This is a genomic window from Myceligenerans crystallogenes (assembly GCF_039529775.1).
GTDB classification, from domain to species: domain Bacteria; phylum Actinomycetota; class Actinomycetes; order Actinomycetales; family Cellulomonadaceae; genus Myceligenerans; species Myceligenerans crystallogenes.
In genome coordinates this window covers 114802-227649 of the sequence record NZ_BAAANL010000005.1, presented here as the reverse complement: position 1 = coordinate 227649, position 112848 = coordinate 114802, and the positions used below count along the sequence as shown (strand labels likewise).

The 112848-nt window shown below is 72.3% G+C and carries 105 protein-coding genes, 1 other RNA gene and 1 pseudogene (2 of these 107 cut by a window edge); 62 read left to right on the top strand and 45 right to left on the bottom strand.

The window, feature by feature from the left end; translation table 11 throughout:
• The 5 genes from ABD208_RS13515 to ABD208_RS13495 all read right to left on the bottom strand — a co-directional run.
• A protein-coding gene (locus ABD208_RS13515; RefSeq protein WP_344103706.1) for a glycoside hydrolase family 10 protein crosses the window boundary here: on the bottom strand, positions 1–345 show its start. 1074 nt of this gene lie to the left of the window's left edge; only the first 345 of its 1419 coding nucleotides appear in the window; the start codon lies at positions 343–345; its stop codon lies off the left edge, out of view.
• A 232-nt stretch (positions 346–577) separates the two neighbouring features.
• The gene (locus tag ABD208_RS13510; RefSeq protein WP_344103703.1) at positions 578–1318 is read right to left on the bottom strand and encodes a histidine phosphatase family protein; all 741 of its coding nucleotides are present in this window, start codon (positions 1316–1318) and stop codon (positions 578–580) included.
• The gene (locus ABD208_RS13505; protein ID WP_344103701.1) at positions 1318–2049 is read right to left on the bottom strand and encodes a zinc ribbon domain-containing protein; all 732 of its coding nucleotides are present in this window, start codon (positions 2047–2049) and stop codon (positions 1318–1320) included. The genes ABD208_RS13510 and ABD208_RS13505 overlap by 1 nt, the downstream gene beginning before the upstream one ends.
• A gap of 42 nt (positions 2050–2091) precedes the next feature.
• Positions 2092–3096, bottom strand: coding sequence for a Nif3-like dinuclear metal center hexameric protein (locus ABD208_RS13500; protein WP_344103699.1), 1005 nt, complete (start codon positions 3094–3096; stop codon positions 2092–2094).
• Between the two features lie 348 nt (positions 3097–3444).
• Positions 3445–4272, bottom strand: a complete 828-nt coding sequence (locus ABD208_RS13495) for a YaaA family protein (protein WP_344103697.1) — start codon at positions 4270–4272, stop codon at positions 3445–3447.
• Between the two features lie 240 nt (positions 4273–4512).
• Here ABD208_RS13495 and ABD208_RS13490 point away from each other — a divergent pair, with 240 nt between their 5' ends.
• The 3 genes from ABD208_RS13490 to ABD208_RS13480 all read left to right on the top strand — a co-directional run bounded on the left by ABD208_RS13490 (position 4513) and on the right by ABD208_RS13480 (position 6318).
• Positions 4513–4896, top strand: a complete 384-nt coding sequence (locus ABD208_RS13490; protein ID WP_344103695.1) for a tautomerase family protein — start codon at positions 4513–4515, stop codon at positions 4894–4896.
• Positions 4897–5045: 149 nt separating this feature from the next.
• An RNA gene (rnpB, locus tag ABD208_RS13485) (RNase P RNA component class A) lies at positions 5046–5427 on the top strand.
• Between the two features lie 375 nt (positions 5428–5802).
• Positions 5803–6318, top strand: a complete 516-nt coding sequence (locus ABD208_RS13480) for a hypothetical protein (RefSeq protein ID WP_344103693.1) — start codon at positions 5803–5805, stop codon at positions 6316–6318.
• Between the two features lie 45 nt (positions 6319–6363).
• Here the strand turns inward: ABD208_RS13480 and ABD208_RS13475 are convergent, their stop codons facing one another.
• The 3 genes from ABD208_RS13475 to ABD208_RS13465 form a co-directional block, all read right to left on the bottom strand.
• Entirely contained in the window at positions 6364–6585 is a 222-nt protein-coding gene (locus ABD208_RS13475) for a ferredoxin (protein WP_344103690.1), read from the bottom strand.
• Positions 6586–6599: 14 nt separating this feature from the next.
• The gene (locus ABD208_RS13470) at positions 6600–7643 is read right to left on the bottom strand and encodes a fatty acid desaturase family protein (protein WP_344103688.1); all 1044 of its coding nucleotides are present in this window, start codon (positions 7641–7643) and stop codon (positions 6600–6602) included.
• A gap of 295 nt (positions 7644–7938) precedes the next feature.
• Entirely contained in the window at positions 7939–8481 is a 543-nt protein-coding gene (locus ABD208_RS13465; protein ID WP_344103686.1) for a GNAT family N-acetyltransferase, read from the bottom strand.
• Between the two features lie 343 nt (positions 8482–8824).
• Here ABD208_RS13465 and ABD208_RS13460 point away from each other — a divergent pair, with 343 nt between their 5' ends.
• On the top strand, positions 8825–9169 hold the full coding sequence (locus tag ABD208_RS13460; protein ID WP_344103684.1) for a TfoX/Sxy family protein: 345 nt from the start codon (positions 8825–8827) through the stop codon (positions 9167–9169).
• A 13-nt stretch (positions 9170–9182) separates the two neighbouring features.
• Here the strand turns inward: ABD208_RS13460 and ABD208_RS13455 are convergent, their stop codons facing one another.
• The 3 genes from ABD208_RS13455 to ABD208_RS13445 all read right to left on the bottom strand — a co-directional run bounded on the left by ABD208_RS13455 (position 9183) and on the right by ABD208_RS13445 (position 10624).
• Positions 9183–9353 (bottom strand): hypothetical protein, encoded by a 171-nt coding sequence (locus ABD208_RS13455; protein WP_344103682.1) that lies wholly within the window; start codon positions 9351–9353, stop codon positions 9183–9185.
• On the bottom strand, positions 9346–10026 hold the full coding sequence (locus ABD208_RS13450; protein ID WP_344103680.1) for a DsbA family oxidoreductase: 681 nt from the start codon (positions 10024–10026) through the stop codon (positions 9346–9348). Before ABD208_RS13450 ends, ABD208_RS13455 begins: the two co-directional genes overlap by 8 nt.
• Positions 10027–10165: 139 nt before the next feature.
• The gene (locus ABD208_RS13445) at positions 10166–10624 is read right to left on the bottom strand and encodes a hypothetical protein (RefSeq protein ID WP_344103677.1); all 459 of its coding nucleotides are present in this window, start codon (positions 10622–10624) and stop codon (positions 10166–10168) included.
• Between the two features lie 241 nt (positions 10625–10865).
• On the opposite strand from ABD208_RS13445, the gene chrA reads away from it, so the two are divergent.
• From chrA to ABD208_RS13430, 3 genes are all read left to right on the top strand, one after another.
• The gene (gene chrA / locus ABD208_RS13440) at positions 10866–12242 is read left to right on the top strand and encodes a chromate efflux transporter (protein WP_344103675.1); all 1377 of its coding nucleotides are present in this window, start codon (positions 10866–10868) and stop codon (positions 12240–12242) included.
• A gap of 140 nt (positions 12243–12382) precedes the next feature.
• Positions 12383–13213 (top strand): cellulose binding domain-containing protein, encoded by an 831-nt coding sequence (locus tag ABD208_RS13435; protein ID WP_344103672.1) that lies wholly within the window; start codon positions 12383–12385, stop codon positions 13211–13213.
• Between the two features lie 170 nt (positions 13214–13383).
• Positions 13384–14214: a TrmH family RNA methyltransferase gene (locus ABD208_RS13430; protein ID WP_344103670.1), complete on the top strand. Its 831-nt coding sequence runs from the start codon at positions 13384–13386 to the stop codon at positions 14212–14214.
• Between the two features lie 61 nt (positions 14215–14275).
• Here the strand turns inward: ABD208_RS13430 and ABD208_RS13425 are convergent, their stop codons facing one another.
• Entirely contained in the window at positions 14276–15778 is a 1503-nt protein-coding gene (locus tag ABD208_RS13425) for a DUF2079 domain-containing protein (RefSeq protein ID WP_344103667.1), read from the bottom strand.
• A gap of 268 nt (positions 15779–16046) precedes the next feature.
• Between ABD208_RS13425 and ABD208_RS13420 the strand changes: the two genes are divergently transcribed.
• Both ABD208_RS13420 and ABD208_RS13415 read left to right on the top strand, forming a co-directional pair.
• Positions 16047–16361, top strand: a complete 315-nt coding sequence (locus ABD208_RS13420; protein WP_344103665.1) for a DUF3467 domain-containing protein — start codon at positions 16047–16049, stop codon at positions 16359–16361.
• A gap of 220 nt (positions 16362–16581) precedes the next feature.
• Positions 16582–16938, top strand: a complete 357-nt coding sequence (locus ABD208_RS13415; protein WP_344103662.1) for an STAS domain-containing protein — start codon at positions 16582–16584, stop codon at positions 16936–16938.
• On the opposite strand, the gene ppgK is transcribed toward ABD208_RS13415, so the two are convergent.
• Complete coding sequence (gene ppgK / locus ABD208_RS13410) at positions 16928–17686, bottom strand: polyphosphate--glucose phosphotransferase (protein ID WP_344103659.1); 759 nt, start codon at positions 17684–17686, stop codon at positions 16928–16930. The genes ABD208_RS13415 and ppgK overlap by 11 nt on opposite strands.
• Before the next feature lie 52 nt (positions 17687–17738).
• Between ppgK and ABD208_RS13405 the strand changes: the two genes are divergently transcribed.
• A complete protein-coding gene (locus ABD208_RS13405) occupies positions 17739–17927 on the top strand; it encodes an SPOR domain-containing protein (protein WP_344103657.1) in 189 nt (62 codons plus the stop codon).
• Between the two features lie 58 nt (positions 17928–17985).
• On the opposite strand, the gene panB is transcribed toward ABD208_RS13405, so the two are convergent.
• A complete protein-coding gene (panB, locus tag ABD208_RS13400) occupies positions 17986–18819 on the bottom strand; it encodes a 3-methyl-2-oxobutanoate hydroxymethyltransferase (RefSeq protein WP_344103654.1) in 834 nt (277 codons plus the stop codon).
• Between the two features lie 49 nt (positions 18820–18868).
• Here panB and glnA (ABD208_RS13395) point away from each other — a divergent pair, with 49 nt between their 5' ends.
• The 3 genes from glnA (ABD208_RS13395) to ABD208_RS13385 all read left to right on the top strand — a co-directional run bounded on the left by glnA (ABD208_RS13395) (position 18869) and on the right by ABD208_RS13385 (position 24195).
• Positions 18869–20206, top strand: coding sequence for a type I glutamate--ammonia ligase (glnA, locus tag ABD208_RS13395; protein WP_344103652.1), 1338 nt, complete (start codon positions 18869–18871; stop codon positions 20204–20206).
• Between the two features lie 19 nt (positions 20207–20225).
• Positions 20226–23519 carry a bifunctional [glutamine synthetase] adenylyltransferase/[glutamine synthetase]-adenylyl-L-tyrosine phosphorylase gene (locus ABD208_RS13390; RefSeq protein WP_344103650.1) on the top strand — a complete coding sequence of 1098 codons (3294 nt, stop codon included), beginning with the start codon at positions 20226–20228 and terminating at the stop codon, positions 23517–23519.
• A 109-nt stretch (positions 23520–23628) separates the two neighbouring features.
• Positions 23629–24195, top strand: coding sequence for a DUF1990 domain-containing protein (locus tag ABD208_RS13385; protein ID WP_344103648.1), 567 nt, complete (start codon positions 23629–23631; stop codon positions 24193–24195).
• Between the two features lie 22 nt (positions 24196–24217).
• On the opposite strand, the gene ABD208_RS13380 is transcribed toward ABD208_RS13385, so the two are convergent.
• On the bottom strand, positions 24218–24928 hold the full coding sequence (locus ABD208_RS13380) for a hypothetical protein (RefSeq protein WP_344103645.1): 711 nt from the start codon (positions 24926–24928) through the stop codon (positions 24218–24220).
• A 91-nt stretch (positions 24929–25019) separates the two neighbouring features.
• Here ABD208_RS13380 and ABD208_RS13375 point away from each other — a divergent pair, with 91 nt between their 5' ends.
• The 4 genes from ABD208_RS13375 (at position 25020) to ABD208_RS13360 (ending at position 28539) form a co-directional block, all read left to right on the top strand.
• Positions 25020–25607: a TetR/AcrR family transcriptional regulator gene (locus ABD208_RS13375; RefSeq protein WP_344103642.1), complete on the top strand. Its 588-nt coding sequence runs from the start codon at positions 25020–25022 to the stop codon at positions 25605–25607.
• Positions 25604–26020, top strand: coding sequence for a DUF6463 family protein (locus tag ABD208_RS13370; protein ID WP_344103640.1), 417 nt, complete (start codon positions 25604–25606; stop codon positions 26018–26020). The genes ABD208_RS13375 and ABD208_RS13370 overlap by 4 nt, the downstream gene beginning before the upstream one ends.
• A gap of 200 nt (positions 26021–26220) precedes the next feature.
• Positions 26221–27198, top strand: coding sequence for a transglutaminase-like domain-containing protein (locus ABD208_RS13365; protein WP_344103638.1), 978 nt, complete (start codon positions 26221–26223; stop codon positions 27196–27198).
• A gap of 174 nt (positions 27199–27372) precedes the next feature.
• Entirely contained in the window at positions 27373–28539 is a 1167-nt protein-coding gene (locus ABD208_RS13360; RefSeq protein WP_344103635.1) for a DUF6331 family protein, read from the top strand.
• A 157-nt stretch (positions 28540–28696) separates the two neighbouring features.
• Here ABD208_RS13360 and ABD208_RS13355 read toward each other — a convergent pair whose 3' ends face one another.
• Together ABD208_RS13355 and ABD208_RS13350 are read right to left on the bottom strand one after the other, a co-directional pair.
• Positions 28697–29353, bottom strand: a complete 657-nt coding sequence (locus ABD208_RS13355) for a response regulator (RefSeq protein WP_344103633.1) — start codon at positions 29351–29353, stop codon at positions 28697–28699.
• Positions 29350–30489, bottom strand: a complete 1140-nt coding sequence (locus ABD208_RS13350) for a sensor histidine kinase (protein ID WP_344103631.1) — start codon at positions 30487–30489, stop codon at positions 29350–29352. Before ABD208_RS13350 ends, ABD208_RS13355 begins: the two co-directional genes overlap by 4 nt.
• A 161-nt stretch (positions 30490–30650) precedes the next feature.
• Between ABD208_RS13350 and ABD208_RS13345 the strand changes: the two genes are divergently transcribed.
• Positions 30651–31076, top strand: coding sequence for a DUF6326 family protein (locus ABD208_RS13345; RefSeq protein WP_344103629.1), 426 nt, complete (start codon positions 30651–30653; stop codon positions 31074–31076).
• Between the two features lie 53 nt (positions 31077–31129).
• On the opposite strand, the gene glnA (ABD208_RS13340) is transcribed toward ABD208_RS13345, so the two are convergent.
• From glnA (ABD208_RS13340) to ABD208_RS13325, 4 genes are all read right to left on the bottom strand, one after another.
• A complete protein-coding gene (gene glnA, locus ABD208_RS13340) occupies positions 31130–32554 on the bottom strand; it encodes a type I glutamate--ammonia ligase (protein WP_344103627.1) in 1425 nt (474 codons plus the stop codon).
• A gap of 566 nt (positions 32555–33120) precedes the next feature.
• Positions 33121–33852, bottom strand: a complete 732-nt coding sequence (locus tag ABD208_RS13335) for a DUF4191 domain-containing protein (RefSeq protein WP_344103625.1) — start codon at positions 33850–33852, stop codon at positions 33121–33123.
• A 262-nt stretch (positions 33853–34114) separates the two neighbouring features.
• Entirely contained in the window at positions 34115–35182 is a 1068-nt protein-coding gene (locus ABD208_RS13330; protein ID WP_344103623.1) for a type IV toxin-antitoxin system AbiEi family antitoxin domain-containing protein, read from the bottom strand.
• Positions 35183–35317: 135 nt separating this feature from the next.
• On the bottom strand, positions 35318–36466 hold the full coding sequence (locus ABD208_RS13325; protein WP_344103621.1) for a GntR family transcriptional regulator: 1149 nt from the start codon (positions 36464–36466) through the stop codon (positions 35318–35320).
• 156 nt (positions 36467–36622) lie between these two features.
• Here ABD208_RS13325 and ABD208_RS13320 point away from each other — a divergent pair, with 156 nt between their 5' ends.
• Both ABD208_RS13320 and ABD208_RS13315 read left to right on the top strand, forming a co-directional pair.
• The gene (locus tag ABD208_RS13320; protein ID WP_344103619.1) at positions 36623–37897 is read left to right on the top strand and encodes an FAD-dependent monooxygenase; all 1275 of its coding nucleotides are present in this window, start codon (positions 36623–36625) and stop codon (positions 37895–37897) included.
• A gap of 192 nt (positions 37898–38089) precedes the next feature.
• A complete protein-coding gene (locus ABD208_RS13315; protein WP_344103616.1) occupies positions 38090–38560 on the top strand; it encodes a DUF2867 domain-containing protein in 471 nt (156 codons plus the stop codon).
• 60 nt (positions 38561–38620) lie between these two features.
• On the opposite strand, the gene ABD208_RS13310 is transcribed toward ABD208_RS13315, so the two are convergent.
• The 3 genes from ABD208_RS13310 to ABD208_RS13300 all read right to left on the bottom strand — a co-directional run bounded on the left by ABD208_RS13310 (position 38621) and on the right by ABD208_RS13300 (position 41385).
• A complete protein-coding gene (locus tag ABD208_RS13310; RefSeq protein WP_344103614.1) occupies positions 38621–38818 on the bottom strand; it encodes a hypothetical protein in 198 nt (65 codons plus the stop codon).
• A gap of 10 nt (positions 38819–38828) precedes the next feature.
• The gene (locus tag ABD208_RS13305; RefSeq protein WP_344103612.1) at positions 38829–39506 is read right to left on the bottom strand and encodes a thymidine kinase; all 678 of its coding nucleotides are present in this window, start codon (positions 39504–39506) and stop codon (positions 38829–38831) included.
• A 136-nt stretch (positions 39507–39642) separates the two neighbouring features.
• Entirely contained in the window at positions 39643–41385 is a 1743-nt protein-coding gene (locus ABD208_RS13300; protein ID WP_344103610.1) for an Asp23/Gls24 family envelope stress response protein, read from the bottom strand.
• 301 nt (positions 41386–41686) lie between these two features.
• On the opposite strand from ABD208_RS13300, the gene ABD208_RS13295 reads away from it, so the two are divergent.
• Complete coding sequence (locus tag ABD208_RS13295) at positions 41687–42988, top strand: S1 family peptidase (RefSeq protein WP_344103608.1); 1302 nt, start codon at positions 41687–41689, stop codon at positions 42986–42988.
• 107 nt (positions 42989–43095) lie between these two features.
• Here the strand turns inward: ABD208_RS13295 and lipA are convergent, their stop codons facing one another.
• Together lipA and lipB are read right to left on the bottom strand one after the other, a co-directional pair.
• The gene (gene lipA, locus ABD208_RS13290) at positions 43096–44103 is read right to left on the bottom strand and encodes a lipoyl synthase (protein WP_344103606.1); all 1008 of its coding nucleotides are present in this window, start codon (positions 44101–44103) and stop codon (positions 43096–43098) included.
• A 126-nt stretch (positions 44104–44229) separates the two neighbouring features.
• Positions 44230–44943: a lipoyl(octanoyl) transferase LipB gene (lipB, locus tag ABD208_RS13285; protein WP_344103603.1), complete on the bottom strand. Its 714-nt coding sequence runs from the start codon at positions 44941–44943 to the stop codon at positions 44230–44232.
• A 100-nt stretch (positions 44944–45043) separates the two neighbouring features.
• On the opposite strand from lipB, the gene ABD208_RS13280 reads away from it, so the two are divergent.
• The 6 genes from ABD208_RS13280 to ABD208_RS13255 all read left to right on the top strand — a co-directional run bounded on the left by ABD208_RS13280 (position 45044) and on the right by ABD208_RS13255 (position 57293).
• Positions 45044–45616, top strand: a complete 573-nt coding sequence (locus ABD208_RS13280; RefSeq protein ID WP_344103601.1) for a GNAT family N-acetyltransferase — start codon at positions 45044–45046, stop codon at positions 45614–45616.
• A 294-nt stretch (positions 45617–45910) separates the two neighbouring features.
• A complete protein-coding gene (locus tag ABD208_RS13275; RefSeq protein ID WP_344103599.1) occupies positions 45911–49681 on the top strand; it encodes a DUF4132 domain-containing protein in 3771 nt (1256 codons plus the stop codon).
• A 121-nt stretch (positions 49682–49802) separates the two neighbouring features.
• Positions 49803–50933 (top strand): ATP-binding protein, encoded by a 1131-nt coding sequence (locus ABD208_RS13270; protein WP_344103597.1) that lies wholly within the window; start codon positions 49803–49805, stop codon positions 50931–50933.
• Positions 50930–53959, top strand: coding sequence for a DUF5682 family protein (locus ABD208_RS13265; RefSeq protein ID WP_344103595.1), 3030 nt, complete (start codon positions 50930–50932; stop codon positions 53957–53959). Before ABD208_RS13270 ends, ABD208_RS13265 begins: the two co-directional genes overlap by 4 nt.
• The gene (locus tag ABD208_RS13260; protein WP_344103593.1) at positions 53956–55242 is read left to right on the top strand and encodes a VWA domain-containing protein; all 1287 of its coding nucleotides are present in this window, start codon (positions 53956–53958) and stop codon (positions 55240–55242) included. Before ABD208_RS13265 ends, ABD208_RS13260 begins: the two co-directional genes overlap by 4 nt.
• Positions 55239–57293 (top strand): hypothetical protein, encoded by a 2055-nt coding sequence (locus ABD208_RS13255; protein WP_344103591.1) that lies wholly within the window; start codon positions 55239–55241, stop codon positions 57291–57293. Before ABD208_RS13260 ends, ABD208_RS13255 begins: the two co-directional genes overlap by 4 nt.
• 26 nt (positions 57294–57319) lie before the next feature.
• Here ABD208_RS13255 and ABD208_RS13250 read toward each other — a convergent pair whose 3' ends face one another.
• Positions 57320–58051: an HNH endonuclease family protein gene (locus ABD208_RS13250; RefSeq protein ID WP_344103588.1), complete on the bottom strand. Its 732-nt coding sequence runs from the start codon at positions 58049–58051 to the stop codon at positions 57320–57322.
• Between the two features lie 172 nt (positions 58052–58223).
• On the opposite strand from ABD208_RS13250, the gene ABD208_RS13245 reads away from it, so the two are divergent.
• Entirely contained in the window at positions 58224–59234 is a 1011-nt protein-coding gene (locus ABD208_RS13245; protein ID WP_344103587.1) for a Gfo/Idh/MocA family protein, read from the top strand.
• 81 nt (positions 59235–59315) lie between these two features.
• On the top strand, positions 59316–60716 hold the full coding sequence (locus tag ABD208_RS13240; protein ID WP_344103586.1) for a hypothetical protein: 1401 nt from the start codon (positions 59316–59318) through the stop codon (positions 60714–60716).
• Positions 60717–60811: 95 nt separating this feature from the next.
• On the opposite strand, the pseudogene sucB reads toward ABD208_RS13240, so the two are convergent.
• Both sucB and ABD208_RS13230 read right to left on the bottom strand, forming a co-directional pair.
• A pseudogene (sucB, locus tag ABD208_RS13235) lies at positions 60812–62230 on the bottom strand (2-oxoglutarate dehydrogenase, E2 component, dihydrolipoamide succinyltransferase); the annotation flags it as partial.
• Between the two features lie 101 nt (positions 62231–62331).
• Positions 62332–63828, bottom strand: a complete 1497-nt coding sequence (locus ABD208_RS13230; RefSeq protein WP_344103583.1) for a dihydrolipoyl dehydrogenase — start codon at positions 63826–63828, stop codon at positions 62332–62334.
• 198 nt (positions 63829–64026) lie between these two features.
• Between ABD208_RS13230 and ABD208_RS13225 the strand changes: the two genes are divergently transcribed.
• Positions 64027–64380 carry an oxidoreductase gene (locus ABD208_RS13225; protein ID WP_344103581.1) on the top strand — a complete coding sequence of 118 codons (354 nt, stop codon included), beginning with the start codon at positions 64027–64029 and terminating at the stop codon, positions 64378–64380.
• Positions 64381–64468: 88 nt separating this feature from the next.
• On the opposite strand, the gene ABD208_RS13220 is transcribed toward ABD208_RS13225, so the two are convergent.
• A complete protein-coding gene (locus tag ABD208_RS13220; protein ID WP_344103578.1) occupies positions 64469–65974 on the bottom strand; it encodes a leucyl aminopeptidase in 1506 nt (501 codons plus the stop codon).
• Positions 65975–66151: 177 nt separating this feature from the next.
• On the opposite strand from ABD208_RS13220, the gene ABD208_RS13215 reads away from it, so the two are divergent.
• From ABD208_RS13215 to ABD208_RS13200, 4 genes are read left to right on the top strand one after another with little or no spacing between them, the layout of a single operon-like run.
• Positions 66152–66511, top strand: coding sequence for a hypothetical protein (locus ABD208_RS13215; protein WP_344103575.1), 360 nt, complete (start codon positions 66152–66154; stop codon positions 66509–66511).
• Positions 66508–66975, top strand: coding sequence for a hypothetical protein (locus tag ABD208_RS13210; protein WP_344103572.1), 468 nt, complete (start codon positions 66508–66510; stop codon positions 66973–66975). The genes ABD208_RS13215 and ABD208_RS13210 overlap by 4 nt, the downstream gene beginning before the upstream one ends.
• Positions 66972–68078, top strand: coding sequence for a quinone-dependent dihydroorotate dehydrogenase (locus ABD208_RS13205; protein WP_344103569.1), 1107 nt, complete (start codon positions 66972–66974; stop codon positions 68076–68078). Before ABD208_RS13210 ends, ABD208_RS13205 begins: the two co-directional genes overlap by 4 nt.
• Positions 68075–68293, top strand: coding sequence for a hypothetical protein (locus ABD208_RS13200; RefSeq protein ID WP_344103566.1), 219 nt, complete (start codon positions 68075–68077; stop codon positions 68291–68293). The genes ABD208_RS13205 and ABD208_RS13200 overlap by 4 nt, the downstream gene beginning before the upstream one ends.
• A gap of 30 nt (positions 68294–68323) precedes the next feature.
• Here the strand turns inward: ABD208_RS13200 and ABD208_RS13195 are convergent, their stop codons facing one another.
• On the bottom strand, positions 68324–69934 hold the full coding sequence (locus ABD208_RS13195; RefSeq protein WP_344103564.1) for an aminotransferase-like domain-containing protein: 1611 nt from the start codon (positions 69932–69934) through the stop codon (positions 68324–68326).
• A gap of 61 nt (positions 69935–69995) precedes the next feature.
• On the opposite strand from ABD208_RS13195, the gene yczE reads away from it, so the two are divergent.
• From yczE to ABD208_RS13160, 7 genes are all read left to right on the top strand, one after another.
• Entirely contained in the window at positions 69996–70661 is a 666-nt protein-coding gene (gene yczE / locus ABD208_RS13190; protein ID WP_344103562.1) for a membrane protein YczE, read from the top strand.
• A 269-nt stretch (positions 70662–70930) separates the two neighbouring features.
• Positions 70931–71572, top strand: a complete 642-nt coding sequence (locus ABD208_RS13185; protein WP_344103559.1) for a LuxR C-terminal-related transcriptional regulator — start codon at positions 70931–70933, stop codon at positions 71570–71572.
• A 202-nt stretch (positions 71573–71774) separates the two neighbouring features.
• Entirely contained in the window at positions 71775–72509 is a 735-nt protein-coding gene (locus tag ABD208_RS13180; RefSeq protein ID WP_344103557.1) for a class I SAM-dependent methyltransferase, read from the top strand.
• Complete coding sequence (locus tag ABD208_RS13175; protein WP_344103555.1) at positions 72506–74227, top strand: thiamine pyrophosphate-binding protein; 1722 nt, start codon at positions 72506–72508, stop codon at positions 74225–74227. The genes ABD208_RS13180 and ABD208_RS13175 overlap by 4 nt, the downstream gene beginning before the upstream one ends.
• A 27-nt stretch (positions 74228–74254) precedes the next feature.
• Positions 74255–75295 carry a Rossmann-fold NAD(P)-binding domain-containing protein gene (locus tag ABD208_RS13170; protein WP_344103554.1) on the top strand — a complete coding sequence of 347 codons (1041 nt, stop codon included), beginning with the start codon at positions 74255–74257 and terminating at the stop codon, positions 75293–75295.
• Between the two features lie 8 nt (positions 75296–75303).
• The gene (locus ABD208_RS13165; RefSeq protein ID WP_344103551.1) at positions 75304–76449 is read left to right on the top strand and encodes a saccharopine dehydrogenase family protein; all 1146 of its coding nucleotides are present in this window, start codon (positions 75304–75306) and stop codon (positions 76447–76449) included.
• Positions 76450–76474: 25 nt separating this feature from the next.
• Positions 76475–78667: an EamA family transporter gene (locus ABD208_RS13160; protein WP_344103548.1), complete on the top strand. Its 2193-nt coding sequence runs from the start codon at positions 76475–76477 to the stop codon at positions 78665–78667.
• A gap of 35 nt (positions 78668–78702) precedes the next feature.
• Here ABD208_RS13160 and ABD208_RS13155 read toward each other — a convergent pair whose 3' ends face one another.
• On the bottom strand, positions 78703–79602 hold the full coding sequence (locus ABD208_RS13155) for an alanyl-tRNA editing protein (RefSeq protein WP_344103545.1): 900 nt from the start codon (positions 79600–79602) through the stop codon (positions 78703–78705).
• Between the two features lie 62 nt (positions 79603–79664).
• Between ABD208_RS13155 and ABD208_RS13150 the strand changes: the two genes are divergently transcribed.
• Complete coding sequence (locus ABD208_RS13150) at positions 79665–79961, top strand: DUF1330 domain-containing protein (protein WP_344103543.1); 297 nt, start codon at positions 79665–79667, stop codon at positions 79959–79961.
• A gap of 44 nt (positions 79962–80005) precedes the next feature.
• Here ABD208_RS13150 and ABD208_RS13145 read toward each other — a convergent pair whose 3' ends face one another.
• On the bottom strand, positions 80006–80956 hold the full coding sequence (locus ABD208_RS13145; RefSeq protein WP_344103541.1) for a DMT family transporter: 951 nt from the start codon (positions 80954–80956) through the stop codon (positions 80006–80008).
• 152 nt (positions 80957–81108) lie between these two features.
• Between ABD208_RS13145 and ABD208_RS13140 the strand changes: the two genes are divergently transcribed.
• Entirely contained in the window at positions 81109–82032 is a 924-nt protein-coding gene (locus tag ABD208_RS13140) for a LysR family transcriptional regulator (RefSeq protein ID WP_344103539.1), read from the top strand.
• A gap of 117 nt (positions 82033–82149) precedes the next feature.
• Here ABD208_RS13140 and ABD208_RS13135 read toward each other — a convergent pair whose 3' ends face one another.
• Entirely contained in the window at positions 82150–83208 is a 1059-nt protein-coding gene (locus ABD208_RS13135; protein WP_344103537.1) for an MsnO8 family LLM class oxidoreductase, read from the bottom strand.
• A gap of 108 nt (positions 83209–83316) precedes the next feature.
• On the opposite strand from ABD208_RS13135, the gene ABD208_RS13130 reads away from it, so the two are divergent.
• On the top strand, positions 83317–84330 hold the full coding sequence (locus ABD208_RS13130; RefSeq protein WP_344103534.1) for an aldo/keto reductase family protein: 1014 nt from the start codon (positions 83317–83319) through the stop codon (positions 84328–84330).
• A 45-nt stretch (positions 84331–84375) separates the two neighbouring features.
• On the opposite strand, the gene ABD208_RS13125 is transcribed toward ABD208_RS13130, so the two are convergent.
• On the bottom strand, positions 84376–84984 hold the full coding sequence (locus tag ABD208_RS13125) for a DUF3043 domain-containing protein (RefSeq protein ID WP_344103532.1): 609 nt from the start codon (positions 84982–84984) through the stop codon (positions 84376–84378).
• A 75-nt stretch (positions 84985–85059) separates the two neighbouring features.
• Here ABD208_RS13125 and ABD208_RS13120 point away from each other — a divergent pair, with 75 nt between their 5' ends.
• On the top strand, positions 85060–86451 hold the full coding sequence (locus tag ABD208_RS13120; RefSeq protein ID WP_344103530.1) for a dipeptidase: 1392 nt from the start codon (positions 85060–85062) through the stop codon (positions 86449–86451).
• On the opposite strand, the gene ABD208_RS13115 is transcribed toward ABD208_RS13120, so the two are convergent.
• The 3 genes from ABD208_RS13115 to nadA all read right to left on the bottom strand — a co-directional run bounded on the left by ABD208_RS13115 (position 86448) and on the right by nadA (position 89028).
• On the bottom strand, positions 86448–87017 hold the full coding sequence (locus ABD208_RS13115; RefSeq protein ID WP_344103528.1) for an acyl-CoA thioesterase: 570 nt from the start codon (positions 87015–87017) through the stop codon (positions 86448–86450). The genes ABD208_RS13120 and ABD208_RS13115 overlap by 4 nt on opposite strands.
• A gap of 100 nt (positions 87018–87117) precedes the next feature.
• Positions 87118–87774, bottom strand: a complete 657-nt coding sequence (locus ABD208_RS13110; RefSeq protein WP_344103526.1) for a DJ-1/PfpI family protein — start codon at positions 87772–87774, stop codon at positions 87118–87120.
• A 48-nt stretch (positions 87775–87822) separates the two neighbouring features.
• On the bottom strand, positions 87823–89028 hold the full coding sequence (gene nadA, locus ABD208_RS13105; protein ID WP_344103524.1) for a quinolinate synthase NadA: 1206 nt from the start codon (positions 89026–89028) through the stop codon (positions 87823–87825).
• 138 nt (positions 89029–89166) lie between these two features.
• Here nadA and ABD208_RS13100 point away from each other — a divergent pair, with 138 nt between their 5' ends.
• The 7 genes from ABD208_RS13100 to ABD208_RS13070 all read left to right on the top strand — a co-directional run bounded on the left by ABD208_RS13100 (position 89167) and on the right by ABD208_RS13070 (position 95194).
• Positions 89167–89763, top strand: coding sequence for a hypothetical protein (locus ABD208_RS13100; protein ID WP_344103522.1), 597 nt, complete (start codon positions 89167–89169; stop codon positions 89761–89763).
• Positions 89764–89946: 183 nt separating this feature from the next.
• Positions 89947–90300 carry an iron-sulfur cluster insertion protein ErpA gene (gene erpA / locus ABD208_RS13095; protein ID WP_344103520.1) on the top strand — a complete coding sequence of 118 codons (354 nt, stop codon included), beginning with the start codon at positions 89947–89949 and terminating at the stop codon, positions 90298–90300.
• Between the two features lie 173 nt (positions 90301–90473).
• Positions 90474–91610 (top strand): cysteine desulfurase family protein, encoded by a 1137-nt coding sequence (locus ABD208_RS13090; protein ID WP_344103518.1) that lies wholly within the window; start codon positions 90474–90476, stop codon positions 91608–91610.
• A complete protein-coding gene (locus ABD208_RS13085) occupies positions 91607–91861 on the top strand; it encodes a sulfurtransferase TusA family protein (RefSeq protein ID WP_344103516.1) in 255 nt (84 codons plus the stop codon). Before ABD208_RS13090 ends, ABD208_RS13085 begins: the two co-directional genes overlap by 4 nt.
• A 203-nt stretch (positions 91862–92064) precedes the next feature.
• On the top strand, positions 92065–92970 hold the full coding sequence (gene ctaC, locus ABD208_RS13080; RefSeq protein WP_344103514.1) for an aa3-type cytochrome oxidase subunit II: 906 nt from the start codon (positions 92065–92067) through the stop codon (positions 92968–92970).
• Complete coding sequence (gene ctaD / locus ABD208_RS13075) at positions 92970–94784, top strand: aa3-type cytochrome oxidase subunit I (protein WP_344103512.1); 1815 nt, start codon at positions 92970–92972, stop codon at positions 94782–94784. The genes ctaC and ctaD overlap by 1 nt, the downstream gene beginning before the upstream one ends.
• A complete protein-coding gene (locus ABD208_RS13070) occupies positions 94781–95194 on the top strand; it encodes a cytochrome c oxidase subunit 4 (RefSeq protein WP_344103510.1) in 414 nt (137 codons plus the stop codon). Before ctaD ends, ABD208_RS13070 begins: the two co-directional genes overlap by 4 nt.
• 102 nt (positions 95195–95296) lie before the next feature.
• Here ABD208_RS13070 and trpD read toward each other — a convergent pair whose 3' ends face one another.
• Together trpD and ABD208_RS13060 are read right to left on the bottom strand one after the other, a co-directional pair.
• Positions 95297–96382 (bottom strand): anthranilate phosphoribosyltransferase, encoded by a 1086-nt coding sequence (gene trpD / locus ABD208_RS13065; RefSeq protein ID WP_344103508.1) that lies wholly within the window; start codon positions 96380–96382, stop codon positions 95297–95299.
• Positions 96379–96780 carry a response regulator gene (locus ABD208_RS13060; RefSeq protein ID WP_344103506.1) on the bottom strand — a complete coding sequence of 134 codons (402 nt, stop codon included), beginning with the start codon at positions 96778–96780 and terminating at the stop codon, positions 96379–96381. Before ABD208_RS13060 ends, trpD begins: the two co-directional genes overlap by 4 nt.
• A 185-nt stretch (positions 96781–96965) precedes the next feature.
• Here ABD208_RS13060 and ctaE point away from each other — a divergent pair, with 185 nt between their 5' ends.
• The 5 genes from ctaE (at position 96966) to ABD208_RS13035 (ending at position 102036) form a co-directional block, all read left to right on the top strand.
• Positions 96966–97619: an aa3-type cytochrome oxidase subunit III gene (gene ctaE / locus ABD208_RS13055; RefSeq protein ID WP_344103503.1), complete on the top strand. Its 654-nt coding sequence runs from the start codon at positions 96966–96968 to the stop codon at positions 97617–97619.
• A 109-nt stretch (positions 97620–97728) separates the two neighbouring features.
• Positions 97729–98508 carry a cytochrome bc1 complex diheme cytochrome c subunit gene (qcrC, locus tag ABD208_RS13050; protein WP_344103501.1) on the top strand — a complete coding sequence of 260 codons (780 nt, stop codon included), beginning with the start codon at positions 97729–97731 and terminating at the stop codon, positions 98506–98508.
• Between the two features lie 35 nt (positions 98509–98543).
• Positions 98544–99572, top strand: a complete 1029-nt coding sequence (gene qcrA, locus ABD208_RS13045) for a cytochrome bc1 complex Rieske iron-sulfur subunit (protein ID WP_344104152.1) — start codon at positions 98544–98546, stop codon at positions 99570–99572.
• Positions 99569–101299 (top strand): cytochrome bc1 complex cytochrome b subunit, encoded by a 1731-nt coding sequence (gene qcrB / locus ABD208_RS13040; RefSeq protein ID WP_425561110.1) that lies wholly within the window; start codon positions 99569–99571, stop codon positions 101297–101299. Before qcrA ends, qcrB begins: the two co-directional genes overlap by 4 nt.
• 101 nt (positions 101300–101400) lie before the next feature.
• Positions 101401–102036, top strand: a complete 636-nt coding sequence (locus ABD208_RS13035) for a superoxide dismutase (RefSeq protein ID WP_344103498.1) — start codon at positions 101401–101403, stop codon at positions 102034–102036.
• A gap of 79 nt (positions 102037–102115) precedes the next feature.
• On the opposite strand, the gene ABD208_RS13030 is transcribed toward ABD208_RS13035, so the two are convergent.
• On the bottom strand, positions 102116–102397 hold the full coding sequence (locus tag ABD208_RS13030) for an Lrp/AsnC family transcriptional regulator (protein ID WP_344103497.1): 282 nt from the start codon (positions 102395–102397) through the stop codon (positions 102116–102118).
• Positions 102398–102505: 108 nt separating this feature from the next.
• Here ABD208_RS13030 and ABD208_RS13025 point away from each other — a divergent pair, with 108 nt between their 5' ends.
• From ABD208_RS13025 to ABD208_RS13005, 5 genes are all read left to right on the top strand, one after another.
• The gene (locus ABD208_RS13025; RefSeq protein ID WP_344103495.1) at positions 102506–103282 is read left to right on the top strand and encodes a DeoR/GlpR family DNA-binding transcription regulator; all 777 of its coding nucleotides are present in this window, start codon (positions 102506–102508) and stop codon (positions 103280–103282) included.
• Between the two features lie 265 nt (positions 103283–103547).
• Positions 103548–104936, top strand: a complete 1389-nt coding sequence (locus ABD208_RS13020; protein ID WP_344103493.1) for an ABC transporter substrate-binding protein — start codon at positions 103548–103550, stop codon at positions 104934–104936.
• Positions 104933–105919, top strand: coding sequence for a carbohydrate ABC transporter permease (locus tag ABD208_RS13015; RefSeq protein ID WP_344103491.1), 987 nt, complete (start codon positions 104933–104935; stop codon positions 105917–105919). Before ABD208_RS13020 ends, ABD208_RS13015 begins: the two co-directional genes overlap by 4 nt.
• A complete protein-coding gene (locus ABD208_RS13010; RefSeq protein WP_344103489.1) occupies positions 105916–106797 on the top strand; it encodes a carbohydrate ABC transporter permease in 882 nt (293 codons plus the stop codon). Before ABD208_RS13015 ends, ABD208_RS13010 begins: the two co-directional genes overlap by 4 nt.
• Positions 106794–108224 carry a mannitol dehydrogenase family protein gene (locus tag ABD208_RS13005; protein ID WP_344103487.1) on the top strand — a complete coding sequence of 477 codons (1431 nt, stop codon included), beginning with the start codon at positions 106794–106796 and terminating at the stop codon, positions 108222–108224. The genes ABD208_RS13010 and ABD208_RS13005 overlap by 4 nt, the downstream gene beginning before the upstream one ends.
• A gap of 20 nt (positions 108225–108244) precedes the next feature.
• On the opposite strand, the gene ABD208_RS13000 is transcribed toward ABD208_RS13005, so the two are convergent.
• The 4 genes in view from ABD208_RS13000 to ABD208_RS12985 are tightly spaced (at most 31 nt apart) and all read right to left on the bottom strand, a layout consistent with a single transcriptional unit that may run on beyond the window.
• A complete protein-coding gene (locus ABD208_RS13000) occupies positions 108245–109489 on the bottom strand; it encodes a hypothetical protein (protein WP_344103485.1) in 1245 nt (414 codons plus the stop codon).
• Between the two features lie 31 nt (positions 109490–109520).
• The gene (locus tag ABD208_RS12995) at positions 109521–110837 is read right to left on the bottom strand and encodes an ABC transporter permease (protein WP_344103483.1); all 1317 of its coding nucleotides are present in this window, start codon (positions 110835–110837) and stop codon (positions 109521–109523) included.
• Entirely contained in the window at positions 110834–111601 is a 768-nt protein-coding gene (locus ABD208_RS12990) for an ABC transporter ATP-binding protein (RefSeq protein ID WP_344103481.1), read from the bottom strand. The genes ABD208_RS12995 and ABD208_RS12990 overlap by 4 nt, the downstream gene beginning before the upstream one ends.
• Positions 111598–112848, bottom strand: the 3' portion of a protein-coding gene (locus ABD208_RS12985) for a peptidoglycan-binding protein (protein WP_344103478.1). It continues 195 nt past the right edge of the window; only the last 1251 of its 1446 coding nucleotides appear in the window; its start codon lies beyond the right edge, outside the window; the stop codon is at positions 111598–111600. The genes ABD208_RS12990 and ABD208_RS12985 overlap by 4 nt, the downstream gene beginning before the upstream one ends.

Genomic DNA, 112848 nt, shown 5'->3' with positions numbered 1-112848 from the left:
GCCGTTCTGCAGGGCCCAGTTGAGGATGCGGTCGCCGTTGGTGAAGTTGAACTGGCCCTGGGAGGGCTCGGTGGCGTCCATCTTCATCTCGTTCTCGGCCGTGATCATGTTGAACTCACGGTTCGCGATGTTGATGTAGGTCGAGTCAGACATCCTGCTCGCGGAGATGGCGGTACCGAAGTACCGGCCGGACTGGGCGGCCGCGGCCCCCAGGGTGCTCTCCGCGGCCTGAGCGGTCGTGGACAACGCGACCCCGCCGGCAAGCGTGGTCGCCAGGGCGACGACGCCGGCGACTCCGGCCGTCAGGGCTGCCCGACGCCGTGACGGCGCGGTGCGATGCTTCATTTCGTCCTCCTCGTCGAGGGTTCGGTTCCTGGCCCGCCCAAGGACGGACCAGGGCATCGCACCGGCGGGAAGGAGGATGGCCGGTGCGATGCCCTGGCCCGTGTTCGGGAGGGCCATGTAGCACGAAGCCTGCCCCGAAAACGTTATCCACGCGACTGCCCTAAACGCTTCGCGCGCAAAGGGCGGCCGTCCGGCGTGATGACGGTCGTTTCCCGAGGTCAGCGACCGTGGGTCAGCTGTCCGTCGGGAAACCGACCGTCGTCACCTCGGAGGCGCCGTCGGCCCACAACCGCAGCACCGACAGGCTGGCCGGGGGGATCCGGATCCGCGACCAGTGCGACGCGGGAGCTCCCATCGCCTGCCCGACGGCGGTGCGGATCTGCGCCGCATGCCCGACGACGACGACGGTGCGCCCCACCCCGCCGGAGACGAGCTCCTGCATCCCGTCCCAGACCCGCGCGCCGACCTGCGCGTACGACTCCCCGCGCGGCGGCACGAACGTGCCGGTGCTGTGCCACAGGTGCAGCTCCCCGGGCCAGCCCGCCTCGATCTGCGCGGCGGTCAGGCCCTCCCAGTCGCCGAACCGGCACTCGGCGAACTGCTCGTCCTGCGTCACGGGCAGCCCGAGCCGGCGTCCGACGGCCGCCGCCGTCTCCTGCGTGCGCACCATCGGCGAGGCGACGACGGCGCTCGGCTGCGGCACGTCCGGCCACAGCCCGCGCACGTCCCGTCCGATCCGGAACACGGCGTCGGCCGCCTCCGCCGCCTGTCCCCGCCCGCGCGCCGACAGCGCGGGGCCGGGCACGTCGGAACCCGAGTAGGCGCCGGCCTCCGTCATCGGCGTGACGCCGTGCCGCACCAGGACGGCGGTCAGCGGCAGCGCGCCGTCGAACCGGCTGACGGAGCCGGGCGGACGCCGCATGTGGGTGTCATAACCCGGGGCGGCCTGCGTGGGGTCGGGTGCGGCCGCCATCAGGCGTTCCGCACGAGGATCCGGCCGCACTCCTCGCACGTGACGACCTGCTCGGGAGCCGCGGCCCGCGCGGCGGCGAGGTCGCCCGGCGGGAGCTCGAGACGGCAGCCCTCGCAGCGGCCCTCGCGCAGGGGAGCGGCGGCCATGCCGCCGGAGTGGGCGCGGATGCGCTCGTACATCGCGACCAGGCCGGCGTCCAGCTCGCCGGCCAGGACGGCGCGCTCCGCGGTGACGTTCTTCGCGTCGGCGTCGAGGCCGGCCCAGGCGGTGTCCCGGTCCGCGATCGCGGCGTCGCGGTCCGCGACGAGCGTGTCGTGCGCGGCCGTGACCTTGGCCAGGGCCTCCTCGTGCGCCTCGAGCCGCTCCATGACGTCGAGCTCGACCTCCTCCAGCACGGCCTGGCGCGTGGCGAGGGAGGCGATCTCGTCGGTGAGCGCCACCGCGTCCTTCGCCCCGACCGACCCGGTGTCGAGCCGCTGCTGATCGCGCGCGGACCGGGACCGCACCTGTTCCACGTCGGTCTCCGCCTTGGTCAGCTCCCGGCGCAGATCCGCGACCGCGGTGCGCGATTCGACGAGCGAGCCGTTCAGGTCCTTGATCTGCCCTTCGAGCTCCTGGATGCGGGCCAGCGCGGGGTGGTTGCGCCGGGAGTGCGCGAGCTGCTGGAGGCGGGTGTCCAGGGCCTGGACCTCCAGGAGTTTGCGCTGGTCGTCGGGGGGAGCTGTGGGCATGTGCGGGTTCCTCTCGCCAGGGTCGTACCGGTCCGAGACACGCTACCGCGCCACGCCGGTCCAGGGGTCCGTGACGACCTCGCTGATACGTGTGCGCACGGGCGGCAGCCCGGCCGAGCCGAGCCCGGCCGCGAGATCCTCGGCGGCGTACCGGAGCCAGGGCCACTCGCTGGCGTAGTGCGCGGTGTCGACGAGGAAGGGGGTGCCGGGGCGGTCCGGGCGGCGCGGGCGTCCGGCTGTGCTCGCTTCGAAGGCCGCGCGTTCGCGCAGCTCGGACGCGGGGTGGTGCCGCAGGTCGGACGTCACGTACACGTCGACGCCGGCCGCGCGGACGTCGTCGAACAACGAGTCGCCGGATCCGCCGACGACGGCGGCCGTGCGGACCAGCGCGTCCGGGTCGCCGGAGAACCGGATGCCCTGGGCGGTCGCGGGCAGGACGTCCCGGACGCGCCCGGCGAACTCGCGCAGCGTGACGGGCTCGGCGAGGGTGCCGACGCGGCCGATGCCGATCGCGGCGTCGTCGGCCCTGGAACCGGGCGCGTTACCGCCGACGGCGGCCCTGGAACGGAGCGCGCCGCCGACGACGGCTCTGGAACCGGGCGCGCCGCCGCTGGCGGCCCCGGAGGAGCCGGACGCGTCGCCGGCGGCGGCCCTGGCGACGAGCGGACGGCGGTCGGTGATCCCGACGAGATCCGCGAGCGCGTCGGCGACGCCGCGCGGGGCGGAGTCGGCGTTGGTGTGCGCGACGTGCAGCGCGCAGCCCGACGTGACGAGCCGGTGCACCACGGACCCCTTGAACGTGGTGGCGGCCACGGAGTGCACGCCGCGCAGGAACAACGGGTGATGCGTGACGAGCAGGTCGGCGCCCCACTCGAGCGCCTCGTCGACGACGTCGGCCACGGGATCGACGGCGAACAGCACCTTGCGCACCTCGGCCCCGGGATCCCCGGCCACGAGCCCGACGGCATCCCACCCCTCCGCCGTCGAGGGCGGGTACAACGACTCGAGGACGCCGACGACGTCGGCCAGCGTAGGCGCACTGCTCACGACGGCGAGCCTACGCCAGGCGCCCCGGCCGCGACGTTCTGGCTCGACGACGAGGCCTCGTGCGGCCGCAAGGCTGCGGCCCGGCTAGGAGATCTCGTCCCGCCAACGAGGTTCCGGCTCGGCAACGAGGTTCTGGCTCGACGACGAGGCCTGGCGCGGCTGCAAGGCTGCAGCCTGGCCAGGAGATCTCGTCCCGGCAACGAGGTTCGGGCTCGGCGGCGGGGTCCTGGTTCGGCAACGAGGTCCGGTGGGCGACCACGAGGTTTCCGTTGCCGCACTCGGCCGATGCGTCGGGAAGCTCGTGGTCGCACGTGAACCTCGTGGTGGGCTCGCCGCGGCGGGGCCGGATCAGGCCAGGACGAGTTCCAGGGTCTGCGGGCCGCGGGATTTCGCCGGGGTGAGGGTGGCCTCGATCAGGGTCTGGGTGTTGCCTGTCGTGATCTCCGTGAGGATGACCTGGTTCAGCAGTTCGCGGGCAGCCTCCAGGACCTCCGCGGCCGACGTCGGTTCCGCGGGGCGGCGCAGCAGGTGGCCCGCCAGGACGCCGCGGGTGTGCTTGGCGTTGTGGGAGACCACCGCACGCTTGCCGGCCGTCTCACGGACCACGCGGACCGTGACCCACTCGGCGGCGTCGTCCCCGGTCGTGGCGGGTTTCCAGGCCGCGACGTACGTCGCGGAACGGCAGTCGACGACGACGTCGCCCATGGCCCGCGGCCCCAGCTCGGCGGCGAGGTGGGGCTGCCAGGACTTCGCCAGCGGGCCGACGTCGGGCAGCGACACCCCCATCGACAGGCGGTACGGGGGGATGTGGTCGCCGGGCGCGACCGCGCCCCACAGGCCGGAGAAGATGCGGACCGTCCGGGCGGCGCGCTCGGCGGCGTCGGCGGGCAGGGTCGCGAGGCCGGCGGCGGCGTACAGGACGCCGGTGTAGACCGTGGCGGCCGGGCCCGCGGGGGCGTCCTTGAGGTGGGCGTTGCGGGCGACGTCGTCGGCGAGATTGGGGCTGACGCCGAGGAGGTCCGCGGCGTCGTCGCGCACGGAGACCGCGGCGAGCGCGTCGAGTACCTGACGGCGGTGGGCGGTCAGGCCAGGATGCGCGAGCGCGGAGAGGTCCACGGGCGCGGCGCCGTCGGCCGCGGGCGTCTTGCCCTTGGACGGCGGGAGGAGGAGAAGCACCGGACGAGTTTACGGGGGCGGTTGCCGTGGGTCTCGTGTGGTCTGTGGTCTGTCCGTGGCCCTGTGGCCCTGTGGCCCCGTAGCTCGTAGCTCGTAGCGCGTGGCGCGTGGCGCGTGGTCCGTGGTGCGTCGTCGGTGGTCCGGCCGTGCATCGTCCGCCGGGCGGTGCCGGGCGGGTCCGGCTCAGGTGCTTGCGTCCACCGGGGCCCGTGAGCGGGCCGCACCAGTAGGGTTTCGGTCATGGTGCAGGTCAAGGTGTACGGGAACCGGTCCGCGTGGCGCTCGCGGAGGGACGAGCTCTCCGACGCCGTGCACGCGGCGCTCGTCGGCGCGTGGCGCATCCCCGAGGACAAGCGGTTCCACCGCTTCTGCTGGCTGGACGACGGCGACCTGGTCGCCCCGCGCTCCGACGCCTACCTGATCGTGGAGATCGACTGCTTCGAGGGCCGCACGCGCGAGGCCAAGCGGGAGCTGATCAGGGCGATGTACGACGACGTCGCGCCGGGACTCGGCCTGGCGGCCGACGACCTGGAGCTGGTGATCCGGGAGAGCCCGCGGGAGAACTGGGGCATCCGAGGGATGTCCGGCGACGAGCTGAAGCTGGGCTACCGCGTAGAGGTCTGACACCCCGACCGTCAGGACGTTCACGCCACCGAACCCCACATTGAACTTGGCCTCAGTAGAACTTCAGACCCCCGAAAGCGGGTTTCGAATGGATTCGAACTGCTACTGACGCCGCCTTGGCTTGGAGGAGGTAGGCTGGCCTGCGCGGACGAGTCGGTCGGACGGTCGCGGCCCCGGGATTCCCGGGGGCGAGGAACGTCCGGGCTCCGTAGAGCAGGGTGGTGGCTAACGGCCACCCGGGGTGACCCGCGGGACAGTGCCACAGAAAACAGACCGCCTGCGCCGGGAGACCGGCGTCGGTAAGGGTGAAACGGCGGTGTAAGAGACCACCAGCGCCCCTGGTGACAGGGGCGGCTAGGTAAACCCCACCCGGAGCAAGGTCAGACAGGGAGTGCTCGAGGGCTGCTCGCCCGAGCTCCCGGGTAGACCGCTCGAGCCCAGCGGCAACGCTGGGCCTAGATGGATGACCGTCACCCGCGCCAGGGCAACCCGGCACGGGAACAGAACCCGGCGTACAGACCGACTCGTCCGTTACACGTGCTCTGACCTGTGGTTTTATGCGGCGCAGGGGCTCGGCCCGCAGGACTCCCGCGATGGCCGGAGGGTTCTGTGGCGCCCTGGGCATTCGGTGGGGCGATTTGTCGGGACGAGGACGAGCGCGCCTGCTGGAGAAGGGGCCTGCATTTCGGCACACCGTTCGCACCCCGTCGCCGCCGGGCGCACTACGGCGCATGGCCCGGCAGCCCCGGTGTCGTGGTGGGTGAAACCGCTGGTGAAACGCTTATTCGTCCTTGTTGGAGGGTTGTGCTCGCCCTGACGGTTGCGGTCCGGCGAACCCGTCCCGGGTTCCTCGGTCCGAGATCTCGCACGACGTCGTCGTGCACCTCACGAAGGAGGACCCCCTTGATGCGTTCGTTCATGAGCAAGTCCCTCACCCTGGCCGCAGGGCTGATGGTGGCCGCCGTCGCCTTCGCGGGACCGGCGGCGGCCGCGCCGGCGCCGCAGCCGTCCGGGCCCGTGCCGACCAAGACCGTGACGACCACGCAGAAGGTCACGCGCGACACGATGGTCGTCGGCGAGGGAACCGGTGAGTGGTGCGGCCGGACCGGCTACCAGTACGTGCAGACGGACCCGTGGACCGACTACACCTGCACCTCCCGGTGGACCGGCTACGACACCGTGTACACCCTGCGTGTCTACTGGTACGAGACGGTCACGACGACCCAGACGGTGCCGATGGTGTGGGGGGTGACCACGCAGTCGTGGGTCAGCCAGGAGACCAGCAGCTCCGCGTGTGAGGTCAAGGGCGCGAACCTCGACGCGCAGAGCAGCACCTACAACGGCTACATCTGCCAGTACGTGTCGGTCGCGCCGAACGTGTGGCGCTGGAACCTCTACCTGACGGTCAGCGCCTGGACCTGATCCCTCTGACGCTCCGGGCCTGCCTGACCCGGGCCCGGAGCCGCCTCAACCCCCGGCCGCTGCCCCGGCGTCCTTCTCGATGTGGATCGTCCCCGACGGGCACTGCTCCTCGGCCGCCCGCACGGCCGGCCACTCCGATTCGGGCGGGTTCTCGTCGATGATGCTGACGAACCCGTCGTTCTCCTCGAGATTCGCGAAGACCCGGGGCGCGGTCCGGCTGCAGTTGGCCGAGGCGATGCAGGTGTCGGGGTTGATGGTGGGCTTCATGCGTCCTCCAGGCCTCAGCCGCGGTACCGGCGAACCAGCGGGCAGGTGTACGGGTCGCGGTTCCTCAGCCCGACCTGGTTGAGGTAGGCGATGATCGTCCGGAACGCCCCGGGGAGCGACGTCTCCGTGTAGGGGATGCCGTTGCCGGCGCAGTGCGAGCGCACCAGCCGTTGCACGGCGGGCAGGTTCGGGCGCGGCGCCATGGGGAACAGGTGGTGCTCCACCTGGTACTCCAGGCCGCCCATCAGGAAGTGCACCACCGGCCCGCCACGGACGTTGCGCGACATGTGCACCTGACGGCGCAGGAAGTCGATGTCGGCGTCGTGCGGCACGGTGGGCATCCCGATGTGGTTCGGGGAGAACGCGCCGCCCAGCAGGAACCCGAAGACCGCGACCTGCACGGCCACGAAGGCGGCCGCCTTTCCGGGTGGCAGGACGACGAACAGGAACGCCAGGTAGCCGACCACCCGGATGCCGACGAAGACGATCTCGGTCCACCGGTGCGCGACGTCCCTGCCGGTGAGGATCGTCCTGACCGAGCTGACGTGCAGGGAGAATCCCTCGAAGAGCAGCAGCGGCAGGAAGTAGTAGCCCTGGTACCTGGCGAGACGTGCGGCGAGCCCGGTGCGCCGGTCGGTGCTGTCGGGCGTGAACGACAGCACGGTGGACTCGACGTCGGGGTCCTCGCGCTCCTTGTTCGGGTTCGCGTGATGCCGGCCGTGCTTGTCCACCCACCAGCCGTAGCTGAGTCCGTTGACCAGGCCGACGATGATCCGGGCCGTCCACTCGTTCCAGCTCTGGGACGCGAAGATCTGCTGGTGGGCCGCTTCGTGCCCGAGGAACGCGAGCTGAGACATCACCACGCCGAGCAGGGCCGCCAGGACGAGCTGCCACCAGGTGTCGCCCAGCAGGACCACGCCCGCCAGGATGCCCGCCGCGGCCAGTGCCCAGAGGGGCATCATGGTCCAGTAGAAGCCGTAGCGACGGCGCATCAGCCCGGCGTCGTTGGCCTCTTTCGTCAGCCGGTGGTAGGCCTCCACGTACTGATTTCCGAGCATTGCCACCTCTCGAAGGCCGGCGGCCCCGGACAGCGGGCGCCCGCATGCGTTCAGGTCAGCAGCTGCTGCGGAGGAGCTCAGCAGCCTTCCCTTCGATGCTAACCAAGGCGCAGGTGTCTCGCCGGGCGCGTCGTCCACAGCGGAACGTCGGGCCGGGATCCGGCCTCGGCGAGCGCCCGGCCGTGCGCGGGCGGGAACGGCGGGTCCGGCTGCGGCGGCGGGTCCGCGAACAGCCGGGTGTCCCATGACAGGGCGGACGACGGACCCTGCCGCAACTCATCGCCCGGTCGCGGCCCTAGGCGTGCGGATCGCGGAGGCCGACGGCGTCGTGCCGCCAGAACGGCTCGGCGTAGACGAGCGTCCCCGTCATCCACGGTTCGTACGCCGGGAGCGTGACCACCTGGAAGGCGCCGTCCGGGATGCGCAGCGAGGGCTTCCGGAAGCCCAGGTCGCCGCCGGGCGTGAACCCGAGGCGCGAGTAGTAGCCCGGGTCGCCCTCCAGGAAGACGAGGGGAACGCCCCGCTCGGCAAGGTCCGCCAGCCCGTGCCGGACCAGCGCCGCGCCGAGGCCGCGCCTCTGGAGCGCGGGCAGCACGGCCAGCGGGCTGAGCACGCCGACCTCGACGAGCCGCCGGGGCGCGTCGAGCAGGCCGCGCGTGACCATGACGTGCCCGGCGACCTGCCCGTCCTGGTCGGCGACCACCGAGAGAACGGGCGCGCCGGTGTCCCGCAGGTCGTCGGTCAGATCGGCCACGACCCGCCCGTGGTCGCCGAACGCCGCCAGGTGGAGGTCCCGCACGGTGTGCCGGTCGCTCGGAAGCTCGTCGCGCAGATCCATGTCCGGAGCGTAGGGAGCCGCCGCCGCGCCTGTACACGCTTTTTGGCGCCCGACGCCGGCCAGGACATCGTCGGGACCGTCACCGCAACACCGGGGTGTGATGTGCCCGGCCGGGAGGCCTGCGTAGCCTCGACCTCCGTCCGTCTACGAGGGGATCACCGATGGCTGGTCTGTGGGGCAGGAAGTCCCGTGCGAGGAGCTGGAACCGGGGCCTGTGGGGCAGCACCACCAAGGGCCGCAGCATGAATCTCTTCAAGCGAACCTGGGGGAGCAGCAGGCGCCGCAAGCGCGGCCTGTGGTGAACGACGCGCGGTGAGGGGCCCGGGCGCGGCACCATGGTCGTATGGCCTACGACGAGGAGTTCGCCGCCCGGGTCCGTGAGGCCGTCGGCGCTCGCGGCGAGTACCGCGAGATCTCGATGTTCGGCGGGCTCTGCTGGACGGTCAACACGCACATGGCGGTCGGCGTCGGGAGCGACGGCCTGCTGGTCTACGTCGGCAAGGACGGGTACGACGACGCCCTGGTGCGCGGCGCCCGGCCGATGAGGATGGGCGAGCGCACGATGGGCGCCGTCGTCATCGTGCCCGAGGCCGACGTCCCCGACACCGACGCCCTCGACGCCTGGGTTGTGCCCGCCGTGGACCTCGCGGCGTCGAAACCACCGAAGAAGCCGAAGCCCAGGAAGTAGCCGCGTAGCCGGTTCAGCGGGAGGCCGGGTCCGGGACGGCGCAGACGCCGTCGGCGCACGCGGCGCCGTCGTCGGCGAGCATCGCCAGGACCGGGACGGCCGACGACGGCGCGGCGGCCGTGGCGGGCCGGCCGGGCACGACGCCGGGGGACGTGCCGGCGGGCTTGCGCGCGTCGTCAGACATCGGCCGGCTCCGTCTCGCGCGTCCGGATCGCCTCGTCGATCGCCTGGACGAAGACCGCCGGGTCCTGGGCGCCCGAGATGCCGTAGCGGCCGTCCAGGACGTAGAACGGGACGCCGTTGATGCCGTAGGCGCGGGCCTGGGCCATGTCGGCGGCGACGTCGTCGGCGAACCTGCCGGATCCGAGGGCCGTCAGGACCTCGTCGCGGTCGAGGCCCACCTCGGCGGCCAGGTCGGCGAGGTCCGTCGCGTGGCCGACGTGGCGGCCCTCCGTGAAGTAGGCCGCCAGCAGGCGTTCCTTCATCTCGTACTGCCTGCCGTGCTGCTTGGCCAGGTGCAGCAGCTCGTGCGCCCGGAGGGTCTTGGTGTGCCGCACGCGGTCGGTGCGGAACTCGACGCCCTCCGCCGCCGCGAGCTGGGTCACCTGGTCCTGCATCTGCTGGGCCTGGGCCAGGGGGATGCCCTTGTGGCCGGCGAGGAACTCGGTCGCGGTGCCCTCGAAGTCGACCGGCGTGTCGGGGGACAGCTCGAACGAGTGGTACTCGATGCTCACGTCCGGCCGGACGCCGTCGCGCTCCGTCATCCGCTCCAGCGCGGCCTCGAGCCGGCGCTTGCCGATGTAGCACCAGGGGCACGCGACGTCGGACCAGATGTCGATCTTCAGAGGTTCGCTCACGCCGGGCGACAACACGGGACGGCGGCGCGGCATTCCGGGCGAGGAACCGGGCCGGCGGCCCGGCGCGACCGTGCGGCCGGGCCGGCCTGCGGCGTGGTGTCCCGCCCGGGGCCACCACGCCGCGGTCAGGCGGCGCCGGTCAGCAGACCACGCGCGTGACGCTGACCTTCCCGGTGCTCACGTCCCCGCCCGACTTGGCCTTCCACTGCAGGGTGGCGACGGCGGACACCTCGGTCCCGCAGGCGAAGTCCACCGCCGGGGTCGCCAGGTCGTGGTGGTAGTCCTCGTAGGCGCCGGTGTACTCCTTGTCGTAGAGGAGTCCCGCGGACGGGGGGTTCGTCCAGTCGCGGGCGAAGTACAGCTGGATCTCCCGGGCGCGCACCACCCAGTCGCCCGCGCCCTCGTCGGCGACCGCCGCGCGGACGTAGACCGTGCCGGTCGAGTTCTGGCGGATCTCGGCGCAGCGGCGGACCTTCTCGCCGACGCACGCCTTGCCCAGCGTCTCCCAAGCCGCTGCCGGCGCCGCCCCGAGCAGCGAGCCGGAGGCGACGAGCCCTCCGGCGACGAGCATGGTGACCAGGCGTCGTTGCAATGCCATCTTCGACACTCCTTGTTGATCGGCCGGCAGCCCTGTGCTGCGGATCCGGGCGTGCACGTTCGCACGAACCGGAGGCCGGAGGTTGCAACTTCCTGCAACGGGCACGGGCGCCGGCGGCCCGGTGCCCGCCTCCCGGGAGGACCGGTGCAGGCCCGCCGCCCGCTAGGGTTTTCCCTGGCACGGGATCCGACCGGGCCCCGCCCTTCCGTGCCCCCTGTCCTTCCTCGAACGAGAGCATCCGATGGCGCACCAGATCACCCCCGGCGCACGCGACCTGATCCCGTTCCGTACCGCGCTCAAGGCCTGGTTCGCCATCTCGTGGCAGACCTTCGGCGGGCCCGCGGGGCAGATCGCCGTCATGCAGCGGACGCTTGTCGACGAGAAGCGGTGGATCGGGCAGAACCGGTTCCTGCACGCCCTGAACTACTGCATGCTGCTGCCCGGGCCCGAGGCCCATCAGCTCGCGATCTACACCGGCTGGCTGCTCAACGGGGCCCGCGGCGGGCTCGCGGCCGGGATCCTGTTCGTGATCCCGGGGGTGCTGGCGCTGCTGGCGTTGTCGGCCGTCTACGTCGCGTTCGGCGACACCACCGTGGTCTCGGCGATCTTCGCGGGCCTGGCCCCGGCGGTGCTGGCGATCGTGGTCCAGGCGGTGATCAGGATCGGGAAGCGCGCCCTGACCAGCGCGGCCGCGGTCTCGCTGGCCATCGCGGCGTTCGTCGCGCTGAGCGTCTTCGCCGTCCCCTTCCCCGTGGTCGTGCTGGGCGCCGGCGTGGCCGGCTGGCTGATCCACCGGTACGCCCCGCACTGGATCGCCACCTCGGCCGGTTCCCAGGACGTCGCGGACGGCCCCGAGCCGCTGATCCCCGACGACGCCCTGCACGCCGAGCGCCCGTCGGTGGCGCACACCCTCCGGGTCCTGGCCGTCGGGGTGCTGGTGTGGCTGCTGCCGGTCGCGGCCGTCACCCTGATCTTCGGCACGAGCAGCGTCTTCGCCCAGCAGGGCCTCTTCTTCTCGGGCTCGGCCCTGGTGACCTTCGGCGGCGCCTACGCGGTGCTCGCGTTCGTCGCCCAGCGCGCCGTGGAGACCTACGCCTGGGTCACGCCCGGCGAGATGACCCGCGGCCTGGCGCTCGCCGAGACGACGCCGGGGCCGATGATCATGGTGGTCCAGTTCGTCGCGTTCCTGGGGGCGTACCGCAACCCCGGCGACCTCGACCCGTGGGTCGCGGCCCTGCTCGGCGCGCTCCTGACGACGTGGGTGACCTTCGTGCCGTCGTTCCTGTTCATCTTCCTCGGCGCCCCCTACGTCGAGCGGCTGCGCGGCAACCGGACCATCGGCGCGGCGCTGGGCGGGATCACCGCGGCCGTCGTGGGGGTCATCGCCAACCTCGCGGTCTACTTCGCGGTCCACACCCTGTTCGCCCGGTCCTGGTCGTGGTCGGCCGGTCCCGTCCGGCTCGAGGTCCCCGACCTGGCCACGGTTCAGCCCGCCGCCCTCGGGATCGCCGCGGTCGCCGCCGTCCTGCTGTTCGCCGTCAGGTGGTCCGTGCTGCGGACGCTGCTGGTGTGCGCGGGACTCGGGCTCGTGCTCGGCCTGACGGGCGTGCTGTCCTGAGCCGGCGGCAGGAGACCAGGCCGGCCGGGTGAAACGCACCCTCCCAAACGGTTCGCGTTCCTGACCGGCGGCGCCGTCGTCCCTAGCGTCGGGAGCGCCGGCCCCCCTCCGGGCGGCAGTCCTCCCCGCGAAGGAGCGCCATGTCCCCGACATCCGCACGCGCCGCCGTCCCGTCCCGCCGTCCCGCCGTCGTCCTGCTCGCGTTGTGGGCGGCGCTCACGATGCTCGTCGCCGGGCTCACCGCCGCGGCACCCGCGCGGGCGGCGGACGCCTGCGCCCCGGGCGCCACGCGGTGCGCGGCCGAGAGCACGCCCGTCCCCACGCTCACCTCCACCCCCGTTCCCACGCCCACGTCCACGCCCGTGCCGACCTGGGCGCCGCTTCCGCCCACCAGCCTGTCCGTCACGGGGACGACGTCGTCCTCCGTGTCGCTCACCTGGGGCGAGTCGCTGCACGCGACGAGCTACGAGGTCGAGCGCGCGACCGGTCCGTCGGGCGCGTTCGAGAGGATCACCGAGACGTTCGGCCGGTCGCACACCGACACGGGCCTCACCGCCGGCCTGCAGTACCGCTACCGCGTGCGCGGGGTGAACCTCACCGGCCCCGGCCCGTACTCCGCCGAGGTGACGGCCGTGGTCCGCCCGAGCATCTGCACCACGAAGGTGACCGCCACGAGCACCTGGGACGGCGGCTACGTCCTGGACGTCACGATCACGAACACGTCCACCTTCGCGTTCTACCTGTGGCAGTCCACCGTGACCCTGCCCGCCGGTCACGCGCACGTGAGCTCGTGGCCCGGGCAGACCCGCGTGAGCGGCCAGACGATCACCGCGTGGAGCCAGTCCTGGAACGGGAACCTGGCCCCGGGCCAGACCGCCCGCTGGGGCGTCCAGGCGACGCGCCCGTCCGGGGACGCCACCGTGCCGGTGAGCGCCACGTGCGTCGTCGCGGTCCCGGCGGCGCCGGCCTGACGGGCCCGGCTGGGGCCCCGCGAGGCAGGGCGCGCCCTGCCTCGCGAGGCGGCCGGCCGTGTACGACGGGCGGCCGTCCGTGTACGACGGCGCCCCGTCGGGCAGGATGTGTGCACGGCCGACGGCGCACCTCGCCCCGGCCGCCCGTATCCAGCCGTCCCGGAGGTTCCGTGCCCGTCACCCGGATCACGTCGCGCAACGCCCGGTTCCAGGTGCTGCAGACGCTGCTGAGCAACCGGACCAAACGCCATCGGGCGGGGGAGTTCATCGTCCAGGGCGTCCGGCCGATCTCCCTGGCCGCCGAGTTCGGGTGGGAGATCCGCGCGTTGCTGTACGACGGCGAGCGCTCCCTGTCGTCCTGGGCGGCCGAGCTGCTCCGGAACACCCCGGGTGCCGAGCACGTCGCGATGGCGCCCGGACTCCTGGCGGAGCTCAGCGAGAAGGACGAGGGCGCGGCCGAGATCCTCGCCGTCGTGGCGATGCGGCCCGACGACCTGGAGCGGATCCCGGTGGGCGAGGACTTCCTCGGCGTCGTCTTCGACCGGCCCACCCAGCCGGGCAACATCGGGTCGATCATCCGCTCGGCGGACGCGTTCGGCGCGCACGGCCTCGTCACGACGGGGCACGCGGCGGACGCCTACGACCCGAGGTCGGTGCGCGCCTCCACCGGCTCGTTCTTCGCGCTGCCGGTGGTGCGGGCGGCGTCGCCGCGCGACGTCGCCGCGTGGGTCGAGGCGCGGCGGGCCGGCGGCGTCCCGCTGCGGACGGTCGCGACGGACGAGCACGGCGACGCGGAGCTCTCCGCGTCCGACCTGACCGGCCCGGTCCTGTTGCTCATCGGCAACGAGACGACCGGCCTGTCCCACGCCTGGCGCGAGATCGCCGACGTCACGCTGAGCATCCCGATGACGGGCGCCGCCAGTTCCCTCAACGCCGCCAACGCCGCGTCGATCGTCCTGTACGAGGCGCGCCGTCAGCGCCTCGCGAAGCAGGCGGGGTAGCGGCTCGGGACAGGGCGGCGTCCCTCCCGGGGGCGCCTCGGGGGAGGCGGCGCCGCCGGGCTCAGTGCCCGTTCGCCGGCGGCGCCTCCGGCGGCACGGGCTCGGGGGTGACCTCGACGACGTCGTCCCCCGTGCGCCGCGCCAGGCTGTAGCCGTCACGTTCGACGACGAGCTCGAAGGCGACCCCCGGGTGCAGCGCGACGGCCATGTCGACCGCGGTGAGCCAGCCCTGGTTCGGCCCGGTGCTGGTGGGCCCCGCCAGGACGTAGTCCGGGACGGGGTTCGCGGTGCCGATCCAGTACAGCTCGTGGTCGCCGACCGCGTAGTTCATCAGGGACAGGTCCGAGAGCACCGTCGCGTCGTCGGGAATCCGGCCCAGCACGTCCTCGACGGCCGCGGCCCGCGGGTCCGGCGTGAGCAGCCCCGGCTCCTTGACCTGGGTCAGCGGCAGCGGTTTGAGGAAGGCGATCGCGACGCAGGCGACGCCGATCGCCACGGGCGCCAGGCGTGCCCACCAGCGTTCCCAGTCCGACGACGACGCCGCGCGGGCGCGTGCGATGCCGTCGACGGCGGCCATGAAGGCCACGGGCATGAGCACCGCGCTGTAGTGCCAGTCCGGCGCCCAGTACGACTCGTTGGTGGACACGAAGCGCCACGCGAGCGTCGGCAGGAGCACCAGGGCGACGGGGGAGCGGAACATCATCCCGGCGGTGGCCACCGCCAGGAGGGTCATGGTCAGCGCCTTCTGCGGCGCGAACAGGTTGAACGGCGGGCCGGGCGCCGGGTCCGGGGCGTCGTCGCCGCCCGTGAGGTACTTGCCGTACTCCCACGCCTCCTCCGGGTTGAGCCACGGCAGCACGACGAACACGGCCAGCGCGAACCACAGCAGGCCCCAGAGCGTGAGCGCGATCCCGAGGCGCCGCTGCCGCAGCAGCACGAGGACGACGCCGATCCCGGCCACCGTCAGCCCCTGGTCCTCCTTGACGAAGGGCAGGAACGCCGCGATGCCGCACGCCCAGCGCCAGTGCCGGGTGACGACCGCGGCGAGCGAGCCCGCCAGCAGCGGCACGGCGAGGGCGATCTCGTGGAACTGCGCGTCGACCGCGTACTGCAGGCCCCAGCTGAGCCCGCAGGCCAGGCCGATCAGGGTCCCGGAGACCGGCCCGATCAGGCGGTGCGCCGCCCAGGCGACGATCCCGCCGGCGATCCCGAAGCAGGCGCCCTGGACGACGAGCAGGGTCAGCGCGCTCGGGAAGAGCGCGTACACCGGGGTGAACACGGCCAGCAGCGGGTGGAAGTGGTCGCCGAGGAGGTTGAAGTCCTGTCCCTTGATCGCCACGATCGGCACGCCGCCCGACGCGTAACCCTGGTACATCTGGGTGAAGATGCCCAGGTCCCAGGACTTGACCGTGAAGGTGCGCCACTGCCACAGGGAGTAGACGACGTACGCGGAGGTGACCAGGAGCGTGACGACGGCGGGCACGGCGGCGGCACCGGCGATCGCGCGGAGGTGGCGAGGGGCGGTTCTGACACGTTCCGGGGTGAGCAATGGGTACCTCGTCATCGGCACAGGTGTGGGTGCGGCTGCCCTGCGCCGCCGACCCCGTGAGAGTAATCGGGCGGGCAGGTCGCGTCGAGACGCCGGGCGCCAGGCTAACCGATTAGGCGATGCGAGCCGCGATGCCCCGCGGCAGGGGCGGGCGCGGCGCCCGGCGGTGCGGCATCGGGGCGGTATGGCGTGGTGACCTGTCGGCACGTTAGCGTCGGGTCCCCGGGTACTCGCGTCGCCGCGTGTCGCCGGCCGCCATCCGCATCGTTCCGAGGGAGTCGACGTGTCCGACGACAAACCGCAGGAGTTCCAGATCGACGTGCCGGAGGACCTGGAGATCGGCATCCCCGCCGACTTCGCCTCGGTGTGGCACACGCCGACCTCGTTCGTGCTCGACTTCATCGCGGTCAAGCAGCCGCCCACCCCGCAGACGGACCCGGACACGGGCGAGGTGCGGAGCGTCGTCGTGCCCGGCCGGGTCGCCTCGCGCGTGCGCATCCCGCCGCAGCAGGTGTTCGAGCTGGCCAAGGCGCTGACAATGCAGCTCGACGCCTGGGAGAAGGAGACATCCGGAACGAAGCGATCGAGCGATCAGTAGGACGTTTCGACCGTGGATGCGCTCTCATTACTGATGACTCAAGCAATACCCTGCAAATAGCGAAAGAAAATTGTCTTCACCTGTTCCGCTGGACTCGTCCGCGGCGTAGGATTCCGCGTATCGCTACGCGGAGGTGGCGACATCCAGGGTCGGCCGGGGGGTCGGTCGGCCACGGAAGCCGGTGAAACTCCGGCATGCGCGTGAACAGGGGCGATAGCAAGTGAACAATCAGAACCAGACTCTCGGGGTCGGGTCGATCCTCGTCGAGGAAAATCCCGATTCCACCGTTATCAAGATGTCGGGTGAGATCGATATCGCCATGCGTGGCGAGACCGGTGCCGCACTGCAGCAAGTCCTGGAACGCAGCCGGCCGGTCGTCGTCGATACTTCCGACGTGACGTTCATGGACTCCACCGGGGCGACATTCCTGGCGCAATTGCGCATGTTCGGCTCGGAGGACGGGATCTGCGTCAGTCTCGCGGAACCGTCCAGGGCCGTGCGCATCGTGCTCGAGATGCTCGGCGTCGACGCGATGTTCCGTGACGCCACGGCGCTGGAGAGGGTCGCTACGGCGTAGCGGCGTCGGCGGCGAGCGCCGCAGCGCCCACGATCCCGGCCGCGTTGCGCAGCTGGGCGGGCACGGCGGGTGCGCGCAGGTGCAGGTGGGGCAGGAACTTGTCGTGCTTCTTGCTCACCCCGCCGCCGACGACGATCAGGTCGGGGGAGAGCAGGTCCTCGACCACGCCGAAGTAGCGCTGCAGCCGTTCGGCCCATTCCTCCCAGCTGAGGTCCTCGTTCTCGCGGGCGGAGTCGGCGGCGCGCTTCTCGGCGTCGTACCCGTCGATCTCGAGGTGCCCGAGTTCCGTGTTGGGCACGAGGACGCCGTCGGTGAACAGCGCGGACCCGATGCCGGTCCCGAGGGTGCTCACGAGGACGACGCCCTCGGCGTCGCGGGCGGCGCCGTAGCGCAGTTCCGCGAGCCCGGCGGCGTCGGCGTCGTTCACGGCGACGACGTGCCGTCCCGTGAAGCGCTGCACGAGCGCGGGCAGGTCGACGCCGGTCCAGGAGGAGTCGAGGTTGGCGATGCTGCGCACCACGCCGTGCTGGATGGGCGCGGGGAACGCGATGCCGACCGGGCACCCGGCGGGCAGGTCATAGGTGTCGACCAGCTCCGCGAGCACCTCGGCGACCGCCTCCGGCGTCGACGGTGCCGGGGTGGGGATGCGGGTGCGCTCCTGCGCGAACTCGCCGCGGTCCAGGTCGACGGGGGCCCCCTTGATGCCCGATCCGCCGACGTCGATCCCGAACGCGATCCTTGTGTCCATGACTCCGGTGCCGCTCCACTCGATCCGTGTCTCGTTCTGTCAGGATCGTCTCATGAGCGCAGCGGATCAGTACTGGTACAACACGAGGACCGGCGAAGTCGAGACGGGGCACCAGTCCTCGTGGACGCACCTCCTGGGCCCGTACGCGACGCGCGCGGAGGCCGAGCAGGCTCTCACGCGCGCGAAGTCGCGCAACGAGGACTGGGAGGACGACGACGCCGAATGGGGTGGCACGAAGTAGTGCCGAGGGCGGCCGGGCCGGACCGGGCCCGGCCCGCTCCAGGAAGATCCGGCCCGGCCTACTCCAGGAAGGAGTGGTCGGCGTCGGGGAAGGTGCCCTTCTTGACGTCCTCGACGTACTCCGTGGCTGCGGCCGTGAGGGCGCGGCCGAGCTCGGCGTAGCGCTTGGCGAACCTCGGCGCCCACTCGGTCATGCCGGCCATGTCGGTCCACACCAGGACCTGGCCGTCGCACCGTGCCCCGGCGCCGATACCGATCGTGGGGATGCGCAGGATCTCGGTGATCCGCTCGGCGACGTCGACCGGCACCATCTCCAGGACGACGGCGACGGCGCCCGCCTCCTGGACCGCGAGCGCGTCGTCGGCGAGCGCCTCGGCGGCCTCGTCGCCGCGGCCCTGCACGCGGTGGCCGCCGAGCGCGTGCTCGGACTGCGGCGTGAACCCCAGGTGCCCGACGACGGGGATGCCGGCGTCGCTCAGCGCGCGGATCTGCGGCGCCACCCGGACGCCGCCCTCCAGCTTGACCGCCTGGACCCCGGTCTCCTTCATCATCCGCACGCCGGTCGCCAGGGCCTGCTCGGGCCCGGCCTCGTACGACCCGAACGGCAGGTCCACCACGACCAGCGCGCGCTGCGTCGCGCGCGCGACGGCGCGGGCCGGGGGGATCATGTCGTCGACCGTGACCGGCAGCGTCGTGGTGTGACCGTGCATGACGTTGCCGATGGAGTCACCCACCAGGAACATGTCCACGCCGGCGGCGTCGAGCAGGGTGGCGGTGACGGCGTCGTACGCCGTGAGCATGGTGATCTTCTCGCCGCGCTGCTTCGCGGCGGCCAGATGATGCACGCGGACCTTCTTGGCCGATGAGGGTGTCGGCTGGGTGTGGGCGGACATGCCTTGACCGTACACGCACCAGTAACACTGATGAGGCAAGATTGGCCCCATGGACAGGCAGCAAGAATTCGTGCTTCGCACGGTCGAGGAGCGTGACATCCGGTTCATCCGGTTGTGGTTCACGGACGTCCTCGGCGTGCTGAAGTCGGTGGCGGTGGCCCCTGCCGAGCTGGAGTCGGCCTTCAGCGAGGGCATCGGGTTCGACGGGTCGGCCATCGAGGGCCTCACCCGTGTCTACGAGGCGGACATGGTGGCCCGCCCCGATCCGACCACGTTCCAGGTGCTGCCGTGGCGCGGCGAGCGGCACGGGACCGCCCGCATGTTCTGCGACATCCTGACGCCGGACGGCGAGCCGTCGCTGGCGGACTCCCGCAACGTGCTCAAGCGCCAGCTCGCCAGGGCGGGCGAGGAGGGCTTCACCTTCTACACCCACCCCGAGGTGGAGTTCTATCTGTTCAACCAGCCCAAGAACCCGGGCGACCCGCTGGTCCCCGTGGACCACGGCGGCTACTTCGACCACCTGGCGCGCGGATCGACGCACGACTTCCGGCGTGCCGCGATCACGATGCTGGAGTCCATGGGCATCTCCGTGGAGTTCTCCCACCACGAGGCGGGCCCCGGGCAGAACGAGATCGACCTGCGGTTCGCCGACGCCCTGACCACCGCGGACAACCTCATGACGTTCCGCACCGTGGTCAAGGAGGTGGCGCTCGAACAGGGCGTGTTCGCGTCCTTCATGCCCAAGCCGATGGCGGACTACCCCGGCAGCGGCATGCACACGCACATGTCCCTGTTCGAGGACGACCGCAACGCGTTCCACGAGCCGGGCGGCCAGTTCGACCTGTCCAAGACCGCGCGCCAGTTCATCTCGGGTCTGCTCGTCCACGCGGGCGAGATCACCGCGATCACGAACCAGCACGTCAACTCGTACAAGCGGCTGTGGGGCGGCCAGGAGGCGCCGTCGTACATCTCCTGGGGTCACAACAACCGGTCCGCACTGGTGCGCGTGCCGATGTACAAGCCGGGCAAGGGCAACTCGTCGCGCGCGGAGTACCGTGCGCTCGACTCCGCCACCAACCCGTACCTCGCCTTCGCGGTGCTGCTCGCCGCGGGGATGAAGGGCATCGAGGAGGGCTACGACCTCATCGAGCACACGGAGGACGCGGTCTGGGACCTCACGTCGGCCGAGCGGCGCTCGCTGGGGATCAAGCCGCTGCCGCGCAACCTGTCCGAGGCGATCGAGGCCATGGAGCGGTCCGAGCTCGTGGCCGAGACCCTCGGGGAGCACGTGTTCCAGTACGTCCTGAGCAACAAGCGCCAGGAGTGGGACGCCTACAGCGCACAGGTGACACCGTTCGAGCTGGAACGCTTCCTGCAGGTGCTGTGAATCTCGTAGGGTCGCATACGTGCAGAGCCGCCGCCCGCAGACGCTGACCACCCACCTCATCAGGGCGGGCTTCGCCGACCTCACCAGGTCGGCCTCGCTCTGGGAGGACCCCGGCCTGGTCGCCGTCCGGGAGGGCGCAGACGGCGAGGTCCCTGCCGTCCCCGGGCCCGGGGACGGCAGGGCCGTCCTGCTGTCCGACGACGGCGCCGGACTCCTGGCACGCCTCGCCGACACCGCGGACCCCGACCTGGCGCTCCTGCAGCTCACGCGCCTCGCGGCGGCGTCCCCCGGACGGTTACGGGACATCCTGTTCGCGCCGGACGACGACGACGCCGACGGCACCGAGACGGGGGCGAGCGCGGCCGGGTCGCCGGCGCGGCGGCTGCTGCGCGTGCTCGGGGCGTCGTCGGCCCTCGGGGACGAGCTGGTGCGACGGTCGGAGCTGCTGGACGTCGTGGCGGACCTGACGCCGGGGACGCGGGTGCCGCCCCAGGAGGTCCGGGCGGAGCTGCTGCGGGCCGTCGACGCGGACCCGGAGGCGGACCTGCCGGTGGCGGGGCAGGCCGCGGAGGGTCCGCCGGAGTCCGCGACGTCGCCGTCGTCGCCGTCGTCCCAATTCGACGGCTCCTCGGGCTCCGCTGCGGGCGAGCGCCTCGTTCCTCGGCTCTCACCCTCCGCTCGCCCGTCGTCGCCGTCGTACACCGACCTGCTGCGGCGCGCCTACCGGGCGCGGCTGCTGCGGATCGTGGCGACCGACGTGACCGCGCCCGTCGCGACCGCCGTGCTGCCCGAGGTCGCCGCGGCGCTCGCCGACCTTGCCGGGGCGGCGCTCGAGGCCGCGCTCGCGGTCGCGCGGGCCGAGACGCCCGGGCACGAGGTCGCGCGGCTCGCCGTGATCGGGATGGGCAAGACCGGCGGGCGCGAGCTGAACTACATCTCCGACGTCGACGTCATCTACGTCGTCGAACCCGGGACCGGGGACGACGGCGCGCCCGCCGCCGAGGAGGACGCGCTGCGCGTCGGCGCGCGGCTCGCCACGGCGCTCGCGCGGGTGTGCCACGGGACGTCGGTCGAGCCGCAGCTGTGGGAGGTCGACGCGGCGCTGCGGCCCGAGGGCAAGCAGGGGCCGCTCGTGCGGACGCTCGCCAGCCACGTCGCCTACTACGAGCGGTGGGCGTCGACCTGGGAGTTCCAGGCGCTGCTCAAGGCGCGGCCCGTCGCCGGGGACCGGAAGCTCGGCGAGGCGTACGTCGCCGCCCTGCACCCGATGGTGTGGCAGGCGGCGTCGCGCGACAACTTCGTCGAGGACGCACGCGCCATGCGCAAACGCGTCGAGGACAATGTGCCGGTCGCGGAGGCGTCGCGGCAGATCAAGCTCGGCCGCGGCGGGCTGCGCGACGTCGAGTTCACCGTGCAGCTCCTGCAGCTCGTGCACGGGCGCACCGACGACACGATCCGGTCCGCGACCACGCTCGTCGCCCTGGCGGCACTCGCGGCGGGCGGGTACGTGGGGCGGTCCGAGACCGGGCGGATGCACGAGTGCTACGCGTTCCTGCGGGCGCTCGAGCACCGGATCCAGCTGTTCCGGATGCGGCGCACGCACCTCATGCCGACCGACGACGCCGACCTGCGGCGGCTCGCCCGCGGGCTCGGGATGCCGGGTGCCGAGGAGCTGACCTGGCGCTGGAAGCAGGTCCGGCGCGAGGTCCGCGACCTGCACGAGGCCGTGTTCTACCGGCCGCTGCTGCCGGCGACGGCGGGGCTGAGCGAGGACGAGCTGTCGCTCGCCCCGGAGGCCGCGGTGGCGCGGTTCGCGGCGATCGGGTACCGCGATCCGGCGGGTGCGATGCGGCACGTCGAGGCGCTCACCGAGGGGGTGACCCGGCGCGCGGCGATCCAGCGGCAGCTGCTGCCGGTGCTGCTCGGCTGGTTCGCCGACGGCGCCGACCCGGACGCGGGGCTGCTGGCGTTCCGGAAGGTCTCGGACGTGCTGGGGTCCACCCACTGGTACCTGCGGTTGCTGCGGGACTCGCCGGTCGCGGCCGAGCGGCTGGCGCAGGTGCTGTCGAGCTCGTCCTACCTCGCGGACGCGCTGGCGCGGTCGCCGGAGTCGGTGAAGTGGCTGGACAAGCCCGAGGCGCTGGAACCGCTCGGGGCCGAGCGGCTGGCGGGTGAGATGGACGCGGTGCTGAGCCGGGCCGAGGAGCCCGAGCCCGCCGCGCAGACGTTGCGGGCGCTGCGCCGGCGGGAGCTGGCGCGGACGGGCGTGGGGGAGGTGCTCGGCGTGCTCGGGCCGGTGGCGGCGGCAGGGGCGATCTCGGACGCCGCGGACGTCGTGCTCGGGGGCGCGCTGCGGGTGGCGCGGGCGGGGGCGCGGGAGTCGCGGGGGATCGCGGCGCGGGCGGACGAGCCGGCGCTGATCGTCGTGGTCGCCATGGGGCGGCTGGGCGGACAGGAGATCGGATACGGGTCCGACGCCGACGTGATGTTCGTGTACAACCCCGTCGCCGGTGCCGAGGAGCGGGAGGCCGGGGACTTCGCGCTGGAGGTGGCGCGGGAACTGCGGCGGCTGCTGTCCGCCGTCGGGCCCGAACCCGCCCTGCCCGTCGACGCCGACCTGCGGCCGGAGGGCCGCAGCGGGCCGCTCGTGCGGTCCTTCGCGTCCTACCAGGAGTACTACGAGCGGTGGTCCTCGCCGTGGGAGGCGCAGGCGCTGCTGCGCGCGCGGCCGCTGGGGAAGTGGGCGCCGGCCGGGTCCGCGACGGGCCCGGAGGCGTGGCTGGCGGACCGGTTCACGGGGCTGATCGACCCGCTGCGGTACCCGAAGGGCGGGCTGGCCGACGACGTCGTGCGCGAGGTGCGGCGGATCAAGGCGCGCGTGGAGTCCGAGCGGCTGCCGCGCGGGGCGGATCCGGCGCGGCACCTCAAGCTGGGGCGGGGCGGGGTGTCGGACGTCGAGTGGACGGTGCAGCTGCTGCAGCTGCAGCACGCCTTCGAGGTGCCGGGGCTGCGGACGACGGGGACGGTGGCGGCGCTGGACGCCGCGACGGAGGCCGGGCTGATGCGGGCCGACGACGCCGCGGTGCTGCGGGACTCGTGGTTCCTCGCGTCCCGGCTGCGGTCCGCGATCGTGCTGTGGTCGGGGCGGACGTCGGGCGCCCAGGTGGACCGCCTGCCGTCGTCGTCCCGGGATCTGGCGGGAGTGGCGGCCGTGCTGGGCGATGTGGGGAACGGTCCGGCGCTGGAGGAGCTGTACCTCCGCACGGCCCGAAGGGCCCGATCGGTGATGGAGCGGGTCTTCTACGGCGAGTGAGGGCTGCTTGTCGTGCAAACGCGCAGGTCAACCCAACAAGTATCCAGTAACTGGGGTCGGGGGGCCGGACACGCCGGGAGTCACCGTCGGTGACCGGGAGAATGACCGGATGCTGCTCTCCGAGAACGACCTCAGTGATCGCGACATCAGTTATGCGGTCGTGGGTGCCACGGCGCCCGCTGCCGAGTTGTGGCAATCGCCCGAGGGATGGCGTGCGTACGAGCGGACCGTCCGGCTCGGTTCCGGGAACGACCTCTGGGACGATGCTTCTGCGGCGGTTCTCTCGTGGGGTATCAAGACGCGGAGCGGATTTGCCGTCGAACCGGATCTCGAGGAGGGCCAGGCCGTTCGCCGAGGAGAACGCTATTGGCTCCTCGCGCGCGTCGGGCCCGTGCGTCTACGTGAGCCCGTCGAGATCGTCGCGACCGTCGTCACGCGCGATCGGGTCGCGTTCGCGTACGGCACCCTGGAGGGTCACCCGGTCTCGGGTGAGGAAGCGTTCGTCGTCAGTCGGGACGACGCCGGGAACGTCAGCCTGACGCTGCGGTCCCTCACGCGGGCCGGTCGGGGTCCGTGGCGTGCGCTCTTCCCGGCGATCCTGATCGCCCAGCGGATGTACCGCCGCCGATACCTCCGGGCGCTCCGGCCGAGGAACTCTGCCCGGAGTTCGGTCTGAAGCAGGGACAGCCGGACGTGGCTCAGGGCTTCTGGACCCAGCCGGTGCCGATGCTGCCCCACGGGCGCTGGAAGAAGCCGGTCCACACCTGGCCGCCGAAGCGCTCGCCGGCGGTCATGAGGTCACGCCACGAGTGGTAGCCAGGCACGGCCGGGACGTACCAGCGCTCGGCGAGCAGGCCCTGGATCGGCTGCGGGTCGGCCTTGCGGTAGCGGGCCAGGCGCGGGTGAGCGGCGAACAGCCCGGCGCTCGCCGGGGTGATCTCCAGCGCCGTGCGCCGCTTGTTCGTCATCTTGAGCAGTTCCATCGCCTTGTCGGTCGCGATGCCTGTCAGGTGGCCCTGGACGCTGGTCGACGGCATGCTCGGCGGCAGCTCGAACGAGACGCCCGCTCGCGCGGTCTCGGTCCAGCGGACCAGGTCCCACTCCTTGCCGTGCCAGAACCAGATCCCCTCGAGGTCGACGACGACGCCGTGCGGCGCGGCCACCCGCCGGGCTCCCACGAGGAACAGCACGGTCAACCCGCCGAACAGCAGCGTGAAGAACACGCCGACCCACCGGGCCGCACCCTGGGACGGGTCCAGGACGACGGTCAGGCAGCCCCAGGTCAGGAGTCCGGTCAGCACGGTCCCGACCACGACCGCGAGCAGTCCGGTCCGCCCCAGGTCCAGGCGGTGGGCGTCGGGGGAGAAAGCCGGGGTGGTGGGCGCCGGGACGCCGGGAGTCGGGTTCACGGCGCGATGGTAGCGGCTGTTCCGGGCCCGGGGCATGGGGAGTTCTTCCATACCGTAAGGTATGGTACGGTCGTGGCCGGAGGTGAGCGCGATGCCGGCAGCATCGAAGGAGAGGTGGCTCGACGAAGGTCTGGCGATGCTCGCCGAGACCGGGATCAGCGGGGTGACCATCGACGCGCTCAGCCGGCGTCTCGGGCTGACCAAGGGCTCCTTCTACCACCACTTCAAGGGTCTGCACGGGTATCGCGCGGATCTGCTGCAGCACTTCGAGAAGCGCGAGAGCCAGGCGTTCATCGACCTCGTCGAGGCGCTCCCGGTCGACGACGGCGCCGGCAAGCTCCGGGCGCTCATCGAGGCAGCCGTGGCGGACGAGGCGAGCGTGAACCTCGAACCGCGGGTGCGCATCTGGGCGAGCCACGACGACCTGGCGAGGGCCTGCATAGAACGCGTGGACGCCCAGCGGGTCGAGTACCTGCGGCGCCAGTGCCGCGCCATCACCGACTCCGAGCTCGCCGACCAGACCGGAACGATGATCTACCTCGTGGGCATCGGCTCCGGCCACATCGTGCCGCCCCTGCCGGTGGGCGAGCAGGTCCGCCTGTGCGAGCGGCTGATCTCGGACCTCGAGGCCACCGGTACGGCGTCCCGGTCCGACGGAACCGAGGGGAGCAACTCATGAACACTCCAGGGAACCGCCTCGTCATCTGGGGCGGAGCGATCGTCACCCTGTGCGGCATCGGCCACTCGGTCGGTGCCCTGATCCAGGTCGCACCGACCCATGCCGCCGCCTGGCTCGGCGGTGTCCTCTGGGAGCCGGTGAACCAGAACTACCTGGCGTTCACCCCGGCGATGGGTGCCCTGTGGTACACCCACTACAGCTTCGGCCTCCCGCTGCTGCTGCTCGGTGCGATGTTCCTGACTCTCGGCCTGAGAGGGATGGCCCCGCCCCGCCTGATCACAGCAGCCTTGATGCTCTGGGCGGTCATCGGCGAGATCGCCTCCGGCCTGTCGCCCCTGATCCTCCTGGTACCGGCAGGCATCCTGCTCCTGCTCGGCGCCTCGAGACCGCGTGAGGTCGCTATCCGCGCGTGAGGACGGCCGCCGCCCGGCTGGGCCCGCGTGGTTCGGATCGGACAGGTGCGGGTGCCGGCTGACGCCGCACCTACTGGACCTGGCCTTCAATCGGCTGCTTGGTGGGTGGTCGGCTGATCTTGTTCGGATTTCTTGACTCTCACACGTGTGAATAGGGAAGTATCGCCCCCACCAACCGTCTGATGGAGAGGGACGACGACGTGCCTGCACCCACCCTGTTCGACTACACGGACCACACCCCGTACTCCGACCCCGGACGCCACGCCTCCTACCTGGCCGAGCTTCCGACCAGCCCCGAGAGCCTGCACCAGTTCGCCTGCGGCACGATCGTCCACTACCGGGCCGACGGCGCTGAGCTCACCCCCGAGCAGCGCAACGACCCGGACCTGCGCCGGATCTCGGCGATTCTCGACACCGCCGAGAAGCGCGCACCCCTCGACGGCCCGCGGGCCGTCGAGCAGAAGGTCGCCGGTTGCTGCCGCGACCACTCGCTGCTCACCGTGAGCGTGCTGCGCACGCAGGGCATCCCGGCGCGGACCCGGATCGGGTTCGCGGGCTACTTCGACGAGGGCAGGTGGTCGGACCACGTCGTCGTCGAACGGTACGACGACGGCCGCTGGGTGCGGTCCGACCCGGAGCTCGCGCAGGCGGACTTCGACTTCGACGTGCACGACATGCCGATCGGGCCGGAGTCGCCGTTCCTCACCGCGGCGGAGACGTGGCTCGCGCTGCGCTCCGGGCAACTGGCGGAGGACACGGTCAACGTGCCCCCGGCCGGAGCGGCCGGCGTCGTCCTCACACCCCGCGACTTCGCACGGGACTACGTGCTGCTGGAGGTGGCCCACCGCCACCGCGACGAACTGCTGCTGTGGGACCTCTGGGGCCCGATGCTCTCCCTGCTCGACCTGCAGGAGCAGGCGCGAACGCTCCTGGCCGGCGACCCGCTGGAGCGGTTCGCCGAGGCAGGCATCCGCGGCGCCGACATGCCGCCGCACGAGTACGACGCCGTCGCCGACGAGCTCGCTCACCTCCTGCTCGCGGCCGACGCCGGCGACGCCGAGGCCGCCGACCAGCTCGCGGAGATCTACCGCGCCGACGTCCGCCTCCACCCGGGCAACCGCGTGGTGACGGGCTCCCCGACCGGCTTCACGGGACTCACGGACCTCGCGGCCCGCTGACCGACTCCCCGAGACCGAGTGCAATGGGCTTGGCCTGTGGGAAGCACCCCCAAGGTTGCGGACCATGCCCTGGACAACTCCGTCCAGGTGACGGAGCATGCCCGACGGCGGCCGCTGGTCGGGTACCAGGAAAGGTGTCGTCGCAGAGGGCGTTTCTGCGGCATCCTGCGTCTCGTGCACAACGTCGACATGCAGATCCCGCGGCCCCTGGATGACCTGGTCGGCCGCTGCGAGACCTATTGCGTGGCCGGGTGCTGCGGGATCGAGGCGTTCGATCCCAGCCCTCAGGAGGTGGAGCGTTGGGTCGAGCGCTCCGGCAGTGAGCGAGCGCTGACGGCGGTACGCCAGATCGATGAGCTGCTCGATCTCGTCTCCGACGAGCGTCTCTGCGTGACGTCGCAGCGACTGAACCATATGACGTTCAACGCTCGCGCCCGCCGCGACCTCGTGGAGCTGCTGGCCGCTCTCCGGAGCGGGCTCGAGACGGCCCTGGGGATGGACGTGAGCAAGCTCGCCGAGATGGATCGCACGCTGCGCGAGCAGCCGCCGGCCTGGGCCCTGGAATCGTGGGGGCTGCACGGAAGCCCGGTCAGGCTCGACGGTGGTCAGGGCAACGCGTGGGCGGTCGACGACGTGGTGGTCAAGGCTGTCGAGACCTACGGTCTGGCCGAATGGTCCGGGGAGGAACTCGCGAAGGTCCGGCAGCGCGGATTCCGACTCGCGATGCCGATCCGGACCCGCAGCGGGCAATGGGAGACGGGAGGCTGGTCGGCGTCGTACCGGATCGACGGCAACGTGCCGGATCACCGCAACCGGCCGCGCTGGCGGGAGATCATCGAGGCGGGCCGGGCGTTCCATCGTGCTGTCGCGGACCTTGCGCCGCCCTCTTTCGCGACGGGCGGCACGTCGTGGTGGGCAGTCGCGGATCGCTACGCCTGGAACGAGGAAGACCTGCTCCTCGACCCGGAACTTGAGGCGAGCGCCGCCCTGCTCCGGCCCTTGCTCGCGGATCTGGGCGAGCCGCAGCTGGTCCACTGCGACCTGACGAACAACGTCCTGTTGGCCGATGGCGAGCCGCCTGGCGTGATCGACCTGTCGCTCTACCGGCGGCCGCCGTCGTACGCCGAGGGCGTCGTCGTCGCCGACGCCCTGACATGGCACGACGCCGACGAAGAGCTGGCGGCCGCTCTTGGCGTCCCGGCTGCCGCGGTCGCGAGGGCACTGCTGTTCCGCATTGCAACCACGCAGGCGCGAGCCGACGACGGCGCCGTCGACCAGCTTCCGGAGGAGGCCCGGCGCTACCGCCGTGCGGCCATGACCGTGGTGAGGATGGCCGGATGAGCCGACGACCCTACGTCGCCCGCGGCGTTCCTGGCGGCTACCTGGTCTGGGACACCACGCTCGACCGCCGGCGGGGGTGATCGGGTCGACCGCTGGGAGGCCAGCTGCCACAGCCACCGGCCGCACCAGTGCGTCGGCTGCCGAAGACTCTGCGGTGCTAGTCGGCTCGCACGCGTCGGGTGTCGTAGGCCCACATCGCGATCTCGACGCGGTTGCGGGCGCCGAGCTTGGTCATCAGCGAGGCGACGTGGGACTTGACCGTGCTCAGGCCGACGAAGAGCTCGGTGGCGATCTCGGTGTTGGTCCGGCCCCGTGCGACCAGCGCGAGCACCTCCTCCTCGCGCTGGGTGAGCGGGGCGACGGGCTGTACCGGTACCGCCGGCGCCTGGCCGGCGAAGGCCGAAAGCAGCCGGCGGGTGACGTTGGGAGCGATCAGCGCGTCCCCGTTGGCCGTGGCGTGGATGGCCTGCACGAGGAGCTGCGGCCCGGCGTCCTTCAGGAGGAAGCCGCGGGCGCCGGCGCGCAGGGCGCCGAGGACGTACTCGTCCAGGTCGAACGTGGTGATCACGACGACGGCCATCGGGTCCGCCACCTCTGGTCCGGCGAGGCGCCGGGTCACCTCGACGCCGTCGAGCCCGGGCATCCGGATGTCGACGAGGAGGACGTCGGGGCGCAGCCGGGTCGCCAGGTCGAGCGCGGCGAGGCCGTCCGCCGCCTCGCCCACGACCTCGATGTCGGGTTGCACGCCGAGGATCATCACGAGGCCGGCCCGGACCAGGTCCTGGTCGTCGGCCACGACGACACGGATGCTCATGACGGCGTCCCCACCGGAAGCACTGTCTCGACCACCCAGCCACCCTCCGGTGCGGGCCCCGCAGCGAACGATCCGCCGAGGAGGCGGGCGCGTTCGGCCATGCCCAGCAGGCCGAACCCGGGCTCCGGGACCGGCCCCGGCTCGGTCTGCCCGTCGTCGCTGACACGCAACCTGACGGTGTCACCCTCCCGCTGGACGTCGATCCTGACGCGGGTCGCGTTCCGGGCGTGCCGCAGCGCGTTGGTCAGCGACTCCTGCGCCAGCCGGTAGAGGGCGGCGTCCACGGCGGGTGCCGGCCGGCTCAGCGAACCGGCGAGGGAGACCTCCACGGCCGGCGTCGTCCCGGCGCGCGCCAGATCGGGCAGGTCCGCGACACCCGGTCGCGGTGAGTAGGCGACTGCCTCCACCTCACGCAGCACCCGCACCATGGATCTCATCTCCGCCAGGGTGCGCGACGCCTCGGACTCGATCGCGGCCAGGACCTCGGCAGCCTTCTCCGGCTGGACGCCCGCGACCGCGCCACCGGCCTGCGCCTGGACCGCGATGGCCGAGACGTGGTGGGCCACGGTGTCGTGCAGCTCGCGCGCGAGCGCCACCCGTTCCTCGTTGCGGATCTCGCGCCGCTGGCGATGCCAGAGGTCCGCGCGGTAGCGGAACACCGCCGCGAGGGCGACGACCAGCAGCAGGAGGACGCTCCCGCCGAACACGTCGGCCCACCCGGTGGCGGCGGCATACATGCCCAGCGCGACGACGACGGTCACGAACGCCGTCCCCAGGACGATCTCGCGCCCCGAGCCCCAGCGCACCAGGGAGTAGAGCAGGATCAGCACGGCCGTCATGGAGTAGAGCCCGAGGTCCCCGGTGCGCGCGGTCAGCTGCAGGATCGAGAGCAGCCCGGCGAGGCTCCACCCGATCAGCACGGCCGTCAGGGGGCGGGCCCGGCGCCAGAGCAGGGCCGGCATCAGGGCCAGGGCGAGCACCGTCACCAGGGGCCGCCAGGCCAGGTCGGGCCGCATGACGCCCTCGACCAGGGCGGCGGTCGCGAGCACGCCGACCAGCAACCAGTCGAGACGGCCGACGGGCGGGGCGCCGACAGGCCGTGGCTCGTGCCAGACGGAGCGCCGGAGTGTGACCACGACCCCAGCCTAGGGATCGACGTGCCTCGGCGTACCAGCCGAAAGAACGAGACGGAGACCCTTCCATCGGCCAGGAGAATCCCGGCCTCCGGGCGGATCCGGCCGCGGCCGGGCCCGGCGATCGTGGACCTGCCGATCCCACCACGACAACGGAGCCCATGATGAGCACCCGCCGCACCACCACCCTGGACGACCAGCCGATCCCGGTCCGGATCAAGCTCGCCGCCACCTGGACGAGCTTCATGTTCCTGTACGCCTACGTGGACATTCTCGGCTTCTTCACGCCCGGCATCGTCGAGGACATCCTCGACGGCAGGGTCTTCGAGTTCGACCTCTCCCAGACCTTCTCGACCACCGCCCTGACCCTGATGGCCGTCCCGATCCTCATGATCGTGCTGTCGACGACGCTGCCCGCCCGGCCGGCCCGCATCACGAACCTCGTCGTGGCCGCGCTCTACGTCCCCGTCACGGTGTTCAACATCCTCGGCGCGTCCTGGCTGATCTTCTACGGCCTCGGCATCGTGCTGGAGCTCATTCTTCTCGCCCTCGTCGTGCGCTACGCCTGGACCTGGCCCCGCGAAGCGTGACACGACAAAGCGCCCGGTCAGCTCGCTGACCGGGCGCTTCGTCAGGCTACGACTCAGATGTCGTAGTACAGCTCGAACTCGTGCGGGTGCGGCCGCAGGCGGATCGGGTCCACCTCGTTCTCGCGCTTGTAGTCGATCCACGTCTGGATGAGGTCCTCGGAGAAGACGTCGCCCTCGGTGAGGTACTCGTGGTCGGCCTCGAGCGAGTCGAGCACGGCCGGCAGCGAGGTCGGCACCTGCGGGATGAGCGCGTGCTCCTCCGGGGGCAGCTCGTACAGGTCCTTGTCGACCGGGGCCGGCGGCTCGATCTTGTTCTTGATGCCGTCGAGGCCGGCGAGCAGCATCGCGGAGAACGCCAGGTACGGGTTCGACGACGGGTCCGGCGCGCGGAACTCGATGCGCTTGGCCTTCGGCGAGGAACCGGTGATCGGGATGCGCACGCCGGCGGAGCGGTTGCGGGCCGAGTAGACCAGGTTCACGGGGGCCTCGAAGCCCGGCACCAGGCGGTGGTACGAGTTCATCGAGGGGTTCGTGAAGGCCAGCAGCGACGGCGCGTGCTTCAGGATGCCGCCCACGTACCAGCGGGCGAGGTCGGACAGGCCGCCGTAGCCCTTCTCGTCGTAGAACAGCGGCTCGCCGCCCAGCCACAGGGACTGGTGCGAGTGCATGCCGGAGCCGTTGTCGCCGAAGAGCGGCTTCGGCATGAACGTGGCCGACTTGCCGGCCTCGAACGCGACGTTCTTGACGACGTACTTGAACTTCATCAGGTCGTCGGCGGCGTGCAGCAGGGTGTTGAACCGGTAGTTGATCTCCTGCTGACCGGCGGTGCCGACCTCGTGGTGGGCCCGCTCGACGGCGAGTCCGACCTGGCCGAGGGTCTTGACCATGTCGTCGCGGAGGTCCGCCAGGCGGTCGCTCGGCGAGGTGGGGAAGTAGCCGCCCTTGTAGCGGGTCTTGTACCCGAGGTTGCCGCCCTCCTCGTCGCGGCCGGTGTTCCACCAGGCCTCGACCGAGTCGATCTGGTAGAAGCCCTCGGAGGCCGACGTGCCGAACTTCACGTCGTCGAAGACATAGAACTCAGCTTCGGCACCGAAGAACACGGTGTCGGCGATGCCCGTGGAGCGCAGGTACGCCTCGGCCTTGGCCGCGATGTTGCGCGGGTCGCGGGCGTAGGGCTCGTTCGTGAACGGGTCCACGATCGAGAAGTTCATGACCAGCGTCTTGGCCTTGCGGAACGGGTCCACGAACGCCGTGGCGACATCCGGCACGAGCTTCATGTCGGACTCGTGGATGGCCTGGAACCCGCGGATCGACGAACCGTCGAACATGAGGCCGTCCGTGAAGGAGTCCTCGTTGAACTGGTCCACGGGGATGTTGAAGTGCTGCATCACGCCCGGCAGGTCGATGAACCGGACGTCGACGAACTCCACCCCCTCGTTGCGGGTGAAGGCGATTGCCTCCTCGGCGTTGCTGAACATCTGCGCTCCTTGGCTCGCTGGATGACGTTCGGAAGTTTCACCGTCCGGATCATGACCGTGCACGGATCCACCCGAACCTATGGTTCCGCGGTTTCTTTCATGTGACTGATTGTTGCCGGCACGTTACGCCCGGCTCTCGGGTGTGTAACTCCCGGGAGAAGGGAGGGTTGTCCCATCGTCAGCGTTCCTACCCTGCCAGACCGCGGGCGGCTCGTCCCACCACTGTCCGCTCAGCGGATGGTCGTGCCCGACGACGGCGCGCGTGGCGCGCCAGGGCTCGAACGTGAACATCCGACGACGACGCGACGTCACCCGCGACCGCCGTCGGACATCTAACACCGGCGGGTCAACGGCCCGCAAAGGTGTCCGGGAACACGAGAGGCGCCCCTCGGGAAGAGGGACGCCTCCGGCGGAAACAGGCGGGCCTGTCAGCGGCTGCCTCGTTCCTCGGCCCTCACCCTCCGCCTCACCACTCGTCAGCGGCTGTTCTCATGCGGCCGCTTCCTCGGGTTCGGCTCCGGGCGAGTGCCTCGTTCCTCGGCCCTCACCCTCCGCCTCACCACTCGTCAGCGGCCGCGCATCGCGCGGCGGTCCGGGCGCATCCGCGTCGGGTCGATGCCCTTCGGGATCGGGAGGCGGGCGCCGCCGAGGGCCTTGAGCCGCTTGCTGACGACGGCGACCTCGTTCCGGGTCAGCTGCTTCTTGAGCTTCGACACCGAGCGGGCGAGCTTGGTCAGCGGCACCTGGCCCTCGCCGTCGCCGCACTGGATCGTGTTGACCGGCACGTTCGGCAGCACGCGGGCCGTGCGCTTGGCCTCCTTGTCGAGGAGCTTCTGCGCGCGGTGCGCCGGGCCCTCCGACACGAGCACCACGCCGGCCTTGCCGACGCCGCGGAACACGAAGTCCTGGTTGCGAGGGTCGACGGCGACGGGCTCGTCCTCGAACGTCCAGCCGCCCCGCACCGTCCCGAGCGCGGCGCGCGCGGCGCCCGGCTGCCCCTGGATCTGCGTGTACGCGGCCTTCTCGGCCTTGCGCGACAGCACGAACATCGCGCCGAGCAGGCCGAACGGGATGCCGACGATCAGCATGTAGATCGGCTGACCCCAGATCAGGCCGATCACCACGGCGACGAGCACGATCGCGAGGAAGACACCCAGCATGAGCCACGGTGCCGACGGATCCTGCTTGCGGGTCATCTGGAAGACGGCCCATACCTGGTGGTACCAGCGCTGCTTCTTGGGCTTCTTGGAGCCGCCCGCACCTGCGGGCGCGTCGGCTCCGGACTTGGAACGGGCCATGGGAACCGATTCTACTTGCATCCTGCCCAAGACCAGCCGCTACGGCGAGCCGACGATCCGCGGGACCAACGGCCACGACACCGCAGCCCGACTACCGCCCCGCTGCTACGGGCCCGGCGGAGTGGCTGGCTATGGAGACCAGCGGACGCCTTGCGTCAGTAGCATCTTGGACCCCGGATTCTGCTCTTCGAATGGATTCGAAGTGCTACTGACACAACCGCCTGGGGTGGGGGAGGAGGGGTGGGGGGAGGGGGCGGCTCGGTTACAAGTGGATGTCTCCCTGGGGGACCCCGGTGGCGGGGTGCCAGCCCAGTGCCCGGAGGCGCTCCGCGACCTCGCGGCCGATGCCGCCGGGCCGCTCGTTCTGCACGGGCGCGAACCTGAGCATCAGCACCTTGCCGGTTCCGAGCACCGCGTTCTGCCGGGGCGCGTCTCTGACCAGTGCCTCCGCCTTCGAATGCGGACCCAGGCCGTCGATCTCGACGACGAACCAGCGGTCGCCGGGCAGATACCAGGCGAAGTCGCACCGGGCGATGACGCGCCCACCGAGCCGAAACGTCACCTGAACCCGGTCCGGCGGCACGGCATGCTCGATCAGCGAGAGGCGGGCGAAACTTTCCGCCGGGGACTCGTCGGCGCCGCTCGCGAGGTCGACCGCCTGCAAGGCGCGCACGCCACCGCGCCGGCCCGCGAGCGCCGTCCGGATCCGGTCGAGTTCGAAGGCAGGCACGATCTGCTGGTGCAGCGCGTTGCTGAGCACGGCCACGGCGTGGGGCATCGGTAGCCCGGGGAGCGCCTGAACGATCGCGTCGGGGGCTCCGGCGACGAGGCAGCCGGGTCCGCTCCCGCGGATCAGCCGGAAGGTCTCGAACCCGCGGTACTGACGCACCACGACGCCACCGCGTCCGGGTGCCTTCCGTCGTCGCTCGCGTGAGATCTCCCGCACGATGTCTCGGGGCAGGCCCTGGACGTGCCACATCGTCAGAGCTACCTGCCCGACGCCGATCCCGTCCGTATAGGCGAGGATCGCGGTCCAGGCGTCGCGTCGTCGGACATGGTCCAGGTAGTCGTCACGGCGGCGGCGGTCCGGTGGTGTCGGATCGGTGTCATAGACGCCGCGCAGCACTGCGGACCACCGTCCGCTGCCGATCAGCCGGTGGATCTGTCTCTGGTCCGTGCCTGCGGTGCGGCACTGGGCCCAGCTGAGCAGGCCTTCCTGGCTTTCGGCGATGCGGAGGAGGGCCTCGGGGATCTCCTTGGTCGGTATGCCGCCGATCCGACCACGGCCGGAGCGGTCCGTGCGGCCCTGGATGCGGCCCCATGTCGACAACACGACTCTCCACAGGCCCGCCGTCCCGCTCCACCCGAACACCCGGCCGAACACCTTGCTCCTCCAATCCCTGTTCGCGGCCGTATCAGTAGCACCACAGCTCCCGTTTCCCCGCCTTCAAATGGATTCGAAGTGCTACTGACCCTCGTCCTGTTCGGGGTTGAGGAAGTGGGTGTAGCCGTCCAGGAGGCGGGACAGGCCGAACTCGAAGAGGGAGTCCAGGGTGAGGTCGAGTTCCGTGGTCGTCGCGCGGGCGAGGTGGGGGTAGCGGGCCGGGCTCGCCACCGCCTGCAGGTCCGGCAGGGCGCGGTCCATCCATTCCTCGTCCGAGATCCCCGTGTCCTGCCGCGCCGCGCGAGCCGGTTCGATGCCGACGGCGACGCCGCGGACCAGCTGGACCACCGACACCGCCAGGTGCATCCGGGTGTTCATGTCGATCGGCTCGCCGAACACCGCGAGCAGGGTCTCGGTGAAGGCCATCCCGTGCGGCGCGATCTGCGGCCGGGTCATCGACAGGGCCTGCGCCGCCCACGGATGGCGCTCGAACCCTGCCCACAGGACGCGCGCGCACGCCTCGGCGCGGGCGCGCCAACCGTCGGGCAGGGGGTCGGGCAGCGGCATCTCCGCGTAGAACGCGTCCATCATCCAGGTCACGAGGTCCTCGCGGCTGCGCACGTGGCGGTACAGGGACATCGTGGGGACGCCGAGCGCGGTCGCGACGCGCCGCATCGAGAGGCCCGCCAGGCCGTCGTCGTCGGCGATCGCGACGGCCGCGCGGACGACGTCGTCCCGCGTGGGGCCGGAGGCCCGCTTCAGAAGGACGCCGTTCCGCGTGGGGCCGGAGGCCCGCTTCGGGACGACGCCGTCCCGCGTCGCGCCGGAGGCCGGCTTCGAGGCGACGCCGTCCCGCGTGGGGTCGGAGGCCCGCTTCGCGCGGGCAGTCTGCCCGACGACGGCGCTGCCGCCCCGCGTGCTCCGCTCGCCCTGCCGGGCCGGCGCGCCCGATCGGATCCGTGCAGCCGGCCCCACCGGAGCGTTCCGCTCACCGGGCCATCGTCGGTCGGCCGGGCCTCCCGTGCCCGTGACCACCGTGCCGGACCCCTGCCGGGACTCGACCAGGCCCTCGTTGCGCAGCAGGGCGAGGACGCGGGTAGCGGTCGCCATCGCGACGCCGTGCTCGGCGACGATCTGGCGCGTGGAGGGGACCCGGTCGCCGGGGGCGAGCTCCCCGGCGTCGATCCGGGCGCGGATCGCGGCGGCGATGCGCTCCGAGGTGGTGGGCATGGGTTCTCCGGTCGGATCGTACTAGTGCACTTGCCCGGGGGATCGCGGCTCGATCGGGGCGGCCCACGGTAGTGCACCAGCAACTGTACTACCGGCTGCTCGTCCCGGCCGCACCCTGTCGTACGTTGTACGCACCCTCGACCCAGGAGAGAACCAATGGCCCGCATCCTCGTGTCCGGCGCAGGCGTCGCCGGCTTCTCGCTCGCGTACTGGCTGCTCCGGGACGGCCACGACGTGACGATCGTCGAACGTGCGCCCGCGCCCCGCCAGGGCGGCCAGGGCGTCGACATCCGCGGGGCAGCCCGTACCGTCGTGGAACGCATGGGCGTCGGCGACGCCGTCCGTGCCGCCCACACCGGCGTGCGCGGCTTCGCGCAGATCGACGGGACCGGACGCCGGCGCGTCGAGATGCCCACCGAGCGGCTGGGCCACTCCGGTGGTGCCGTCGCGGAGATCGAGATCCTGCGCGGCGACCTCGTCGCCGTCCTGCGCGACGCCGCCGAGGCCGCCGCGGCGTCGGCGGGCACGGCGTCGTCGGGCACGAGCAGCCTGACCTACCAGTTCGACGACACGATCACCGCCGTCGACCGGCGACCCGGCGGTGTCGCCGTCGAGTTCGAGAAGGCCGCCCCCGCGCGGTTCGACGTCGTCGTCGGGGCGGACGGCGCGTTCTCCGTGACGCGGCGTCTCGCGTTCGACGGCGCGTGGCGGGCCGTCGACTCCGGTTACCACCGCGCCGTCTTCGCCGTGGACGACCCGCGGGTGGCCGCGGAGTCCGGCGCCGAGGACTGGATGACGATGTACAGCCTGCCCGCGGGCAACGGCGTCGGCGGGCGGAACGTGCTGTTGTACCCGGCGCGCGGGGGAGCGCGTGCGATGGTGCACTTCGCCTCGGACCCGCTGGGGCTGGACCGGCGGGACGTGGCGGGGCAGAAGGAGGCCGTGGCCGAGGTGTATGCCGGGGCCGGGTGGGTCGTGCCGCGGCTGATGGACGCGATGTGGCGGGCCGACGACTTCTACTTCGACCGGCACCAGAGGATCGAGGCGTCGTCGTGGCACCGGGGGCGCGTGGCGCTGCTCGGCGACGCCTGCGCCGCGGGATCGGTGGGGATGGGGACGTCGATCGCGATCGTCGGGGCGTACGTCCTGGCCGCGGAGCTACGGGCAGCCGGTACGAGGGACGACGACGTCGCCGCCGCGCTCGCCCGCTACGAGGCGCGCGTCCGGCCGTACGCGATCCGCAACGGCAAGCCGTTGCCCGGCGGGCTGCGCGGGTTCCTGCCGTCGTCGGAACGCGAGATCCGGACGCGGCTCGCGATCGGCGGCCTCCTGATGCGGACGCCGCTCGCGCGCCTGATGACGGGCCTGGACAAGAACGTGGACGCGATCGAGCTGCCGGAGACCTGGTCGCCCCGCGCGAGGGCGGCCTAGCCGCCGGGCGCGGTCCGGTCGCCCCAGAAGTTCTCGGTCTCCCCGCGCGAGGGTGAACTAGCCGGACATCGGCAAGCGATCCGGCCGGGTCGTGCCGCGCGCCGGTCCGGCCAGCGGGCGGGGGGCGACGCGGGCCCGCGAGCTCCGCCCGGTCTCAGCATGTTCTCAACCTTGGCTCGATACGCTGCGGTTATGCCCCGATCCTTGCGGTCCCTGGCGATCGACGCGTGTGCGGATCCGGATGTGATCGACGTCCAGGCGCTCAGGCTGCCGCCCGGCATGCCGGACGATCCGACGTGGTGGATGGCGGAGATCTTCTCCTTCGGCTCGGCGCCCGGGCCGGTGCGCGCGCTGATGGCACTGCGTCAGACGCTGGCACCGATCGTCGGCGCGAGCAACACGCGCAGCTCGCGCGAGGTGTTCGCCGTGGAGTCCGCGGACGACCGGGAGGTGCTGGCGTACGAGCACGACCGGCACCTGGACTTCTGGCTGGGCGTGGCGGCCGACGACGGCCTGCTCCAGCTCACCACCGTGGTCAAGCTGCACGGCTGGCGGGGCCGGGTGTACTGGGCGCCGGTCGGGGCGCTGCACGGCCCGATCACCCGCAGCATGATGCGCCGGACGATCCAGCGCACGGCGGCACGCCAGGTGCTCGGGTCCTGAGGTCACGTACCACCCGTGACCGGTCGGAGGTCTCGGGCCGCCGGCCCGGGTGCGGGCAGGTCAGCGGATCTCGCGGTTGCCGGCTACCTCCGCCGCGATGCTCCACATGTCCATGCGGGCCTGGGTCAGCCAGCGCTGCTGGTCCAGGACCTGCAGGGCACGGCGGATGACGTCGGCGGATTCCTCGCCGCGGCCGAGGGCGCTGCGGATGATGCGGTCGTCCTCGTCGCTCGGGCTGAAGATGATGGTGCCTGCCATCTGCCGAGTGTCACCCGAGACGGGCCGGATCGCTTGCGGTGGGAGTGGAGCCGGCGGCGTCGTCGGGCTCCGGGGCCCGGGCCTGTGCGGACCGCTGCGGCCGGGAGGTGCTCGCCGAGCCCGTCACGATCGCCGTTTCCGGAAGGACGAAGCAGCGGCGGCACAGGGCCTCGTAGGTGAACGTGCCGTCGTCGGGCAGCGGTTCGGACGCGCCCAGCGGGTCCAGGAAGGGGAGGCCGTCGCTCAGCACCTGGGTGAACGCCGCGTGCAGGTCCTGGCAGCGGTCGCAGACGGCGCGGCGGTAGCGGACCTCGGTCGGGCCGAGCTCGAGCAGGGCGCGGATCGTGGCGAACAGCTCGCCGCGGTGGTCGAGGTCGATGCCGCAGGCCAGCACGCGCGTGCCGCGCAGCACGAGTTCCTCGACGACCCGGACGTCGCCGGGCGTGAACATGTGGACCTCGTCGATCGCGACGACGTCCTCGGTGGTGTGCAGCAGCGGTTCGAGGGTGTCCAGCTTGACCGTGGGGACCGACGCGCCGGTCCGCGAGACGATGCGCGCGTCCCGCACGTGCCGGGCGGACTGGACGACGGCGCAGCTCAGCCGCGAGTACGCCAGCGGCGCCATCTGCGCGATGAGGTCGAGCGACTTGCCGGACTTCATCGGGCCGAGTACCAGCGACAGCTCCACCGATGTACTCCCCGTGCTCTGCGGCAGGCCGATCCTGCCGCAGAGCACTGTAACTCCCAGCGGACCCGGTGGTGCGGCGGGCGGTCCGTCCCCGGGTGACGGGTTGGTCACCCGGGGACGGACCGGCCGCGGTGCGTCAGTACGCCTCGGGGAAGTGCAGGTCGGTGACCTTGATGTGGACGGCCTCGACCTCCAGCTCCAGGAGGGTCTCGACCGTCTCCACGATGTCGGTCCGCAGGCGCGCGGCGACCTCCCGGACCGGGTGCCCGTACTCGGCCACGAAGGCGATCGTCACGGTCGCGACGTTGTCGGCGATCTCGACGGTGGTGCCCTCCTCGTCGACGGCGCGCACGCCCTCGGTCCGGGCCACGGCGGCCTCGACGATCCGCTCGACGATGCTGTCGCTCACGACCGTCTCGCCCCGCTCACCCGCGGCGGCGCGAGCGGCGACGGCGGTCGCCGCGGCGGCGCCGGCGACCTCGGTCGTGTCGGCGGTCAGGTCGTCGGCGGCCACGGGGGTGTCCGTGACGGCGTCCGTGCCGGTGGCAAGTGACTCGTCGGTCGTGACGGAGGTCTCGTCGGGGACGACGACGTCGCCGGCCGGCGTCTCCTCGGCGGCGGTCTCCGCCTCGCCGGTCCCGGTCGCCGCGAAGGTCTCGTCCGTCTCGCCGGCGGCTGCCGTCTCGTCGGTGGGGTGAGCCGCGGTTGCGTCGCCGGGCGCCTCGGCGCCCTCGTCGGTGGTCTCTCCGGCGTCCTCGTCCGTGCCTTCGGTCGCGCCGGCCTCGGCCGACTCCACGTCCGCGGTCTCCTCGGCGGGCGCGCCTGTCTCGTCGACGGGAGCGGCCGCGTCGGCGGCGAAGTCGAACTCCGGCTCGGTCTCGCCGGCGACGGTCTCGGCCGAGGGCTCCGCGATCGCGTCCGCGCTCGTCTCGTCCTCGGTCACGTCCGCCGTGGTCCAGGTCTCGGTGTCAGTGGCCGCGTCCTCGGTGGTGACGTCGTCGGTCGCCGCGTCTTCCGCCGTCTCGCCCGTGGCCTCGTCGTACGTCGCGGACTCGTCGGCCGCCGTCTCGTCGATGGCGGACTCGTCGGTGGCGGTGCGGTCCGCTGCCGTCTCGACGGTGGCGGTGTCGTCCGCCGCCTCGTCCGTGACGATGTCGTCTGCGGCCGACTCGTCGGTAGCGGTGTCGTCGACCACCGTCTCGTCCGCCACCGTCTCGTCCGCCACCGCCTCGTCGGTGGCAGCCTCGTCGGCGACCGCGTCGTCGGTGACCGTGTTGTCCGTCGCGGTGTCGTCCGCGGTCGCTTCGTCCGTGGCGGTGTCGAACGCCGTCGTCTCGTTCGTGGCTGTCTCGTCGTTCGTCGTGTCGTACGCGTCGACGACGTCGGTCGTGCCGGTGTCAGCCCCCTCGACGCCGACCTCCTCGACGGTCTCCTCGGCCGCGGCCGATCCCTCGGTCGCCTCGACGGATGCGATCGTTTCGACGGTCTCGGCGTCGGCGGCCGCCGTCTCCGGAGCGTTGTTCGTGCCCGCGAGCTCGGCCGCGGCCGCCGCGTACGGGTTCACGGCCAGGGGAACCGTGTCGTCCGGGCGGGTCGCGGTGAGGCCGGCGGAGACCGCGCCGCTCGCGAGGGCGGCCTCGGCGGCAGCGGCCGCGGTGTCGTCGAACGCGTAGGCGTTGGCGCCCGGGGCGGACGGGCCGGCGGTCGCCGTCGCGGCGTCGGTGACCGCCTGCTCCGGGGTGAAGGTGGTGGTCGCGTCGGTGCCGGGGGTGGCCGCGGCGTCCTCGCCGGGGGCCGTGGTGTCGGCGGGCTCGTTGTTCTGCGGCTCGTTGGCCTCGCCCTTCGAGCGGTGGAAGAAGCCGCTGATGAAGTCAGACATGTGGAGTTTTCCTTCGGGTCGGGGGTGCATGTTTTACCCGCAGCAGGGTGCTCTTGCCGGGCATCCCCGGCGTATCACCGCGCTGTGTGTCTGCTTCTTACTCCCATGACCGAAACTCGGCAACCGCTAGATGGACTCGTTACCAATTCTTCCCGAGAGGTTCGCTACCGGTTCAGGTGAGCGCGAGCGGGGCGGGGAACTCTGCCCATCCCCGCCGCCGGATCGCCTCGGTAGGGTCGTCGTCGCACACGCCGAGGCGCCGTTCCGTGCCCGGCAGAGTCGCCGTATTCGAGGGGGCACGATGAATCGCCGGAAACTGACCGTGATCGGGACGGCCGTGACGGCGGGGCTGGCGCTGGCAGGGGTCCTTGCCGGGCTGTCCGCGACGGCGCTGACGCCCGCCGGACCGGCCGGCGGGCGGCCGCCGGCCGATCCGGCGGCGCTCAGCCTCGCGGCCGAGCGCGGCATCTCGGCGCAGGAGGCCGAGCGCCGTCTGGGCTGGCAGCGGTCGGCCGACGCCGTCGCGCGGGACGTGACGGCGTCGATCGGCGCCGACCGGTTCGGCGGGCTCTGGATCGACCCCGCGGACGACCGGCTGAAGGTCGGCGTCGTGGCCGGGGCCGGGACGGCGTCGTCGGACCTGACGCGTGCGGTCGGCCGCGTGGCCGCCGGGCACGACGTCGCCGGCGCCGTCGACGTCGTCCCCGTCGCGCGCCCGGAGCGGGAGCTCGCGGCGGCCAACCGCTGGATCGCGAGCCGGGTCGAGGCCGCGAGCGCCGGGGCCACGGGAACCCTGAGCACCGGGTACCGGCCGTCCCGGGGCACGGTGCTGATCGGGGTGCCCGCCGAGCCGTCGGCGGCTCAGCGCGCCCTGGTCGAGGCCGCCGGGCGGAAGTTCGGCGACCTGGTCGAGACCTACCGGACCGAGGGCGAACCGGTCGCCCGGGCGTGCGGGTTCCCGTACTGCGACCCGCCGCTGCGCGGCGGGGTCCGGACCTGGGGCGGTGGCGGCTGCACGCTGGGCTTCATCGCCCGGAGCCGGGCCGACGGCAAGCTGTACGGCCTCACCGCCGGGCACTGCGTCACGAAGGGCACCATGTACTACACGCTCTTCGCCACCGACCAGTCGTCGCACTGGATCGGGCCCGGGCACAACAGGGTGTTCGGCGGCTCCGGCGACGCCGGGATCATCGACATCTCCAACCCGACGGGCTGGAGGCCGCGGGCGTGGGTGTACGTCGGCGAGTCCCCGGCGCGCGACGGGGTCGGCGGGACCAGCCGGGTGACCGAGTACACCATCACCTCGGACGGGTCGAGCCGTGAGGGGATGCGGGTCTGCAAGACGGGGGCGACGGCCGAGACGACCTGCGGGCGGGTCGACGCCGTCGACGTGACGGTCGACTACACCGACGGCCCGGTGGTGAACCACCTCGCGCAGGCCAACCTGTGCAGCAAGTCGGGCGACAGCGGCGGGCCCGTGTTCGCCGACCACGTCGCCTACGGGCTGGTGTCCGGCTCGCGGACCGGCACCTGCGTCAGCTTCTACCAGGGCGTGCGGGGTGCGGAGAACCTGATGAACGTCGACGTGGCGTTCGCGGGCTGAGCCGGGTCCGCGACCGGGCCCGTGTGCGGTCCCGGCCGGGGGCACCCGCCTCCGGAATCGGAGCGGCCCCCGACCCGGTCACCGGGTCGGGGGCCGCACGCGGTGGCTCAGCCGCGCGGCGCCAGCAGGCTCGCCGCCTCCTGGCGGGCCGTGACCGGCTCGCCCAGGTGCGCCAGGGCCGCCGGGATCTCCCGGCCCTTCTTCGTCATCGCCTGGCCCCAGAGGCGCCCGGCGCGGTAGGACGACCGCACCAGGGGGCCGGCCATGACGCCCAGGAACCCGGTCTCCTCGGCGAAGTCGGAGAGCTCCACGAACTCCTCCGGCCGCACCCAGCGGTCCACCGGGTGGTGCCGCACGGACGGGCGCAGGTACTGGGTGATCGTGATGAGGTCGCAGCCCGCGGCGTGCAGGTCCACCAGCGCCTGCTTGACCTCGTCGATCGTCTCGCCCATGCCCAGGATCAGGTTCGACTTCGTCACCAGGCCGGCGTCGCGCGCCCGCGTCAGCACCGACAGCGAGCGGTCGTAGCGGAAGGCCGGCCGGATCTGCTTGAAGATGCGCGGCACGGTCTCGACGTTGTGCGCGAGCACCTCGGGACGCGACTCGTTGACCACGTCGAGCAGCTCGGGGATGGCGTTGAAGTCGGGGATCAGCAGCTCGACGCCGGTGCCCGGGTTCATGGCGTGGATCTGGCGCACGGTCTCCGCGTACAGCCAGGCGCCGCCGTCGGCCAGGTCGTCGCGGGCCACGCCCGTGACCGTGGAGTACTTCAGGCCCATCTTCTGCACGGACTCGGCCACGCGGCGCGGCTCGTCGCGGTCGAACTCGGCCGGCTTGCCCGTGTCGATCTGGCAGAAGTCGCAGCGGCGCGTGCACTGGTCGCCGCCGATGAGGAACGTCGCCTCGCGGTCCTCCCAGCACTCGAAGATGTTGGGACAGCCCGCTTCCTCGCACACCGTGTGCAGGCCCTCGCCCTTGACCAGGCCCTTCAGGTCACGGTACTCGGGGCCCATCGTGGCCCGGGTCTTGATCCACTCGGGCTTCTTCTCGATGGGGGTGGCCGCGTTGCGCGCTTCGACGCGCAGCATGCGACGGCCCTCGGGTGCGATGGTCACGCTGATTCCCCTCCCAGGTCAGGGTTCTTCCGAGCCAGCCTACGACGTCCCGGTCCGGCGACGTTCACGGTGGCTGCCCACGGGCACGTGGGCTTGGTCACCCGGCTCGTACGGCCTGATCAGCCGTCATGAAGCGGCAACCGCGCCGGCGGGCGCGATGTTCCCGGCGGCGAGCAGCGGTGCCAGGTGCCGCCTCAGGGCATCCTCCAGGACCGGCAGGACCTCCCCGACGGTGACGTCGCGGCCCAGCTCCGCCGAGAGCGACGTCACATCGGCGTCGTCGATGCCGCACGGGATGATCTTGCCGAACGCGGCCAGGTCCGGGTCGCAGTTCAGCGCGAGGCCGTGCATCGTGACGCCGCCGCCGGCGACCCGGGCGCCGATCGCGCAGATCTTGCGCTCCAGGCGGGGGGTGGCGCCGTCGGGCAGGGACGCGGCGTCGTCGGCGGCGATCCACACGCCCGAGCGGCCCTCGACGCGCATGCCCTCGATGCCGAACCGCGCGCAGACGTCGATGACCGCGGCCTCGAGCGTGCGGACGTAGCCGACGACGTCGAGCGCCTGCGCGAGACGGACGATCGGGTACGCGACGATCTGGCCGGGGCCGTGCCAGGTGATCTTGCCCCCGCGGTCGACGGTGATGACCTCGGTGCCGTCCGTCGGGAACTCCCGGCGGTTGGTGCGGCGCCCGGCGGTGTACACGGACGCGTGCTCCAGGAGGAACAGGGTGTCCGGCGCCTCGCCGGTGCGGACCTGCTCGTGGGTGCGGCGCTGCAGGTCCCAGCCCTCGTGGTAGTCGACGTGACCGGTCAGGCGCTGGATGTCGATGGGGTTCTCCACCGCCTCAGGTTACGCCGGGGCGATGCGGCGGGCGCTGTCTCGTTGCTCACGCCGGGACCGGCGTGCTCCCGCGGCCTCGCCGGATCGCTAGCCTGGGGACATGGCTCTCGACGTGCGGCCCGCGACGGTCTTCGAGGACGTCGCCGCGCTGGTCGGGCCCAAGCGGCCCGATGCCGGTGTGTGCTGGTGCCTGAGCTACCGGATCCCGTCGAAGCTCAACAACGAGCTGCGGGGGACGGCCCGCGGGGAGTACGTCGCGGAGCTGCTCGGGTCCGGGCCGATCGGCGTGCTCGCGTACGACGGCGCGGAACCGGTGGGCTGGGCGGCCGTCGCGCCGCGGGCGGCGACGTCGTTCGCGCGGAACCGGAGGATCCCGCACGTGGACGACCTGCCGGTGTGGTCGCTGTGGTGCGTCCGGGTGCGGCCCGGGCATCGCGGCAAGGGGATCTCGCACGTGCTGATCGAGGGTGCCGTGCGCTTCGCGGCCGAGAACGGCGCCCCGGCGATCGAGGCGTATCCGCTGGACAACGGCGACGCGAAGGTCGATCTCACGATGGCCTACCCGGGGCTGCGGAAGAACTTCGAGGCGGCGGGGTTCCACCATGCGGCGGACACGACCTCGGTGCTGAACGGGTTCCCGCGCGTGCTGATGCGGCGCGAGCTCGGGTCCTGAGCCGCGCGCGCCGGGCGCGGTCGGCCGCTCCACCCGGGAGCCGGGAGCCGCCGTGGAGGCCTCCCCATCGACGATGTCGATACCCGTTCCTGCCATCTCCTCGGGTTCCGCTCCAGGCACGTGCCTCGTTCCTCGGCCCGTACCTTCCTAGGCGCCCTTCCTCGGCGCCCTTCGTCGATGTCAGTCAGTCCCGCTACCTTGTGCGTCATCCCCGGCGGGCGCCGGGTCTCCGTGGGGAGACGTGCGCCCGGGTGCGGGAGACGACTCATGGACGACGGCGAGGGGTAGACGGAGATGTTCCAGGCTGTGCGCGACAAGGCGGGCCGCAAGGGCAAGGTCGCGGAGGCGGTCGTGTCGGACGCGCTGAAGGTGCTGCGGATCGAGGGTGACGCGCTGCACGAGCGAGCCGTGGCCTACGTGCTGGAGGGGGAGGGGCCCGAGCTCGTGCTGGAGCTGGCGGGCCGGGACACGAAGGACCTCGACCTCGCGCTGAGCCGGCCGGGATACGTCGGCTGGACGTGGACGAACGAGAACCTGCAGAAGCGGGTCAAGAAGGTGACCTCGGGCAGCGGGATCGAGGCGGTCGCGAAGCTGCGCGGCAAGGTCTACGCGAACGCCGAGGTCACACCCGAGCAGCTCTCTCGCCTGGGCCGCCTGCTGGCCGCGATCGCCGACGACGACGCCGGGGTCGCCGCCGCGGTGCCCGGCTGGTTCGGGATCCTGGCCCAGGATCTCGCGCTGACGCGGGTGTGCCGCCAGGAGAAGGGCGTACCGGCCTGGCGTCCGGAGCAGCTGGAGGCCGTCGCCGTGGCCGGCGGGATCACCGGGGACGACGCCGCCGCCGCGGTGGTCCAGGTGCTTCTGGCCCGCCCGCGCGAGCGGTACTACGGCTCGCAGGCCGACCTGGGCCGTTACCTCCAGGTACCGGAGGCAGCGGCGTACCTCACCCGGCACTGGGCCGTGGCCGGCGCCGAGATCCGCAAGCTGGGCGCGGAGGGGAAGAAGTCCTTCTGTGCCTGGATGAAGCTGAACCACAACCCGCAGGAGCTGCGGGTCGCGCTCGTCGCGCTGTGCGGGGACTCCGCCAAGGGCGTGCGCCGGGCGGCCGACGACGCCGTGGCCGCCCTGCCCGGCGACGAGCAGGTGCGCCTGCTGCGGACGCTGCTCGAGTCCGCGCCCCCGAACGCGCTGGACGACGTCGTCACCCGCCTGGTCGGGGCCGAAGGCGGCGTGGCGGCCATCGAGGAGGCGCTGGCGGCGGCTCGGGCGGCGTCGTCGGACGCTCGCACGGCGAAGCCGAACGCGCGGACCGCGGTGCTCGAGAAGGCGGTCGCGCGGGCGCAGACGCTGGGTGAGGCGGTCCAGAGCCCGATCGAGGTGCCGCCGTTCGAGCCGCTGGCGGACGCCGAGCTCGGCCCGGAGGTGACCGCCGCCGCCGTCGCCCACCACGACCAGCTCCTCGTCGCGGCGCGCGAGCACCTGGTCACGGCCCGCGAGGAGCACAAGCAGTCGCACGATCACCCCGCCGGCAAGTGCTGGTACGTGAACCGGGCCGAGCAGGAGGTCAGGTCACTGGAGCGGGTCGGGGCCGCGGAGCTCGGCCAGATCGTCGACATCATGTCCGGCCGCGAGGACGTGCCCCAGGTGAGCAAGGTGATCAAGCGGCTGATGCCCGCCGGCGGGTGGCTCACCGACCACCTGCGCGAGGTGGTCCCCGCGGCGACCCCGCTGCACGTCCTGCGGCTGGTCGCCGCGACCGGGCAGTCCGACAACCGCCTGTGGTGGCAGCTGCGCGGCCGCCTCGACGCCGTCACCGACCTGCGCGTGCTGGCCGACGCCGTCGTCCGGGCCGGGATCTCCGACCCGGACGACAAGATCGCCGACCTGGTGTTCCACCGGTGGTGGGGGACCGAGGAGTTCCCCGTCGAGCGCATGTGGCAGTACTTCGCCGGCCACCTCGACCTGCTGGAGAAGTACCTGGTGCCGCGGGGCGAGTACGAGTACGGGCACGCCGTCGGCAGGGTGCTGGAGATCCTCCGCCACTTCCCCGCGGTGCCCGCCGTGCTGCTGCCGCGGCTCAGCGGCCTGGCGATGGGTACGGCCAAGACGCACCGCCTGGCCGCGCAGGACGTGCTGGCCAAGCACCCGCAGGCCCGGGCGCTCGCGGAGCAGGGGCTGACGGACGGGAAGTTCGAGGTGCGCATCTCCGCGGCCGGCTGGCTCGCGAACCTGGGCGACAAGGAGGCGATCCCGGCGCTGCGCACCGTGCTGGCCGCGGAGCGGCGCGAGGACGTGCGCGCGGCGTTCCTCACCGCGCTGGAGACCCTGGGCGACGACATCGCCGAGCACCTGTCGCCCGCGAAGCTGGCGGCGGAGGCGGCCAAGGGGCTGAAGAAGAAGGCGCCCGTCAGCATGTCGTGGTTCCCGCTCGACGCGCTCCCGGACCTGCGGTGGGCCGGCGGTGCGGCGGTCCCGCGCGAGGTCACGCGCTGGTGGGTGGTGCTCGCGGTCAAGCTCAAGGAGCCGAGCGGCGAGGGCCTGATCGCACGGTACGTCTCGCTGCTCGACGACGCCTCGCGGGCCACGTTCGGCTCGTACGTGCTGCGCGCCTGGGTCGCCCAGGACACGCGCGGCCCGTCGGCGGCGGAGTCGCGGGAGCACGCCGAACGGGCGGCGCAGCGCGAGTTCGACTGGGCGCAGCAGTACCTCAAGCAGTACCCGAGCGTGGAGTGGGCCCAGGAGCGCGCCGCGGTCCCGCTCGACGAGCACTACCGCCGGGCCTACCGGTCGCACCAGGCCACCTACCTGGGTTCCGCGACCAAGGACAAGGGCATGCTCGCCCTGAGCGTCGGCATGCCGGGCGCCGAGCTGGCCACCGCCGCGCAGCACTACTTCAAGGCCCACCCCCAGCGGCGCTCGCAGGCCGAGGCCCTGGTGCGGGCGCTGGCCGCGAACGGCGACCGGCCCGCCGTCCAGCTGCTGCTCGCGGTGTCCCGCCAGTTCAAGCTGCGCACCGTGCGTGAGACCGCGGAGACGCTCGCGGAACAGCTCGCCGAGGCGCGCGGCTGGACCGCGGACCAGCTCGCCGACCGCACCGTGCAGACCGCCGGGTTCGAGGCCGACGGCGTGCTGCGCCTGGCCTTCGGGGAGCGCGAGTTCACCGGCCGCATCACGGACGCCTTCACGATCGAGCTGCGCAACGACAAGGGCAAGGTCGTCAAGACCCCGCCGAGCACCCCGCAGGGCGCCGACGAGGAGACCCGCGCCGTCTACAAGGAGGCCCGCGCCCAGCTCACGTCGAGCAAGAAGGAGCTCAAGGCCGTCGTCGAGCTCCAGACCCGGCGGCTGCGCGAGGCCATGACCACGGGCCGCAGCTGGTCCGTCGAGGAGTGGCAGGAGTTCGTCGCCGGGCACCCGGTGATGTCGCGCCTCGCGGCACGCGTCATCTGGCTGGCCGACCCCGGGACGCCCGCGCAGCGCGCGTTCCGGCCCGACGACGGCGCCCTGCTCGGCGTCGACGACGAGGACGTCACGCTCACCGACGACGGCCGGGTGGGCATCGCGCACGCGGTCACCCTCCCGGGCGGGAACGACGGCGCCGACACGGCCGCCGCCTGGCGGGAGCACCTGACGGACTACGAGGTCGACCCGCTGTTCGGGCAGCTCGATGCCGCGATGCCGGAGGTGGCCGACGGCGCCGTCCAGGTGACCGACCGCAAGGGCTGGCTCTCGGACTCGTTCACGATCCGCGGGCGGATGTTCGCCGCCGGCTGGAAGCGCGGCGAGGCGCAGGACGCCGGCTGGTACTACGAGTACGTCAAGGAGCACACCGCCGCCGGGCTGGTCGCCGAGATCGAGTTCACCGGCTCGTTCTTCGGGGAGGAGAACATCCCGGCGGCGGTCAAGACGCTGTCCTTCCGCAAGCCCGGGACCTGGGGCGAGCGCGGCCTGGTGCCGCTGGCGGACGTCCCGCCGGTGCTGCTCGCCGAGGCGTACGCCGACTACCTGGAGGTCGCCGGGGCCGGTGCCTTCGACCCCGACTGGGAGAAGAAGGCCCAGTACTGAGCCGGCCGGGGCCGTCGTCACCGGCGGCCCCGCGACCCGGCGGGCTGACCCGCCCGACCTGTCCGATCCGCTTGACCTGCCCTGCTGCCGTATCGCCTGACCCGAGAGGAACCCACCCGACATGACCACCGAGACCACCGAGCCGGCCGCCGCCGGCGTCGCCGCCGAGCAGCGGCCGCCCGTGGAGGTGCGCCACGCCGCCGAGCTGGCCGCGCTCGCCGCCTGGGACGCCGAGCGCGGGGCCGACCTCCCGCCGGGCTGGCGGCTCAGCCCGCGCGCCGTGCGCGCCTTCGTGGTGGGCGACGAGAAGCTCGGCGTGTCCCGCAAGTTCTACGGCGACGACCCGCTGGTCGACCGGGCCGTCGTGGCGCTCATGGGCCGCCAGGGCCTGATGCTGGTGGGCGAGCCGGGCACGGCCAAGTCGATGCTGTCCGAGCTGCTGTCGGCGGCCGTGAGCGGCTCGTCCACCCTGACCGTGCAGGGCACGGCGGCCACCACCGAGGACCACGTGCGCTACTCGTGGAACTACGCGCTGCTGGTGTCCGAGGGCCCCACCGAGCGGTCGCTCGTGCCGTCCCCCGTGATGACGGGGATGCGCGCCGGGTCGCTCGTGCGGTTCGAGGAGATCACGCGCTGCGCCCCGGAGATCCAGGACACGCTGGTGTCGGTCCTGTCCGAGAAGCAACTCATGATCCCCGAGCTCGGGCCCGCCGCGCGCGTCGCCGCCCGCGGCGGGTTCAACGTCATCGCCACGGCCAACCTCAAGGACCGCGGCGTGCACGAGATGTCCGCCGCGCTCAAGCGCCGCTTCTCGTTCGAGACGGTCGCGCCCGTGAAGGACCGTGACTTCGAGATCGAGCTGGTCGAGCGGCAGCTCACCGCCGAGCTCGGCGCGCCCGGCGAACGCCCCGAGGTGCCGCGCGACGTGCTGGAGGTGCTGGTCACGGTGTTCCAGGAGCTGCGCACGGGCACCACGCGCGACGGCGCCCCGGTGAAGCGCCCGGAGACGGTCATGTCGACGGCCGAGGCGGTGAACGTCGCGGTCGCCGCGTCCCTCGAGGCGCGTTACCTGGGCGACGGCCGGGTCACCGCCGCGGAGGTCGCCCGCCAGGTGGCGGGCGTCGCCCTGAAGGGCGACGAGGAGGACGCGCGCCGGCTGCGGCACTACGTGGACAACGTCGTGCGCGAGCGGGCCCGCAAGGACTCCGGCTGGAAGGCCTTCTTCGACGCGGCCGAGGTGCTGTGGCGGTGACCGGTTCAGGGACGACGACGGCGCCGGGCGGGCCACCCGGCACGATGACCGCCGGCGGGGCGGCCGGGTCGGGCGAGGCGGGCCAGCACGGCCTGCGCGAGGTGTGGGACCTGGCGCCCGGCCGGCTGCGCCGGGCTGCCGCGGCGGTCGAGGCGCTGCGCGGCCGCGGCGTGTACCTCGCGCCGGTGCGGCACCACTCGCCCGCCTGCGCGGTCGCGGTGCGGCGGGCCGTCGAGGAGATCCGCCCGGCCACGGTCCTGATCGAGGGGCCCGAGGAGTACACGCGCCTCCTGCCGGAGCTGCTGCACGAGGAGACCGTTCCGCCGGTCGCGCTGCTCAGCCTCCCGCAGCCGGCGGAGGGCCGCGGCGACGGCGCCAGCTTCTACCCGCTGGCCGCGTTCTCGCCGGAGTGGGTCGCGATCCGCGCCGCCCACGCGATCGGCGCCGACATCCGCTTCTGCGACCGGCCCGCCGGCGAACGGGCAGCGGCCGAGAGCGCCGAGGCCGCGGGCGGCACGCCGGGGACGAGCGAACCCGGGACCGGCGAACCTGCGGCCGGGGGCCCGGCGGCCGGGGCGGACCCAGAGGACGCCGGGACGAACCCCGGGGGTTCCCGGCCGGCTGACGCCCGGCCCGGCGGCGCCGGGCCGGACACCGCGCCCGAGCACGATCCGTTCGCGCGGACGCTCATGTCCGAGCGGTACCTCGCGCACTCCGAGACGGTCGCCGCGCTCGCGCGGCGGCTCGGCTGCCGCGACCACGACGAGGTGTGGGACCACCTGTTCGAGGCGCGCACGCCGGACCGCCTCGCCGACTGGCGCGGCACGTTCGACGACGTCTTCGCCTGGGCCGCGCTGTCCCGCCTCGACTACGAGGACGAGGTCCTCGCCGCCGACGGGTCGCTGGAGCGCGAGGCGCGGATGTCCGCCCGGGTCGCGGAGGCGAGCGAGAACGGCACGGTGCTCGTCGTGACCGGTGCCTTCCACACGCTCGCGATCGCCGAGGCGCTGGCGGACCTCCCGGAGGGCGGGCCGGTGCGCGAGCGCCGGCCCGAAGGCGGCTACGGCCCGCTCGCCGAGGGCGACGCCTGGCTGATCCGCTACGACCACGAGCGGCTCGACGGGCTGCGCGGCTACGGCGCGGGTATGCCCTCGCCGGGGTTCTACGAACGCCTGCACGCCGCCCACGAGCGCCGTTTCGCGCCCGCGGAGCGGAAGCCGGGCAGCGGCCCGGCCGGCGCGCGGGCGGCGAAGCGCCGGAAGGCCGCGGCGGTCGTTCCCGTCCCGCCGTCGGCCGGCGACAGCCGCACCCTGGTCACCGCGGTGCTGGTCGACGTCGCCCGGGCCGCCGCCGAGCGTGAGCACCAGGTCTCCACGCCGCAGGTCGCCTCGGCGGCCGAGGCGGCCGCGCGGCTCGCGGACCTGCGGATGCGCCCCGTCCCGGGGCGCACCGACGTGCTGGACGCGATCACGTCGTGCTTCGTCACCGACGACGGCGGCATCGGCCCGGAACGGCCCCTCGGCCTGGCCATCGCGGAGGTCTTCGGGGGCAGGGCCGTCGGGCGGGTCCCGGCCGGCGCCGCGGTCCCGCCGCTGGTGCGGGACGCCCGGGAGCGGGTGCGCGCCGTCGGGCTCGACATCGACACCACCCTGCCGCGCACCGCCCGGCTCGACGCGCGCCGCACGCCGTCGCACCGGGCCCGCCGCCAGGTGCTGGCGCTGCTGGACCTGCTGGACTGCGGGTTCGGGCGGCAGCTGTCCGGGCCGGACCACGTGGGCGGGCGCGGCCTGGGGCTGATCGCGGAGGAGTGGGAGTACTGCTGGACGCCGGTGGTCGAGGCCCGGCTGGTCGAGCTGTCCCACCTGGGCGCGTCGGTCGAGGCCGCCGCCGTGACGCTGCTGCGGCAGGCCGAGGAGGAGCTCCGCTCCGCCGGGGCGTCCGCGGCGGCCGACGGCGCGGCGAAGCTCGTGGCACGGGCCGCCGTGGTGGGCCTGACGGCGCATCTGCCGCGGCTGGTCACGTTGCTCGCCCGGACGCTCGACACGGACCGCGACCTGGCGTCGGTGACCTCGGGCGCACGCCGCCTGCTCGGGCTCTGGCGCTCACGCGTGGAGCTGGACCTGGACACCGTGCCGGTGCGGCCGGGTGCCGGGGGCGGGACGACGGCGGACGCGGGGTTCCCGCCGGGCCGCACCCCCGCGGACGAACTGCTGTCGCTGGTCGGCCAGGCCCTCGCGACGTCCGCGTATCTCGTGTCGGACGCCGGCCGGGCCGGTCCGGACGACGAGGAGGCGGCGATCTCCACGGTCCTGGAACTCCGGGCCCTGGTCCGCGACGCCCAGCGCGCCTGGCGGGAGGCGGAGGCCGGCGGCGAGACCGCCGGGGCGACCGGCGACCGGGTCCCGGGCTCGGCCGGCGGCGCGCCGCGGGCGAGCGCTGCGCCGGCGGGCGGGTCCAGCGGGGTGACCGTCGCCGCGATCGGCGGCGGCACCGGGACCCGGGTCGCACAGGATCCCGCGGCCTCGGTGGCGCGTGAGCTGGTCCGGCTGCGGGACGACGACGACGCGGCGCCCGGGGTGCGGGGAGCCCTGCTCGCCGTCGGCTCCGTGGACGGCGAGGTGCCCGACGACCTGCTGGTGGCCCGCGTCCGCGGTGCCCTCCGGCCGGGCGCGGACCCCGCGCTCGCGGTGCGGTTCCTCGGCGGTGTGCTGCGCGCCGCGCCCGACCTGCTGATCTACACCCCGGAGCTGTTCGACGCGGTCGACGGCGCGATCCGGGACCTGGAGCCGGAGGCCTTCCTCGCCGTGCTGCCGGACCTGCGGCGCGGCTTTACCTGGCTGAAGCCCACCGAGACCCACAAGATCGCCGAACGCGTCGCGGAGCGCACGGGCAGGCGCGCCTCGGACGTCGACGTCCGCGTCCGCGTGGACGAGAAGGACCTGGCGGCAGGGCTCGCGGCCGAACGCGAGCTCGCCGCCGTGCTGGCCCGTGACGGGCTGGCCCACTGGAGCGGAGGAACACCATGACAGCGACGGGTGCGCAGGCCGCGGACGCCGTCCCGGCGGGGTCGTCGGGGAACGGCGCGGCGCCCGGTGGCGGCACCGCGGGCACGGCCGGCGGCCCCGCCACGGCCCCGCCGTCGGACAACACCGCGACCGGCGCCATCAGCCACGACGAGGCCGCCCGGCGGTGGCGGCTCGTGCTCGGGCGGTACGCCGCCGAGAAGCTCGAGGTCGGCAGCGGTGACCAGCGGCTCGACAGCACGCTGGGCTACCTCTACGACCGCGAGTACCAGGCCCGCGGGCACGCGGCCGGTCGCGGCGGCAAGGGCCGCGGTGGCCCCGGATCGCTCGACGGCTCGCAGCCGCACGGCGTCGACCTCACCGCGCTCGGCTGGCTCGGCGAGGCGCGGAGCCTGTTCCCGCGCGAGACGTTCGAGCGGATGCAGGTCGAGGCCGTGGGCCGGTACGGGCTGACGGAGCTGCTCCGCGACCCGGCCACCGTCGAGGCGATGGAACCGTCGCGCGAGCTGGCCACCGCGCTGCTGCAGGTGCGGGGCAAGCTCGACGACTCGATGGCCGCGGGCGTGCGCCGCGTCATCGAGCGCGTGGTGGAGGACGTCGTGCGGCGCCTGAAGCCACGGTTCCTCACCGCGATGGGCGGGCGGGTGGACCGGTCGCGCCGCTCGATGCACAAGGTCGCACGCAACTTCGACTGGAAGCGGACGCTGCGCGCCAATCTCGGCCGCGTCGACGGGTCGGGCCGCATGATGATCCAGGACGTGCGCTTCAACGCGCGCCAGAAACGGGCCCTCACGTGGGACGTCATCGTGCTCGTGGACCAGTCGGGGTCGATGGCGGCCTCGCTGCTGTACTCGGCGGTGTGCGCGGGGATCCTGTCGGGGCTGCCCGGGATCGAGGTGCGGCTCGTGCTGTTCGACACGAGCGTCGTGGACATGTCGCACCTGGCCCACGACCCGGTGGGAGTGCTGCTCACCGCGCAGCTCGGCGGCGGCACGGACATCGCCAAGGCCGTGCGGTTCGCTGAGCAGCAGGTGCGCAACCCGTCACGGACCGTGGTGGCGCTCGTCAGCGACTTCTACGAGGGCGGGTCCGTCTCGGAACTGCTCGCGGCCGTGAAACGCCTGCGCTCGTCGGGGGTGACGCTGCTCGGGCTCGCCGCGCTCGACGAGTCCGCCGAGCCGATCTACGACCAGGGCACCGCCCGGCATCTCGCCGAGGCGGGCATGGAGGTCGCGGCGCTCACGCCCGAACGATTCGCCGAATGGCTGGGGGAGGTCCTGTCATGACGTACCTGGAAGCCTATGCGGGTCTGGGCGACGAGGCGCTCGCGGAGCTCGCCAGCACCGGCCTGCTGCGCCGCGCCAGGAAGCTGTCCGACGACGTCGCGGTGGCGGGGTCGGACGCGAAGGGCGCGGATCTCGTGATCGGCGGGCACGCCGTACGGGTCGACGCACGCGGCCCGGCCGCGGTCGCCTGCGCGTGCCCGACGGGCGGCGTGTGCGTGCACGTCGTGGTCGCCTGCGGCTGGGCGCGCGACGAGGCGGCGCGCAACGGCGTCGAGCCGCCTACGCCGCAGGCTCCCGCGGATCCAGCGGCCTCCGGTTCCGGCCCGGGGGAGACCGCGGCCGGCGGGCCCGGTGGCGCGGCCGGTCCGGCGAAGCGGGCCGCGGCGGGCAAGGCCGGGAGACCGGACGGCAGCGCGGGGAAGGTTGCGGGGCCGGCCGGCAGTGCGGGGAAGGCCGCGGGAGCGGCCGGTCGCGCCGGAACCGGCAGGCGCGCCACCCCGGCGAGCTCCGCCAAGCAGGCCGCCGCCGTCAAGCGGCAGGAGGTCGCCCTCGCCGAGGTGCGTGACGCCGTCGTGCATCTGCTCGACGGCGGGCTCGCGCATCTGCGCGACGACACCGCCGAGTCCCTGCGGGCGCTGGCGGGGCGGGTCCGCGTCGCCGCGTTCGAGCCCGTGCACGGCTTGCGGCTCGACGCCCTGCTGCGCACGGCCGCCGGGCAGTCCGGGGATCTCGCCGCGCACGACGACACGACGGGCGAGGCCGACCTGCTGGAGACGCTGGCCGAGATCTGGGCCCTGTGCGAGACGCACGACGCGCTCGCCACCGGGCGAGGCAGCGGGTCGGCCGCGGCGACGACCGCCGCGAGCATGACCACCGCGGGCACGACCGCCGCGGCGCCCACCGGTCAGGAACCCGGCGGCCCGGGGCCGGTCGGGAACACCGCCGCGGAAGCGCCGGCGACCGCGCGCCCCCAGCGGAAGAACCGCAGCGGGCGGGACGAGGACGAGACCGACCTCGGCCGCGTCGTGCCGCTCGCCGTGCGCTGGTGGACCAGCCCCAGCGGGGCGCGCGGGATCGCGTTCGCCGGGTGGGACCCGGAGGCCGGGCGCGTGCGGACCGCCGTGACCGGGCGGCCCGCGGGCGGTGACCCCGGGTTCCGGCGGGAGTGGGAGCTGCCGCTGCTGTGGAGCGCCTCGCCGGCTCGGCTCAGCTCCGGCCCCTTCGCGCTCACCGGGGTGCGGGAACGGACGGACGGCACCCTCGGCGCCGGCGGCAGCCCTCGCCTGTCACCGCTCGGTGCGTTCGACGTCGACGAACTGCGCGACATCGCCGAGCGCACCGGCACCGCGACGCCCGCCCGCGACGTCGTCGGCTTCGGACGCCGGCCCGCGCGGGTACGCCTGCTGCTCGTCCGCGACACCGGCGACGTCGGCGTCGACGAGGTGCGTCAGGACCTGACCTGGACCGTCACCGACTCGACCGGGCAGCCGCACCTGCTGCGCGTGCCGATCGAGGACCGGCGCACCGCCGACACGCTGCTCCATGTCGTGGCCGGGAAGTGGAACGTCGTGGCGGTCACCGCCGAGAGGCACGACGACCGGCTCGAACCCGCCGGGATCTTCCTGCGCGCGAAGGACGGCGAGATCCTGCTGGTCAGCCCGTCGATCACCGAGCAGCACCAGCTCGGCCGCGACTCACGCTGGACGCTCCACCACTGGGAGACGTGGCGCAAGCGGCTGTCCCGCGTCGCCGGGATGCGCTCGCGGGCCCGGGCCGTCACCGAGGTGGCGGAGCCGGACCAGCCCGTGGTGCGCGCGTGCGCGCTGGCGTGGGACGTCACCGTGGCACTCGCGGCCACGGGACGCCGCCGCCTCACGCCCCGTCAGCTGTCCGACGTCGTCCAGGCCCGGGCGCTGGCACGCGACCTCGGGCTGACCACCCTGGAACGCGCGCTCGGCGACCTGGACCCGGACGCCGGCATCTCACCGCAGGCGCTCGCCCGCACGGCGTTCCTCGTGCGCCGCACGCGCGAGATCGCCTCGGCGTCGTAGCGGGGCCCGCGAGTCCCCGCGGGCGGTCACAGGCCGCCCGCGGGGAGCGGCTGGTCCGGGCACTCGCTCAGGACGTCCGTCATCGCCTCGTGCTCCGGCCCGGTCACCCACAGCTCGTACTTCAGTTTCACCGCGACCTGTGACGCGATGTACTCGCAGTGGTACCCCTCGTTCTCGGGGAGCCACTCCGACGCGTCGGACGCGCCCTTGCCCATGTTGGCGGGGCCGTCCGAGGCGATGAGGTTCAGCGGGTCGTTCGCGATCAGCTCGCGCTCGGCCTCGTCCCAGGCGTGCGCGCCGGTCACCCACGCGTTCTTCAGCGCGACGATGTGGTCGATCTGGACCTCGCCGGACTGCGGGCCGCGCTCGAAGTCGATCTCCTGGCCGGTGTACGGGTCCTCCAGCGTGCCCGTGGCGATCTCGCAGGTCTCGCCCTCGCTGAACTCCTCGCCCTCCAGGTCACGGGCGAGGATGTCGTTGCGGGTGTCGCACGAGTTGTCGTCGACGTCCTTCCAGGCCGTCCCGAAGTCGTCGCGGTCGTACCCGTCCTCGTCCTCCCACTCGGCGATCTCCAGCTCCGAGAGCGCGGCGAGCGCCGACCCCTGCGCGCCCTCCGCGGGCGCGAGGTCGTCGCCGCTCGACCTGATGACGAAGTTCCCGATGAGGACCAGCACCGCGACGACGACGAGCGTCACCTGGAGGGCCTTGCGCTTGCCCAGCCGATCGAGCAGCGACTTCTTTTCCGATGAGGCGGCCACCTTGCTCCTGTACCGTGATAGCGCGTTAAACAGTCGTACGACGTACATATACCAGTTCAAGGGTAACGAGAAGGCAACTTACCCGCGGACGACGTCGTCGGGCAGCACGAACGCCCCGGCCACGGTCCGGACAGCCCGCGCGCCGCGCGCACACGTCGGGCACGATGGGCGAATGGCACTACGGCTGGGAATCGTCGGATACGGCGGAGCGGGGCGGCAGATCCACGGGCGCCTCGCCCGCGAGGCGGGGATGACGGTGACCGCCGTCGTCACGCGTGACCCCGGCAGGCGGGTGCAGGCCGCGGGGGACTGGCCCGGCGCCAAGCTCTACGACGACCTGCCGGGCATGCTCGGCGATCGAGGCGCCTACGACCTGGTGGTCGTCGCGAGCCCGACGGCCCTGCACCTCGAGCACGCCGCGGCCGTCGCCGCCGCGGGCGTGCCGTTCGTGCTCGACAAGCCCATCGGCATCGATGCCGCCGAGGCCCGCCGCGTGGTCGAGGCCGCCGCCGCCGCCGGAACGCCGTTCACCGTGTTCCACAACCGCCGCTGGGACCCCGAGCAGCTCACCCTCGCCGCGCTCGTCAGGAGCGGCGAGCTCGGCGACGTGCACACGTTCGAGCGCCGGTGGGAACGGTGGCGGCCCGTACCCCGCCAGCGCTGGAAGGAGCGCGACCCGAGGGGCGGCGGCCTGCTGCTCGACCTCGGCCCGCACCTCGTCGACTCCGCCACCCGGCTCTTCGGCCCGGTCGAGGCCGTCTACGCCGAGATGCGCGCACTGTCCACCCCCGTCGAGGACGACGTCTTCCTCGTGCTGCACCACGCCAGCCACGTCGTCTCCCGCCTCTGGGCGGGGTCCCTGGTCGGCGCGCCCGGCCCGCGCACCCGCGTCCTCGGCACCGCCGGGGCGTTCGTCGTGACCACGTTCGAGGACGACGCCTCGCCGTTCGAGGTGATGGACGACGACGCCCCGGAGGGCGCGCTCGGCTGGCTCACCCACGGCCGCGAACGCAAGCCCGTCGCCGTCGCGCCCGGCGGCCACGCCGACTTCTACCGCGCCGTCGAGGCCTGGCTCCGGGGCGACGCCGGCGTCCCGGTCGACCCGGCCGACGCCGTCCGCACCGCCGAGGTGCTCGACGCCGCCCGGGTCGCGGCCCGGGACGGGCGAATCGTCGAGGTGTGAAGGGTACATAACATCTCGCGGCTCACACCGCATATCAGACGACAGCGAGCGCCGCCGCCCGTACCGCGTTGCCATGGGATGGTGCATCTCATCGATTCCACGGAGCTCGTCCGGGTCGCCGTGCCGGACCAGGGGCTGTCCCGTGACCTGTTGATCCGGCGCCTCGACACGCTTGCCGGGATCGAGCACCCGAACCTCGTGCGGGTGGTGACGATCTCGCCGTCCGGCAGGGACCGGATGGACGTGCGGCTCGACCGCCCGGACGCCGCCGACCTGCCCACCGTCCTGGCGTCGCGCGGGCCGTTCACCGCCGCGGAGGCCTCCGGCATGGTGACCGGCGTCGCCCGGGCGCTCGCGGCCCTGCATGCCGCGGGCCTGGCGCACGGCACGGTCGAGGCGACGGACGTGCTGTTCGCGCCCGACGGGACCGCGCTGCTGCGGCCCCGCCTCGAGCCGCCGGTGCCGGCCGCGAGCGAGGGCCCGGCCGAGGACATCCCGTCGCTCGCGCGCGTGGCGCAGTCGGTGCTGCGCAGCTGGCTGGCGGGGTCCGGCGGCAGTCCGGCGCCCCTGAGCAGCGAGGACCTGGCCCTGCGGGCGGAACTCGCCAAGGCCCGCACCGCGGACCTGCGCGACCGGCTCGCGGCCAAGGGGTTCGCGGCCCGGGTCCAGGACGTCGTCGCGCCGCAGCCGGTGCGCATGCCCACGCCGGAGAAGCTGCGTGCGGCGGCCCGCACCGGCCCGATCCCGATCATCGGCCCGGCGGCCGGCGGCCGCGTGCTGCGGCGCGTGGACCTGGAGCCGGTGATCCTGGCCGGGGCGGGGCTCCGCAGGGGCTTGCCGCCGGTGCTGCGCGGGCACCGGCGTCCCCCGGCGGTGCTGGTGGCCGTCTCGGTGGCGGGGCTGGTGTGCGGGCTGGGCGCGGGCATCGTGGCCACGGTGTCCGACCTGCTGCCCGGCGACGCGGCTGCGGCGGCGTCAGCCTCGCGCGGCCCGTCGCCGGAGGGCGACGCGAGAAGTGCCGCGGACCTCGGGGCGGACATGGCGGCGATCACCGACCGGGGCAATCCCGCCCGCGCGGCCAAGGAACTCACCAGGCTCCGGATGATGCTGCTCAGCGGCATGCCGGTCGAGGTGTCCGACGTCGACCTGGCGGGCTCACCCGCGTACGCCGCCGACGCCGCGCTCCTCGAACGCATCACCAGGTGGGGCGCGCACGTGAGCGGGGCGACCGTCAACGTCGCCGCCGCGGAGGTCGTCGGGGTGGAGGGAACCGGGGGCACGGGCGGCACGGCCGCGACCCGGGGCGCCGCGGCGGGCGGCGTGCTGAACGAGGCCGTCGTCCGCGTGGAGTACTCGATCAGCGCGTACCTGCAGGTCGGTGACTCGGGTGCGACCCAGGTCCCGAAGTCGGGCATCCGCTCCGCGATGCTCTCGATGACGTGGACCACGGACGGCTGGCGCGTCGCCCGGGTGTTCTCCTGACGCGGATCGGCGGCCGGGCCCCGGCACGGACATCCGTGCCGGGGCCCGGCCGCCGATCCCTTCCTACCTCGCGGCCCTGCTCGTGATCAGCCTGCTCAGAGGCCGAGCTGCGACTCGAAGGCGCCTTCCTCGATGCGGTTCTTGATCGCGGTGAGGAAGCGGGCGGCGTCCGCGCCGTCGACCAGACGGTGGTCGTAGGACAGGAAGATGTAGGACATCTGGTGGATCGCGATCGAGTCGTTGCCCTCGGCGTCCGTGACCACGACCGGCTTCTTGGTGATGGTGCCCGTGCCGAGGATGGCGACCTGGCCCACCGGGACGATCGGGGTGTCGATGAGCGAGCCGCCCGAGCCGGTGTTCGTGATGGTGAACGTCGCGCCCGAGAGCTCGTCCGGGCCGACCTTGTTCGCACGGGTCCGCGCGCCCAGGTCGCCGATCTGGCGGGCGATGCCGGCCAGGTTCAGGTCGCCCGCGTTCTTGATGACCGGCACGACCAGGCCGCGCTCGGTGTCCACCGCGATGCCGACGTTCTCGGCCGGGTGGTACGTGATCGTTCCGGCCGCGGTGTCGATCGTCGCGTTGATCTTCGGGTACGCCTTGAGCGCCTCGACGGCGGCCAGCGTGAAGAACGGCAGGAACGTCAGCTTGGCGCCCTCGCGCGCGGCGAACGCGTCCTTGGCGCGCGCCCGCAGGCGCGCGACGCGCGTGACGTCGACCTCCATCACCGTGGTGAGCTGGGCCTGCGTCGTGGTGGCCTCGAGCATGCGCTCGGCGACGATCTTGCGCAGGCGCGACATCTTCTCGGTCGTGCCGCGCAGCGGCGAGACCTCGAGCACCGTGGCGGGGGCTGCCGCGGTACCGCCCGGGGCCGCGGGGGCGGCCTTCGCCTCGGCCGCGGCGAGCACGTCCTCCTTGCGGATGCGGCCGCCGACGCCGGTGCCGACGAGCGCCGCGACGTCCACGCCCTTCTCGGCCGCGAGCTTGCGGACCAGCGGGGTCAGGTAGGTGCCACCGGTCGCACCGGCAGCGGCCCGCGGCGCGGGGCTGGTGGTCGCGGCGGGCGCCGGAGCGGCAGGGGCCGGAGCGGCAGGGGCCGGAGCGGCCGGAGCCGGAGCGGCCGGAGCCGGAGCGGCCGGAGCCGGAGCAGGCGCCGGGGCGGCGGGTGCCGGAGCGGCCGGAGCCGGGGCGGGCGCGGCCGGAGCAGCCGCGGCGGCGGGAGCCTGCGGGGCGGGCGCCGGAGCAGCCTCGGCAGGCGCGGGCGCCTCGGCCGGAGCTGCGGGCGCGGCCGCACCCGAGCCGACGAGCGCGAGCGTGGCGCCGACCTCCACGGTCTCGTCCTCCTGCACCAGGATCTGCTCCAGGGTCCCCGCGACGGGCGAGGGGATCTCGGTGTCGACCTTGTCGGTCGATACCTCCAGCAGGGGCTCGTCGACGGCGACGGCGTCGCCGACGTTCTTGAGCCAGCGGGTGACAGTGCCCTCGGTGACGGACTCGCCGAGGGCCGGCAGCTGCACGTTCTCAGACATGACCGGTTGGGTCTCCTTAGTCGGTACTGGGTCCAAACCTGCGTTGACGCTCCTCGTGCCCGGTTGCGTCCGCCGAGCCCCTCGTCGCGTCAGTTGTGGGCGTGCAGAGGCTTGCCGGCCAGAGCCATGTGCGCCTCTCCGAGTGCCTCGTTCTGGGTGGGGTGTGCGTGGACGAGCGAGGCGACGTCCTCGGGGAACGCCTCCCAGCCCACGATCAGCTGTCCTTCCCCGATCAGCTCGCCGACGCGCGATCCGATCAGGTGCATGCCGACGACGGGCCCGTCCTTGCGGCGCACGAGCTTCGCGAAGCCCGTGGTGCCGAGGATCCGGCTCTTCCCGTTGCCGGCCAGGTTGTACTCGAGGGTCTCGACCGCGTCCGCGCCGTACAGTTCCCTGGCCCGCGCCTCGGTCACGCCCACGGACGCGACCTCCGGCTCGCAGTAGGTGATCCGGGGGATCGTGGTCTCGTCGACCGGGGTGGGCGCGGTCAGGCCGCCGACGGTGCCCGACGACGTCGTCGTCCCGCTGCCCGACGGCGCACCCTGCGCCGCGCGCTCCGCCGCGATCGACTCCGCCACGAACACGCCCTGGGCGAACCCGCGGTGCGCGAGCTGGAGCCCGGGCACGATGTCGCCCACGGCCCACACGTGACCGCCCGCGGGCGTCGGCACGCCGGTCCGCAGGCGCTCGTCGGTCACGACGAAGCCGCGCTCCAGCCGCACCCCGGCGGCCTCGAACCCGAGGTCCGCCGTGCGCGGGCCGCGGCCGACCGCGACGAGCAGCAGCTCGGCGTCGAGCGTCCTGCCGGACTCGAGGGTCACGCGGACGCCGTCGGCGCCGTCGACCGTCGTCGGCTTGACCTCGGTGAACCGGTCGCCGAGCGTGAAGTCGATGCCGCGCTTGCGGAACGCGCGCTCCAGGCCCTTGGAGAGGGCCACGTCCTCGGCCGGGACCAGGTGGTCCAGGGCCTCGACGATGTGCACGTCGGCGCCGAACGACTTCCAGGCGCTCGCGAGCTCCACGCCGATGACGCCGCCGCCGAGCACCACGACCGAGGCGGGGACGTGGCCCAGCGCGAGGGCCTGGTCGGAGGTGATGACGGGGCCGGCGATGTCCAGGCCGGGCAGGGTGCGGGCGTACGAGCCGGTGGCGAGCACGACGTCGCGCCCGGTGTACCGGACCCCGCCGGCCTCGACCACGCCGGGCGCGACGAGCGTCCCGTGGCCCTGGACGAACGTCACCTTGCGCGAGGCGATCAGCCCCTGCAGGCCCTTGTACAGGCCCGCCACGACCGAGTCCTTGTAGGCGTGCACCCCGGCGACGTCGATGCCGTCCAGCGAGGTCCGCACCCCGAGGCGCGACCCCTCCCGCGCGACGTCCGCGATCTCCGCGGCGTGCAGCAGGGCCTTGGTGGGGATGCAGCCGTTGTGCAGGCAGGTTCCGCCGAGCTTGCTCTCCTCCACGAGAGCCACGCTCAGCCCGAGCTGTGCTCCGCGCAGCGCGGCGGAGTACCCGCCGCTGCCGCCGCCGAGCACGACGAGGTCGAAGATGCCGGGATCGCCGGCGGTCGTTGCCGTGGTTGGCACTGCGTGCTCCTCGCTCCAGCAGCCGTCATGGGCGCCGCCGCTCTCCTGACGAGCGGTCGTCACGTGCGCGGGCGCCTTGTGAGCGCATGCGCACCGCCTGACATCTTGTCATCTCCGACGGCCTCCCCCCAATCGGTGGGGGCGGATTCCGGGTGTGATGCTGGGGACATTCCAGGCGGGCCCGGTAGTCTTCGCGGCATGTCCCGCACCCCGCGCTTCTCGCTCGCGCGCCTCTTCCGCCGCCGTCCGGCTGCCGGCCAGGCAGCACGCCCGGCGGCGGCCGACGCGCGTCGCGAGACGATGAACCACCTGCGCGACTTCGTCGCCACCCGTCAGGGCGTCGAGGCGTACGTGGAGCCCCCGACCAACCAGATCCCCCCGACGATCCTGCTCGTCGCGACGACCGGCGAGTGGACCCGCCGCCGCGTCCCCGACGAGAAGACGGCCTTCGACCTCGCCGGAGACCTCGGCGTCCCGGTCTACAACGTCCGCTTCATCGGCTACCCGCAGCGCATGCGCGACTGGACCAGCGCCCAGCGCCGCAACTCCTGACCGTCCCGCACCGCGGGGCGGCGCCCGCGAGCGCCGTGGAACCGTCCCGCGCGGGCGAGGGCACCGCCGCGCGGTGCCGCTCCGTGCCCTACCTCGCGGCGCGGGTCTCCAGGAAGGCCAGGAGGGTGCGCACGCCCATGCCCGTGCCGCCCGCCGGCGTGTAGCCGTGGGCCGACTTGTCGTTGTAGGCGGGGCCCGCGATGTCCAGGTGGGCCCACGGCGTGTCGCCCACGAACGTGCGCAGGAACAGGCCCGCGTTCAGCATGCCGCCCCAGCGGGGGCCGGAGTTGGCGACGTCGGCCACCTTCGACGTGATGTTCGGGGCCAGCTCGTCCGGCAGCGGCATCGGCCAGAACAGCTCGCCGGCCGCGCCCGCGGCGGCCACGACGTCGTCGCGCACCGCCTCGGTGCCCATCACGCCCGCCGTGTACGGCCCGAGCGCGACGACCTGGGCGCCCGTCAGGGTCGCGATGTCGAGGACGACGTCGTGCCCGTCCTCGACGGCCGACGTGAGGCCGTCCGCCATGACGAGCCGGCCCTCGGCGTCGGTGTTGAGCACCTCGACCGTCTTGCCGCCGTAGATGGTGATGACGTCGCCCGGGCGCTGCGCGCCGCCGCCCGGCATGTTCTCCGCCAGGCACAGGTAGCCGGTCACGGCGACGGGCAGCCCGAGCTTCGCGGCGGCGACGACGGCGCTCAGCACCGCGGCGGCGCCGGCCATGTCCGACTTCATCGCCTCCATGTTCGCGGCCGGCTTGATGGAGATGCCGCCGGTGTCGAACGTGATGCCCTTGCCGACCAGCGCGATCCTCGTGGCCGGCGCGCCCTTGGCGCCCTTGGCGGGCGTGTACGTGACCTTCACCAGCCGCGGCCCGCGCGAGGATCCCTGCCCGACGGCGGTCAGCCCGCCGTAGCCGCCCGAGGCGAGCTGCTTGTCGTCCAGGATCGTGACCTTGAGGCCCTTGACGTCCTTGGCCGCGGCCCGCGCCGCGTCCGCGAACGTGCCCGGGTAGAGCTCGTTCGGGGCGGTGTTGACCAGGTCGCGCGCCGCGTGGACGGCCTCGGCGAGGACGCCGGCGCGCTCGACCGCGAGCTTCGCCTTCGCGCCGCGCGCCAGCGTGGTGAGGATCTCGAGCGAGCCGACGGGCGCCTTGGCGGCGTCGGCCCCCGAGCGGTACCTGTCGAAGCGGTACGCGCCGAGCAGCGCGCCCTCCACGACCGCGGCCAGCTCGGCGTCGTCGGCCGCGGGCAGCGAGAGCGCCGCGGACGCCGTCCCGGCCAGCTCGCGCGTGGCGGCGCCCGCCGCGCGGCGCAGGGTCTCGGCGGCGAACGTGCCGTCCTCGGCGCGCTCGCCGAGGCCCGTCAGCACGAGTACGCCGGCCTTGAGCCGGGAGCCGGCGGGGACCTTGCGGACCTCGTCCCGGGCTCCGGTGATGCCGAGCTGCGGGGCGATGGCCTCGATCTCGGCCAGGAGTTCCGCCGGGAGGTGGTCGGCGACGATCGCGACGCCGTCGGACGTCTTGGCCGTGGCGACGACGAGCGCGTCGGCGGCGACAGCGATGGGATTCTTGCTGGAGAGGGAAACGTCGGTCACCCCGCGATGCTATCCCGGCGCCGTTCCGGCGAGCCGGGGCCCGGTCGCCCCGGCTCCCGCGCCGGCTTCCGGGCCTCGGCGGGAGCCGCCTGAGGTCCGGTGCCGGTGAGAAATGCCACGCGCCGTCCGGGTGGCTGCGATTTTCACCGTACCTGGCGTCGCGGGTACCCTGCTCACGTGCTGTTACCCCTCCTGGTCCTGCTGATCGCGCTCTGCGTGGCGCTCGGCGGATGGGCCGCCTGGTTCGTCGTCCGGGACCGCGCGGTGATCCTGAACCAGCTGTGGGGCGGTGCCGTGGTGGAGGGCGTGCTCATCGCCCAGGCCATCACGGCGGCGATCCGCGGTGCCACCCACGAACCGCCGTCGGACCCCCTGCTCTTCTGGGGGTACATGGCGACCGCGCTGATCATCCTGCCGATCGCCGCCGCCTGGGCGTTCGCGGAACGCACCAGGTGGTCCTCGGTGGTGCTGCTGGTGGCGGCGCTGACGGTCGCGTTCCTCGACTACCGACTCTGGCAGATCTGGACGGCCGCATGATCGCGCCCGACGACGGCGCCGCGCCCGCGGAGGCGGCCCGCGCACCGCGTTCCACCGGCGCGGGTTTCGGCCGGGTCCTGGTCACCGTGTACGGCGTCCTCGCGTTCGCCGCGCTGGGTCGCTCCGGCTACGAGTTCATGGTGAAATTCACCGACGCGCCGGTGGCCTACTCGCTCTCGGGCGCGGCCGCCCTCGTCTACGTGCTCGCCACGTTCGCGCTCGCGCTCGGGGCGCACCCGCTCTGGCGCCGCCTGGCGTGGATCGCGGTGGGCGTCGAGGCGGTGGGGGTGCTCGTGGTCGGCTCGGCCTCGCTGGCGAACCCTGACGTGTTCGGGGAGTCGACGGTGTGGAGCCTGTTCGGGCAGGGGTACGGTTATGTCCCGCTCGTCCTGCCCTTCGTAGGGCTGTGGTGGTTGTGGCGCACGCGCGGGCCTGCCGCGCACGGAAAGGAGCCCGCCGTATGAGCTTCCCGTACTCCCTGCTCTTCGACCTGGTCTTCAGGAAGATGGATCCGGAACGCGCGCACGAGCTCGCGTTCGGGGCCATCGAGACGCTCGGCAAGATCCCGGTGGTGTCCGACATCGTGCAGGGTGCCGTCGCGCCGTACCTGGGCGCCGGCGCGGGAGGCCCGGGCAGCGTGACCGTGTTCGGGCGCGTCGTCCCGGCACCGTTCGGCCTGGCGGGCGGCTTCGACAAGAACGCGCGTGCCGTCCGCGGGCTGACGGCGCTCGGCTTCGGCTTCATCGAGATCGGCACGGTCACCGCGCACGCGCAGCCGGGCAACGAGCGCCCGCGCCTGTGGCGCGAGCTCGACCTGCGCGGCGTGCGCAACCGCATGGGTTTCAACAACGACGGCGCCGCCGCGGCCGCGGCGAGGCTCAAGGCGCTGCGGTCGACGCCGTCCGGCCGGGCGATCGTCGTCGGCGCGAACATCGGCAAGACCAAGCGCACGCAGCCGGAGCTGGCCGCCGAGGACTACGCGCATTCCGCGCGGCTGCTCGCGCCGTGGGCCGACTACCTCGTGGTGAACGTCTCGTCCCCGAACACGCCCGGCCTGCGCGACCTGCAGGCGACCGAGTCGCTGCGGCCGATCCTGCTCGCCGTCCGCGAGGCGGCCGACGAGGCCACCGCGGCCCTGTCCGTCCGCGCCGGCTCGTCGTCGGCGCTGCGCAGGGTCCCGCTGCTGGTCAAGATCGCCCCGGACCTCGCCGACGACGACGTCGAGGCCGTCGCGGACCTCGCCCTCGAGCTGGGCCTGGACGGGATCGTCGCGGTCAACACCACGATCGGCCACGACCGCGGCCCGGGCGGCCTGTCCGGCCCGATCCTGCGCGCCCGCGGCGTCGAGGTGGTCACGCGGCTGCGCAAGCGGCTGGGACAGGGCCCGGTCATCATCGGCGTCGGCGGCATCCGCACGGCCGACGACGTCCGCGCCTACCTGCACGCGGGCGCCGACCTGACGCAGGGGTACACGTCCTTCATCTACGAGGGCCCGTTCTGGGCCTCGAAGATCAACCGGGCACTGACCCGCTCCGCGGGTTCGGTCGGCAGCGGGAGGCAGACATGACCGGCACGATCCGCCCGCGCTGGGAATGGCTGCTGCACGACGACGAGGGCCGCCGCCTCCCCGAGCCCGTCACCCCGGTCTTCACCAACCAGTTCGACGCCGAGCAATGGCTCGGCGAGCACTGGCGCGACCTCGCCGAGGCGGGCGCGGCCACGGCCCAGGTCCTCAACGACGGCCGCGCGGCGGCCCCCGAGGTCATCCTCGGCCCTCGGTAGCCGGCCAGCCGGGTAACTGCCGGCCGTGGGTCACGACAGGCGGGTCCAGGCGCGGGCGAGGCGGGGGATGGCCTCCTCCAGGACCTCCAGGGTGTGGGGGAACGTCAGGCGGACGCGGTCCTGGGACGAGCCGTCCGGGGTCAGGGTGGGGCCCGGGTTGAGCAGGACGCCCTGCGCGGCGGCGGCCGCCGCGAAGGCGTGGGCCAGCGGGGCGCCGAGGCCCGCCCAGACGAACTGGCCGCCGTCGGGCAGCGGGATGTCCCACGGGAAGGCCGCGCGCAGCGCGGAGACCATGCCGTCGCGGCGTTCGCGCAGGAGGGCGAGGCGGCCGGGCAGGATCTCGGCGCGCCTGGAGATCAGGTCGGCCGCCACGAGCTGCTCCATCACCGGGGTGGCGATGTCCGTGGCCTGTCGTGTCCGCACGAGGCGTGCCACCAGGTCGGGATGCGCGCGGATCCAGCCGATCCGCAGGCCGCCCCAGAACGACTTCGACGTCGAGCCCACCGTGATCATGCGCGGCGAGGTTCCCTCCGCGTCGAGCGGCGGATTGGCGTCCAGCGGCTCGGGCCGGTGACGGGCCGTCAGCGCGAGGTCCGTCAGGGTCTCGTCCCCGAGGATCGTCACGCCGGTGCGTTCCGCCAGCTCACGCACCGCGGCGCGCTCGGCGGCCGTCAGCGACGTCCCGGTCGGGTTGTGGTGGTCGGGGATGAGGAACACGAGCCGCGCACCGGTCCGCCGCACGGTGGACCCCAGCAGCTCGGTGTCGAGCCCGTCGTAGCCCGCGGGCACGCCCACGATCCGCGCCCCCGTCTCGCGCAGCGCGTCGAGCGCGTGGAAGTATGTCGGTGACTGCACGACGGCGGTTTCCCGGCGCGCCAGTACCGTGCGCACCACCAGGGAGATCGCGTTCTGCGCCCCGGTGGTCACGAGAATCTGGTCCGGCGTGGTCGGCACGCCCCGCTCGCGGTAGCGCGCGGCGATCACCTCCCGCAACGGCGTGATGCCGTACGGCGCGTACCCGCCGTGCGCCAGATGCTCGGGCAGCGCCGTCAGGGCCCGCTCGTAGGCGGCCAGCACCTCCGGCGCTGCCGGTGCCGTGGCCTGGTTCAGCAGGATGGGGCGGACGATGCCGGGCGACGTCGTCGGCCCCCGGGACCCTCGGCCAAGGGACGCCGGCGCCAGGGACGGCGACACCAGCGAGGCCGACGCCCCCGGAGGGCCGGCCGACACGACGCTGCCGCTCGGAGGCCGGCCCGCCTCCGGGTACGCCACGGGCCGCCGGGCCAGTGGATCGCCCAGCGAGACGGCGGCGTCCGGCACCGCGACATCGCCACCTGCGGGCGTCTCCGCACGCCGGGGCAGCAGGACCACCGTTCCCGAGCCGACCCGGCTCGTGGCGAAACCGAGGTCGCGCAGCCGGCCGTAGGCGGCGGCCGTCGTCGTCCGCGACACGCCGAGGGCGGGGGCCAGTTCGCGCTCCGAGGGCAGGCGCGTCAGCGGCGCGATCGTTCCCACCAGGACGGCGGCGCGCAGGGCGTCCGCCAGCGCGACGTAGGCCGGGCCGCCCGCGTGCCAGGCGCCCAGCAGGCGGGCGGTGGCGACGGGGGAGAGGTGGCGGTGCGCGACCGGCGTGACGCTCATGGGTCCACTCTCGCCGGATTGGCTATGGAGTACAAGGCCAATCCTGGGTGATGCTCGGCGTATGAACGAACCCAGCACCGTCGTCGGACACGGACAGGATCAGGACAAGGGGACGGCGGGGCCGGTCTTCGGGCCGGTGCGCCGGGGTGTGCAGCTGGTCGTCGGGCTGCTGGTGTTCGCGTTCGCGATGGCGATGATGATCCACGCCGGCCAGGGCAACATGCCGTGGGACGTGCTGCACCAGGGCGTGGTGCGGGTGACCGGGCTGCCGTTCGGGGTCGTGGTCTTCCTCGCGAGCCTCGTCGTCTTTGTCTGCTGGATCCCGCTCAAGCAGCGGCCGGGCATCGGGACGATCGCCAACATCGTGCTGATCGCGCTGGCCATCGATCCGTCGCTGTGGATCCTCCAGCGGCTGCTGCCCGATCCGAGCCTGCTCGTGTCCGTGCCGCTGGCGCTCGCGGGGATCGTGGTCAACGGGATCGCGACGGCGGCCTACATCGGCGTGCGGCTCGGGCCGGGGCCGCGCGACGGGATGATGACCGGGCTCGTGGGCCGTACCGGCTGGCCGGTCTGGCTGGTGCGGACCGGGCTCGAGGTGGCCGTGGTCGTGACCGGCATCCTGCTGGGCGGCACGTTCGGCTGGGCGACGATCGCGTTCGCCCTGACGATCGGCCCCGTGGTCCAGTGGTCCGCCCGCTGGCTGGCGCCCCGCGGCCTGGTGGGCTGACGCGGCGTCGCCCCGCGGGATCCAGGTGGATCCCGCGGGGGACCTCACCTGGCGGGTACGGCCGTGCGCGCGGCGGGCTTGCGGGTCGCGATCACGACGCCCGCGATGCTGAGGGCGCCGCCCAGCGATACGACCGGTCGCGGCGCGGTGTCGGGGGTCACATGTCGGTCTCGCGCATTTTCGGCACGATCGCGATGGCTGGAGCTAGGCTCATCTCGGGCGAAGTAGTTGAAACTCCCGAGGTCTGGCTGAAGCGAGGAGTGTCGAGCGTGTCCGACGAATCTGTCGTCAAGGTGGGCGTCGTCGCCCACCATGAGTTGCTCGTGACAGGGATTGCGAACCTGATCACGGCATGTCGGCACCTGAGGGTCGTAGGCAAGCTCTCGGCCGTTCGGCCGGCGCCGCTTCGGCGCTGGGTGCTGGAGACCAAACCGGACGTCGTGGTCAGCGCTGATCGGATTGCCTTGAGCGTGCTTGACGAGGCTTCCCGCGTCCCGACTCCACCCAGCGTCGTTGTACTCGCCAGCGCCGATGGCGATCCGGGCCCGGAGCAGTTCATCGCTGCAGGGGTGAGTGCGCTGCTGCACTCGGGGGTCTCGACGGAAGAACTTGTCCGGGCCGTTCGCCTCGCGGCCAGCGGACATCAGGTCGTTAACACGGCGTTGGCACCGGAACTGGTCGCTGCGATGCGACAGTGGGCGTCGTTCACGGAGATGGCTGGTCTGACATCGCGCGAGCGCGAGATTCTTCACGACATCGGCGACGGACTCACCAACATTCAGATCTCCTCACGTCGAAATATCAGCGTCGGGACCGTGAAGGTGCACATCCGCGCGCTGAAAGCCAAGACCGGAGTGGACCACAGGGCTGAGCTGATCGCGCTTGTGCATGGTAGTGCCTTGAACTCCTGACAAGGCAGCTGTTGGAGAGGCTGTTCCCACTGAGGCTACCCCTATGGGGCAATCAAATCATGGCCATGGGGTAGATGCGGTCAGGCGTGGTCAGGGTCAGGATCGACGTAGGCAGGCGCCTCGGTGTTGGTAGTGCTTGTGAACCTTCGTGACACCTGTTCGGCCGAGGTCTTTGTACTCGCCATCCATGAAGGAGGGGACCATGGTTGAATTGCGCGCGAAAAATCAGAGCGACCTCGATGATTTCTATCTCAAGGGCAGTGCGGGCAAGGCGAACCTGTTCGAGGTCTGGGAGGACGGTGGCAGTCGTGGCGATTCGGTGACGCCGTCAACCTTCAGTGCCGAGTACCGTACCTGGATGGTTGGCCGACTGGTTGCCGAACTCGACCGGAACGGCGGCGGCCTGCTGAGCCTGGGCTGCGGAAACGCCGCGGTGGAGGCCGAAGTCGTTGAGCGTGGCCATCATGTCTTCGCGATCGACGCCATGCCCGATGCGGTGATGTTGGCTCGTCGCAAGGGCGTCGAGGCGGTGTGTGCCGATATTTTCCAGTGGCAACCGGAGCATCCGTACTCGGTGATCTACATCGACGGTGTGCTCGGACACCTGCACGACAAACATCTAGGGTTGCAGCCGGTGCTCTCACGGATTCTCAGCTGGCTTGAACCGGAAAGGAATTCAAGGTCCGGTGCCGCCACGCTTGTGGCTTCGAACGACGCGCCCAACAACGGCGCCGATATCCAGAAGGCTCCTGGCGTCGACGGCTTCCACTGGCTGTCCGGCGGATATATGCGTGACCAGGCTCTCATGGCCGGCTTCGCTGACGCCGCGACGGATGACTTCCGCTATCGGCGGCCTATTTCCGGGGAACGGATGCGGGCAATCATGAACGGGAAAATATTTCGCGCGGGCGAGGGTGACACGAGGGGGTGTTCATGAAGAGCGGGGCTGAACTTCTGGTCGATGCCCTCGCGCACCAAGGCGTCGAGACAATCTTTGGATTTCCCGGCGACACGAGCATTGCGTTCTACGACGTGCTCGGTCGGACCCCAGCTATCCGCCATGTTCTGGCCAGGGATGAACGGCATGCGGCTTTCATGGCTGACGCCCATACCCGCAGCACAGGCAGGATCGGCGTGTGCGAGGCATCCAGCGGGGCCGGTGCGGTCTACCTGGCCAGCGGTCTCGGCGAGGCCCGTGCGTCCAGCATTCCGTTGCTGGCCATCACGACAGACAACAGCACCCGGAGCGCCGGCACGGCGCCCATCAGCGAACAGGACCAGGAACTCCTGTTCGCGGCCTGCACGAAGTGGCACCGCCTTGCGACAAGCATCGACGAGATCCCTGGCTTGGTCACGGAAGCGTTCGAGGCCGCGGTTGAGGGCCGGCCAGGGCCTGTGGCACTGATCCTGCCGGAGGACCTTCTCGAGGCGACGACGTCGGCCGATCCTGGTACTCCGGTGACCGGTTCTGCGGCCCGAACCCCCGGGCGCCGCGTCGCCGTGTCGACGGCGGTGATCGACGACGCAGCGGCGCAGCTGGTTGCTGCAGAGCGCCCGGTCATCCTTGCCGGTGGCGGCATACACCTTTCGGCCGCATGGCAGGAACTCGAGCAATTTGCCCACCACTGCGGGGTGCCGGTGGCGACCAGCATTCACGGCAAAGGCGCTATCGGTGAGAGCCATCCGCTGGCACTCGGTGTGGTCGGCAGCAACGGCGCACGCGACTACGCGAACGCCGGAGTCGCTGCTGCCGACCTGGTGCTGTTCATCGGTACGCGTGCAAACGCCACCGACACCTTGAGTTTTACCGCACCGGCCCGCACCGGCACGCGCATCCTGCACATCGAGACAGATCCAGCACGCGCGGGCCGCAACTATCCGGGCAGCGTGGCGCTGATCGGGGATGCGCGGACGGTCCTCGAACAACTGCGGGCGCAGATCCCAGAGGTGAGCAAAGGCGTCCGCGACCGGCGGATCGCGGAGATCGCCGCGGCGCGACGTGACTGGGTGCGGCAGGACAGCGAAACAGGCGTCTCGCTGCCGGACGGTGTCCTGCACCCTCGCGATGTCATCCGCGTGCTGGCAGATACGTTCGGCCAGGACGTCTGGGTGGTGGCCGATGCTGGTACGCCGACCCCCTACTTGTCCTGCTACTGGCAGGCTCCTGGGGACGGGTGGCGGGTGATCATTCCACGCGGACATGGGCCGATGGGCTTTGCGATACCGGCGTCGATCGGTGTGGGTGTCGGCCGCGCGGGCGACAGAGTGCTCTGCCTGACGACGGAGAACAGCGTGGCAATGGCTGTTGCGGAGTGGGAGACGGCCGCTCGTCTGGGACTGCCGATCACGTATGTGGTGCTGGACAACACTTCGATGGCATGGATCAAGATGATTCAGCACCTATATGCCGGCGGCCGGTACTTCGCCGTCGATCCAGGCCCGATCGACCCGGTGCTCCTCGCGGAGGGTATGGGTGTCCCGGGCGCCAAGGCCACGAGCCTGGATCAGCTGGCCACGCTGGCCAAGGAGGCAGCTGTAGCTGCCGGCCCTGCAGTGATCCATGTCGCGGTGCCTGAACACATGGATGTGCCTCCGCCGGTGCCGACCTGGCACGCAGCTCTTACCGGGCAGACAGCCGGCCGTCCCATCCATTGACCAGACCAGCGAGAAGAGTCAAAGATCATGCCGATCTCCACCGGGCTGTGGTTGCGCCGCGAAGCATCGTCGAACGAACAACGCACGGTTATCACCCCTGCGGATGCTGCTGCGCTCGTTGCCGACGGTTTCCGGGTAACTGTCGAGGAGTCCGCGCATCGGGTCTTTCCGATCGACGAGTACGCTGCCGCGGGCTGCCGGATCGTCTCAGCTGACACCTGGCCCGATGCGCCGGCCGACGAGATCGTCGTCGGGCTCAAGGAACCGGTGCCGCAACCGTCGGCACTGACCCATCGGCACATCTTCTTCGGGCATGCCTACAAGGGACAGACCGGTGCACACGCCCTGTTGCAGCGCTTCGAGGAGGGAGGCGGCTCGCTGTACGACCTGGAGTGCCTGACCGACGAGAACGGCCGACGGTTGGTGGCCTTCGGCTTCTGGGCCGGGTATGCCGGTGCGGCAGTCGCTGTTCTGCACCACAGGGGGCAGCTTTCCGCTCCGCTGACGGCCATGTCGCGGGCGGAGCTCGACGACCTGCTGGCGCGGTACCGGGACGATGCCTGCGCACTCGTCATCGGGGCGCTGGGTCGGTCCGGTCGTGGCGCGGTCGAGGCACTGACAGTCGCAGGTGTACGGACCACCGGCTGGGACCTGGCAGAGACCCGCCAGTTCGACAAGAGCGCGTTGCTGGCGCACGACCTTCTGGTGAACACCATCTTTGCCGCCGAGCCGGGTAGACCATTCCTTACCCACGACGACCTCGGCCGGGACGACCGGCGGCTGTCCGTGGTCTCCGACGTGACCTGCGACGTCACATCCGACTGCAACAGGCTACCCGTCAACGACAAGGTCACGGATTGGGTGATGCCTGCGCGGCGTCTGCACGACGAGCCGCGGCTGGACGTGCTGGCCATCGACAACCTGCCTTCCCTGCTGCCACGAGAGTCGAGCGCAGCCTTCTCCATGGGCCTGCTGCCGTTATTGCGCCAGCTGCCTGACGACGGTTCGGTGTGGACCCGGAGCTTGGACCAGTTCACCGCCGCCCGCAAGCTGACGAGCGAGAGATGAGGATCACGATGTCTGAGCTGATGCCGCCGAGCGGCCGCGTGCACTGGATCGGCACCGGCATGTCTACCGGTAGTGGACTCGGGTTGGTTTGCGCGGGTGCGGAGACGGTGCTCTGGGGGCGAACGGTCGCGAAAGCCGAGGCATGCCTGGATCGGCTGGAGTTGGGCGGCAGGGCGCAGACGCGGGCGTTCACCCTGGGATCGCTGGCCGCGGAACTCCGCCGCGGTGACGTGGTCGTGTCGATGCTGCCGGCGAGCGAGCACCCGTCACTGGTGGAGTTGGCGCTTGAGCGCGACGCGCATTTCGTGTGCTCCAGCTATCTGAGCTCAGGCATTGCTGCCCATGCGAACGAGGCCGCTGAACGCGGTCTGGTGATCCTCACCGAGATCGGGCTCGACCCGGGCATCGACCACCTGCTCGCGCACAAGCTCGTGACCAAGGCCATGCAGGTTACGGGTGATCGTCCGGCGACCGTTCGCTTCACCTCCTACTGCGGCAGTAATCCTGCTGTGGCCAACGACTTCCGGTACCGCTTCAGCTGGGCGCCCCGCGGCGTGCTGACCGCGCTGCTCACACCGGCTCGACTGATTGAGGGCGGCGTCGTACGCGAGGTTGCTCGGCCTTGGGAGGTCGCGCGGTCCCAGACCGTGCTCGGTGAGTCGTTCGAGGTCTATCCCAACCGCGACAGCGTGCCGTTCGTCCGGACCTATGCGTTCCCGGAGTCGTGGGCGGTGGAGGACTTCGTCCGCGGCACCCTGCGGCTCGAGGGATGGAGCGACGCCTGGAAGCCGGTTTTTGCGGACCTGGTGGACGCGGACGACGCCGAGATCACCGAGCTGGCCGAGGACCTTGCGGAACGTCACCCGACTACCGCAGATGATCACGACCGCGTGGTAATGTCAGTGAAACTGCAGGTCCGGACGGCAGACGGTGACGAGTGGGCCGGTGAGTACGTACTCGACTCCGTGGGGGACGCAGTGGAGGCTGCGACACCCCGCCTGGTCTCGGCGCCGCTCGCCGGAGGCATTCTGTCGGTGGTCGCCAGTTCCGTGCCGGCCGGTTTGCACCAGGCGAGCAGTGACCTGGGTCAGGTACAGGACTGGCTGGAGTTCCTTGCCGGCCAGGGGATCACCGTGAGTTTTCAGCCACGCTAGGGGATGGCAGCATTAGGGGAGCATCGTGAACGAGCGACGTCGTGCCCTGGTTCGACGGGGGGTACTTCCCCTGCTCGCGTACGCGGTGCTCACGGCGGCAATGGATGTGTATGCCGGAAACCGGTTCGCGACCATCTCCCCTGCAGCCGTCGCCGCGGTCTCCTTCACCTTCACCATGGTGTTCTTCCTCGCACTGGAATGGTCGCGCCGGGGCATGCGGCAGCTTCGGGAACTCACAAGGCATCGGCGGGACCTTGTCGCCATCAACGTGACCACCGCCGTGACTTGGCTGGCGACCTTGTACGCTCTGGACTTCCTGGAACCCGCGATCGTCAATGTGCTCGGCCTGGCGCTCGGGCCGGTGATCACGGTGCTCGCAGGTCCGTTGCTGCGACGGGGTAGTACCGTCCTCAAGTCGGAGATCGCGGTGTCGCTGGGCATCTGCGTCCTGCTGGGCGCGCTCGTATGGGTCTCGTTCTCCGGGCGTAGCGGGCTGGCCGGGGTGACGGTGTCGGATGCGGTGGCCGGGCTAGCATTCACGGTTGCCTGTGCCGTCGGTTCGTCGTTCAACATCATCTACATGAAGCGGCTCGGTGATGCTGGTTGCGATCCGAACACAGTGCTCGCGACCCGGTTCTTCCTGATGAGTGCTGTCGCCTGGGTGCTGGTTGCGGTGACCGATGCCGGTGACCTGCGGACCGCATTGGTGCCGGGTGCCGTCGTCGCGGTGATCGGCGTCGGGCTGCCGATCTACGTGCTCCAGATCGGCATCCGGCACACGGAGCCGATCACCACGTCGCTCCTCATCGCACTGTCCCCGCTGTTCGCGTTCGTCATGCAGTTCGCCGACGGCCGGCTGCGGTTCTCGGCCTTCACGCTCGCCGGCATCGTCGGCGTGGTCGCCCTCGTGGCCCTGGGAACTGTGGTGCGTGGCCGGCAGCCGATGCCGGCGCCCGCCGGAGGCAACCCCATCGGAAATGACGAGTCTGGAGGTCCACCGACCATGACCTGTGCCATCGTCGACGCGTATGGCGCCGGGCGCCTGCTGCCGGCCGCACTGCGTGCGCGTGATGTGCGCTTTGTGCACGTGCGCTCGGAATTTCCCGACACCCGGTTGGACTACCGTCCCGAGGACTTTGTTCTGGACGTCCACCACACGGGTGATCTCGAACGCACCGTGCGGATTCTGCAGGAGCACGGCGTTACCCGCGTCGTCGCCGCCGCCGAGTCCGGCGTGTTGCTCGCCGACCAGCTCGCGGCTGCGTTGGGCGTGCCGGGCAACGGTATGCGCAATGCCATCGCTCGCCGCGACAAGCACGAGATGCAGCGGGTGGTCCGGGCAGCCGGTTTCGCGGCCGCGGACGACTTCCGGTCTGACTCCTCCGAGGAGGTCGTCGAATGGGCTCAAGGCCGGGATGCATGGCCAGTCGTCCTCAAGCCGGTCCTGAGCGCGGGCACCGACAACGTACTGATCTGCCGTGATGTGGACGAGGTCCGGGCCGCCCACAAGCGGATCATGTCCTCGGCCGATCGGTACGGTCGCCGCAATGACGTCGTGCTCGCGCAGCAGTTCCTGGTCGGTGTCGAGCACTATGTGAACACCGTCAGCTACGACGGCGTGCACCGCGTGATCGAGGTCTGGCGATACCACAAGCGCGAGATCGACGGCCGGTCGGTGTACGACTACGAGGACCTGCTCTCGCTGGATGAGCCGGGCGCCAGTGCGGTCGTGGAGTACGTCCGCGCGGTGCTCGATGCCCTGGAGATCCGGCAAGGTGCCGCGCACACGGAGGTCATGCTCACCGACGACGGACCAGTCCTGATCGAGTGCGGCGCGCGGCTGGGCGGCGGCCAGATGCCCGAGCTGCTCACGCGGTGCGTGGGCACCGATCAAGTCGACAGCCTGGCGTTTTCGATCGCGGACCCCGAGAGCTTCCGCGCCGAGGCAGAGGCGCCGTACCAGCTCAAGAGCCAGCTGCGCTGCGTGAATCTGATCTCGCCTGCCGACGGGATCGTGCCTGCCGACTGGCACCCGGTCGAGCGGCTTGCCTCGTTTGCCGGGATGGCGGTGAGCCTGCGCGCGGGTAGCACGCTCGAGCGGACGGTGGACATGGCAACCTGTCCCGGAACCGTCTACCTCAACTCCGACGAAGTGGGTTCGCTGGAGTCCGATTACCGGGAACTTCGTGACCTGGAACTGACAGGACTCTACGGCTGACCGGTTCCAGGGTTGATCGACGAGCCCTGGATCGGCTACGTCAGGTGAACGTGGTTCCTGATCGTGAGGATGCCGGAGGGCTCGTCGAACGAAGCGACCGCTGTCATCGAGCTCAGCTCGCCGAGCCGCTGGACGTGCGTGCCACCGCAGGGCATCTCGGCCGTTCCTCCGGGTGTCCCGCAGATCCACTGCCGGCGGTCGGTGAGGAACGGGCCGGTGCGGTCGATCCTCACCGGCGCGTCGGACGCGATCCAGTTGGCCAGCGCGCGATTGACCCTCTCGATCGTCAGGGAAAGGCCGTCGAGGAAGCCTGCGGTATCGAACCCGCGGTTGCGCAGTGACTTGCCGAGCCTGTACTCGTCGGTACTACCGCCGATGTCGTGCCGGGTGAGGACGCATGCTGCAGCGTCGAGGTCGTGGTGGCCGCGTGAGTCGGGTGGTGCGGGCTTGCGCCAGAGGTCGTGTGTCGCTTCGTTGAGCGCGTAGGCCAGTAGATGGCACGCGGTGTGTGCGGCACTGAGCCGCAGCCGTCGATCGGCACTCACGATCAGCGTCACCGCGGCGCCCTTGGTCAGTACGTCCCCGGCCGCTTCGTCGACCACGTGCGCCACCAGGAACAGCACATCCGGCTCGTCGCGGCGGGCGTCGATCTGGTCGTCCACCTGGATCGGACCGCCTGGCCGTTGCGCTACGGTGATGGTGTCGCGCACCGCGAAGACGTTGTCGTCCACGAGCAACTCGCCGTGGTCTGCGGGCTGGTCCGGCCAGAGTGGGTCCAGCGGATGGAACGGTGTCGCATCGGTGATCACCAGCAGGCCGCCTGCGGCCTCGCGTGGATCAGACAGTACCTCGACGACGGTGGCTGTCTCGTGGATCGAGCCTGATGGGTAGGTGACGATCGTCGACGTCGTGCCGGAGAGATCGAGTTCGCTCACGTGATCGCACTTTACGTCACTGACCAGGACCGTGAGCGGCAGAGGCATGCCATGATTGGCAGGTGGCCGCGTATGTGATTGCCGAAGCCGAACATCTGGACGATCCCGATGTGCGCCGGTACCGAGAACTGGCCGCCGAGTCGATCGCCCGGTACGACGGCCGCTATCTGGCGCGGGGCGCGACGCCGGAACCGCTTGAAGGAGAATGGCCGGATACGCACCGGATGGTCGTCATCGAATTCCCGTCGATGGTGCAGGCAAAGAACTGGTACACCTCTCCGGAGTATGCCGACGCTCGTGCCGTGCGCGGAGTCATCGCAGGTCGACGCATGCTTTTCGTGGAGGGCCTGGTGGGCTGACGCGGCGTCGCCCCGCGGGATCCGGGTGGATCCCGCGGGGGACCTCACCTGGCGGGTACGGCCGTGCGCGCGGCGGGCTTGCGGGTCGCGATCACGACGCCCGCGATGCTGAGGGCGCCGCCCACCAGGACGACCGGGGTCGGGACCTCGCCCAGGAGCCACCAGGACAGCAGCACCGCGATCGGCGGGACCACGTAGGTGGTCGCGCTCAGGCGGCCGGCCGTCGTGTGCGAGAGGGCGTAGGCCCAGGTGAGGAAGGCGATCGCCGTCGGGAAGACGCCCAGGTAGACGACGCCGAGCGTGGCCGACGGCGACGCGGCCGCCAGGTCCGCCACCAGCGCCCCGGCGAACGGCAGCGCCGCCACCGTCCCGGCGAGGCAGCCGAGCCAGGTCATGGTGAGCGCGTCGACGCTCGGCAGCAGTCGTTTCTGCAGCAGGGCGCCGATCGAGTACAGCACCGCGGACGCGATCCCCAGGAGCACCGCACCGAGATCGGAGCTGCCCGACGACGACGCCCACGCGATCACCGCCACGCCCGTGAACGCGACGCCGATCCCGGTCAGCAGCCGGGCCGGGAAGCCCTCGCCCAGCGTGAACCCGGCGACGAGCGCCGTGAGGATCGGCGCGAGCTGCACCAGGAGCGAGGCCGTCCCGGCGTCGAGCGTGCGCTCGGCGGCGTTGAGGGTGACGTTGTAGACGCCGAACCACAGCACGCCCCACACGAGCACGCCCGCGAGCACCCGGCCGCGCGGGAAACCCTGCGGGAGGCGCCCGGTGACGCGGTCCAGCCGGAATCTCCCGGCGACCGCCGCGATGATCGTCAGTGCCACGGTCCCCACCGCGATCCGCCCGAGCGTCAGCGCCCCCGGCGTGAAGTCGTGTCCCGCGGCCCGGATGCCGATGAAGGCCGAGGCCCACAGCACGACGGTCACGGCGGCCGCGAGCATGACCGATCGCTGCGGGGCGGGTGCGCCGGCCGGGTCGTTCGAGGGCATGCCCGCAGGATCGCCTGGAGCCGCCGGGGGTGTCCGGCGGTTTTCGGACGGGGCGTTGGTGGTGGTCATGGAAGCGATCCTGCCCTGCGGCAACGATCAAGCACAAGCGATATTTTCTGCACAACCCTTCAGTCCCGCTGTATGGTTGGACCATGCTTGACGTCCATCGCCTCCGCGTCTTCCGTTCCGTGGTCGCCAGCGGCTCCGTGGCCGGCGCCGCGGTCAACCTCGGCTACACGCCGTCGGCCATCAGCCAGCATCTCTCCGCGCTGCAGCGCGAGACCGGCCTCACGCTGCTCGCGAAGGAGGGCCGCGGCCTGCGGCCGACCGCCGCGGGGCTCGCGCTCGCCGCCGAGGCCGACGGCGTCCTGGCGCGCCTCGGCGCCGCCGAGACCCTGGTCACCGACCTGCGCGAGGGCCGCACCGGGACGCTCAGCATCGCGTACTTCGCGTCCGTCGGCGCGGCCTGGCTGCCCGGCGTCGTCCGCGTGCTCATCGAGGACTTCCCGGGCCTGCGCCTCGACCTCGAGCTGCGCGACGACGTCGCGGAACTCCCCGACGACCGCCCCGACCTGCAGGTGCTGGTGATGCAGTCACAGGACCAGACGCCCCGCGGGTTCGTCGCGCACCACCTGCTCGACGACTCCTACGTCGCGGTCGTCCCGGCCTCGCACCGGTTCGCCGGCAAGGAGGAGGTGGAGCTCGCCGAGCTCGGCGACGAGCCCTGGGTCGACAACGACTTCGCGCGCGGCTGGTGCCGCCGCAACCTGCTGGACGCCTGCGCGGCGGCGGGGTTCAGCCCCACGTTCCACGTCGAGGCCCACGACTACCCGACGGCGCTCGCGTTCGTCGAGGCCGGCATCGGGCCGACCGTGCTGCCCGAGCTGGGCACGCTCAGCCTCCCGCCCGGCACGGTCGCGGTGCGCCTGGTGCGACCGACGCCGGTGCGCTCGCTGCACGCCGTCGTCGCGGAACCGGTCGCCGACACCCCGCCGATCCGCGCCGCGCTGGACGCCCTCCGCGCCGCCGCCGGCCGCGAGCGAGCCCGGCGCGAGAGCGCCGGTTCCGTGGCGTAGGCCCTACCTCGTGCCGGGCGGCACCGCTGCGCGCAGGGCGCGACCGGCCGCTTCCACTGCTGCGCGCAGGGCGTGACGGGCCGCTTCCGCCGCTGCGCGCACGGCGTGACGGGCCGCTCAGGTCGCGGAGAGGGCGCCGGCCAGGAGCTCGAGGGTCGTGGCGCGGCCCGGGGTGGCGTCCAGGGGCTCGCCCTCCCGGGTGCCCGCCACCGGCACGATCATGACCTCGTCGACGGCGTGCTGCTCGGCCAGGCCGCGGAGGTGCTTGGCCGCGAAGTCCGCGTCGCCGATCAGCCAGCGCTCGCGCATCGACTCGATCGTGACCTCCATGACGTGGTCCGGCCGGTCGGCGAGGGCCTCCTCGACCGTCTCCAGGGGGCGCATGGCCCGGCCGGTGCGCAGGCGGGCCATCGCGCGCAGCTGGGGCAGGGCGCGGGCGTGCGCCTCGTCGTCCGACTCCGCGACCACGGTGTTCATGGTGAGGAACGTGCGCGGCTCGGGGAACGCCTCGCTGGGGCGGTAGTTGTCCCGGTACAGGCCCACGATCTGCGCCATCCCCTGGCCCGCGAAGTGGTTCGCGAAGACGTACGGCAGCCCGAGCTCCGCGGCGAGCCGCGCCGAGTAGTCGCTGGATCCGAGCAGCCAGACGTCGGGGGAGCCGGTGGCGGCCGGGGTGGCGGCCACGCGGTAGAGGTGCCCGTCGCCCACGCGGAGCTGGGCGCCGTCGGGCGACATCATCGTGATGATGTCCCGCACGTGCTGCGGGAACTGCTCCACGGTCGCCGTCGGCCCCGAGGAGCGCAGCAGCGACGAGACGACGGGGTCGCTCCCGGGCGCACGGCCGATCCCGAGATCGATCCGCCCCGGCGCGATCGCCTCCAGCGCCGCGAACTGCTCGGCGACGACGAGCGGCGCGTGGTTCGGCAGCATGACGCCGCCCGATCCGACGCGGATGCGCGTCGTGCGCGCGGCGGCCGCCGCGATCATCACCGGAGGGGACGACGCCGCCACGCCGGCCATGTTGTGGTGCTCGGCGAACCAGTAGCGCGTCAGGCCGAGCCGGTCCGCGAGGGCCGCGAGGTCGAGCGAGGCGGCCAGGGCCTGGACGCTGGACTGGCCGGTGCGCACGGGGACCAGGTCGAGGACGGAGAGCTGTGGGATCAGGTGGGTGCTCATCGCCCCTCTCAACCGTCCGGGAGCGGTGTGTGTTCCCTGGGAGCGAACAGTGCGGGACGGCGGGTCGATTCGATTCGATTGTTGTCCTCGTTGCCCTAGGGTGTTGGCATGGTCAACTACCGGTACCTCGGAAACAGCGGTCTCAAGATCACCGAGATCACCTACGGCAACTGGCTCACCCACGGCTCGCAGGTCGAGAACGACGTCGCGACGCGGTGCGTGCGCGCCGCGCTCGACGCCGGCATCACGACCTTCGACACCGCCGACGTGTACGCGAACACCAAGGCGGAACAGGTGCTCGGCGACGCGCTCAAGGGCGAGCGGCGCGAATCGCTCGAGATCTTCACGAAGGTGTACTGGCCCACCGGCCCGGGCGGCCCCAACGACACGGGCCTGTCCCGCAAGCACATCATGGAGTCGATCAACGGGTCCCTGACCCGCCTCGGCACGGACTACGTGGACCTCTACCAGGCCCACCGGTTCGACACCGAGACCCCGCTGGAGGAGACGATGCAGGCGTTCGCCGACGTCGTCCGGCAGGGCAAGGCGCTGTACATCGGCGTCTCGGAGTGGACGGCGGACCAGATCCGCCGCGGCTCGGTGCTCGCGAAGGAGCTCGGCTTCCAGCTGATCTCGTCGCAGCCGCAGTACTCGATGCTGTGGCGCGTCATCGAGGGCGAGGTCGTGCCGGCGTCGAAGGAGTGCGGTCTGTCGCAGATCGTCTGGTCGCCGATCGCCCAGGGCGTGCTCTCGGGCAAGTACCTGCCGGGGCAGGCGGCGCCCGCCGGGTCGCGTGCCACGGACGAGAAGGGCGGCGCGAAGATGATCTCGCGCTTCATGAACGATCAGGTGCTGACCGCGGTGCAGGACCTCAGGCCGGTCGCCGACGAGCTGGACCTGACGATGGCGCAGCTCGCCGTCGCCTGGGTGCTGCAGAACGACAACGTGGCCTCGGCGATCGTCGGCGCCTCGCGTCCGGAGCAGGTCGCGGAGAACGTCAAGGCGTCGGGCGTGACGATCCCGGCCGAGCTGATGGCGAAGATCGACGCGGCCCTCGGCGACGTCGTCGAGCACGACCCCGCGAAGACGCGCGAGAACTCGCCGCAGACCCGCGTCGCCTGACCGGCCGCGAGGCGGGGCCCCGCGGCCCCGCCTCGCGCGACGGCGTCAGCTCGGGTAGACGCCGTGCTTCTTGTGGGTCGGGCGGGGGAGGCGCGAGCGGCGGATCTGGAAGGCCCGCGTCACGGAGTACATCATCGTGCCGGGCGGGACGTCCCCGAACTTGGCCTGGAGGCGCTTCTTCAGGCCGCGCCACAGGATCACCGCGTCGATGATCGCGATGCCGAGGAAGCCGTACATCCCGATGAACAGCACGATCGTCAGCTCGGCGATCTGCGTCGCGAAGAACGACCCGAGCAGCATGACCACGGCGATCGGCAGGAAGAACTCGCCGAGGTTCCAGCGCGCGTCCACGTGGTCGCGGGCGTACGCCTTGACCGCGCCCTGGTCGCGCGGCGGCAGGTACTTGGCCAGCTTCGCGTCGGCCGGGTTGTCCATCGCGGCCCTCGTGAGATCGCGGGCCTTGCGCTCCTGCTCCCGGCTCGCCTCGCGCGCGGCCTTGCGGTCGTTCGGGACCAGCGGGCGCTTCCGCGCGGCCTCGACCTCCTTGCGCTTCGGCGTGGGCCGGCCCTTGCCGGACGGCTGATCGGTCACGTCGGAGGGCGTCTCGCCCACGGGCGTCACGGCGGGGTCGGAGGTCTTACTGCGGGAGAACACCGGTCCAGTCTATTCGCTCGGCGGGCCGGCGACGGCGCCGGGCCCGGCATCCCGCGGACCGGGTAGCGTGATCCGGTGACCACGCACAGTTCTTCCTCCCTGGCCGACGACGGCGCTACCGCGCTCCGCTCGCGCGTCGCGGACCTGTTCCCCCAGTTGCAGTCCGACCTCGAGGCGCTCGTGCGCATCCCGGGCGTCGCGTTCTCCGGGTTCGACCAGCGGCACGTCGCGACGTCGGCCGACGCCGTCGCCGCGCTGCTGCGCGGCGCGGGGCTGCCCGAGGTGCAGATCCTGCGCGCGCCGCGGCCGGACGGGACCGACGGCGCCCCCGCCGTCGTCGCCCGCCGCCCCGCGCCCGCCGGCGCGCCGACCGTGCTGCTCTACGCGCACCACGACGTCCAGCCGCCCGGTGACCCGGCGACCTGGGACACCGCCCCGTTCGAGCCGGTGCTCAAGGGCGAGCGGCTCCACGGCCGCGGCGCGGCCGACGACAAGGCGGGCCTGGTGGCCCACCTCGGCGCGCTGCGGGCGCTCGGCGACGACCTGGCCTGCGGGGTCACCGTGTTCGTCGAGGGCGAGGAGGAGGACGGCTCGCCGTCGTTCCGCAACTTCCTGGAGCGCTACCGCGACCTGCTCGCGGCCGACGTCATCGTCGTGGCCGACTCGACCAACTGGAAGATCGGCGTCCCCGCGCTGACGACGTCGCTGCGCGGGCTCGTCGACGGGTACGTGGAGCTCCGCGTGCTGGACCACGCCGTCCACTCGGGGATGTTCGGCGGCCCGGTGCTGGACGCGTACACGCTGCTCGCGCGGCTGATCGCCACGTTCCACGACGGGTCCGGGAACGTCGCGGTCGAGGGGCTCGTCTCGGCGCCGGAACCGGTGGTCGACTACGCGGAGGCCGACTTCCGGGCCGACACCGGGATGCTGCCGGGCACGGAGCTCACCGGGACCGGGTCGATCGCGGGCCGGCTGTGGTGCAAGCCGTCGCTCGCCGTGCTGGGGATCGACGCGACGCCCGCCGAGGCGGCGTCGAACACCATCACACCGGCGGTCCGGGCGAAGCTGTCGCTGCGGCTCGCCCCGGGTCAGGATCCCGGCGCGGCCGCGGACGCGATCGGGAAGCACGTCGCGGCGAACGCTCCGTTCGGCGCGCAGGTGACCTGGACGGTCAAGGAGAAGGGCAAGCCGTTCCTGGCGCCCGCCGACTCGGCGGCGATGCGCGCCGCCCGCGAGGCCTTCGCGGCGGCCTGGGGGACCGACCCGGTGGACATCGGCGTCGGCGGCTCGATCCCGTTCATCGCCGACCTCCTGGAGGTCTTCCCCGCCGCGGCGATCCTGGTCACGGGCGTCGAGGACCCGGACTCCCGCGCCCACGGCGCGAACGAGTCGGTCCACCTCGGCGAGCTGCGCAAGGCGGTGCTTGCCGAGGCCCTCCTCCTGCGCAACATCGCCCGCGGGCTCTAGGGCTCCACGGATTCCGTGACCGGGCGCGGGGCCACGTCCCAGGCCCTGGCCCAGGCGGCGACGTCGTCGGGGAGCCTCGGGCTCTCCGGCGTCGTCGTCAGCCCCTCCGATGCCGCGAGGGCCGCGATGACGGCCGGCGGCGCGATGCGCTCGCCGGTCTTCCGGTGCAGGAAGCGCGCCGCGATGATGCCGCGCGCGCAGAGCTTGCCCCGGCGCAGGAACACCTGCTCCATGTAGAAGCAGCGCTCGTCCCAGCCGATCACCCGGGTGGTGATCTCGAACCTCTCGAAGAGCTGGAGCGACCGCCGGTACTTCATGGTCGACGCCGCCACGACGGCGCCCCAGCTGTTCTCCCGGCTCAGCGGCGTGCCGCCCATCTCGGCGATGTGCCGGAACCGCGCCACGTCCATGAGCTGCAGGTACGAGCCGTTGTTGACGTGCATGAGGATGTCGAGGTCCTGGGGCATGACCCGCATCGAGTAGGTCGACGGGTCCAGCAGGGTCCGGCCGCGGACCTTCTTGCGGGGGAAGACCGCGGTCCACGCGAGCTGCAGCATCCGAGTCATGCCACGGAGGATATACCGCGCACCGCCGGTACTAGATACTTTCCGGGCCGCCGGGCCCGGGCCGCCAGGAGGTTGCTGCGATACGGCCGTGCGGCGCGCCTCACGTCGGCGACGACGCGTGCCCGATCGTGCCGCCAGGACCCGGCGTGCCGCCGAACCACGGCCTGACCGCGGTGTCGTACTCGATCGCGCGGGCCACCGCCTGTGCGGCCGCCGGCGTCTCCAGCCGGGACACCAGGTGCAGCGCCATGTCGATCCCCGCGGTGACGCCGGCCGAGGTGACGACGTCGCCGTCGTCCACGAAGCGGGCCTCCGTGTCGACCATGACGCTGGGATCGAGCTGCACCAGCTCGTCGAAGCTGTCCCGGTGCGTGGTGGCGACCCGCCCGGCCAGGATCCCGGCCGCCGCGAGCACGAGCGCGCCCGTGCACACTCCCGCCACCACGGGCGTCTGCGCGCGCATCGCCCGCAGCCAGTCCAGGTGCCCGGGCCGGTCGATCAGCTCACGCGTGCCGAGGCCCCCGGGGTAGACCAGCAGATGCAGCGGCCCGACGTCGTCGGCCGAGTGCGACGGGACCAGCCGCAGGCCGCGCCCGAGCCGCACGCCCGCGCCGTCCCAGGAGAACGTCGAGACCACCGGGCGCAGCTGCGAGTGGTCCGCCCAGACGGACAGCACCTCGAACGGGCCGACGACGTCGAGCTCCTCGGCGCCGTCGAACACGAAGATCCCGACCCGCACACCGCCGTTGCCGCTCATCGCATCACGCACTCCCTCGCCCGAGGTCCGTCGCCGTCTCCTTGCGGATCAGATCCCTGGCAGCGCCAGCATCTGGTCGAGCGCGACGCGCGCCCAGTGGGCGTCGTCGGCGTCGACCACGATCCGGTTGACCATCCGGCCCGCCGCGAGGGACTCCAGCGCCCACACGAGGTGCGGCAGGTCGATCCGGTTCATCGTCGAGCAGAAGCACACCGTCTTGTCGAGGTAGTGCACCTGCAGGTCGGGGTGCGCGCGTGCCACGCGGCGCACCAGGTTCAGCTCCGTGCCGACGGCCCACGAGGACCCCGGCTCGGCGGCTGCGAGCATCTTGATGATGTACTCCGTGGAGCCCACGTAGTCCGCCGCCGTGACCACCTCGTGCTTGCACTCCGGGTGCACCAGCACGTTGACGTCCGGGACCTGCGCCCGGATGTCCGCGACGTTCTGCGCCGAGAACCGGCCGTGCACCGAGCAGTGACCCCGCCAGAGGATCACCCGCGCGTCCGCGACCTGCTGCCGGGTCAGGCCGCCGTCCGGCTTGCGCGGGTCGAAGACCACGCAGTCGTCCAGCGACAGCCCCAGCTTCTGCACCGCCGTGTTGCGGCCCAGGTGCTGGTCCGGGAGGAAGAGCACCTTCCCGTTCCCGTCCACGCCCTTGGACGTGCCCACCTGGTCGAACGCCCAGCGCAACGCGACCTCGGCGTTCGACGACGTGCACACCGTCCCGCCGTGCCGGCCGGTGAAGGCCTTGATCGCGGCCGTGGAGTTCATGTACGTCACCGGGATGGTGTCGCCGGCCACGCCCAGGTCCTGGAGCACCGCCCAGGCCTCCTCGACCTGGCCGATCTCCGCCATGTCGGCCATGGAGCAGCCCGCCGCCAGATCCGGCAGCACGACCTGCTGCGCGTCCGACGTGAGGATGTCCGCGCTCTCGGCCATGAAGTGCACGCCGCAGAAGACGATGTACTCGGCCTCCGGCCGGGCCGCCGCCTCGCGCGCCAGCTTGAACGAGTCGCCCATGACGTCGGCGAACTCGATCACCTCGTCGCGCTGGTAGTGGTGGCCCAGGACGAACGCGTTCTCGCCCAGCGCGGCCCGCGCCACGCGGGCGCGCTCCACCAGATCGGGGTCGCTCGGCGCGGGCAGATCGCCCGGGCACTCGACCCCACGCTCCGAGCGCAGGTCGCGGCCTTGCCCCAGCAGGAGCAGGGGGGAGGCCGCGGGCTCGGAAAAGTTCTCCAACAGCGTGCTCACGAATCCATGGTTACACACGCCTGTGACACTCCCGGGGCCGGTCCCACGACCTCCGCCGCCTGATCGGCGCGCTGCCGCGCGACCGGCCCGTCGATCCGGGGGCGACGTGACGCGCGCCCGGCCGCGTAGCCTCAGGGCATGCATGTGGTGGTGATCGCACAGGGCAGCGACGTCGCTGCCGAGGTGGCGCAGGCCTGGCGTTCCGCGGTCCCGGGGGTGAGCGCCGAGGCGCGCGGCGTCCGCGTCGTGCGCCCGCCGTCACCGAGGGCGCCGAGGCCGCCGGGGTGGCCCGGCGACGCGGGACGCGGGGACGACTCCCCGTCCGGGGACGACGCCGGGCCCCACGGCGGACCCGCGGCCGACGCCGCCCGCCGCGCCGTCGTCGTCGCCGGGACCAGCCTGGGCATCGGGGCGCCGCCACCGGAACCTCCGGGCCCGGCCGCGCCGCGTTCCGCCCTGCCCGCCGCGGAGGCCGCCGAGCTGTCCAGGGCCGTGGCGTCGTCCGACGTCGTCGTCGCCCGCGTCGCCGTGCTCGACGCCGGCAGCCTGCGCGCGGGCCCCGTCGCCGAGGCCGCCGCGGCGGCCGCGCCGCATGCCGTCCCCGTGGTGGCGCTCGCGGAACGGGTGGAGGTGAGCCGGCGCGAGCTGGCGTCGGCGGGGCTCAGCGGCGCCCACGAGATCGAGGGCGCCGACGTCGCGCGCGTGGCGCGCTCCTGGACCCCGGGCTGGGCCTGAACCCGGGGGCGGGCGTGCGCGGGGCCCGGGGCCCGCAGCGCGGGCAGTGACCGGGGTCACGGACCGTCGCGGGGACCGGGCGTAGGATCGGGAACAGAACTCGCCGGGCCGGTGTTGCCAGCCCACGAGAAGACCCGCCAAAGGCCGCGCGCCGCGCGCCCGACGCACCGATCAGGAGCAGACATGACCGAGACCGCCTCCGGCATCGCAACTCACGCAGTGAACCTCACCGACGTCGCGGCCGAGAAGGTCCGCAGCCTGCTGGAGCAGGAGGGGCGCGACGACCTGCGCCTGCGCGTCGCCGTGCAGCCCGGCGGCTGCTCCGGCCTGATCTACCAGCTGTACTTCGACGAGCGCGTCCTCGAGGCGGACGCGGTGCGCGACTACGACGGCGTCGAGGTCGTCGTCGACAAGATGAGCGTCCCCTACCTCGAGGGCGCCACGATCGACTTCGCGGACACGATCGAGAAGCAGGGCTTCACGATCGACAACCCGAACGCCGGCAGCGCCTGCGCCTGCGGCGGTTCCTTCAGCTGACCCCGTCCGACGGCGGCCGCCGGATCCTCACCTCGAGGGCCCGGCGGGCGCCCTCGCTTCGTTCGTGCCCGAGGAGTGACCGAGACCGGCCGCGCTGCCGGACCCGATGGCGGAACACGGGCACGATCCGGGCCGGTGGGCCGGGGCCGAGACGGCGGTGGGAGGATTTCAGGGTGGAAGCTGCGGGGAGCCGGGTGCATCTCGACAACGGCGGGCGGGCGGTGCTGCATCCGCTGGCGCGGCAGGCGGTGCTGCAGGCGCTGGACGACGGGTGGGCCGATCCGCGGCGGCTGCATGCCGAGGGACGCCGCGCGGCGCGCCTGATCGACGGAGCCCGGGAGGCTGTGGCCGCGGTGCTGGGCGCGCGGACCGAGGAGGTGCGGTTCACGCCGGGTCACACGGCGGCGCTCCACCGGGCGGTCGTCGCGGGAGCCGCCGGACGGCGCCGGGCGGGCGACCGGATCGTCGTCGGGGCGACCGAGCGTGCGGCTGTGCTGCACGCGGCGGAGCTCGCGGGCGAGCCGGTCAAGGTTCCGGTGGACGTGCTCGGACGGGTCGACGCCGAGGCCTTCGCCGAGGCAGTGGCCGGCTCCGGCGTCGCGCTCGCCGCGCTGCAGCACGCGAACGGCGAGGTCGGGACGGTGCAGCCCGTGGAACGGGCGCACGAGGCGGCGCGGGCCGCGGGTGTCCCGCTGCTGGTGGACGCGGGGGCGAGCCTGGGGCACGTCGTCGTCCCGGGGACCTGGGACCTGCTCGCCGCCGATCCCGCCGACTGGGGCGGGCCGTCCGGGGTGGGGGTGCTCGCCGCGCGGCAGCGCGTACGGCTCGCCGCGACCGGCCCCGAGGACCCGGAGCCGTGGGCGCCGGGCGGCGTGAGCGTGCCGCTCGCGTTCGCGGCGGCGGTCGCGCTGCAGGCGGTGCGGGCGGACCTGGACGAGGCGGCGGCCCGGCGGCGGTCGCTGGTCGACCGGATCCGGGCGGCCGTGGCGGACGTGCCCGACGTGGAGGTCGTGGGCGATCCGGACGGCCGCCTGCCGCACGTCGTGACGTTCTCCTTCCTCTACGTCGACGGCGAGGCGCTGGTCACCGAGCTCGACCGGGAGGGTTTCGCCGTCGGCTCCGGATCGGCGTGCACCGCGAGCACGCTCGAGCCGTCGCACGTGCTCGCCGCGATGGGCGTGCTCACGCACGGCAACGTGCGGATCGCGCTCGACAGGACGACGACGCCGGACGACGTCGGCCGGTTCCTCGCGGTGCTGCCCGGGGCCGTGTCCCGGGTGCGGGAGCGGCTGGGGGTGCACGGGCTGTGACGGACGGGCCCGGCGAGACCGCAGAGACGATCGACGCGCGCGGGCTGCGGTGCCCGCTGCCGGTGATCCGGCTCGCCGCGCGGGCGAAGGCCGCGGCGGACGGGACGCGGATCACGGTGCTGGCGACCGATCCGGCCGCGCGGTACGACGTGCCCGCGTGGGCGCGCATGCGCGGGCACGAGATGGCCGGGGCGAGCGAGACGGACGGTGTGTGGACGCTCACGGTCCGGGTGCGACGTTCTGACACCTGACGCGGGAGTGTCCGCACCTGAGCCGCTGGAATGCGGCGGAAGGCCGGAGTGCGTGACTCGTCACACTTGAAGTCCCGCTGTCGGTCATCGCGGGTAGCCTGAGCGCGTTAGGCTGCCACCTATCAGTAGGTTCTGCGTGGAGCCCGCGTGCACGCCGTGAAGTGCACCGGTACGCCCGCCGGACGAGACGTGAAAGGCCACCCTTGCACTCGAAGCCCTCGACCCGCGCGCCGCGGGCCGCTCTGCGTGCGTCGGCACTCGCCGTCGCGGTCGCGGTGCTGGCCACCGGATGCGCCAGCGACTCCGCATCACGCGGCTATCTCCCCGGCTACGAGGACGGGGAGGTGACGAATCAGACCGCCGACATCACCCAGCTGTGGGTGGGCTCGTGGGTCGCGGCTCTCCTCGTGGGCGTGATCACCTGGGGCCTGATCCTGTGGTGCGTCGCCGCCTACCGGAAGCGCCGTGACGACCACCGGCTCCCGGTGCAGACCCGCTATCACATGCCGCTCGAGATCATGTACACGGTGGTCCCCACCCTCATGATCCTCGGCCTGTTCTGGCACACCGACCGCGTGATGACCGAGATCACGGACCCGGCCGAGGAGGCCGAGGTCCACATCCAGGTCGTCGGCAAGCAGTGGAGCTGGGACTTCAACTACCTCGACGAGGGCGTCTACGAGTTCGGCGAGCACGAGGCCGAGCCCGGCGAGGTCACCGACGAGGAGCTGGTGGACGGCGAGCCGGGCACCGATGTCGAGGTGCCCACCCTCTACCTGCCGGTCGGGAAGACCGTCGAGTTCCAGCTCGACTCGCGGGACGTGAACCACTCCTTCTGGATCCCCGCCTTCCTCTACAAGGAAGACATGATCCCGCACCACACGAACTACTACCAGGTGACCCCCGAGCGCGAGGGCACGTACGCCGGCAAGTGCGCGGAACTCTGCGGTGAGTTCCACTCCGGCATGCTGTTCAACGTGAAGGTCGTCTCCCCGGAGGAGTTCGACGCCCACATGGACGAGCTGCGTGCCGCGGGCCAGACCGGCGAGCTCGGTCTCGACCTCGTGCGCGAGCAGGGTCCCGTCGACGCCGAGGAGGCTGAGCACTGATGGCCACCGCGACCCACGCGGAGGTGATTCCCGGGCTGCGCGAGGACCGCCAGTCCTTCGGGAGCACCCTGGTCAAGTGGATCACGTCCACCGACCACAAGGTGATCGGGTACATGTACCTGATCACGTCGTTCCTGTTCTTCTGCATCGGCGGCCTGATGGCCCTGGTCATCCGCGCCGAGCTGTTCGAGCCGGGCATCCAGCTGGTGCAGAGCAAGGAGCAGTACAACCAGCTCTTCACCATGCACGGCACGATCATGCTGCTGCTGTTCGCTACCCCGCTGTTCGCGGGCTTCGCGAACGTGATCATGCCGCTGCAGATCGGCGCGCCCGACGTCGCGTTCCCGCGCCTGAACATGTTCGCCTTCTGGCTGTTCCTGTTCGGCGGGCTCATCGCCTCGGCCGGCTTCTTCACGCCGCAGGGCGCCGCCTCGTTCGGCTGGTTCGCCTACGCGCCGTTGTCGTCGACGACCTTCAGTCCGGGGCTGGGCGGTGACCTGTGGGTCTTCGGCCTGGCGCTCGGTGGTTTCGGCACGATCCTGGGTGCGGTCAACTTCATCACCACGATCATCACGATGCGCGCGCCGGGCATGACGATGTTCCGGATGCCGATCTTCACCTGGAACACGCTGGTCACCAGCCTCCTGGTGCTGATGGCCTTCCCGCCGCTGGCCGCCGCGCTGTTCGCGCTCGGCGCGGACCGCCGCCTGGGCGCGCAGGTGTTCAACCCGGAGAACGGCGGGGCGCTGCTGTGGCAGCACCTGTTCTGGTTCTTCGGCCACCCCGAGGTGTACATCATCGCGCTGCCGTTCTTCGGCATCGTCTCGGAGATCCTGCCGGTGTTCTCGCGCAAGCCGATCTTCGGGTACACCGGCCTGATCTACGCGACGATCGCGATCGCCGCGCTGTCCGTGACGGTGTGGGCGCACCACATGTACGTGACCGGTGCCGTGCTGCTGCCGTTCTTCGCCTTCATGACGATGCTCATCGCGGTCCCGACCGGCGTGAAGTTCTTCAACTGGATCGGCACGATGTGGCGCGGGAAACTCACCTTCGAGACGCCGATGCTGTGGAGCATCGGCTTCCTGGTGACGTTCCTCTTCGGCGGCCTGACCGGCATCATCCTGTCGAGCCCGGCGCTGGACTTCTCGCTGTCGGACTCCTACTTCGTCGTCGCGCACTTCCACTACGTGGTGTTCGGCACCGTGGTGTTCGCGATGTTCGCGGGCTTCTACTTCTGGTGGCCCAAGTGGACCGGCAAGATGCTCTCGGAGCGGCTCGGCAAGGTCCACTTCTGGCTGCTGTTCATCGGCTTCCACATGACCTTCCTCATCCAGCACTGGCTGGGCGTGTGGGGCATGCCGCGCCGGTACGCGGACTACATGCCGCAGGAGGGCTTCACGATCGCGAACCAGGTGTCCACGATCGGTGCGTTCATCCTGGCCGCGTCCACGCTGCCGTTCCTGTGGAACGTGTACACGACGGCGCGCAACGCGCCCAAGGTCACCGTCGACGACCCGTGGGGCTACGGCCGCTCGCTCGAGTGGGCCACGGCCTGCCCGGTGCCGCGCCACAACTTCACGTCGCTGCCCCGTATCCGCAGCGAGTCGCCGGCCTTCGACCTGCACCACCCCGAGGTCGTCGCCATGGAGCACCCGGAGTACCACCGGACCCTGGGCGACAACGTCTACGGCGAGGCCGACCGGCGGGGCCAGGACGTCCAGGCCCGGGAGCGCGCGCTGAACGACGGCGGCGTGCCGGAGCAGAGCAGCACGAAGATCGTGGACGAGCCCGACGAGGGGGCAGGCAAGTGAAGATCGAGACCAGGCTGTTCATCGCCGGAGCGCCCCTGTTCTTCCTGGCCGCCGGCGTCTACGCGTGGTGGACGTACAGCACCCCCGAGGGCTGGGAGCCCGTGGGCACCCTGTGCATCCTCCTCGTGGGCGCGATGGTGCTCATGGTGGGGGCGTACCTCGCCCTGACCGCCCGGCGCATCGACGAGCGCCCCGAGGACAAGCTGGACGCCGAGATCGCGGACGCCGCCGGTGACCAGGGCGTGTTCGCGCCCTGGAGCTGGTGGCCGCTGGCGATCGCGGCGTCGGCCGCCATCGGCTTCCTGGCGATGGCCGTCGGCTGGTGGATGCTGTTCATCGCCTTCCCGATGGCGATCATCGCGCTGGTCGGCTGGGTCTTCGAGTACTCGCGGGGTCAGCACGCGCACTGAGGTCCCGCAAGCACGAGAGAACCCCGCGAGCTCCGGCTCGCGGGGTTCTCTCGTTGCGGCGGGGAAGACGGGGGAGCAGGGCTGCCGCGGCTCTGCCTCGCCCTACCTCGCCGCCTCGATCCAGCGGCGCAGCGTCTCCTGCGTGGCGCCGCTGTCGATCGACGTCGCGGCGTGGCCCAGGCCCGCCGCGAGCCGGTCCGTCAGGGGGCCGGTCGCCGTGCCCTCCAGGGAACCGTCCGCCACCAGGGCGGCGGCCGCGTTGAGCAGCACGGTCTCCCGGATCGGGCCGCGGTCCTCGCCCGCGAAGACGCGGCGCGCGACGTCCGCGTTGTAGGCGGCGTCGGCCCCCTTCAGGTCCTCGACCTTGATGCGGGTCAGGCCGAGGTCGGCCGCCGCGTCGAGCCGGTGCTCGACGACGTCGCCGTCGCGCACCTCCCAGATCGTGGTGCCCGCGGTGGCCGCGAGCTCGTCGAGCCCCTCGTCGCCGCGGAACACCAGCGCGCTCGTGCCGCGCTGCGCGAACACGCCCGCCATGAGCGGCGCCATCCGCGCGTCGGCGCAGCCGACGGCGGTCGCGTGCGGCTGTGCCGGGTTGGTCAGCGGGCCCAGGAAGTTGAACGCGGTGCGCATCCCGAGCTCCTTGCGCGCGACGGCCGCGTGCCGCATCGCGGGGTGGAACACCTGCGCGAAGCAGAACGTGATCCCCGCGTCCCGGGCGATCCGGGCGACGCGCTCGGCCGGATGGTCCAGCCGGATGCCGAGCTCCTCCAGGACGTCGGCGCTGCCGGACTTCGACGACGCCGCCCGGTTCCCGTGCTTGACCACGCGGATCCCGGTGCCCGCGAGCACCACGGCGGCCATCGTCGAGATGTTCACGGTGTGCGCGCCGTCGCCGCCCGTGCCGACCAGGTCGACCGCCGGGCCGGGCACCTCGATCCGGGTGGCGTGGCCGAGCATCGACTCCACGAGGCCGTCGAGCTCGTCGACGGTCTCGCCCTTGACGCGCAGCGCGACGAGGAAGCCGGCGAGCTGCACCGGGGTGACCTCGCCGGTCATCACCTGGTCCATCGCCCAGGCCGCGCGCTGCTTGCCGAGGTCCTCGCCGGCGACGAGGGCGGCGAGCAGACCGCCGAAGGTCGGCGGGTTCCGTGTCGTGGCGTCCGCCACCGCCGGCGTCGGAGTGCTCACAGCAGGCCTGCCACGGCATGCTGCAGGGCGATGGGGTCGAGCGGCCGCGAGACGGCGGCGTCGGCCTGGGACCACGAGGCCAGCCACGCGTCCTGCGGGCGTCCGGTCAGCACGAGCACCGGCGGGCACTCGTAGAGCTCGTTCTTCACCTGCCGCGCCAGCCCGAGGCCACCCGCCTTGTCGGCCTCGCCGTCGAGGACGAGGAGGTCCCACCGGCCGGTGTCGGCCGCGTCGACGACGGCGGCGGGGGTGGCCACCTCCTGCCAGACGATCTCGGGGGCGCCGGCGGAGATCCGCGGGCCGACGGCGAGCCGGACCTGCTCGCGGACCGTGCGGTCGTCGCTGTACAGCAGGATCCGCGGGGCAGTGGTACGGGGCGCAGTGCTCACATCAGTCATCGAAGGGCATCCTCTCGCGGGTCATTCCCTGCGCATCGTGGCACATCACGGGCTCCCGCGGCAGGGTGGTCCGCCCACCTTTTCATGGCACTGTGCCCGCGCGCGTCAGCAAGCGAGGACTTTGTGACATTCTTCGCTTGCCCACCTGCCCCTGCGGTCATCAGCCGCCGTCGATGTCGGCAATAATGGCTGACGTGTCGACCGCAACGGCTGCAGCCACTCACACCCATCAGCATGTGACCGTGAACCGACCGAACCCCGTGTCGGTCGGGACCATCGTCTGGCTCGCGAGCGAACTCATGTTCTTCGCGGCCCTCTTCGCGATGTACTTCACGGTGCGGCAGGTGCTCCCCCCGGAGGAGTGGGCCGCGCAGGCGGACAAGCTCAACATCCCGTTCTCCGCGCTCAACACCACCGTCCTGGTGCTCTCCTCGGTGACGTGCCAGATGGGCGTGCTCGCCGCCGAGCGCTTCCAGCCGCGGCGGCGCGGGGGCGTCCTGGCCTTCTGGTCGTGGGGGATGAACGAGTGGATGGCCCTGACCTACCTCATGGGCGCCTTCTTCATCGGCGGTCAGGTGCTGGAGTACGCCGAGCTGGTCGAGCACGGCCTGAGCATCTCGTCCAGCCCCTACGGGTCGGTCTTCTACCTGACCACGGGCTTCCACGGCCTGCACGTGGTGGGCGGTCTGCTCGCCTTCCTCTTCCTGCTGGGCCGGTCGTTCGCGGCCCGGCGGTTCGGGCACCACGAGGCCACCACGGCCATCGTCGTGTCCTACTACTGGCACTTCGTCGACGTGGTGTGGATCGCGCTGTTCTTCGTGATCTACATCCTGCAGTAACCTCCCGCGGTCCGGTCGAGGGGCAGTTCCCGCGGGAGTGTCACATCCTGGGCCGCTGGGTCGTCTTATTAGAAGCAAGCACTCTCACGTACGAGACGAGGATCAATCCGTGAAGGCACTCGCCGCCCGCAGGCATCACCGGCTGGCGCCGGTCGTGCTCCTGCTGCTGGCGCTGCTGGTCACCGGCGGCGTCTACGCCGCCCTGGCGCCGACGCAGGCGCAGGCCGAGACCGTCAGCACCGAGGACATCGAGACGGGCAAGAAGCTCTTCCAGGCGAACTGCGCCACCTGCCACGGCCCCAGCGCCGAGGGCACCGAAGGCGTGCCGTCACTGGTGGGCGTCGGCGCCGCCGCGGTCGACTTCCAGGTCTCGACGGGCCGCATGCCCATGCAGGCCAACGGCCCGCAGGCCGAGGCGAAGCCGGCGCAGTTCGACGCCGAGGACACCGCCGCGCTGGTCGCCTACGTCTCCTCGCTCGGCCCCGGCCCGGCGATCCCGACGGACGAGCAGATCGACCCCGCGCTGGGTGACGCGTCCAACGGCATGGCGCTGTTCCGCACGAACTGCGCGATGTGCCACAACGCGGTCGGCGCCGGCGGCGCGCTGAGCGAGGGCAAGTTCGCCCCGTCCCTGTGGGAGACCAGCGAGCGCAACATCTATCAGGCAATGCAGACCGGCCCGCAGTCGATGCCGGTGTTCAACGACGCCAACGTCACCCCGGACGAGAAGCGCGACATCATCGCGTTCCTGGTCGAGCAGCGGGAGGGTTCCGCGGGCGGAGCCGCGCTCGGTGCCCTCGGCCCCGTCAGCGAGGGTGTGTGGGCCTGGGTCGTCGGCCTGGGCCTGCTGATCGGTGCGGCCGTCTGGATCGGAGCGAAGTCCTCGTGAGCGACAAGAATCACCTCAACGAGCCGTCGTCCGAGCTGACGACGCACACCGGCGCGAGCACGGAGCTCGCCGTCCAGGACAAGTTCACGGACCCGGGCGTCCCCGCGCACCGGCCGCGGCTGGCCGATATCGACCCGAAGTCGGCCAAGCGGAACGAGCGGATCGTCATCTGGCTGTTCGTCCTGTCCTGCCTCGGCGCGATCGGCTCCGTGGTCGCCTACGTGGCCGTCCCGCCGGACGGCACGACCGAGGGCGTGCGCACCTCGACCCTGCTGCTCGGCCTCGGCATCGCGGTCTCGCTGCTCGGGATCGGCATCGCGGGCATCCAGTGGGCCAAGGCCCTGATGGCCGACACCGAGATGGTCCAGGAGCGGCACCCGATCCGCAGCTCGGACGAGGTGCGGGCGGACGCCGTCAAGGACCTCAACGACGGCCTCGAGGACTCCGGCGTCGTCGGGCGGCGTGGCCTGCTCAAGGGCGCCGCGGTCTCGGCGCTGGCGCTGTTCCCGCTGACGATCGCGGTTCCGCTGATCGGCTCGGTGGGCGGGGACTGGAACGTCTCTAAGTTCAAGCACACCATGTGGAAGAAGGGCACCCGGCTCGCGATCGACCCCTCCGGGCGCCCGATCAAGGTCAGCGACGTGAACATCGGCTCCGCGTTCCACGTCATCCCCGAGACGAGCGAGGAGTACCGCGAGTCGCACGAGTGGATCACCGAGAAGTCCAAGGCCGTCGTCCTCATGGTGCGGTTGCGTCCTGAGGAACTCAAGTCCGACCAGTCGCCCGAGGGCGAGCAGTGGTCGCACGAGGGCATCGTCGCCTACTCCAAGATCTGCACGCACGTCGGCTGCCCGGTCGCTTTGTACGAGCAGCAGACCCACCACCTCCTGTGTCCCTGCCACCAGTCCACGTTCGACGTCGCCGACAGCGCGAAGGTGGTGTTCGGCCCCGCGAAGCGCCCGCTTCCGCAGCTGCCGATCACGGTCGACGACGAGGGCTATCTCGTGGCTCAGGGCGACTTCGCCGAACCCATCGGCCCGAGCTTCTGGGAGCGTCTGAAGTGAGTACCGCACACGACACCGCCAAGGCCGGGGCACCGCTGCCCGAGCCCACCACCCGCGCCGGGAAGGCAGCGGACTACCTCGACCAGCGCACCAGCATTGGTGCGGCGGTCAAGGAGTTCGCCCGCAAGGTGTTCCCGGACCACTGGTCCTTCATGCTCGGCGAGATCGCGCTCTACAGCTTCATCTCGCTGCTGATCTCCGGCGTCTTCATCGCCATGTTCTTCGAGCCGTCGATGGCGCTGACCGAGTACCACGGTGAGCACCCGGCCAACATGCACGGGCAGACCATGTCCGTGGCCTTCGCCTCCACCGTGGACATGTCGTTCGAGGTCCGCGGCGGCCTGCTGATGCGCCAGCTGCACCACTGGTCCGCGCTGATCTTCCTGGCGTCGATCGTCGTGCACATGATGCGCGTGTTCTTCACCGGCGCCTTCCGCAAGCCGCGCGAGCTCAACTGGCTCGTCGGCTGCACGCTGCTGATCCTCGGCCTGCTCGCCGGCTTCTCCGGCTACTCGCTGCCGGACGACGTCCTGTCGGGCAACGGCCTGCGCATCACCGACGGCGTGGTCAAGGCGATCCCGGTGATCGGCTCCTTCGCGTCGTACCTGATCTTCGGCGGGGAGTTCCCGGGCGAGCACATCGTGCCGCGCCTGTTCACGATCCACATCCTGATCGTCCCCGCGCTGATCCTCGCGCTGATCGCCCTGCACCTGTTCCTCATGGTGCTGCACAAGCACACGCAGTACCCGGGCGGCGGCCGCACCGACAACAACGTCGTCGGCTACCCGGCGCTGCCGGTCTACGTGGCGAAGATGGCCGGCAACTTCTTCATCGTGTTCGGCGTGCTCGTGCTCATGGGCGCGACGATGGCGATCAACAACGTGTGGAACTACGGCCCGTTCGACCCGTCGCCGGTGTCCGCCGGCGCCCAGCCGGACTGGTACATGCTCTTCCTGGAGGGGGCGCTACGCCTCATGCCGGGCCAGGGCACCGAATGGGAGATCCTCGGCTACACGCTGTCCTGGAACATCCTGGTCCCGGCGCTGGTCATCCCCGGTATCTTCTTCGGGTTCCTGTTCATGTACCCGTTCGTCGAGGCCAAGGTCTCCGGCGACAACCGCGAGCACCACGTGCTGGACCGTCCGCGCAACGTCCCGGTGCGCACCGCGCTGGGCGTCGCGTTCCTGGCGGACTTCATCCTGCTCGCGGCGGCCGGCTCGAACGACCTCATCGCGACGCACTTCGGGTTGTCGATCAACACGATCACCTGGGTGTACCGGATCCTGTTCTTCGTGCTGCCGGTGGCCGCGTTCTGGGTCACGAAGCGCATCTGCCTCGGCCTGCAGCGCAAGGACCGCGAGCTGGTGCTGCACGGCCACGAGTCCGGCCGCGTGGTGCGGTACGCCAACGGCGAGTACGTCGAGGTGCACACCCCGCTCGACGACCAGGAGCGCTGGCTGCGCGTCAACTACGACGCCCCGAAGCCGCTGCAGCTCGAGCCCCAGACCGACGCGCGCGGGGTCAAGCGCAAGGGTTACCGTGGGGACAAGACGTGGCACCGCGTGTCCAAGTTCTTCTACGAGGACCGCGTGGAGCCCGTCACGCCGATCGAGCTGGCCGCCGCTCACTCGCACGGTGAGCACGACCGGCTCGAGGCCTCGCACGACGCCACGCCTGCCGCCATCGGCACCGGCCGTTCCGGTGGCACCGACTCGCAGGGGCACTGAGCACCCTGCGGAACCCAACCGACGGCCCGGTTCCTCATTCGCTGCTGCGGCGGGTGAGGAGCCGGGCCGTCGACGTTTCATCGAGAGAGGAAACACTGCACATGGCTGAGTACAAGCTCCCCGACCTGAGCTACGACTACGGGGACCTCGAGCCGCACATCTCGGCGAAGGTGATGGAGCTGCACCACTCCAAGCACCACGCGACCTACGTCAAGGTGGCGAACGAGACGCTCGAGAAGCTGGCCGAGGCGCGCGACAAGGGCGACCTGAGCTCGATCAACCAGCTCGAGAAGAACCTCGCGTTCAATCTCGGTGGCCACGTCAACCACTCCGCCTTCTGGACCAACATGTCCCCCCAGGGCGGCGGCGAGCCCGAGGGTGAGATCGCCACGGCGATCGACGAGCACTTCGGTTCGTTCGAGAAGTTCAAGGCGCACTTCACCGCGGTCGCCACGACGGTGCAGGGCTCCGGCTGGGCCATCCTGGCCTGGGACTCCATCGGCGAGAAGCTCGTCATCGTCCAGCTCTTCGACCAGCAGGGCAACATCCCGATGGGCCTCACGCCGATCGTGCTGCTCGACTGCTGGGAGCACGCGTACTACCTGGACTACCTCAACGTCCGCCCGGACTACATCAAGGCCTGGTGGAACATCGTCAACTGGGCTGACGCCTCGGAGCGCCTCGCCCGCGCGAAGACCCAGACCTCGGGCCTGATCATCCCGGCCGTCACGGTCTGAGCCTGCGGCCCAGCGCGTCAACCGGTCCCCCGGGCCGCGGGTCACCCGCGGCCCGGGGGACCGTTTCGTGCCCGAGAGCTCAGTCGTCCAGGCCGAGCGCGAAGGCCTGTTCCAGGTCCTTGCTCGAGTAGGCGCGGAAGGCGATCAGGGTCTCCGTGCGGGTGATGCCCGGGACCTTGTTCACGTGGTCGGCGACGACGCCGGCCAGCTCCTCGTGCTCGTGCACGCGGACGATGGCGACGAGATCGACCTTCCCGGTCACGGAGAAGACCTCGGTCACGCCGGGGATGTTCGTGACGGCCTCGGCCACCTCGGGGATGCGGGCGGTCTCGGCGTCGATGAGGACGATGGCGGTCAGCATGGCCTCATCGTAATCACGCGTTCACAAGGACGTGTGACGCCCGCCATATCTGACGTAGACACTTGGCTCCGGCAACGGCACGATGGTGCGTCATGAGGGAGTCTCGTCATGAGTGAGGTCTCGGAGCGTACGTCGTCGCGTGCCAAGGAGCTGCTCGCCCTGGTGCGCGGCCAGGGGCGGATCGAGGTGAGCGAGTCCGCGCGGCAGCTCGGCGTCTCCCAGGAGACCGTGCGCCGCGAGCTGCGCAAGCTGGAGGCCCAGGGGCTGATCCGGCGCAGCTACGGCCTGGCGTTCCCGGTCGAGTCGAGCACGTTCGAGACGGCGCTGGCCGAGCGCACCCAGAACTTCCCGGAGGAGAAGGCCCGCATCGCTGCCGAGGCCGCCCGCCGGGTGGGGGAGGCGCGCACGATCTTCATCGACGAGGGCTTCCAGTCCCTGCTCGTCGCCCGTGCCCTGCCGGACGACCACGACCTGACCGTGGTGACCACCTCGCTGCCGATCGCCTCGGACCTGTCAGCCCGGGACAACCTCCAGGTGATCATCGTGGGCGGCCGCGTCCGGGGCAACACGCTCGGCGTCGTCGACGGCTGGGCCACCGACATGCTGCGCAACTTCCGCATGGACCTGGCGTTTATCGGGGCCAACGGCGTGACGGTCGCGGACGGCCTGACGACGCCCGACCCCGCCGTCGCGCACGTCAAGGCCGCGGCCATCGCCTGCAGCCACCGGAAGATCTTCATGGGTGCCCACCACAAGTTCGGCGTGACGAGCTTCGTGCGCTTCGCCGAGCTGCGCGAGTTCGAGGTCTTCGTGACCGGCGTGGAGCTCCCGGCGGCCCGCGCCCGGATGTTCACCGAGGCGGGCGCCCACCTCGTCCAGGTCTGACGCGCTGACCGTTCGGTCAGTCAGCGTTTCCGGTTCGTGCCCGTTCTCGGGGGTCTTCCGAGGGTGCCCGGCGGCGGGATCGCTGCTCCCCGCTGCGATCGTCGCCCCGGCGCAGTTCCTTCCGGTGCCCGTTGCCGGACCGTTCGTGACCGGTTCACCACGGCGTCCGTTGACCCGTGGCCGGGGCCGTCACAGCATGTGCCTGGCGGCGGGCCGCGCGATCACGACGCGGGAGGCCGGACGGACCACGACGAAGGGACGGGCGATGACGCTCACACCGAGGACGACACGGAAGCCGGCGACGCGCCGCGGGATGGTCCGGGGAGCGATCCCGGCGGCGCTGACCGCGGGCGCGCTGGTCCTGGCGGGCTGCGCGGGCGCCGGCGGGGGCGGCGGGACCACGGACGGGGACGGCGCCGTCGAGCTCACGCTCGCGACCGTCAACAACCCGCAGATGAAGGACATGGAGGAGCTCAAGAGCCACTTCGAGGACGAGCACCCCGGCATCACGGTGAACTTCGTGCAGATGGAGGAGAACGACCTGCGCGACGCCGTGACCAAGGACATCGCCACCGGCGGCGGCCAGTACGACATCGTCACGATCGGCTCCTACGAGGTGCCGATCTGGGCGCAGAACGGCTGGCTCACCGACCTCACCGAGCCCCTGGCGTCGGACGCGGCCTACGACGCCGACGACCTGTTCGCCCCGGTCAAGGACGTCGTCTCCGCCGACGGCAAGCTGTACGCGGTGCCGTTCTACGGCGAGTCGTCGATGCTCATGTACAACAAGGAGATCCTCGACGACGCCGGGATCGAGGTCTCCGAGCACCCCACCTGGGACGAGGTGGCGGACGCGGCCCGCGAGGTCGACTCGGGCAAGGTCGACGGCATCTGCCTGCGCGGCAAGCCCGGCTGGGGCGAGGTCATGGCGCCCATGACCACCGTCGTGCAGACGTTCGGCGGCACCTGGTTCGACGCCGACTGGAACGCCCGGGTCAGCGACCCGGAGTTCGCCGAGGGCGTGCAGTTCTACGTCGACCTGGTGAACGACGCCGGACCGGCCGACCCGGTCTCGACCGGCTTCACCGAGTGCCTCAACACCGTCTCCCAGGGCAAGGCCGCGATGTGGGTCGACGCGACGGTCGCCGCCGGCCTGCTGGAGGACCCGGAGACGTCCGCGGTGGCGGGGAAGATGGGCTATGCCCACGCCCCGGTGCACAAGACCCAGGAGTCCGGCTGGCTCTGGTCGTGGAACCTGGCGATCCCGGGGACCACCCAGGAGCGGGAGGCCGCGATCGAGTTCGTCAAGTGGGCCACGAGCAAGGAGTACCACCAGCTCGTCGGCGAGGAGCTGGGCTGGACCCGCGTCCCGCCGGGCGCCCGCCAGTCGACCTACGACATCCCGGAGTACGTCCAGGCGGCCGAGAGCTTCGCGCCGATCACCCAGGACATCATGCTCTCGGTCGACCCCACGAAGCCCGGCCTGCACGAGCAGTCGTGGACCGGCATCCAGTACGTGACCATCCCGGAGTTCCAGGACCTGGGCAACCAGGTGTCGCAGGACCTGTCCGACGTGTTCTCCGGCCGCAGCGAGCTCGGGCCCGTGCTGGACCGCGCGCAGCAGCTCGCGCAGGCGGCCGGGGAGGCGCAATGACGGCCAGGGCAGCCGCGGCCGTACCCGGGACGGCGACCAGGGGCACGACGCCACGGGCGCCCGCGGCCGCGGCGCGGGCGACGACCCGCCCGGCGTCGTCCCGCCGCCGGCAGGACCTGCTGGTCTCCCGCGCCCTGCTCTGGCCCGCGCTCGTGGTGGCCGTGGTGCTCACGCAGGTCCCGATGCTCGCCACGGTCTACTACTCCTTCCAGGAGTGGAACCTGCTGCGGCCGGGTCAGCGCGGGTTCGCCGGGTTCGGCAACTACGCGAAGGTGCTGTCCGACGGCTCGTTCCTGTCGTCGCTCGGCTCGACCGTCCTGGTGACCGGTTCCGCCGTCGTCGGCGCGACCCTGCTCGGCCTGCTGTTCGCCGTGCTGCTGGACCGGAAGTTCGCGGGCCGCAGCGTGGCCCGCACGCTGATGATCACGCCGTTCCTCGTCATGCCCGCGGCGGCGGCGCTGATCTGGAAGTGGTCGATCCTCGACGTCACCTACGGCATGGCCAACTGGTTCCTGTCCCTCGTCGGCATCGGGCCGGTCGCCTGGAACACCGAGCTGCCGGCGCTCACCGTGATCGCCGTCCTGATCTGGCAGTACACGCCGTTCGCGATGCTCATCCTGCTCGCGGGGCTGCAGTCGCAGTCCCGCGAGGTCCTCGAGGCGGCGGGGGTCGACGGCGCCGGGCCCTGGCGGACCTTCACCGCCATCACCCTGCCGCACCTGCGGCAGTACGTCGAGATCACGGTGCTGCTGGCCACCATCCTGCTGCTCCAGGTGTTCGACCCCGTCGCGATCATGACCAAGGGCACCGGCGGCAGCAAGACGCTGTCCTACCTGCTGTACGAGCGGGCGTTCGTCGGCCTGGAGGTCGGCGAGGCCGCCGCCTACGGCGTCATGACGGTGATCGTGACGATCCTGGTCGCGACCGTCGCGCTGCGCACGCTGTTCAAGGTGTTCTCCGCGGAAGGACTGATGAACCGATGACCTCGATCCTCCCGGGGCCCGTCACCACGCGGGCGCGGCAGGCCGCGCGCCGCCCCCGGGCCGTGACCCGGCGGACGCGTGACCTGCTGCTGACCACCGTGACCTGGCTGGCCGTGCTCGCGTTCTTCTTCCCGGTGCTCTGGATGGTCCTGACGGCCTTCAAGCCGGAGAACCAGGCCGCGACGCTCCCGCCCACCTTCTGGCCGGACGTCACCCTCGACCGCTTCGCCGCTGTCTTCGAGCGCGGCATGACGCCCTACCTGATCAACTCCGCGAGCGCGAGCATCGGGTCCACCCTGCTGGTGCTGGCCCTCGCGATCCCGGCCGCGTACGCGCTGAGCATCCGCCCGGTGCGGAACGTGCGCGACCCGCTGTTCTTCCTCATCTCGACGAAGTTCATGCCCGTGGCGGCCTCCATCATCCCGGTGTACCTGCTGCTGCAGTCCGTGGGCGGCCTCGACAACGTCACGTGGCTGACGATCCTGTACGTCGGGGTCAACCTGCCGATCGCGGTGTGGATGATGCGGTCGTTCCTGGCCGAGGTGCCGCGCGAGATCATCGAGGCCGCGCAGATGGACGGCGCCGGCCTGCGTACCGAGATCTTCCGTGTCGTGCTGCCGATCGTCCTGCCGGGCGTGGCCGCGGCCGGGCTGATCTGCTTCATCTTCGCGTGGAACGAGTTCTTCCTGGCCAACCTGCTCACCTCGCAGATCGCCCGGACGACGCCGCCCGTGCTGGGCAGCTTCGTGGACGGGCGCGGCCAGTTCCTCTCGATCCTGTCCGCCGCGTCCACCGTCGCGATCATCCCCGTGGTGATCGCGGGGTGGGTGGCGCAGAAGCAGCTGGTCCGGGGCCTGGCGATGGGGGCGATCAAGTGAAGGCGGCCTACGACCGGACGGGGATCACGCCCGGGATCGTGCACATCGGCGTCGGCGGCTTCCACCGGGCCCACCAGGCACTCGTGATCGACGACCTGCTGCGGGCCGGCGGGCACCGGGACTGGGGGATCTGCGGCGTCGGCCTGCTGCCGGGCGACGCCCGGATGCGGGACGCGCTCGCGGCCCAGGACCACCTGTACACGCTGGTGACCAAGCACCCGGACGGCTCGCTGGAGCACCGGACGGTGGGCAGCATCGTGGACTACCTGCTCGCCCCGGACGATCCCGGGGCCGTGCTGGAACGCCTGGCCGACCCGGCCACGCGCATCGTCTCCCTCACCATCACCGAGGGCGGTTACAACTTCGACCAGGTCACGGGGGAGTTCGACGTCTCCCTGCCCGCCGTGGCGGCCGACGCCGCGCCCGGGGCCGTCCCGGCGACGGTGTTCGGCTACGTGGTCGAGGCGCTGGCCCGGCGCCGGGCGCGGGGGATTCCCCCGTTCACCGTGATGTCCTGCGACAACGTGCAGGGCAACGGCGACCGGGCGCGGATCGTGTTCGCGGCGTTCGCGCAGCTCCGTGACCCGGAGCTGGCGCGCTGGATCCGCGAGGAGGTCGCCTTCCCGAACTCGATGGTGGACCGGATCACGCCGGTCACCACCGACGCGGACCGGGCCCTCGTGCGGGAGCGGCTCGGCGTCGAGGACCGCTGGCCCGTGGTCGCCGAGCCGTTCTTCCAGTGGGTGCTGGAGGACGACTTCCCGCTCGGGCGGCCCGACTGGGCCGGCGCGGGCGTGCAGCTGGTCGCGGACGTCGAGCCGTACGAGCTCATGAAGCTGCGGCTGCTCAACGCGTCGCACCAGGCCATGGCCTATTTCGGCTACCTGGCCGGGCACCGGTACGCCCACGAGGCGACCAGGGACCCGGCGATCGCGGCGCTCCTGCGCGGGTACATGGAGCAGGAGGCGACCCCGACCCTGCCGCCCGTGCCGGGCATCGACCTGGACGAGTACCGCGACACGCTGATCGAGCGCTTCGGCAACCCCGAGGTGCGCGACACGCTCGCCCGGCTGTGCGCCGAGTCCTCGGACCGCATCCCCAAGTGGCTCGTTCCCGTGATCCGGGAACGGCTGGGGGACGGGGGAGACGTGCGGCTCTCGGCGGCGGTCGTGGCGAGCTGGGCCCGCTACGCCGAGGGCACGGACGAGAACGGCGGCCCGATCGAGGTCGTCGACCGGCTGGCGGACGTGCTCGTACCCCGGGCCCGCTCCCAGCGCACCGACCCCCTGGCGTTCCTGCGGGACCCGGCCCTGTTCGGCGACCTGGCGGACGACCCCCGGTTCACCGGCCCCTACCTCGACGCCTTGACCAGGCTCCACGAGGACGGTGCGGCGGCCACCCTCCGCCACCTCACCGGGGGACGGTAGGACGACGTCGCCCGCCGCGATCACCCCTCCGCGGCGGGCCAGGTCGTGGTCCAGGCGCGGGCGCCGCTCTCGTCGTCGGACAGCAGCAGGACCTCGGACCCCCGGGCGGCGACGGTCAGCAGGTGGTCCGCGCCGGTCCCGGGCGTCTCGGGGACGACGACGGGGCGCCAGGGGCCGTCGTCGTCCGGTGCGGACCACAGCGCGAAGCGGGCGCCGTCGCTCACGGTCGCCAGCACCCGGCCCGGGACCACGGCGAGTCCCGAGACGTACGCGATGCCGGGTGCGTCCCGCGCCGACGCGTCCCCGAACCGCGTCACGGCGCGCCACCGCCCGGCCTCGCGCCGCCACACGCCGAACCTGTCGCCCGCGACGCCGATCGCGAGCGGCCCCCGGGCGGTCACGACGACCCGTTCGAGCGAGCCGTAGCCCTCCGGGGGCGGGACGTCCTCACGGGTCCATGCCCCGGCGTCCGCCGAGGACCACGCGACCGGGACCGGGGCGACGCGCCCGTCCCGGTGCGCGCTGCCGACGACGTGCCAGGTGCCGGCCGCGGCGTCGTACGCGGCGTCGGCGGGCATCGTGTCGAGCCCGCCGCCGCTCGCCAGCGCCGGGTCGTCGTCGTGCGGCGTGAACCGCGCGCCGCCCTCCGAGGTCCAGACGGCGCCGCCCGTGGTGCGGGCGCCGGTGACCAGCCACTCCGGGCCGGCGGTGACGCCGTTGACGGCGAGCGCCTCGCTGCCGCCGAACAGGGTGGTGGCGGCGCGGACGTCCTCCAGCGGGCCGCCCGCGGGGCCGTGGAAGGTGGTGACGCGCGGGTTGCCGTGGGCGCCGCCGGACCGGGCGCCGACGGCGACCACGCCCGCGCCCCGCCCGCGGCCGGCCGCGCACGCGATGGAGGTCAGGGTCGCCAGGCCGCCCCAGTAGGTGTCCGCCCGGATCTCGACGGACTCGAACTTCCGGCCGTCCGTGCCGGTCCAGGCCGCCGGGTAGGCCCCGACGGGTGCGCCGAGGGCGTCGTCGGCGCCGTCGCCGTCGTCGGTGGTGAACACGCCCCCGGCGAGGTACCAGCGGCCGTCGCAGAAGGCCGCGTCGCGCAGGGCGATCCGGCCCGGCGGGCCGGGCGGGGCGGGCAGGCCGATCTCCTGCCATGCCGGCTCCGGCACCTGCGGCTCGTCCGGCACGCAGCCGGTGGTCAGCAGGAGCGCCAGCAGCGCGGCCGCCGTCGGCCCGCAGCGGCGCGGGGGCCCGGCGCCCGGCGTCGTCATGGCGCCCCGGATCCGCTGGTCCGCGTCACGTCTACTCCGATCTCACGGCCAGCGCCGGCTGGACGGCCGCCGCGCGCAGGGCCGGGTACGCCGAGGCGACCAGGCCGACGGCGGTGCCGATCAGCGGGCCCGCCGCGATCCACTCCGGGACCAGGACGGCGGTCCAGCTGTTCGCGGCCGCGGTGACGACGACGGCGGCCGCCGCGAGGGCCGCCCCCACCAGCCCGCCGAGCAGCCCGATCAGGGCGCCCTCGGTCAGGAAGACGCCCGCGACCTGCGCCCGCGAGCTGCCGAGCGCGCGGCGCAGGCCGATCTCCGCGGTGCGCGCCGTCACCGCCACGACCATCGAGTTCGCGATCAGCAGCACCGTCAGGCACAGCAGGATCACGCCGGTCCACGCCGCGAGCCGGTCCAGCTGCGTCGACACGCCGCGGCGCAGGGAGTCCACGGAGACCACGGGCGAGGTCGCGAGGCGCTCGGGCGCGTCGGGCCGGATCGCCGTGGCCGCGACCTTCGCCACCTGCGCGCCCGCGCCGGGCACCGAGCGGATCAGGACGGTCGCCTCCGAGTCGCCGCCCGTCATCGCGAGCCCGGCCGCGTACGGGACCACGACGGCGTCGCCGAGCGCGGCCGGTCCGTCCCCGTCCAGGTACCCGACGACGTCGTACGGCGCGCCGTCGACCCAGACCTGCAGGCCGGTCGGGTCGCCCGTGACCGGGACGTCGAGGGCCCGCGCGGCGCCGCGGCCCAGGAACGCCACGGGCAGGTCGCCGTCCAGGTGGAAGAAGCGTTCCGCCGGGCCGCGGGTCGCGGCGGCCTCGAGGTACCCGGCCGTGACGGCGACCAGGTCGGGCGCCGCGGGATCCTCCTCGCCGCTCCCGGGCGCACCGCCGCCGGCGGACCCGCCGCGCGCGAGCCGCGTCACGACCGGATCCACGACCTGCGACACGTCCAGCCGCCGCCCGGCACCCGCCACGAGATCCACCCGGGCCAGCCGCTCCTCGGTGTCCTCGGGCAGGACGAGGCCGGCCGGTTCCGCCGGGCCGTCGTCGACGCCCCCGCCGGACGCCGCCGGAGGCGCGGCGTCGTCGACCGCACCGCCACCGCCGGGCGCCACCGAGACCGTCACGAGGTCCAGCGTGGACGCCGCGATGTCCGAGCCGATCTGGCGCGACGCCACCGCCGAGATTCCCGCGGACGCCAGCAGCGCGCCCGTCGACAGGCCCACGGCCGCCACCATCATCAGCGCGCGGGCCCGCCGCGAGGACAGCTCGGCGAGCGTGTCCTCGACCAGGTCGGCGAGGGCCCGGGGGACGCTGGTGCGCCGGCGTGGCACGCGCCCGCTCACGGCGCCGGCCTCGCCGGCATCGGTCCGGGTGCGGTCGTCCCGGCCGCCGTCGCCCCGGAGGTTCCCGCGGCGGGTCGCGCCGGTCCCGCGGGAACTTCCGGGACGATCCGCCCGTCCTCCAGCCGGACCGTCCGGTCGGCCCACGCCGCCGTGCGCTCGTCGTGCGTGATCACCAGGACCGCCACGCCGCGGCCGGCCTGCTCGTCGAACAGGTCCAGCACGCCGCGCGCGTTGTCCGCGTCGAGGTTCCCGGTCGGCTCGTCCGCCAGCAGCAGCCGGGGGGTCGTCACCACCGCCCGCGCCACCGCGAGCCGCTGCTTCTCGCCGCCCGACAGCAACCGGCCGAGCGCGTCCGCGCGATGCGCGAGGCCCACCCGGCCGATCATGTCCGGCACCTTCCAGACCCGGTCGGTCCGCGGCACGCCCGCCGCCATCAGCGCGAGCCAGACGTTCTGCGCGACCGTCCGGTGCCCCAGCACGTGCGACTCCTGGAACACGAACCCGATCGCGTCGGCCCGCAGCGCGTCCCGGTCCCGCTCCCCGACCCGCGACACGTCGCGGCCCTCCAGCCGGTACGTGCCGGCCGTCGGCCGGTCGAGCAGCCCCACGACGTTCAGCAGCGTCGACTTGCCGGAGCCCGATCGCCCCAGCACGGCGAGCCGCTCGCCCGGTGCCACGGCCAGGTCGACGCCGCGCAGGGCGTGCACGGGCGGGTCGACGTCGTACGTCCTGGCGACGGACTCGAGCTCGACGACGGCGGTCATTCGCTGCCCGCCAGTTCCCCGCCGTCGTCCCCGGAGACGACGACCTGGTCCCCGGCCGACAGGCCGTCGCCCTCGACGACGGCGTGGCCGTCGCCGGTCGCGATCACCTCGACGACGACGGCGCCGCGGCCCGAGACGTTCACGGACGTGCCCCGGGCGGACTCACGGAGCGCGATCAGCGGGACGGTGAGGCCCACGGCCTTCGGGGCGACCTGTTCCGTGCTGGTGGCCACGACGCCGGCGTCGTCGTCGAACGGCGGGGGGTCGTCGAAGACGAGGGTCGCGTCGTAGCCGGGCAGGCCGCCGGGGGTGCCGGCGTCGGCCTGGCGGAACCCGGAGAGCGACCCGACGCGGGCGACGGCGGTCAGCGAGGTGTCGGAGATCGCGCGGACCTCGACCGTCGCGCCCGGTTCGAAGGCGGCCCCGGACGCGACGCCCACCCGCACCGTGGCGGAGGGCTCGCCCGCCAGCAGGCGGATCACGCTGTTCCCGGCGGCGGCGTCGTCGGCTCCCGCCGGATCCCCGGGGCCCGCCGCGCCGTCCGCGCCGTCGGCGTCCTCGATGCCGGCGTCCTCGACGCCGGCCGCCGTGCCGCCGGGCTCCGCGCCGATCGGCGCGGCCGACAGCACCGTCGCGCCGCCCTCCGGCAGGAGCGTCACCTCGGCGACGCGCAGCGGCGTCTGCGCCGCGAACTGCGCGTCGGCGAGGGCCTGCTCGGCCTCGGCGACCTCGTCGGCGAGGCCGGCCGCGGGCGCCGGGTCCGTGGTGGGGCCGGGCGCCGGCACGCCGCCGGGCCCCGGGGTCGCCTGCGGATCCGGCTGCGCCGCGGACCCCAGTGCTTCCTCCTGCGCCCGCAGGGCGTCGGCCAGCGCGTCCTCGGCCTCGGCGACCGCCTCCACCAGATCCTTGTCGACCAGCGGCAGGTAGCCGAGCGTCCCGTACAGGGTGCGGACGGCGGTCGCCGTCGCGGTGCCGTAGACGCTGTCCGGCGGGCCGGTGAACAGGCCGAGATCCGCCAGGGCCTCCTGCAGCGCCGCGACGTCCGGGCCCTGGTCGCCCGGCCGGATGTCCCGGTACAGCCGGAAGGGCGTGGTCAGGCCGATGACGGGACGGCCCGACACCTCCGCGAGCAGGTCACCGGACCGGACCTCGTCGCCGGGCGCGAACGCCTGCCGCGTGACCACGGCCGGGACGTCCGTGACGGGCGCGGGGACGCTCAGTTCCGATCCCGCGGAGTAGCGGCCCTC

What these genes read in the sequence shown, in the direction of transcription:
- ABD208_RS13510 (WP_344103703.1), bottom strand. Translation starts at nt 1,318, where the DNA reads ATGGCGGCCGCACCCGACCCCACGCAGGCCGCCCCGGGTTATGACACC.
- ABD208_RS13505 (WP_344103701.1), bottom strand. Translation starts at nt 2,049, where the DNA reads ATGCCCACAGCTCCCCCCGACGACCAGCGCAAACTCCTGGAGGTCCAG.
- ABD208_RS13490 (WP_344103695.1), top strand. Translation starts at nt 4,513, where the DNA reads ATGGTGCAGGTCAAGGTGTACGGGAACCGGTCCGCGTGGCGCTCGCGG.
- ABD208_RS13480 (WP_344103693.1), top strand. Translation starts at nt 5,803, where the DNA reads ATGCGTTCGTTCATGAGCAAGTCCCTCACCCTGGCCGCAGGGCTGATG.
- ABD208_RS13475 (WP_344103690.1), bottom strand. Translation starts at nt 6,585, where the DNA reads ATGAAGCCCACCATCAACCCCGACACCTGCATCGCCTCGGCCAACTGC.
- ABD208_RS13470 (WP_344103688.1), bottom strand. Translation starts at nt 7,643, where the DNA reads ATGCTCGGAAATCAGTACGTGGAGGCCTACCACCGGCTGACGAAAGAG.
- ABD208_RS13465 (WP_344103686.1), bottom strand. Translation starts at nt 8,481, where the DNA reads ATGGATCTGCGCGACGAGCTTCCGAGCGACCGGCACACCGTGCGGGAC.
- ABD208_RS13460 (WP_344103684.1), top strand. Translation starts at nt 8,825, where the DNA reads ATGGCCTACGACGAGGAGTTCGCCGCCCGGGTCCGTGAGGCCGTCGGC.
- ABD208_RS13455 (WP_344103682.1), bottom strand. Translation starts at nt 9,353, where the DNA reads ATGTCTGACGACGCGCGCAAGCCCGCCGGCACGTCCCCCGGCGTCGTG.
- ABD208_RS13445 (WP_344103677.1), bottom strand. Translation starts at nt 10,624, where the DNA reads ATGGCATTGCAACGACGCCTGGTCACCATGCTCGTCGCCGGAGGGCTC.
- chrA (WP_344103675.1), top strand. Translation starts at nt 10,866, where the DNA reads ATGGCGCACCAGATCACCCCCGGCGCACGCGACCTGATCCCGTTCCGT.
- ABD208_RS13435 (WP_344103672.1), top strand. Translation starts at nt 12,383, where the DNA reads ATGTCCCCGACATCCGCACGCGCCGCCGTCCCGTCCCGCCGTCCCGCC.
- ABD208_RS13425 (WP_344103667.1), bottom strand. Translation starts at nt 15,778, where the DNA reads ATGACGAGGTACCCATTGCTCACCCCGGAACGTGTCAGAACCGCCCCT.
- ppgK (WP_344103659.1), bottom strand. Translation starts at nt 17,686, where the DNA reads ATGGACACAAGGATCGCGTTCGGGATCGACGTCGGCGGATCGGGCATC.
- ABD208_RS13405 (WP_344103657.1), top strand. Translation starts at nt 17,739, where the DNA reads ATGAGCGCAGCGGATCAGTACTGGTACAACACGAGGACCGGCGAAGTC.
- panB (WP_344103654.1), bottom strand. Translation starts at nt 18,819, where the DNA reads ATGTCCGCCCACACCCAGCCGACACCCTCATCGGCCAAGAAGGTCCGC.
- glnA (WP_344103652.1), top strand. Translation starts at nt 18,869, where the DNA reads ATGGACAGGCAGCAAGAATTCGTGCTTCGCACGGTCGAGGAGCGTGAC.
- ABD208_RS13385 (WP_344103648.1), top strand. Translation starts at nt 23,629, where the DNA reads ATGCTGCTCTCCGAGAACGACCTCAGTGATCGCGACATCAGTTATGCG.
- ABD208_RS13375 (WP_344103642.1), top strand. Translation starts at nt 25,020, where the DNA reads ATGCCGGCAGCATCGAAGGAGAGGTGGCTCGACGAAGGTCTGGCGATG.
- ABD208_RS13370 (WP_344103640.1), top strand. Translation starts at nt 25,604, where the DNA reads ATGAACACTCCAGGGAACCGCCTCGTCATCTGGGGCGGAGCGATCGTC.
- ABD208_RS13355 (WP_344103633.1), bottom strand. Translation starts at nt 29,353, where the DNA reads ATGAGCATCCGTGTCGTCGTGGCCGACGACCAGGACCTGGTCCGGGCC.
- ABD208_RS13345 (WP_344103629.1), top strand. Translation starts at nt 30,651, where the DNA reads ATGAGCACCCGCCGCACCACCACCCTGGACGACCAGCCGATCCCGGTC.
- glnA (WP_344103627.1), bottom strand. Translation starts at nt 32,554, where the DNA reads ATGTTCAGCAACGCCGAGGAGGCAATCGCCTTCACCCGCAACGAGGGG.
- ABD208_RS13335 (WP_344103625.1), bottom strand. Translation starts at nt 33,852, where the DNA reads ATGGCCCGTTCCAAGTCCGGAGCCGACGCGCCCGCAGGTGCGGGCGGC.
- ABD208_RS13325 (WP_344103621.1), bottom strand. Translation starts at nt 36,466, where the DNA reads ATGCCCACCACCTCGGAGCGCATCGCCGCCGCGATCCGCGCCCGGATC.
- ABD208_RS13320 (WP_344103619.1), top strand. Translation starts at nt 36,623, where the DNA reads ATGGCCCGCATCCTCGTGTCCGGCGCAGGCGTCGCCGGCTTCTCGCTC.
- ABD208_RS13315 (WP_344103616.1), top strand. Translation starts at nt 38,090, where the DNA reads ATGCCCCGATCCTTGCGGTCCCTGGCGATCGACGCGTGTGCGGATCCG.
- ABD208_RS13310 (WP_344103614.1), bottom strand. Translation starts at nt 38,818, where the DNA reads ATGGCAGGCACCATCATCTTCAGCCCGAGCGACGAGGACGACCGCATC.
- ABD208_RS13300 (WP_344103610.1), bottom strand. Translation starts at nt 41,385, where the DNA reads ATGTCTGACTTCATCAGCGGCTTCTTCCACCGCTCGAAGGGCGAGGCC.
- ABD208_RS13295 (WP_344103608.1), top strand. Translation starts at nt 41,687, where the DNA reads ATGAATCGCCGGAAACTGACCGTGATCGGGACGGCCGTGACGGCGGGG.
- ABD208_RS13280 (WP_344103601.1), top strand. Translation starts at nt 45,044, where the DNA reads ATGGCTCTCGACGTGCGGCCCGCGACGGTCTTCGAGGACGTCGCCGCG.
- ABD208_RS13275 (WP_344103599.1), top strand. Translation starts at nt 45,911, where the DNA reads ATGTTCCAGGCTGTGCGCGACAAGGCGGGCCGCAAGGGCAAGGTCGCG.
- ABD208_RS13270 (WP_344103597.1), top strand. Translation starts at nt 49,803, where the DNA reads ATGACCACCGAGACCACCGAGCCGGCCGCCGCCGGCGTCGCCGCCGAG.
- ABD208_RS13260 (WP_344103593.1), top strand. Translation starts at nt 53,956, where the DNA reads ATGACAGCGACGGGTGCGCAGGCCGCGGACGCCGTCCCGGCGGGGTCG.
- ABD208_RS13255 (WP_344103591.1), top strand. Translation starts at nt 55,239, where the DNA reads ATGACGTACCTGGAAGCCTATGCGGGTCTGGGCGACGAGGCGCTCGCG.
- ABD208_RS13245 (WP_344103587.1), top strand. Translation starts at nt 58,224, where the DNA reads ATGGCACTACGGCTGGGAATCGTCGGATACGGCGGAGCGGGGCGGCAG.
- ABD208_RS13225 (WP_344103581.1), top strand. Translation starts at nt 64,027, where the DNA reads ATGTCCCGCACCCCGCGCTTCTCGCTCGCGCGCCTCTTCCGCCGCCGT.
- ABD208_RS13210 (WP_344103572.1), top strand. Translation starts at nt 66,508, where the DNA reads ATGATCGCGCCCGACGACGGCGCCGCGCCCGCGGAGGCGGCCCGCGCA.
- ABD208_RS13205 (WP_344103569.1), top strand. Translation starts at nt 66,972, where the DNA reads ATGAGCTTCCCGTACTCCCTGCTCTTCGACCTGGTCTTCAGGAAGATG.
- ABD208_RS13200 (WP_344103566.1), top strand. Translation starts at nt 68,075, where the DNA reads ATGACCGGCACGATCCGCCCGCGCTGGGAATGGCTGCTGCACGACGAC.
- ABD208_RS13195 (WP_344103564.1), bottom strand. Translation starts at nt 69,934, where the DNA reads ATGAGCGTCACGCCGGTCGCGCACCGCCACCTCTCCCCCGTCGCCACC.
- yczE (WP_344103562.1), top strand. Translation starts at nt 69,996, where the DNA reads ATGAACGAACCCAGCACCGTCGTCGGACACGGACAGGATCAGGACAAG.
- ABD208_RS13180 (WP_344103557.1), top strand. Translation starts at nt 71,775, where the DNA reads ATGGTTGAATTGCGCGCGAAAAATCAGAGCGACCTCGATGATTTCTAT.
- ABD208_RS13175 (WP_344103555.1), top strand. Translation starts at nt 72,506, where the DNA reads ATGAAGAGCGGGGCTGAACTTCTGGTCGATGCCCTCGCGCACCAAGGC.
- ABD208_RS13170 (WP_344103554.1), top strand. Translation starts at nt 74,255, where the DNA reads ATGCCGATCTCCACCGGGCTGTGGTTGCGCCGCGAAGCATCGTCGAAC.
- ABD208_RS13165 (WP_344103551.1), top strand. Translation starts at nt 75,304, where the DNA reads ATGTCTGAGCTGATGCCGCCGAGCGGCCGCGTGCACTGGATCGGCACC.
- ABD208_RS13145 (WP_344103541.1), bottom strand. Translation starts at nt 80,956, where the DNA reads ATGCCCTCGAACGACCCGGCCGGCGCACCCGCCCCGCAGCGATCGGTC.
- ABD208_RS13140 (WP_344103539.1), top strand. Translation starts at nt 81,109, where the DNA reads ATGCTTGACGTCCATCGCCTCCGCGTCTTCCGTTCCGTGGTCGCCAGC.
- ABD208_RS13135 (WP_344103537.1), bottom strand. Translation starts at nt 83,208, where the DNA reads ATGAGCACCCACCTGATCCCACAGCTCTCCGTCCTCGACCTGGTCCCC.
- ABD208_RS13130 (WP_344103534.1), top strand. Translation starts at nt 83,317, where the DNA reads ATGGTCAACTACCGGTACCTCGGAAACAGCGGTCTCAAGATCACCGAG.
- ABD208_RS13115 (WP_344103528.1), bottom strand. Translation starts at nt 87,017, where the DNA reads ATGACTCGGATGCTGCAGCTCGCGTGGACCGCGGTCTTCCCCCGCAAG.
- ABD208_RS13110 (WP_344103526.1), bottom strand. Translation starts at nt 87,774, where the DNA reads ATGAGCGGCAACGGCGGTGTGCGGGTCGGGATCTTCGTGTTCGACGGC.
- ABD208_RS13100 (WP_344103522.1), top strand. Translation starts at nt 89,167, where the DNA reads ATGCATGTGGTGGTGATCGCACAGGGCAGCGACGTCGCTGCCGAGGTG.
- erpA (WP_344103520.1), top strand. Translation starts at nt 89,947, where the DNA reads ATGACCGAGACCGCCTCCGGCATCGCAACTCACGCAGTGAACCTCACC.
- ctaD (WP_344103512.1), top strand. Translation starts at nt 92,970, where the DNA reads ATGGCCACCGCGACCCACGCGGAGGTGATTCCCGGGCTGCGCGAGGAC.
- ABD208_RS13060 (WP_344103506.1), bottom strand. Translation starts at nt 96,780, where the DNA reads ATGACTGATGTGAGCACTGCGCCCCGTACCACTGCCCCGCGGATCCTG.
- ctaE (WP_344103503.1), top strand. Translation starts at nt 96,966, where the DNA reads ATGGCTGACGTGTCGACCGCAACGGCTGCAGCCACTCACACCCATCAG.
- ABD208_RS13035 (WP_344103498.1), top strand. Translation starts at nt 101,401, where the DNA reads ATGGCTGAGTACAAGCTCCCCGACCTGAGCTACGACTACGGGGACCTC.
- ABD208_RS13030 (WP_344103497.1), bottom strand. Translation starts at nt 102,397, where the DNA reads ATGCTGACCGCCATCGTCCTCATCGACGCCGAGACCGCCCGCATCCCC.
- ABD208_RS13025 (WP_344103495.1), top strand. Translation starts at nt 102,506, where the DNA reads ATGAGTGAGGTCTCGGAGCGTACGTCGTCGCGTGCCAAGGAGCTGCTC.
- ABD208_RS13020 (WP_344103493.1), top strand. Translation starts at nt 103,548, where the DNA reads ATGACGCTCACACCGAGGACGACACGGAAGCCGGCGACGCGCCGCGGG.
- ABD208_RS13015 (WP_344103491.1), top strand. Translation starts at nt 104,933, where the DNA reads ATGACGGCCAGGGCAGCCGCGGCCGTACCCGGGACGGCGACCAGGGGC.
- ABD208_RS13010 (WP_344103489.1), top strand. Translation starts at nt 105,916, where the DNA reads ATGACCTCGATCCTCCCGGGGCCCGTCACCACGCGGGCGCGGCAGGCC.
- ABD208_RS13000 (WP_344103485.1), bottom strand. Translation starts at nt 109,489, where the DNA reads ATGACGACGCCGGGCGCCGGGCCCCCGCGCCGCTGCGGGCCGACGGCG.
- ABD208_RS12990 (WP_344103481.1), bottom strand. Translation starts at nt 111,601, where the DNA reads ATGACCGCCGTCGTCGAGCTCGAGTCCGTCGCCAGGACGTACGACGTC.